The sequence below is a fragment of the Methylophaga nitratireducenticrescens genome (genome assembly GCF_000260985.4).
Taxonomy (GTDB): Bacteria; Pseudomonadota; Gammaproteobacteria; order Nitrosococcales; family Methylophagaceae; genus Methylophaga; species Methylophaga nitratireducenticrescens.
Genome location: NC_017857.3, coordinates 2,015,900 through 2,131,242, shown reverse-complemented (window position 1 = coordinate 2,131,242; position 115,343 = coordinate 2,015,900). Strand labels below are relative to the sequence as shown.

106 protein-coding genes, 1 tRNA gene and 1 pseudogene (2 of these 108 running past the window's edge) are annotated in these 115,343 nt (G+C 44.3%); 77 read left to right on the top strand and 31 right to left on the bottom strand.

The window, feature by feature from the left end; all coding sequences use genetic code 11:
* Window positions 1-135: the beginning of a DUF7931 domain-containing protein gene (locus Q7A_RS10110; protein ID WP_014707259.1), read on the bottom strand. It extends 372 nt beyond the left edge of the window; only the first 135 of its 507 coding nucleotides appear in the window; its start codon is at window positions 133-135; the stop codon falls past the left edge of the window.
* Window positions 136-1,503 (bottom strand): adenylosuccinate lyase, encoded by a 1,368-nt coding sequence (gene purB, locus Q7A_RS10105; protein ID WP_014707258.1) that lies wholly within the window; start codon window positions 1,501-1,503, stop codon window positions 136-138.
* Between the two features lie 138 nt (window positions 1,504-1,641).
* Between purB and acnB the strand changes: the two genes are divergently transcribed.
* On the top strand, window positions 1,642-4,179 hold the full coding sequence (gene acnB, locus Q7A_RS10100) for a bifunctional aconitate hydratase 2/2-methylisocitrate dehydratase (protein WP_014707257.1): 2,538 nt from the start codon (window positions 1,642-1,644) through the stop codon (window positions 4,177-4,179).
* Window positions 4,180-4,191: 12 nt separating this feature from the next.
* Here the strand turns inward: acnB and Q7A_RS10095 are convergent, their stop codons facing one another.
* The 5 genes from Q7A_RS10095 to Q7A_RS10075 all read right to left on the bottom strand — a co-directional run bounded on the left by Q7A_RS10095 (window position 4,192) and on the right by Q7A_RS10075 (window position 7,995).
* Window positions 4,192-5,091 carry an IS982 family transposase gene (locus Q7A_RS10095; RefSeq protein ID WP_014707256.1) on the bottom strand — a complete coding sequence of 300 codons (900 nt, stop codon included), beginning with the start codon at window positions 5,089-5,091 and terminating at the stop codon, window positions 4,192-4,194.
* A 172-nt stretch (window positions 5,092-5,263) separates the two neighbouring features.
* Window positions 5,264-5,896 (bottom strand): high frequency lysogenization protein HflD, encoded by a 633-nt coding sequence (hflD, locus tag Q7A_RS10090; protein WP_014707255.1) that lies wholly within the window; start codon window positions 5,894-5,896, stop codon window positions 5,264-5,266.
* Window positions 5,893-6,996, bottom strand: a complete 1,104-nt coding sequence (gene mnmA, locus Q7A_RS10085; RefSeq protein ID WP_014707254.1) for a tRNA 2-thiouridine(34) synthase MnmA — start codon at window positions 6,994-6,996, stop codon at window positions 5,893-5,895. The genes hflD and mnmA overlap by 4 nt, the downstream gene beginning before the upstream one ends.
* A gap of 2 nt (window positions 6,997-6,998) precedes the next feature.
* Window positions 6,999-7,376, bottom strand: a complete 378-nt coding sequence (locus Q7A_RS10080) for an NUDIX hydrolase (protein WP_238595903.1) — start codon at window positions 7,374-7,376, stop codon at window positions 6,999-7,001.
* Entirely contained in the window at window positions 7,297-7,995 is a 699-nt protein-coding gene (locus Q7A_RS10075; protein ID WP_014707252.1) for a pseudouridine synthase, read from the bottom strand. The genes Q7A_RS10080 and Q7A_RS10075 overlap by 80 nt, the downstream gene beginning before the upstream one ends.
* Window positions 7,996-9,111: 1,116 nt before the next feature.
* On the opposite strand from Q7A_RS10075, the gene Q7A_RS15295 reads away from it, so the two are divergent.
* The 3 genes from Q7A_RS15295 (at window position 9,112) to Q7A_RS10065 (ending at window position 10,747) form a co-directional block, all read left to right on the top strand.
* Complete coding sequence (locus Q7A_RS15295) at window positions 9,112-9,276, top strand: hypothetical protein (protein ID WP_014707251.1); 165 nt, start codon at window positions 9,112-9,114, stop codon at window positions 9,274-9,276.
* A 9-nt stretch (window positions 9,277-9,285) separates the two neighbouring features.
* On the top strand, window positions 9,286-9,768 hold the full coding sequence (locus Q7A_RS10070) for an FKBP-type peptidyl-prolyl cis-trans isomerase (protein WP_014707250.1): 483 nt from the start codon (window positions 9,286-9,288) through the stop codon (window positions 9,766-9,768).
* A 70-nt stretch (window positions 9,769-9,838) separates the two neighbouring features.
* Window positions 9,839-10,747 (top strand): D-hexose-6-phosphate mutarotase, encoded by a 909-nt coding sequence (locus Q7A_RS10065; RefSeq protein WP_014707249.1) that lies wholly within the window; start codon window positions 9,839-9,841, stop codon window positions 10,745-10,747.
* A 43-nt stretch (window positions 10,748-10,790) separates the two neighbouring features.
* Here Q7A_RS10065 and Q7A_RS10060 read toward each other — a convergent pair whose 3' ends face one another.
* Genes Q7A_RS10060 through purM form a run of 4 tightly spaced genes read right to left on the bottom strand, consistent with a single transcriptional unit; the run spans window position 10,791 to window position 13,811 of the window.
* A complete protein-coding gene (locus Q7A_RS10060) occupies window positions 10,791-11,393 on the bottom strand; it encodes an NUDIX domain-containing protein (protein WP_014707248.1) in 603 nt (200 codons plus the stop codon).
* 25 nt (window positions 11,394-11,418) lie between these two features.
* Window positions 11,419-12,129: a DUF3108 domain-containing protein gene (locus tag Q7A_RS10055; RefSeq protein WP_014707247.1), complete on the bottom strand. Its 711-nt coding sequence runs from the start codon at window positions 12,127-12,129 to the stop codon at window positions 11,419-11,421.
* 39 nt (window positions 12,130-12,168) lie between these two features.
* The gene (gene purN, locus Q7A_RS10050) at window positions 12,169-12,753 is read right to left on the bottom strand and encodes a phosphoribosylglycinamide formyltransferase (RefSeq protein ID WP_014707246.1); all 585 of its coding nucleotides are present in this window, start codon (window positions 12,751-12,753) and stop codon (window positions 12,169-12,171) included.
* Window positions 12,750-13,811 (bottom strand): phosphoribosylformylglycinamidine cyclo-ligase, encoded by a 1,062-nt coding sequence (gene purM, locus Q7A_RS10045; RefSeq protein WP_014707245.1) that lies wholly within the window; start codon window positions 13,809-13,811, stop codon window positions 12,750-12,752. The genes purN and purM overlap by 4 nt, the downstream gene beginning before the upstream one ends.
* 58 nt (window positions 13,812-13,869) lie before the next feature.
* Here purM and Q7A_RS10040 point away from each other — a divergent pair, with 58 nt between their 5' ends.
* The 6 genes from Q7A_RS10040 to recJ are packed head-to-tail and all read left to right on the top strand — an operon-like array spanning window position 13,870 to window position 19,874.
* Window positions 13,870-14,910, top strand: coding sequence for a DUF2066 domain-containing protein (locus Q7A_RS10040; RefSeq protein WP_014707244.1), 1,041 nt, complete (start codon window positions 13,870-13,872; stop codon window positions 14,908-14,910).
* A complete protein-coding gene (locus Q7A_RS10035) occupies window positions 14,907-15,464 on the top strand; it encodes a CDP-alcohol phosphatidyltransferase family protein (RefSeq protein WP_041354532.1) in 558 nt (185 codons plus the stop codon). Before Q7A_RS10040 ends, Q7A_RS10035 begins: the two co-directional genes overlap by 4 nt.
* The gene (locus tag Q7A_RS10030) at window positions 15,461-16,507 is read left to right on the top strand and encodes an AI-2E family transporter (protein ID WP_014707242.1); all 1,047 of its coding nucleotides are present in this window, start codon (window positions 15,461-15,463) and stop codon (window positions 16,505-16,507) included. The genes Q7A_RS10035 and Q7A_RS10030 overlap by 4 nt, the downstream gene beginning before the upstream one ends.
* Window positions 16,508-16,538: 31 nt before the next feature.
* Window positions 16,539-17,222: a DnaA regulatory inactivator Hda gene (gene hda, locus Q7A_RS10025; protein WP_238595902.1), complete on the top strand. Its 684-nt coding sequence runs from the start codon at window positions 16,539-16,541 to the stop codon at window positions 17,220-17,222.
* Window positions 17,215-18,153, top strand: a complete 939-nt coding sequence (locus tag Q7A_RS10020) for a Regulatory protein, RpfE type (protein WP_014707240.1) — start codon at window positions 17,215-17,217, stop codon at window positions 18,151-18,153. The genes hda and Q7A_RS10020 overlap by 8 nt, the downstream gene beginning before the upstream one ends.
* Window positions 18,150-19,874, top strand: coding sequence for a single-stranded-DNA-specific exonuclease RecJ (gene recJ, locus Q7A_RS10015; protein ID WP_041354530.1), 1,725 nt, complete (start codon window positions 18,150-18,152; stop codon window positions 19,872-19,874). The genes Q7A_RS10020 and recJ overlap by 4 nt, the downstream gene beginning before the upstream one ends.
* Here recJ and Q7A_RS10010 read toward each other — a convergent pair.
* Window positions 19,871-20,821: a 1-phosphofructokinase family hexose kinase gene (locus Q7A_RS10010; RefSeq protein WP_014707238.1), complete on the bottom strand. Its 951-nt coding sequence runs from the start codon at window positions 20,819-20,821 to the stop codon at window positions 19,871-19,873. The genes recJ and Q7A_RS10010 overlap by 4 nt on opposite strands.
* An 82-nt stretch (window positions 20,822-20,903) precedes the next feature.
* Between Q7A_RS10010 and Q7A_RS10005 the strand changes: the two genes are divergently transcribed.
* Complete coding sequence (locus tag Q7A_RS10005) at window positions 20,904-21,905, top strand: 2-hydroxyacid dehydrogenase (RefSeq protein ID WP_014707237.1); 1,002 nt, start codon at window positions 20,904-20,906, stop codon at window positions 21,903-21,905.
* On the top strand, window positions 21,906-23,984 hold the full coding sequence (dinG, locus tag Q7A_RS10000; RefSeq protein WP_014707236.1) for an ATP-dependent DNA helicase DinG: 2,079 nt from the start codon (window positions 21,906-21,908) through the stop codon (window positions 23,982-23,984).
* A 43-nt stretch (window positions 23,985-24,027) separates the two neighbouring features.
* Here the strand turns inward: dinG and Q7A_RS09995 are convergent, their stop codons facing one another.
* Both Q7A_RS09995 and Q7A_RS09990 read right to left on the bottom strand, forming a co-directional pair.
* Complete coding sequence (locus Q7A_RS09995) at window positions 24,028-24,309, bottom strand: peptidylprolyl isomerase (RefSeq protein WP_014707235.1); 282 nt, start codon at window positions 24,307-24,309, stop codon at window positions 24,028-24,030.
* Between the two features lie 33 nt (window positions 24,310-24,342).
* The gene (locus Q7A_RS09990; protein WP_014707234.1) at window positions 24,343-25,020 is read right to left on the bottom strand and encodes a type 1 glutamine amidotransferase domain-containing protein; all 678 of its coding nucleotides are present in this window, start codon (window positions 25,018-25,020) and stop codon (window positions 24,343-24,345) included.
* Window positions 25,021-25,170: 150 nt separating this feature from the next.
* Here Q7A_RS09990 and Q7A_RS09985 point away from each other — a divergent pair.
* A pseudogene (locus Q7A_RS09985) lies at window positions 25,171-26,442 on the top strand (O-acetylhomoserine aminocarboxypropyltransferase/cysteine synthase family protein).
* 35 nt (window positions 26,443-26,477) lie between these two features.
* Here Q7A_RS09985 and pyrC read toward each other — a convergent pair.
* On the bottom strand, window positions 26,478-27,524 hold the full coding sequence (gene pyrC / locus Q7A_RS09980; RefSeq protein ID WP_041354528.1) for a dihydroorotase: 1,047 nt from the start codon (window positions 27,522-27,524) through the stop codon (window positions 26,478-26,480).
* Between the two features lie 171 nt (window positions 27,525-27,695).
* Between pyrC and Q7A_RS09975 the strand changes: the two genes are divergently transcribed.
* The 10 genes from Q7A_RS09975 (at window position 27,696) to argF (ending at window position 37,406) form a co-directional block, all read left to right on the top strand.
* The gene (locus tag Q7A_RS09975; protein ID WP_014707232.1) at window positions 27,696-29,438 is read left to right on the top strand and encodes an acetolactate synthase 3 large subunit; all 1,743 of its coding nucleotides are present in this window, start codon (window positions 27,696-27,698) and stop codon (window positions 29,436-29,438) included.
* Window positions 29,438-29,935: an acetolactate synthase small subunit gene (ilvN, locus tag Q7A_RS09970; protein ID WP_014707231.1), complete on the top strand. Its 498-nt coding sequence runs from the start codon at window positions 29,438-29,440 to the stop codon at window positions 29,933-29,935. The genes Q7A_RS09975 and ilvN overlap by 1 nt, the downstream gene beginning before the upstream one ends.
* Window positions 29,936-29,963: 28 nt before the next feature.
* Window positions 29,964-30,974 (top strand): ketol-acid reductoisomerase, encoded by a 1,011-nt coding sequence (gene ilvC / locus Q7A_RS09965; protein ID WP_041355142.1) that lies wholly within the window; start codon window positions 29,964-29,966, stop codon window positions 30,972-30,974.
* 117 nt (window positions 30,975-31,091) lie between these two features.
* The gene (pssA, locus tag Q7A_RS09960) at window positions 31,092-31,835 is read left to right on the top strand and encodes a CDP-diacylglycerol--serine O-phosphatidyltransferase (RefSeq protein ID WP_014707229.1); all 744 of its coding nucleotides are present in this window, start codon (window positions 31,092-31,094) and stop codon (window positions 31,833-31,835) included.
* Between the two features lie 166 nt (window positions 31,836-32,001).
* Window positions 32,002-33,534, top strand: coding sequence for a 2-isopropylmalate synthase (locus Q7A_RS09955; RefSeq protein ID WP_014707227.1), 1,533 nt, complete (start codon window positions 32,002-32,004; stop codon window positions 33,532-33,534).
* Window positions 33,534-34,028, top strand: coding sequence for a DNA polymerase III subunit psi (locus Q7A_RS09950; protein WP_014707226.1), 495 nt, complete (start codon window positions 33,534-33,536; stop codon window positions 34,026-34,028). The genes Q7A_RS09955 and Q7A_RS09950 overlap by 1 nt, the downstream gene beginning before the upstream one ends.
* A complete protein-coding gene (gene rimI, locus Q7A_RS09945; protein ID WP_238595901.1) occupies window positions 34,021-34,500 on the top strand; it encodes a ribosomal protein S18-alanine N-acetyltransferase in 480 nt (159 codons plus the stop codon). The genes Q7A_RS09950 and rimI overlap by 8 nt, the downstream gene beginning before the upstream one ends.
* Before the next feature lie 61 nt (window positions 34,501-34,561).
* Window positions 34,562-35,143, top strand: coding sequence for a superoxide dismutase [Fe] (gene sodB, locus Q7A_RS09940; protein ID WP_014707224.1), 582 nt, complete (start codon window positions 34,562-34,564; stop codon window positions 35,141-35,143).
* A gap of 165 nt (window positions 35,144-35,308) precedes the next feature.
* On the top strand, window positions 35,309-36,508 hold the full coding sequence (locus Q7A_RS09935; protein ID WP_014707222.1) for an aspartate aminotransferase family protein: 1,200 nt from the start codon (window positions 35,309-35,311) through the stop codon (window positions 36,506-36,508).
* Window position 36,509: 1 nt separating this feature from the next.
* Entirely contained in the window at window positions 36,510-37,406 is an 897-nt protein-coding gene (gene argF / locus Q7A_RS09930; protein ID WP_014707221.1) for an ornithine carbamoyltransferase, read from the top strand.
* Here the strand turns inward: argF and murU are convergent.
* Window positions 37,383-38,078: an N-acetylmuramate alpha-1-phosphate uridylyltransferase MurU gene (murU, locus tag Q7A_RS09925; RefSeq protein WP_014707220.1), complete on the bottom strand. Its 696-nt coding sequence runs from the start codon at window positions 38,076-38,078 to the stop codon at window positions 37,383-37,385. The genes argF and murU overlap by 24 nt on opposite strands.
* Window positions 38,075-39,064 carry an aminoglycoside phosphotransferase family protein gene (locus Q7A_RS09920; protein ID WP_014707219.1) on the bottom strand — a complete coding sequence of 330 codons (990 nt, stop codon included), beginning with the start codon at window positions 39,062-39,064 and terminating at the stop codon, window positions 38,075-38,077. Before Q7A_RS09920 ends, murU begins: the two co-directional genes overlap by 4 nt.
* 161 nt (window positions 39,065-39,225) lie before the next feature.
* On the opposite strand from Q7A_RS09920, the gene Q7A_RS09915 reads away from it, so the two are divergent.
* The gene (locus tag Q7A_RS09915; RefSeq protein ID WP_014707218.1) at window positions 39,226-39,627 is read left to right on the top strand and encodes a hypothetical protein; all 402 of its coding nucleotides are present in this window, start codon (window positions 39,226-39,228) and stop codon (window positions 39,625-39,627) included.
* On the opposite strand, the gene Q7A_RS09910 is transcribed toward Q7A_RS09915, so the two are convergent.
* Both Q7A_RS09910 and Q7A_RS09905 read right to left on the bottom strand, forming a co-directional pair.
* A complete protein-coding gene (locus Q7A_RS09910; RefSeq protein ID WP_014707217.1) occupies window positions 39,621-40,226 on the bottom strand; it encodes a Maf family protein in 606 nt (201 codons plus the stop codon). The two genes, Q7A_RS09915 and Q7A_RS09910, sit on opposite strands and share 7 nt — an antisense overlap.
* Before the next feature lie 14 nt (window positions 40,227-40,240).
* Window positions 40,241-41,875: an alpha-D-glucose phosphate-specific phosphoglucomutase gene (locus Q7A_RS09905; RefSeq protein WP_089418530.1), complete on the bottom strand. Its 1,635-nt coding sequence runs from the start codon at window positions 41,873-41,875 to the stop codon at window positions 40,241-40,243.
* 87 nt (window positions 41,876-41,962) lie between these two features.
* Here Q7A_RS09905 and Q7A_RS09900 point away from each other — a divergent pair, with 87 nt between their 5' ends.
* The 33 genes from Q7A_RS09900 (at window position 41,963) to Q7A_RS09740 (ending at window position 79,572) form a co-directional block, all read left to right on the top strand.
* Window positions 41,963-42,871, top strand: a complete 909-nt coding sequence (locus Q7A_RS09900; protein WP_014707215.1) for a cation diffusion facilitator family transporter — start codon at window positions 41,963-41,965, stop codon at window positions 42,869-42,871.
* 55 nt (window positions 42,872-42,926) lie between these two features.
* Window positions 42,927-43,496 (top strand): nuclease-related domain-containing protein, encoded by a 570-nt coding sequence (locus Q7A_RS09895; RefSeq protein ID WP_169697770.1) that lies wholly within the window; start codon window positions 42,927-42,929, stop codon window positions 43,494-43,496.
* A gap of 5 nt (window positions 43,497-43,501) precedes the next feature.
* Window positions 43,502-44,425, top strand: coding sequence for a 5'-nucleotidase (locus tag Q7A_RS09890; protein WP_014707213.1), 924 nt, complete (start codon window positions 43,502-43,504; stop codon window positions 44,423-44,425).
* The gene (locus Q7A_RS09885) at window positions 44,422-45,864 is read left to right on the top strand and encodes an HDOD domain-containing protein (RefSeq protein WP_014707212.1); all 1,443 of its coding nucleotides are present in this window, start codon (window positions 44,422-44,424) and stop codon (window positions 45,862-45,864) included. Before Q7A_RS09890 ends, Q7A_RS09885 begins: the two co-directional genes overlap by 4 nt.
* Window positions 45,865-45,931: 67 nt before the next feature.
* A tRNA-Leu gene (locus Q7A_RS09880) sits at window positions 45,932-46,016 on the top strand.
* Between the two features lie 63 nt (window positions 46,017-46,079).
* A complete protein-coding gene (tig, locus tag Q7A_RS09875) occupies window positions 46,080-47,378 on the top strand; it encodes a trigger factor (RefSeq protein ID WP_014707211.1) in 1,299 nt (432 codons plus the stop codon).
* A gap of 88 nt (window positions 47,379-47,466) precedes the next feature.
* Window positions 47,467-48,102 (top strand): ATP-dependent Clp endopeptidase proteolytic subunit ClpP, encoded by a 636-nt coding sequence (gene clpP, locus Q7A_RS09870; protein WP_014707210.1) that lies wholly within the window; start codon window positions 47,467-47,469, stop codon window positions 48,100-48,102.
* A gap of 29 nt (window positions 48,103-48,131) precedes the next feature.
* Window positions 48,132-49,403: an ATP-dependent Clp protease ATP-binding subunit ClpX gene (gene clpX / locus Q7A_RS09865; RefSeq protein ID WP_089418529.1), complete on the top strand. Its 1,272-nt coding sequence runs from the start codon at window positions 48,132-48,134 to the stop codon at window positions 49,401-49,403.
* Window positions 49,404-49,693: 290 nt separating this feature from the next.
* On the top strand, window positions 49,694-52,129 hold the full coding sequence (gene lon / locus Q7A_RS09860) for an endopeptidase La (RefSeq protein ID WP_014707208.1): 2,436 nt from the start codon (window positions 49,694-49,696) through the stop codon (window positions 52,127-52,129).
* Between the two features lie 27 nt (window positions 52,130-52,156).
* Window positions 52,157-52,852 (top strand): SPOR domain-containing protein, encoded by a 696-nt coding sequence (locus tag Q7A_RS09855; protein WP_084227465.1) that lies wholly within the window; start codon window positions 52,157-52,159, stop codon window positions 52,850-52,852.
* A 107-nt stretch (window positions 52,853-52,959) separates the two neighbouring features.
* Window positions 52,960-53,451 (top strand): CvpA family protein, encoded by a 492-nt coding sequence (locus Q7A_RS09850; protein ID WP_014707206.1) that lies wholly within the window; start codon window positions 52,960-52,962, stop codon window positions 53,449-53,451.
* A 20-nt stretch (window positions 53,452-53,471) separates the two neighbouring features.
* Window positions 53,472-54,980: an amidophosphoribosyltransferase gene (gene purF / locus Q7A_RS09845; RefSeq protein WP_014707205.1), complete on the top strand. Its 1,509-nt coding sequence runs from the start codon at window positions 53,472-53,474 to the stop codon at window positions 54,978-54,980.
* A gap of 68 nt (window positions 54,981-55,048) precedes the next feature.
* The gene (locus Q7A_RS09840) at window positions 55,049-55,606 is read left to right on the top strand and encodes a YceD family protein (protein ID WP_014707204.1); all 558 of its coding nucleotides are present in this window, start codon (window positions 55,049-55,051) and stop codon (window positions 55,604-55,606) included.
* 34 nt (window positions 55,607-55,640) lie between these two features.
* Window positions 55,641-55,820 carry a 50S ribosomal protein L32 gene (gene rpmF / locus Q7A_RS09835; protein WP_014707203.1) on the top strand — a complete coding sequence of 60 codons (180 nt, stop codon included), beginning with the start codon at window positions 55,641-55,643 and terminating at the stop codon, window positions 55,818-55,820.
* A gap of 13 nt (window positions 55,821-55,833) precedes the next feature.
* The gene (plsX, locus tag Q7A_RS09830; protein ID WP_084227464.1) at window positions 55,834-56,853 is read left to right on the top strand and encodes a phosphate acyltransferase PlsX; all 1,020 of its coding nucleotides are present in this window, start codon (window positions 55,834-55,836) and stop codon (window positions 56,851-56,853) included.
* Entirely contained in the window at window positions 56,850-57,809 is a 960-nt protein-coding gene (locus tag Q7A_RS09825) for a beta-ketoacyl-ACP synthase III (RefSeq protein WP_014707201.1), read from the top strand. The genes plsX and Q7A_RS09825 overlap by 4 nt, the downstream gene beginning before the upstream one ends.
* 18 nt (window positions 57,810-57,827) lie before the next feature.
* The gene (fabD, locus tag Q7A_RS09820; RefSeq protein WP_014707200.1) at window positions 57,828-58,769 is read left to right on the top strand and encodes an ACP S-malonyltransferase; all 942 of its coding nucleotides are present in this window, start codon (window positions 57,828-57,830) and stop codon (window positions 58,767-58,769) included.
* On the top strand, window positions 58,766-59,509 hold the full coding sequence (fabG, locus tag Q7A_RS09815; RefSeq protein WP_014707199.1) for a 3-oxoacyl-ACP reductase FabG: 744 nt from the start codon (window positions 58,766-58,768) through the stop codon (window positions 59,507-59,509). The genes fabD and fabG overlap by 4 nt, the downstream gene beginning before the upstream one ends.
* Before the next feature lie 137 nt (window positions 59,510-59,646).
* On the top strand, window positions 59,647-59,883 hold the full coding sequence (acpP, locus tag Q7A_RS09810) for an acyl carrier protein (RefSeq protein WP_014707198.1): 237 nt from the start codon (window positions 59,647-59,649) through the stop codon (window positions 59,881-59,883).
* Between the two features lie 94 nt (window positions 59,884-59,977).
* Complete coding sequence (gene fabF / locus Q7A_RS09805; protein WP_014707197.1) at window positions 59,978-61,219, top strand: beta-ketoacyl-ACP synthase II; 1,242 nt, start codon at window positions 59,978-59,980, stop codon at window positions 61,217-61,219.
* A 10-nt stretch (window positions 61,220-61,229) separates the two neighbouring features.
* Window positions 61,230-62,060 carry an aminodeoxychorismate lyase gene (gene pabC, locus Q7A_RS09800; RefSeq protein WP_014707196.1) on the top strand — a complete coding sequence of 277 codons (831 nt, stop codon included), beginning with the start codon at window positions 61,230-61,232 and terminating at the stop codon, window positions 62,058-62,060.
* Complete coding sequence (gene mltG, locus Q7A_RS09795; protein ID WP_014707195.1) at window positions 62,057-63,082, top strand: endolytic transglycosylase MltG; 1,026 nt, start codon at window positions 62,057-62,059, stop codon at window positions 63,080-63,082. The genes pabC and mltG overlap by 4 nt, the downstream gene beginning before the upstream one ends.
* The gene (gene tmk, locus Q7A_RS09790; RefSeq protein ID WP_014707194.1) at window positions 63,079-63,711 is read left to right on the top strand and encodes a dTMP kinase; all 633 of its coding nucleotides are present in this window, start codon (window positions 63,079-63,081) and stop codon (window positions 63,709-63,711) included. The genes mltG and tmk overlap by 4 nt, the downstream gene beginning before the upstream one ends.
* Window positions 63,711-64,673 carry a DNA polymerase III subunit delta' gene (gene holB, locus Q7A_RS09785; RefSeq protein ID WP_014707193.1) on the top strand — a complete coding sequence of 321 codons (963 nt, stop codon included), beginning with the start codon at window positions 63,711-63,713 and terminating at the stop codon, window positions 64,671-64,673. Before tmk ends, holB begins: the two co-directional genes overlap by 1 nt.
* A gap of 33 nt (window positions 64,674-64,706) precedes the next feature.
* The gene (locus Q7A_RS09780; RefSeq protein ID WP_041354521.1) at window positions 64,707-65,060 is read left to right on the top strand and encodes a PilZ domain-containing protein; all 354 of its coding nucleotides are present in this window, start codon (window positions 64,707-64,709) and stop codon (window positions 65,058-65,060) included.
* A gap of 37 nt (window positions 65,061-65,097) precedes the next feature.
* Window positions 65,098-65,877, top strand: coding sequence for a TatD family hydrolase (locus Q7A_RS09775; RefSeq protein WP_014707190.1), 780 nt, complete (start codon window positions 65,098-65,100; stop codon window positions 65,875-65,877).
* On the top strand, window positions 65,877-66,512 hold the full coding sequence (locus tag Q7A_RS09770) for a GDSL-type esterase/lipase family protein (RefSeq protein WP_014707189.1): 636 nt from the start codon (window positions 65,877-65,879) through the stop codon (window positions 66,510-66,512). The genes Q7A_RS09775 and Q7A_RS09770 overlap by 1 nt, the downstream gene beginning before the upstream one ends.
* A gap of 100 nt (window positions 66,513-66,612) precedes the next feature.
* A complete protein-coding gene (locus Q7A_RS09765) occupies window positions 66,613-68,487 on the top strand; it encodes a methyl-accepting chemotaxis protein (protein WP_014707188.1) in 1,875 nt (624 codons plus the stop codon).
* A gap of 80 nt (window positions 68,488-68,567) precedes the next feature.
* Window positions 68,568-72,464: a PAS domain-containing protein gene (locus Q7A_RS09760; protein ID WP_151903918.1), complete on the top strand. Its 3,897-nt coding sequence runs from the start codon at window positions 68,568-68,570 to the stop codon at window positions 72,462-72,464.
* 57 nt (window positions 72,465-72,521) lie between these two features.
* Entirely contained in the window at window positions 72,522-74,666 is a 2,145-nt protein-coding gene (locus tag Q7A_RS09755; protein ID WP_014707186.1) for an EAL domain-containing protein, read from the top strand.
* 274 nt (window positions 74,667-74,940) lie between these two features.
* Window positions 74,941-76,740, top strand: coding sequence for an assimilatory sulfite reductase (NADPH) flavoprotein subunit (locus Q7A_RS09750; protein WP_014707185.1), 1,800 nt, complete (start codon window positions 74,941-74,943; stop codon window positions 76,738-76,740).
* Entirely contained in the window at window positions 76,740-78,440 is a 1,701-nt protein-coding gene (locus Q7A_RS09745; RefSeq protein ID WP_014707184.1) for an NADPH-dependent assimilatory sulfite reductase hemoprotein subunit, read from the top strand. The genes Q7A_RS09750 and Q7A_RS09745 overlap by 1 nt, the downstream gene beginning before the upstream one ends.
* A 94-nt stretch (window positions 78,441-78,534) precedes the next feature.
* A complete protein-coding gene (locus Q7A_RS09740; RefSeq protein WP_041354287.1) occupies window positions 78,535-79,572 on the top strand; it encodes an IS110 family RNA-guided transposase in 1,038 nt (345 codons plus the stop codon).
* A gap of 631 nt (window positions 79,573-80,203) precedes the next feature.
* On the opposite strand, the gene ettA is transcribed toward Q7A_RS09740, so the two are convergent.
* Together ettA and Q7A_RS15645 are read right to left on the bottom strand one after the other, a co-directional pair.
* Complete coding sequence (gene ettA, locus Q7A_RS09735; protein WP_014707183.1) at window positions 80,204-81,862, bottom strand: energy-dependent translational throttle protein EttA; 1,659 nt, start codon at window positions 81,860-81,862, stop codon at window positions 80,204-80,206.
* Window positions 81,863-81,904: 42 nt separating this feature from the next.
* Window positions 81,905-82,039, bottom strand: coding sequence for a hypothetical protein (locus Q7A_RS15645; RefSeq protein WP_014707182.1), 135 nt, complete (start codon window positions 82,037-82,039; stop codon window positions 81,905-81,907).
* Window positions 82,040-82,185: 146 nt separating this feature from the next.
* On the opposite strand from Q7A_RS15645, the gene Q7A_RS09730 reads away from it, so the two are divergent.
* Window positions 82,186-82,764 (top strand): LemA family protein, encoded by a 579-nt coding sequence (locus Q7A_RS09730; protein ID WP_014707181.1) that lies wholly within the window; start codon window positions 82,186-82,188, stop codon window positions 82,762-82,764.
* 2 nt (window positions 82,765-82,766) lie between these two features.
* Window positions 82,767-83,792, top strand: a complete 1,026-nt coding sequence (locus Q7A_RS09725) for a M48 family metalloprotease (RefSeq protein WP_014707180.1) — start codon at window positions 82,767-82,769, stop codon at window positions 83,790-83,792.
* 57 nt (window positions 83,793-83,849) lie between these two features.
* Here the strand turns inward: Q7A_RS09725 and Q7A_RS09720 are convergent, their stop codons facing one another.
* The 3 genes from Q7A_RS09720 to Q7A_RS09710 all read right to left on the bottom strand — a co-directional run bounded on the left by Q7A_RS09720 (window position 83,850) and on the right by Q7A_RS09710 (window position 87,967).
* Window positions 83,850-84,905: a calcium/sodium antiporter gene (locus Q7A_RS09720; RefSeq protein ID WP_014707179.1), complete on the bottom strand. Its 1,056-nt coding sequence runs from the start codon at window positions 84,903-84,905 to the stop codon at window positions 83,850-83,852.
* Window positions 84,906-84,990: 85 nt separating this feature from the next.
* Entirely contained in the window at window positions 84,991-87,510 is a 2,520-nt protein-coding gene (gene secD / locus Q7A_RS09715; RefSeq protein WP_014707178.1) for a protein translocase subunit SecD, read from the bottom strand.
* A 55-nt stretch (window positions 87,511-87,565) separates the two neighbouring features.
* The gene (locus tag Q7A_RS09710) at window positions 87,566-87,967 is read right to left on the bottom strand and encodes a hypothetical protein (protein WP_014707177.1); all 402 of its coding nucleotides are present in this window, start codon (window positions 87,965-87,967) and stop codon (window positions 87,566-87,568) included.
* A gap of 78 nt (window positions 87,968-88,045) precedes the next feature.
* Between Q7A_RS09710 and Q7A_RS09705 the strand changes: the two genes are divergently transcribed.
* The 3 genes from Q7A_RS09705 (at window position 88,046) to Q7A_RS09690 (ending at window position 92,012) form a co-directional block, all read left to right on the top strand.
* Window positions 88,046-89,017, top strand: a complete 972-nt coding sequence (locus tag Q7A_RS09705) for a glutathione S-transferase family protein (RefSeq protein WP_014707176.1) — start codon at window positions 88,046-88,048, stop codon at window positions 89,015-89,017.
* A 647-nt stretch (window positions 89,018-89,664) separates the two neighbouring features.
* Entirely contained in the window at window positions 89,665-90,036 is a 372-nt protein-coding gene (locus tag Q7A_RS09695; RefSeq protein ID WP_041354517.1) for a diacylglycerol kinase, read from the top strand.
* The gene (locus tag Q7A_RS09690; RefSeq protein WP_238595900.1) at window positions 90,036-92,012 is read left to right on the top strand and encodes an LTA synthase family protein; all 1,977 of its coding nucleotides are present in this window, start codon (window positions 90,036-90,038) and stop codon (window positions 92,010-92,012) included. Before Q7A_RS09695 ends, Q7A_RS09690 begins: the two co-directional genes overlap by 1 nt.
* 156 nt (window positions 92,013-92,168) lie before the next feature.
* Here the strand turns inward: Q7A_RS09690 and dauA are convergent, their stop codons facing one another.
* Window positions 92,169-93,917: a C4-dicarboxylic acid transporter DauA gene (dauA, locus tag Q7A_RS09685; protein ID WP_014707173.1), complete on the bottom strand. Its 1,749-nt coding sequence runs from the start codon at window positions 93,915-93,917 to the stop codon at window positions 92,169-92,171.
* A 216-nt stretch (window positions 93,918-94,133) separates the two neighbouring features.
* On the opposite strand from dauA, the gene Q7A_RS09680 reads away from it, so the two are divergent.
* The 11 genes from Q7A_RS09680 (at window position 94,134) to Q7A_RS09630 (ending at window position 102,581) form a co-directional block, all read left to right on the top strand.
* Window positions 94,134-94,346, top strand: coding sequence for a hypothetical protein (locus tag Q7A_RS09680; protein ID WP_014707172.1), 213 nt, complete (start codon window positions 94,134-94,136; stop codon window positions 94,344-94,346).
* Between the two features lie 192 nt (window positions 94,347-94,538).
* Entirely contained in the window at window positions 94,539-95,234 is a 696-nt protein-coding gene (locus tag Q7A_RS09675) for a thermostable hemolysin (RefSeq protein WP_014707171.1), read from the top strand.
* Window positions 95,231-96,709 carry an AMP-binding protein gene (locus Q7A_RS09670; RefSeq protein ID WP_014707170.1) on the top strand — a complete coding sequence of 493 codons (1,479 nt, stop codon included), beginning with the start codon at window positions 95,231-95,233 and terminating at the stop codon, window positions 96,707-96,709. Before Q7A_RS09675 ends, Q7A_RS09670 begins: the two co-directional genes overlap by 4 nt.
* Window positions 96,696-97,343 (top strand): TenA family transcriptional regulator, encoded by a 648-nt coding sequence (locus Q7A_RS09665; RefSeq protein WP_014707169.1) that lies wholly within the window; start codon window positions 96,696-96,698, stop codon window positions 97,341-97,343. Before Q7A_RS09670 ends, Q7A_RS09665 begins: the two co-directional genes overlap by 14 nt.
* Window positions 97,340-98,152 (top strand): SDR family oxidoreductase, encoded by an 813-nt coding sequence (locus tag Q7A_RS09660; protein WP_014707168.1) that lies wholly within the window; start codon window positions 97,340-97,342, stop codon window positions 98,150-98,152. The genes Q7A_RS09665 and Q7A_RS09660 overlap by 4 nt, the downstream gene beginning before the upstream one ends.
* Entirely contained in the window at window positions 98,149-98,817 is a 669-nt protein-coding gene (locus tag Q7A_RS09655; RefSeq protein ID WP_014707167.1) for a tetratricopeptide repeat protein, read from the top strand. Before Q7A_RS09660 ends, Q7A_RS09655 begins: the two co-directional genes overlap by 4 nt.
* Complete coding sequence (locus Q7A_RS09650) at window positions 98,798-99,457, top strand: response regulator (RefSeq protein ID WP_014707166.1); 660 nt, start codon at window positions 98,798-98,800, stop codon at window positions 99,455-99,457. Before Q7A_RS09655 ends, Q7A_RS09650 begins: the two co-directional genes overlap by 20 nt.
* Window positions 99,454-100,779, top strand: coding sequence for an ATP-binding protein (locus tag Q7A_RS09645; protein WP_014707165.1), 1,326 nt, complete (start codon window positions 99,454-99,456; stop codon window positions 100,777-100,779). The genes Q7A_RS09650 and Q7A_RS09645 overlap by 4 nt, the downstream gene beginning before the upstream one ends.
* Window positions 100,776-101,114 (top strand): cupredoxin domain-containing protein, encoded by a 339-nt coding sequence (locus Q7A_RS09640; RefSeq protein WP_014707164.1) that lies wholly within the window; start codon window positions 100,776-100,778, stop codon window positions 101,112-101,114. The genes Q7A_RS09645 and Q7A_RS09640 overlap by 4 nt, the downstream gene beginning before the upstream one ends.
* Window positions 101,115-101,116: 2 nt before the next feature.
* The gene (locus tag Q7A_RS09635; protein WP_014707163.1) at window positions 101,117-101,899 is read left to right on the top strand and encodes an FTR1 family protein; all 783 of its coding nucleotides are present in this window, start codon (window positions 101,117-101,119) and stop codon (window positions 101,897-101,899) included.
* Window positions 101,892-102,581 (top strand): hypothetical protein, encoded by a 690-nt coding sequence (locus Q7A_RS09630; RefSeq protein ID WP_014707162.1) that lies wholly within the window; start codon window positions 101,892-101,894, stop codon window positions 102,579-102,581. The genes Q7A_RS09635 and Q7A_RS09630 overlap by 8 nt, the downstream gene beginning before the upstream one ends.
* A gap of 2 nt (window positions 102,582-102,583) precedes the next feature.
* On the opposite strand, the gene Q7A_RS09625 is transcribed toward Q7A_RS09630, so the two are convergent.
* From Q7A_RS09625 to Q7A_RS09615, 3 genes are all read right to left on the bottom strand, one after another.
* A complete protein-coding gene (locus Q7A_RS09625; protein ID WP_014707161.1) occupies window positions 102,584-102,892 on the bottom strand; it encodes a hypothetical protein in 309 nt (102 codons plus the stop codon).
* 113 nt (window positions 102,893-103,005) lie between these two features.
* On the bottom strand, window positions 103,006-104,208 hold the full coding sequence (hmpA, locus tag Q7A_RS09620; RefSeq protein ID WP_269147698.1) for an NO-inducible flavohemoprotein: 1,203 nt from the start codon (window positions 104,206-104,208) through the stop codon (window positions 103,006-103,008).
* Between the two features lie 448 nt (window positions 104,209-104,656).
* Window positions 104,657-106,435: a methanol/ethanol family PQQ-dependent dehydrogenase gene (locus tag Q7A_RS09615; protein ID WP_014707159.1), complete on the bottom strand. Its 1,779-nt coding sequence runs from the start codon at window positions 106,433-106,435 to the stop codon at window positions 104,657-104,659.
* Window positions 106,436-106,592: 157 nt separating this feature from the next.
* On the opposite strand from Q7A_RS09615, the gene Q7A_RS15290 reads away from it, so the two are divergent.
* Window positions 106,593-106,769: a hypothetical protein gene (locus tag Q7A_RS15290; RefSeq protein WP_014707158.1), complete on the top strand. Its 177-nt coding sequence runs from the start codon at window positions 106,593-106,595 to the stop codon at window positions 106,767-106,769.
* A gap of 86 nt (window positions 106,770-106,855) precedes the next feature.
* Here Q7A_RS15290 and Q7A_RS09610 read toward each other — a convergent pair whose 3' ends face one another.
* Genes Q7A_RS09610 through Q7A_RS09600 form a run of 3 tightly spaced genes read right to left on the bottom strand, consistent with a single transcriptional unit; the run spans window position 106,856 to window position 110,716 of the window.
* Window positions 106,856-108,232, bottom strand: coding sequence for an FAD-dependent oxidoreductase (locus tag Q7A_RS09610; protein WP_014707157.1), 1,377 nt, complete (start codon window positions 108,230-108,232; stop codon window positions 106,856-106,858).
* Window positions 108,233-108,249: 17 nt separating this feature from the next.
* Entirely contained in the window at window positions 108,250-108,555 is a 306-nt protein-coding gene (locus tag Q7A_RS09605) for a ferredoxin family protein (protein WP_014707156.1), read from the bottom strand.
* Window positions 108,556-108,586: 31 nt separating this feature from the next.
* Window positions 108,587-110,716, bottom strand: a complete 2,130-nt coding sequence (locus tag Q7A_RS09600; protein WP_014707155.1) for a molybdopterin-containing oxidoreductase family protein — start codon at window positions 110,714-110,716, stop codon at window positions 108,587-108,589.
* A 320-nt stretch (window positions 110,717-111,036) separates the two neighbouring features.
* Here Q7A_RS09600 and Q7A_RS09595 point away from each other — a divergent pair, with 320 nt between their 5' ends.
* The 3 genes in view from Q7A_RS09595 to Q7A_RS09585 are tightly spaced (at most 29 nt apart) and all read left to right on the top strand, a layout consistent with a single transcriptional unit that may run on beyond the window.
* Window positions 111,037-112,620, top strand: a complete 1,584-nt coding sequence (locus tag Q7A_RS09595; RefSeq protein ID WP_238595899.1) for a type I restriction-modification system subunit M — start codon at window positions 111,037-111,039, stop codon at window positions 112,618-112,620.
* Entirely contained in the window at window positions 112,620-113,810 is a 1,191-nt protein-coding gene (locus tag Q7A_RS09590; RefSeq protein WP_089418528.1) for a restriction endonuclease subunit S, read from the top strand. The genes Q7A_RS09595 and Q7A_RS09590 overlap by 1 nt, the downstream gene beginning before the upstream one ends.
* Before the next feature lie 29 nt (window positions 113,811-113,839).
* Window positions 113,840-115,343: the start of a DEAD/DEAH box helicase family protein gene (locus Q7A_RS09585; RefSeq protein WP_014707151.1), read on the top strand. The gene runs 1,946 nt beyond the window's last position; only the first 1,504 of its 3,450 coding nucleotides appear in the window; the start codon lies at window positions 113,840-113,842; the stop codon falls past the right edge of the window.

Sequence of the window (115,343 nt, the reverse complement as noted above, 5' to 3'; positions counted from 1 at the left end):
ATCCAGATCACTGCCCAGAAAACAGATTTCCCGCTGGGCGGTTTCCACCAGGGCCAAGACAGCCGCAGCTGCCTCATGTTTTCCATCAAATGCGATGATTTGATTAGTTTCGGCCTGGTTAGAATTATCAGTCATTTAACAATTTTTTGCCTGTTCAACAGCATTACCGATATAGCTTGCAGGTGTCATATCTTTCAATGCAAATTTAGCGGCCTCTGGCAAATCAAGCGTCTCAATGAATTCATGCATGATTTGTTTGTTGACTCTCTGTCCACGGGTTAATTCTTTGAGTTTTTCATAAGGATTCTCAATTCCATATCGACGCATAACCGTCTGGATTGGTTCCGCTAATAATTCCCAGTTGGCATCCAAATCTGCGGCCATTGTTTCGGGAGCAGCTTCGAGTTTGCTAATACCTTTGAGTGCAGAGCTGTAAGCCAGCATGGAGTGAGCAAAACCGACACCAATATTGCGTAACACGGTGGAATCGGTCAGATCACGCTGCCAGCGGGAAATAGGCAGCTTCATCGCCAGATGATCGAATGTTGCATTGGCAATACCCAGATTACCTTCCGCATTCTCAAAATCAATTGGATTAACCTTGTGTGGCATGGTGGATGAGCCGATTTCGCCTTTGACGGTTTTTTGTTTGAAGTAGCCAATAGAGATGTAGCTCCAGACATCACGACAGAAATCAATCAGCACGGTATTAAAACGAATCATTGCTTGGAACAGTTCAGCAACATAGTCATGCGGTTCGATCTGGGTGGTGTATTTGTTCCAGCGCAGTCCCAGTCCGGTGACAAACGCATTCGCCATCATTGGCCAGTCAACATTTGGATAAGCCGCATAGTGGGCATTGTAGTTACCCACAGCGCCGTTCATTTTCCCGTAAAGCAATACTGCGGCGACGTGAGTGCGTTGCAGTTCAAGGCGTTTTACAACATTGGCTAATTCTTTACCCAGTGTGGTGGGAGAGGCCGGTTGACCATGAGTCCGAGCCATCATCGGAGTTTTGGCCTGTTCCTGTGCCAGTTTCTTCAGCGCACCTATTAAGGTGTCCATTTCCGGCAGAATAACGTTTTCCCGGGCATTTTTAAGCATGATGCCGTAAGCGGTGTTATTGATGTCTTCCGAGGTGCAGGCAAAATGCACAAACTCATTTACCGCATCCAGCTCGGCGTTGTTTTTGAATTTACGTTTAATGAAATATTCAACCGCTTTCACATCATGGTTAGTTTCACGTTCGATAGCTTTGATCTCAGCCGCATCTTCTACCGAGAAATCATTCATCAAATCGTTGAGAAATTTTTCGGCGTCTTCACTTAGTTTTGGTACTTCCTGGATATCTGCATTGGCGCCGAGTAAATGTAACCAGCGGCATTCCACTTCAACACGGGCTCGCAGCAGACCATACTCACTGAAATAGGGGCGTAAAGCCTTTGTTTTATCGGCATAACGACCATCAACTGGTGAGATGGCAGTAAGAGCAGTTAATTCCATGAAAACTCCATTAAAAATAAGCTGAAAATTGGCCGAAATTATAGCAGAACTCAGCCCTGATTCTGGATTTGATTCAGTTTGCTTTGTGAATTTGCGTTAAAATAACGGCCATCTTAGTTTCAACTTCGGAGCGTTTTCGTGCTGCAAGAATATCAAACACATGTTGAAGAGCGTGCCGCAGAGGGTTTACCGCCTCTGCCGTTAGATGCAAAACAGGTATCTGACATCATTGAAGGACTTACACAACCTCAAAACACTGATAGAGAAGCACTGATTGATCTACTGGTTCACCGCGTTCCTCCCGGCGTGGATAAGTCAGCTTATGTTAAAGCGGGCTTTCTGGCGGCGATTGCCAAACAGGAAACACAATGTGATTTGATAACACCGGTTTATGCGACTGAACTGCTTGGTACCATGATGGGGGGATATAACATCCAACCTCTAATCGAATTACTGGATTATGATGCAACCGCTGAGGCAGCAGAAACAGCACTGTCAAAAATCGTCATGGTTTATGACGCTTATCATGATGTCGTGGAAAAAGCCGAAACAAATGCTTATGCAAAACGGATTCTGCAGTCTTGGGCGGAAGCCGAATGGTTTTTATCCCGTCCGCCATTAGCCGAAGAGATTACGCTTACAGTATTAAAAGTTCCTGGTGAAACTAACACCGATGATTTATCGCCAGCGACAGAAGCCTGGAGCCGTCCTGATATTCCATTGCACGCAAAAGCCATGCTGGTCAGTAAAATGCCAGATGCGCTAGACAAGATTATTACGCTGAAAGAAAAAGGGCATCCATTAGCTTATGTGGGAGATGTGGTTGGTACCGGATCTTCACGTAAATCTGCGATCAATTCTGTGCTCTGGCATATGGGACATGATGTGGCTTACGTCCCGAACAAACGTCAGGGCGGCGTTATTTTAGGTAACAACATTGCGCCTATTTTCTTTAATACTGCGGAAGACTCTGGTGCCTTGCCAATAGAATGTAATGTCGATCAGCTTGAAACGGGTGATGTGATTACCATCAAGCCCTATGAAGGCAAAATTTACAACGAAGCCGGTGAAGTCGTTTCTGAGTTCACTTTACGGCCTACCACTATTGCTGATGAAGTGCGTGCCGGTGGTCGTATTCCTTTGATTATAGGTCGTGGTTTAACCGATAAAGCCCGTGAAACATTGGGTATGCCACCATCAGATGTTTTCAAACGTCCGGTCGAACCCGTTCATAGTGATAAAGGCTTTACGCTGGCGCAGAAGATGGTCGGTGTGGCCTGTGGTGTGGAAGGTGTACGCCCAGGTGCTTATTGTGAACCAAAAGTCACTACAGTCGGTTCTCAGGATACGACGGGTGCAATGACTCGTGATGAGCTGAAAGAATTAGCCTGTCTCGGTTTCTCCTCTGATTTGGTGATGCAGTCTTTCTGTCATACAGCAGCTTATCCAAAGCCTGTTGATATTAAACTTCAGCATGAATTACCTGAATTCATCAGTACCCGTGGCGGTGTGTCATTACGCCCGGGTGACGGCGTTATACACTCATGGTTAAACCGTATGATTTTGCCGGATACCGTCGGTACCGGTGGTGATTCACATACCCGTTTCCCGATTGGTATCAGTTTCCCTGCTGGGTCAGGTTTAGTTGCGTTTGCCGCTGCGCTTGGCGTAATGCCATTGGATATGCCGGAATCAGTATTAGTACGTTTTAAAGGCGAAATGCAGCCGGGTATTACTTTACGTGATCTGGTTAATGCCATTCCCTATGCCGCTATTCAGCAAGGGTTGCTGACGGTTGAAAAGAAAGGTAAGAAAAATATCTTTAATGGCCGCGTGTTGGAAATCGAAGGTTTACCTGATTTAAAAGTCGAGCAGGCGTTTGAATTATCTGATGCCTCTGCTGAACGCAGTGCCAATGGCTGTACGGTAAGGTTAAATAGAGAACCGATTATTGAGTTTCTCACCTCAAATATTTCGTTAATGGAATGGATGATTGCTGAAGGCTATGAAGATGCCAGAACGCTGCAACGCCGCATTGACGCAATGCGTGCCTGGCTGGCTGACCCGCAATTGCTCAAGCCGGATGCTGATGCAGAGTATGCTGCCGTTATCGAGATTGATTTGAATGAAATCAAAGAGCCATTACTGGCTTGTCCGAATGACCCGGATGATATCAAGCCATTATCCGAAGTCGCTGGTGCTCATATTGATGAGGTGTTTATCGGTTCCTGCATGACCAATATCGGTCACTATCGAGCAGCCGGTAAAGTGCTGGAAAAAATGGGTAATCTGCCTGTTAAACTGTGGGTTGCTCCACCGACCAAAATGGATCAGCATCAATTAACGGAAGAGGGAATTTACAGTATCTTTGGTCGTGTTGGTGCCCGCACTGAAACTCCGGGTTGCTCGTTGTGTATGGGTAACCAGGCACGGGTAGCTGATAATGCCACGGTGGTTTCAACCTCTACCCGTAACTTCCCCAATCGTCTGGGTAATGGGGCCGAGGTGTATTTATCGTCTGCAGAACTCGCGGCGGTGGTTGCCAGTATGGGACGCCTTCCAACGGTTGCCGAATATCTGGAGAAAGTCGCTGGTATTCAGCCGATGGCGCATGAAATCTATCGTTATCTGAATTTTAACGAGTTGGAGCACTATCAACGTGCTAAAGCTAGTTAACCTGAGATCGGTTTAAGCAGACGTCAAAGCGAGCCTGTGAAGTGAGTTCATATCTTGTTCAGAGAGCATGATGGAGGGTTTATCTTCTTTCAGGCAATAGGCGATAAGCCCACCCATGAGGTTCAACATGAAGCCATGCAGGCTTCTGTGCCGGGAATGCTCGATTTGAGAGATATTCTTCAACTGATCGTTGATGGTTTCAATGATGAAACGCTTTTTGAGTAATATCCTGTCCCAGAGTGATAATAGCTTCGGTTTCATGTTTTTACGAACATTGGTGATGAGTTCAATGCCCTGGTCATAGAGCTTTCCGGAGAGCGCCTGACTGATATAGCCCTTGTCGGCATAGAGCTTACCGAACAAGCCTTTGACCATTGTTGGAACGGGTTCACGGTCATCGACGTTAGCCGGTGTGAGCTTGGTATCCAGAATATCACCGCGATGATTGATAAGCAGATGTAGCTTAAAGCCGTAAAACCAGCCCATAGTGCTCTTGCCCCGGGTGGCCACACCGTCAAAGACCTTGTGGCGAGGGATCCGCAGGTTGTGGCAAACCTTGATGCTGGTGGAATCGACAAAGGCTATCCCCGTTGCCGAGCCTTTCAGATGCGTGAAGTACGCACACAGTGGCACCAGTACGCCTGGCATAACCTCTAAAAACCGGGTGTAGCTGAGCAGTTCGGGGAAGGCATCGCGTAGGTGTCTTGCCACATGATGCAGATAAAAGCTTTTGAAATTGCGATAGTTGGAGCGATGAAACTCGATAATGATGGTCATGATCTCCGCTGGCGTCATTCGCCCCTGACGTCGTCGTTGACGTTGCCCCGATTGGAGTAGCGTTTTTTCCCATTCTGGAATAAACACACGACAAAAATCATCGACGTCACAGAAAATTTCAACTAACTTGTCCATGCCTGCTTACCTTTGTGATCAAATTATTCTTGCTCGAAAGATCTGATCCGTAAGCAGGCACTTAGTTCATTTTCTTATCCCGAGTTCAGGTTAGTTAAACTGATAACTCACAGAAACCAAAAAGGGCTGTTTTTACAGCCCTTTTTTTATGACTATTATTGGTGAAGCCTTATTAGGTTTGAGTGTGTAACTCTGATGCTGCCTGTAATAATTTATTGCTCTGCAGTAAAAACTGCCAGCGTCTGCCACCTTTCTGTCGCCATAAAACCGCGGCTCTTATGCCGGTTAATAATAACGCTCGAATGCGATTGACATTGTCGGCCTGTTGCAAAAAGCCTGAATCACCAAAAACCTGAATACGCGGTGTAAGTTCACTGACGGTACGCTGATAAATATCGGCAAAACGGGCAATGACCTGAGGGCTGGTGATGCTACCAAAATACTCAACTTGTTGAGGAATCTGATCCAGTTCACGGGTAATCAGATCCAGCATCGCAGGGTGCTTTGACAGTTTGCGTTGCAAATGCAAAATCCCGATTGCATAGCGTAACACCACAATATCGCCAGGTTGTTTACGTTTCGATAGCTGATTATTGAACTGACGAATACCGGTTTTTAATTTACTGATTTCACCATAAACCGATTCGGTATCAGGTGCATCCATCACCAGTAAACTCTGCAGCATGGTCTGCATATCATCATTATCGACCTGACCTGTTTCAGCAATCTGTTGGACCAAAGTCACAGATTGCATCAAAGCGGAGAGGGCGATGACCCGATCATGAATAATTGTTTTCTGATTCATGGATGCATCCCCGGAGCGTTGGTATCGATAATAATGCCACCGCCCAGACAGACATCATCCTGATAGAACACCACAGATTGTCCTGGGGTGACGGCGCGTTGTGGCTCATCAAATTCAACCTGAATATTGCCCTGTTGATCCTGAGTGATTAGACAGGGCTGATTTGGTTGACGATAGCGGGTTTTTGCACTGGCTCGACATGGCAATTCCGGGGCATCGCCTGCCACCCACGAGAGTTGTTCAGCGGTCAGTTTAGTGCTGTAAAGCCACTCATGTTCACCTTGAACAACATATAAAATTCGCTTTTGCATATCCTTGCCAGCGACAAACCACGGTTCACCGCTGCTGTTTTTACGACCACCAATGCCAAGGCCCTGGCGTTGGCCGAGGGTGTAATACATTAACCCTGAATGTTCGCCAATTTTTTCGCCTTCCGGGGTGCGCATTTCGCCAGGTTGAGCCGGGATATAACGTCCCAGAAATTCACGGAAGCGTCGCTCACCGATAAAGCAGATGCCAGTGCTGTCTTTTTTGTCGTGATTGATAAAGCCTGCTTTTTCGGCAATCTGACGCACTTCAGTTTTTGGTAATTCGCCCAACGGGAACAGGGTACGTGATAATTGCGCCTGACCAAGGGTATAAAGAAAGTAACTCTGGTCTTTGCTGTTATCCAGGCCTTTTAATAACTGAAACTTACCATCATGTTCGCGCACTCGTGCGTAATGCCCGGTGGCGATCAGATAGCCACCCAATTCCATAGCATGATCCAGAAAGGCTTTAAATTTGATTTCACGATTACACAGAATATCGGGATTCGGCGTGCGCCCCGCTTTGTATTCATCAAGGAAATGCTTGAATACATAATCCCAGTATTCCATAGCGAAATTGGCTTCATGAAAAACGATGCCCACTTTATCAGCAACGGATTGAGCATCTTTGCGATCATCTTCGACAGTACATTCGCTTTCATCCGCGTAGTCGACCCAATTTTTCATAAACAGACCCTCAACATCAAAGCCTTGCTGTTTAAGCAGCAACGCTGCGACAGAGGAGTCCACGCCGCCGGACAGGCCGACGACTATTTTTTTGTGTTCAGACATAATTAATCAGTTAATAAATCAAGTGGATAGCGTTTTCCAGCCAGATAATCCTGTAAACATTGCTCGACTAAAGGGCTGCGAAACTGAGAGCGACGCTGTTGAATAGTCTCAGCATCCAGCCAGACAGCCTGATGAATGTCAGTATCCAATGGTCTATCCAGCTTTTCACCCAGACTTCCGCTAAAACAGAAACGAATATAGGTGTTTTTAGTTTGCTGATGTCGCCAGCGATAGATACCAATCAACGACTCAGGCGTAAATTGCCAGGCTGTCTCTTCCAGTGTTTCCCGGATAACCGCTTCAATCAGGCTTTCTCCGTCTTCGAGATGGCCGGCTGGCTGGTTGAGTTTGAGTTCGCTGCCGATCATTTCTTCGACCATCAGAAATTGCTGGTCGCGTTTTATTACGGCGGCTACGGTGGTTCTTGGAGTCCAGATCATCCGCGTATTTTATCACGGTCTGAAAATTAACTTCGCCCCATTGTCCGGGTTGCAGATCATTTAATTGCCATGGACCAATGGCGGCACGGATCAATCTTAATGTTGGATGGCCAACTGCAGCAGTCATACGGCGTACCTGTCGGTTTTTGCCTTCACTGATTTGCAGTTCCAACCATTGGGTCGGAATCGATTGTCGAAAGCGTACCGGTGGAACTCTTTCCCACAAATCAGGTTCATCGATAAGTCTGGCCTTAGCCGGTTTGGTCAGACCATCTTTTAACATGACACCCTGTTGCAATTGTTCAAGCGCAGCAGCATCCGGAATATTTTCCACCTGAACCCAGTAAGTTTTGCTTAATTTATGTCGTGGATCGCTGATATGATGTTGTAATTGACCATCGTCGGTCAGCAATAATAATCCTTCACTGTCCCGATCCAACCGACCCGCCGGATAGATGTCCGGTATATCAATGTAGTCCTTCAGTGCCTTACGACCGTCGTTATCGCTGAATTGAGTCAACACGTTGTATGGTTTATTGAAGGCAATTAGTTTCGTCATGGTTATATCCGTGCTACAAGCCATTTAAAAAGTTTTTTTAACTTCAAATCCGCTGTCCTTTCATCGCTGCCAGTGTTGTGATTCAAAACGTATAACGCAGGTGCAGGAGCCGTTTTTGAGATCGCTCCATGTCGCTCACTTTGTTAGGGCCTACACCCAAAAAAGGCTTCTCTCCATGAATGGTGGCAATGTCTGGAATAGTGCTTGCCCTGAGACGTTTGTAATCACTTTAACTAATTGACGAGCAACGCTTTTGTATCCTGCACCGAGATCTGATCTCAATCCATGTCGGCTAAGCGGAAGGATGAGTTTTTAGTCATAACACATTGGAGCAGCACTTATCCCTCCTCACAGTGTTTTGGAAATAACTTAATGTAAGTAGAACAGCGACGCTATATTGATTTCAACTTGTTGGACGATATGCCGCTTTAGCAGTGATGGCGATGTAAAGATTAACCGACCCGCTTATGCCAGACTATGGCGAAACAGCTGAAAAAGATTATTGATAGTTATTATCCACAAAAAAATCGAAGATGATAGTTGCGCAACATTAAAGGGCAACCGATACAACGTAAATACAAATCATCATGTCTTTGATCAAAGTTAGGTGCGCAAATAAAATCCGTTCCCTATCCACTCCGAAGGTTGGCATGATAGCCGTTTTAAAAACGAGAATTGAATTCCTGGACCATAAGGCTGTTCAAATCGGTATTAACAATCATGGTGCTAAATTGTTTTTGCTGCAGAAGCATATCATCATAATTTTCATTGAAGTGGCGTCATGTTTCTGCTGAGAACGAAATGGATGATTTACGTTCTTAAAAAAATGGTTAAAACTCAAATGCCAATAACAAAAATATTATCAAAGACTCGATAATCGATGCGCTTTTACAGTAAATTTCATGGCATGCTAAGGCTTATGATGTGAATGCTATGTTGACTCGAAAAAAGTTTTTATATTTCTGGGGCTTTGGCTGTAAAGGCTGAGTAAATCGTCATCTAATCGGGGCTTTCTTCGGCGAATTCAATTGTTATGTTCGGAGTAACACAAGTGACTGCTTTAGTTTTGGCTGGAAAAAATAGTGCAAATCCGTCATCATTATTTCTTTCAGCCAAATGCATATACAACATTTAGGTTGGGTTGAAGCGGCAGATCATGTCGTTTCAGGCGCCTCAGGCGTTATTTCAAATGCGCGTGTCACCGGTAATTTAGCTCAGGCTATTGGCGTCGATGCGTTGAGTTGTAGTGATTATGCTGCAGCTGTTATTCAAAACATGTAAGGAGATTCCATGAAAGTTGCAGACAATAAAGTAGTTGTTATCGACTACACGCTCACCGACAACAGTGGCACCGTTATTGACAGTAGTGAAGGCGCTGGTCCGCTGGCGTATTTGCATGGTGCTGGTAACATTATCCCTGGCTTGGAAGACGCGCTTGCGGGTAAAGAAACAGGCGATAAAGTCCAAGCCAGTATTGAACCTGCGAATGCTTATGGCGAGCGCCATGATGCGTTAAAACAAGATGTGCCTGCTGAATTATTCAGTGGTGTAGAAAAAGTTGAAGTTGGTATGCAATTTCAGTCAGAAACTGAGCAAGGCCCGGTTTTGGTCACTGTTGTAGCAATTAATGATGAAACTGTTACCGTCGATGGCAATCATCCTCTGGCTGGCGTACATTTGAACTTTGACGTTGAAATCCGTGAAGTTCGTGAACCAAGTGCAGAAGAGCTTGAACATGGACATGTTCATGGTGAAGGCGGTCACCAGCACTAAAAACTAAAACTTATATTTAGTCTCAAAGGCGGGCATTGTGCCCGTCTTTTTGTTTCAGACGTAGAATTTCATGCAAACTATAGAACAACTAAAACAACAATTTGCTATTGCTGATCGCCTGGATTTTTCTATGGGCCCTTCAGAATGTGTGATGATAAATATCAATACGCCTCATGCCAAGGCGCGAATAACAACACAGGGTGCGCAGGTATTATCTTACCGCTCTGCAGATGCATTACATGATCTATTGTTTTTGAGTCGATTGAGCCGTTATGGTGATCGACGGGCAATTCGTGGAGGCGTCCCTGTCTGTTGGCCATGGTTTGGTGTTGATCCCAGTGGTAAGGGCCGTCCTGCTCATGGTTTTGCACGTAACCGTGTTTGGGATCTGATTGATGTGCAACAGACTGAAAATGATGGCATTAAATTGATTCTGTCATTAGCACCGGATCCTAGGGACGAACCGCTTTGGCATTGTGCTTATAGTTTGAAAATGGAAATCGTGATTGGAGAGCAGTTGACACTCTCACTGACTACCGAAAACCTCGATAAAGAAAGTTTTGTTATCTCGCAGGCATTGCATACGTATTTTGCGGTGGGAAATATCGAAAAAACTCAGGTGAGGGGGTTGAGCAATCATCATTATCTCGACAAGGTAGAAAATTTCCGTGAGAAACTTCAGGCTGGTGAGATCGTTTTTGACGGGGAAACAGACAGGGTATATCTGAATAGTCCTGACAAGCTGTTTATTGAGGATTCTGACTGGGCACGACGCATTGTGGTGGAAAGTTCAGGTTCTAATACCACAATAGTATGGAATCCGTGGGATAGGGTGTCGACATTAAAAGATATGACTGATGACTCGTATCAGTACTTTGTCTGTGTTGAAACTGCCAATGCAGCCAATAACAGTATCAGTTTAGCACCGGGCGAATCGCATACGATTTCAGCTGGTTACAGAATCATGCCATTGGGGTAGAAAGCGACACTCTATGGTCAGCTATAAACGATATAGAGCTTGCTTAAGCCCAGCGCTGACGTAATTCATCACGATGTAAAGCCAGCCATTGGATAGCGATAATCGGAATCGCCGAGATAATTTTACCTGCTTCCAGCAAGGCATACACTTCATCAAATGATAATACACTGACTGAGATATCTTCATCTTCCTCATCCAGGCCATGTAAACCACCAATATGGGTGCTATCTATGCGTCCACAAAACAGGTGTAACAGCTCGGATGTGCCGCCGGGAGAGGTAAAAAACTCATTTATTTTGATCATTTCCAGTATTTCACATCCAGACTCCTCAACGGCTTCGCGATAGGCCACGGATTCTGGTGTTTCGTCTGGTTCAATTGCACCTGCCACGATTTCAAGTAGCCATACACGTTCATCATTTAGTTGTAAGGCGCCGGGACGAAATTGTTCGATAATAACTAATGCATCTTTTTGTGGATCATAGAGTAATACCGCAACACAGCTTCCACGATGAAAGACTTCTCGGGTTAGCGGTGCACTCCAGCCACCTTTGTATAGTGTATGTTTTAAAGAGACAACTTTTAAACTAAAAAAACCGCTATAAGCGGTTGTTTCTTCAATGATTTCAAACTGTTTTTTGCTCATCAGTTTTCCTTACATATCAGCGGTGTTATTCGACAGGGGTAAATGCTGATTTTGATATACCCTCTACACGACGCAATACCGCAATAAATTTGGTGCCATCTTTTTCAATGTGCTCCAGTTTGACCGGTAAATAATTCAGCTCAGGTGCACACCACAAAGTGGTTTCCCGATCCTTGTCGCTGTCTCTATCACGTTGTCTTTTAAATTTAACAGTGTTTATGCTGCCAAGGGGAGTAGTTATCGTTTCCTGCTCAAGTCTTTTAATCTGATAATGTTTGAGATGGCCGCCATCTGCAATTAAATAATTAAAGGTTTTCTGTTGGGGATTCTGCAGCAAATCCAGTCTCAGTTGTACCTGATAAACATGTTTTTCCAATGTACCGTTTTCAATTTCAAGATCCCATGGATGAACCTTATCATCAATATGTACTGAGCGATTACGCCAATCAAAGTCCATGCGTAAATATTTATCTTTTTTCCCCCCATTGCGCTGATAAAGATATTGACGGGGCTTAATCTTCTGTTGGGAAAGGCTCCATAAGCTGGTTTCCTTGACCGTATCGCGTTTGAATAGAGCAACTACACCTTTGGCCTTAGTCGCTGAACGAAAGCGATGCAAACCATCTGTTAAGGTTTCCAGCTGCTGGTTCAGCTCGCCAGCCTGCAAACCATTCATTTGAATTTCATATTGTGCAGAGTAATCAGCCAGGTCTTGAGCACAAACCGTAGCAGACATAAACAGCAACACGAGGTAGGAGAAATAGCGCATGAATAATCAGTTCTGTTGTATTAACAACCTTAAGGCATCAGGATAAAGTTTATGTTCCTCAATCAGCACTCTTGCTGCCAGAGCTTCTTCAGTATCATTTTCCAGTACGGGTACTTTGGCCTGTAAGATCACCGGTCCGGCATCCAGTTCTTCGGTAACAAAGTGTACCGTTGCACCATGTTCTTTTTCGCCGGCTTCGATGGCCCGTTTGTGGGTATGCATGCCTTTGAATTTAGGTAACAGCGAGGGATGAATATTAATTAATTTATTCGCATAGTGCTTAACAAATCCTGCACTCAAAATACGCATAAAGCCAGCCAAGACAACATAATCCGGAGTAAAAGAATCAATCAGCTTCATCAGCTGTTCATCAAATGCTTCCCGGCTAGCGAAATTCTTGTGATCCAGTGTTCTGGTGGCAATGTCAGATTGCTGAGCAAATTTCAGCCCAGCTGCATTTGGACAATTACTGATTACAGCAGCAACCTCAGCATCCAACTCATTTGCCTGTATCGCTTTAACAATGGATTGCATGTTGCTGCCACGTCCTGAAATCAGGATCACCAATTTGGGTTTCAAAGCAGCAGTCATTTAATAATGACTTGTTCTTCAGAGTCACTATTTTCAATATGGCCAATGCGCATAGCCGTCTCACCCAGTGCAGTCAGAATCTGTACGGTCGCATCGGCATCCTGCTCAGCCACACAAACCACCATGCCAATACCGTTGTTGAAAGTGCGATACATCTCACGATCAACCACATTTCCCTGCTGTTGCAGCCAGTCGAAAACGGCCGGTCTTTGCCAACTTTTGCTATCAATGATTGCCGTTACATTTTCTGGTAATACACGGGGAATGTTTTCCAATAAACCACCACCTGTAATATGAGATAATGCGTGAATATTAACTTTTTCATGTAGTTGCAGTAATGACTTAACGTAGATTCTGGTCGGTGCCAACAGTTTTTCACCTAATGTCGCACCATCAAATGACATATTCAGATCAGCTTTACTGACTTCAATAATTTTGCGAATCAACGAATAGCCATTTGAGTGTGGTCCGGAAGAAGCGATACCGATAATGGCATCACCAGCTTTTACCTGAGAGCCATCAATAATGTTGTCTTTTTCAACAATTCCGACACAGAATCCCGCTAGATCAAAATCACCTTCCTGATACATACTGGGCATTTCAGCTGTTTCGCCACCTACCAATGCAGCGCCTGATTGCAAACAACCTTCAGCAATACCGCTGACCACATCCGTTGCTACATCAATATTCAGTTTTCCGGTGGCATAATAATCAAGGAAAAACAGGGGTTCCGCGCCAAGAACCGCGATATCGTTGACGCACATGGCAACTAAGTCAATACCAATGGTGTCATGTATTCCAGCCTCGATAGCCAGTCTTAATTTGGTGCCGACGCCATCTGTTCCAGAGACCAGTACCGGTTGTTTATATTTATCGAGCGGTAGTTCAAACAGGCTGCCAAATCCACCCAGTCCAGCCATCACACCAGGACGACGGGTTTTGGCTGCTAAGGGTTTGATACGCTCGACAAGCGCATTTCCGGCTTCAATATCAACACCGGCATCGCGGTAACTGAGGGCTTGGTTTGATTGGGTTGGTGGAACGACGGGATCGGTCATGCTGGCTTCCTGATTATTTGGACATCACACACAAAAAACAGCGTGTTAGAATACCACAATGCCTAGATTATTTTTCTCACTGATTTTCGTTTTCGCTGCGTCGATTGTCTCCGCCGCGGAAGTTACTGATTTATATCAAGCTCAATCATCTGTTGCATCGCAGAGTGAAGAAGATCGTCAGCGTCTTGCGCCGGAATTGCTCAAACAGGTTGTAATAAAAGTCGTTGGTGATCGTCGCGCGGTGGAGCAGGCAGACATTTCTGCTCTGGTAACTGATGCCGAACGTTATATCGATCAATTCTATTATCAGCAAATTCCAAGTTCTGACGGCGATTCTGCGGAACAACAATTGGCTTTAACGCTCGAATTTAATGCCGAGGGTATCAATAACGCCTTACAGCGAATCGGTTTACCAGTATGGGATAAAATCCGATCTGAGACACTGTTCTGGGTGGCTATAGAGTATGCAGGGAAACAGCAGTTGATAGGGGAAGGTGATGAAGACTCATTACTTTTCTATATTGAAAAGGCGGCGAAAAAACGTGGTATTCCATTATTGTTGCCATTGATGGATCTTGAGGACCAGACTCAGCTGACTTTTAACGATGTTGCCACGGGGAATAATATAGCCGTAAAACAGGCATCCGAGCGATATGGTTCTTCTGTCATTGTGTCAGCTCGTTTACGAGGTAATGAAGAATCAGTCGAAATAAGCTGGCAGGCTTTGCTCGGGGAAGAGGTTGAGCGCTGGTCAAGTCAGGGTAATGTTAAAACAGCCATTCAAAGCGGGGTGGATGAGTTTGCTGATCGGCTGGGTAGAAGGCTGAATATCTCATTCAGTGCCTCAGGTAATACTGAAATGGAAATTCATGTCACTGGTATTGAAGACTACAATGGTTACAGTCGACTAATGGATTATCTGGGGAGCTTACAGGTTGTTTCGGATATTAAGGTCGGCAGCTTAGGCGGAGAGAAGCTGGATTTGGTTTTACTTATTCAGGCTGAGCCGGAAAAATTTCGACAATTACTGGCGATGGGACGGGTAATTGTGCCCGATGCCACGGATGATAGCAGCTCTCAATACAGGTTATTGCCTTGAGTCCACGGGATATTCCCAATCTCATTTGTGTATTTCGAATTCTATTAGTTGGACCTATAGTCTGGCTGATGATTGAAGAAAAATTTTCCACGGCATTGATTCTGGTGGCAATCGCCGGTATTTCAGATGGTGTGGATGGCTTTCTGGCCCGCCATTTTCGTTGGCAAAGCCGTCTGGGAACTATTCTGGACCCGCTAGCAGATAAATTTCTGCTGGTCGCAACATTTACCACATTGACCTATATGCAACTCTTGCCCTTGTGGCTATTATTGCTGGTGTTTGGTCGAGATTTGCTGATTGTTTGTGGTGCTTTGATTTATCATTTCAAATTCGGTGAATATGAACTGTCTCCGCTCTGGAGCAGTAAAATCAATACAGTTTTTCAGATTGCTTTAGTGTTGCTTGTAATTTTGCAGCAAGAATTGCTTCCGCAAGTAGCGACATGGAGTACAACCTTAATCTGGTTAGTGGTAGCAAGTGTCATCATAAGCGGTAGTGAATACATAGTGGTATGGGGGACAAGCGCGTGGCGTCAGATGAAAAAAAGCTCATGAGTGATACCAATAAATTCCTGTTGCTAGGGATATTGATTTTATCTGGCTGGCTAATGATGGAGTTATCTTCTGTTTTAACGCCTTTTTTTATTGCGGCCTTGCTGGCTTATCTGGGAGATCCTCTGGTAGACAGGTTGGAAAACTATCGTTTGTCCCGCACGTTATCGGTGTGTGTGGTTTTCGCTATATTTGTGCTGACGGGAATGATTTTATTACTTATTTTTATTCCAATGCTTAGCGCTCAACTCGCATCTTTGTTTGAAAAACTGCCAGCTTACCTGGATCAATTGCAAAGCTCGTTGGAGCATTTGTTGCAAAGAGTTGGCTTATCAACCGATATGATCGATCTTAATACCGTTAAAACCGCGCTGCAGGATTACTGGTCAGAAGCTGGCAAAATGGCCGGTGATGTTTTTGGCTATATGACCCGTTCAGGCCTTGTCATATTGCAATGGTTAACCAATCTGATCCTTATCCCGGTACTGACGTTTTATCTGTTAAGAGACTGGGATGATCTGGTGGCCAGGTTTCGCGAATTACTGCCTCGTAAACATGCCGACAAAATCATTAAGATCAGCGGTGAATGTGACGATATGCTGGCAGGCTTTTTACGCGGGCAATTGATGGTGATGCTGGCCTTATCAATTATGTATTGTATCGGTCTAACTTTCATTGGACTCGATCTGGCTTTGTTAATAGGGGTGATTGCCGGTATTGTGAGCTTTGTACCCTACCTTGGTTTATTTATCGGTATTCTGCTTGCCGGCCTTGCCGCCTATTTACAGTTTCAGGAATGGTTACCCATTCTGTGGGTCGTTCTGATATTCGGTTTTGCACAGACGATTGAGGGGATGTTTCTGACCCCACGATTTGTGGGCGAACGGATTGGTCTGCATCCCGTGGCAGTTATTTTCGCAGTGATGGCAGGCGGAACGTTATTCGGGTTTGTCGGTGTATTGCTGGCGCTTCCAGTAGCCGCGGTGGTAATGGTCTTGTTACGCCATGCTCACCATCGTTACCTGAACAGTCATCTGTATACCTGAGCAGCAGGTGATGATTAAGCAGGAAATACAGTTGACGCTGCGGTTAACACCGCAGGAAATCTTTACGATAGACAATTTTATATTTGAAAGCGATGAGTTAGCCTCTGTTGTTGAGGCGTTCTGCCTGGAAAAAAAGCCTGATTTTCTCTATCTTTGGGGAGAGTCCGGAGTGGGCAAAACCCATTTAAATCTGGCAATTGCCGAACGCCTGCAGAATCATGGTCATCCGGTAAGTTATATCAATTTGCAGGAAATTCGTGATACAGCAGATGCTGATGTATTAGCTTCATTAGTTCAGAGCGATGTTGTCTGTCTGGATGATCTCCAGGCAATCTGTGGCGATGCTGAATGGGAAGAAGCATTGTTTCACTGTTTTAACCGTTTACGTGAGAAAGAACATAAATTACTGATTTGCGCCGATCAGAACCCGGCACAATTAGCCATTCAATTGCCTGATCTGCGATCGAGATTGGCAACGGGATTGATATATCAATTGCCTTCAATGACCGATGCATTGAAACAACAGGCGTTGATCAGTCATGCACAGAGTAGAGGATTGATTTTGCCTGAAGAAGTAGCCCAATATCTATTACGTAATTACAGCCGTGATATGCCATCACTAATGTTAGTCTTGCAACGTCTCGATAAAGCGTCATTACAGGCACAACGTCGTTTAACCATTCCGTTTGTCCGGGAAGTAATACAACGTGGCTGAAAAGCCATCAGTGACAATTATCTGGCCCGGTTTAGCAACTGCGATGCAGGAAATTAATCAGTCTTTATTACCTGAAGAACTGAAAAAATTACTAAAAAAATCACATTTCACTGCCAACGACCATACGTTAGAAAAAGCATTAATTCAGCTTTTTAGTGCCAAGCCCCTCACAGGTGCTGATTTACCCACTTCGGCATTACGAAATCCTGGCCAACTAAGCCTTTGCGCTGATCCGTGTTATCTGCATGCTGATCGAGATCGTCTTTTATTATTTTCAATCAATGACTTAACAATGGAAGAGGGCACTTTGCTTAGAGAATGTATTCAACCCCTATTAAATGATTTTGATGCTCAACTGGTACCAAATGATTTAAACCATTGGTCAATTTGGCTGGAAAACATGCCGGATATCTCACTGACGGCATTGCCATCGCTGATTGGTAAGTCGGTAGCTTCAGCCTTGCCTGGTGGGCAAGAACAAAATGCCTGGTTACGATTGAATAATGAAATTCAAATGGCGTTATTTGAACATCCAGTGAATCAACAAAGACAGTCAGCTGGCAAATTGCCTGTGAATAGTCTCTGGTTTTGGGGTAAGGGAGATTGGCAACCGTCTGCCAATGCATGGGATCAGGTTTATGGCGATTCGGCTTTATTAAAGTTACTGTCCTCTGCGTGCTATGTCAGCTTTAACTCTTTGTCTGAGTGGAAACCTGATCAGTTGGGGAGTGGAAAGCAATTACTGTTGTTACCGGAACTGGATTTGCAGAATGACTGGCAACAACGCTTGCAGCTCGCGACGACACAACAAATTTTGCCTTTAAAACAAAAATTACGTCGTTATCAAATACAACAGTTACGTTTAATCATTCCGCAACATGGCCAATATCAGTGGCGCTGCTGGGATGTATGGAAACCCTGGACGTTATGAAAATTCAACAGCGAAATATGGGTGATGTTAGTGAATTACCCAATGATTGGTCCGCATGTATTCGGAGAATAATGGCAGCCCGCGGTATCAAAAATGCCAGTGACTTAACCTTTGATTTGACTGATTTACCCAAACCCTCGCAAATGCTGGGCATGGAGGCCGCCGTTTCCTTATTGATTCAGGCATTGCAACAGCAATGGCGAGTGATGATTGTGGCGGATTTTGATAGTGATGGAGCGACCAGCTGTGCCGTGATGATGCGTGGTTTACGAATGATGGGGTTGCAACAGACTGATTTTATTGTGCCGAATCGCTTTGTCCACGGTTATGGTTTAACCACTGAGTTATTAAGCGAAATTGCCATAGATAATCAACCGGATTTATTGATTACCGTGGATAACGGCATTGCCAGTCTGGATGGCGTTGCACTCGCCAAACAACGTGGTATGCAAGTGTTGATCACTGATCATCATCTTGCGGCAGAACAATTGCCACAAGCCGACGCCATTGTTAATCCTAATCAACCAGGGGATAACTTTCCCAGCAAAATGTTGGCCGGTGTTGGGGTAGCGTTTTATGTGCTGCTTGGTTTACGGCAAGGTTTACGCGATAGTAACTGGTTTGAATTACAGCAACTGGCGGAACCACGGCTGGTGGAGTTGCTGGACCTGGTAGCACTGGGAACTGTCGCAGATGTCGTACCTTTAGACAGGCTAAATCGCACATTGGTGGATCTTGGATTGAAACGTATGCGGCAGGGACGCGCCTGTGCAGGTATCAGCGCTTTATTACAAATTGCCGGTAAGGACATCAGTCGATTATCTGCTCAGGATTTGGGTTTTGCCATAGCGCCGAGGTTAAATGCCGCCGGTCGTATGGAAGATATGGGGCTGGGCATTGATACCTTACTGACAGATAACGTTGCCATGGCTCAGCAAGCTGCTCAGTTGCTGGATCAGATTAATCTTGAGCGTCGCTCGGTTGAACAAGGTATGCAGCTGGAAGCTTTGGCGATGCTGGAAAAACTTCAGCTTAATGAAATCAGCCAAGCAGCTGCTTATTGCTTATATGAAGAAAGCTGGCATCAAGGGGTAATCGGGTTACTCGCCTCTCGAATTAAAGAAAAACTGCATCGGCCGGTCATTGTGTTTGCACCGGGCGAACCTGGTGAAATTAAAGGTTCGGCACGCTCCATAACAGGCGTTCATATTCGTGATGTCCTGGTTAATGTTGCTGCTAAATATCCTGATTTAATTTTGCGCTTTGGTGGACATGCGATGGCAGCAGGCTTAACATTAAAGCAGAACGATTTTTCATTGTTTGAGCAGGCATTCAGGGAAGCTGTAGAACATACAGCCGATCCCACTGTATTTGAACGCGCTTTGTATTCTGATGGTGAATTATCGACGCAGGAACTGAACATGCACCTGGCTGAGCAATTACCGGTTCTGGCGCCATGGGGTCAGGCTTTTCCGGAACCACAGTTTCATGGCCATTTTGTGTTGCAGAATTATCGTCATGTCGGTCAGCAATCGGACCATTTGCGTTTAACCGTAAAACTGGATGATGGGCGTGAAATCACGGCGATGGCATTCCGCCAGACTGCACCAAAATGGCTAAAGCTCGGTCAGATGGTTGGTTTGCATTATCGCTTGGATGTGAATGAGTTTCGACAAACCAAATCGCTACAGTTGCTGGTTGATAACCTTTTGCCCAGTTAAATATCCAGAGTTTGGATCATCACCTGTTGTCGGAAATCGGCCAGTTCATGGCCTTGAAATAATTCCGTTCCGGCATGCATTACGGTTCCAGCCCCACAGGCAATGCCATAACGAAGTGCTGTTTCGGGTTGTTCATCAAAACTAAAACCGGCCACCAGACCCGCCACCATAGAATCACCTGCACCCACAGTAGTATTCACTGGTACCGATAACGCTTTCGCATAAAAACTGTTTTTCGGGCTGACTAATAAGGCACCTTGATCGCCTAATGAAACACAGACGTGAGTGACCCCGGATAACTGCAGTTGTCTGGCGCATTCGGCTATAGCTTCTATAGTGTTGAGTTTTATTTGCAGCAGGGTTTCCAGTTCATACAGATTGGGTTTAATCAAAAACGGTTTCGCTTCAATGGCCAAACGTAGTGTTTCTCCGTGACTGTCAACGACAGCACACCCACCTTGCTGTTGGATTTTATTGACCAAATCAGCATAAAGAGAGACAGGTATATGTGGTTGGCAGGAACCGCTCAGAATGCCATAACCATTCCCTACAGCATCGGCAAAATTTTCCACCAATTGAGTTAACTGGGCTGCCGGGACGGGGGTGCCGGCATCAGTGATTTGAAATTGAGATTGTGTATCAAGTTCAATGACCGTGCTGTTAATGCGCGTCTGCCCTGAGACAGGATGAAACATGACATGGGGCAGCTGTTCAACAAGCATGTCTTGCAGAATTTCGCCAACTGAACCGGCAATGACACAGTACGTTGTTGCATCCACCTGCATACGAAACAAAGCCCGGCCAATATTGATACCATTACCCCCCGGATCATGGCGGGCAGCATCGGAACGTGACTTTTGGTCGGGAATTAACTTTTTGACATGATAGGTCACATCCAACGCAGGGTTTAGACATAAAACACGAATGTTTCCCGATGAAGGCGTCATTACAGTCTCCGTTAAAATGATTTGTTCGATAAAATGCTATCCAGGCTCAAATAGTAAACTGCATTTCTGATAAAGGCTCCAAATGAAACCAACTCATGTCGCGGTATTTAGCGCAAAACCCTATGATCAGGCCTATCTCACGCAAATGGCCGATGAGCGAGTGTCTTTATGTTTTTATGAAATGGTATTAAATCCAATGACGGCAGCATTGGCCAAAGATGCAGAAGTGGTCAGTGCGTTTGTTAATGACGATATTTCGGCTGAAACGCTTAAAATCTTGGCAGAAAACGGTACCCGTTTAATCGCGTTACGCTGTGCCGGGGTTAATCAGGTTGATTTAACGGCTGCTGACAAGCTTGGTATAACCGTCGTCAATGTGCCAGCCTATTCACCCTATGCTGTCGCGGAACATACCATTGCGCTGATGTTGGCATTAAGTCGCAAAATACCGCGGGCATATAATCGGGTTCGCGATGGTAATTTTTCTCTGGATGGTTTGCTGGGGTTTGATTTCTTCGGTAAAACCGCGGGCATTATCGGTGGCGGTAAAATTGGTTTATTGGTCGCTGAGCGATTGCGGGCATTTGGTTGCCAGGTTTTAATTTATGAACCACATAACGCTATACTGGCCAAACAAGCAGGTTTTGACGTAGTGACACTCGACAGCTTGCTCGGTCAAAGCGATATTATCAGCCTCCATTGTCCATTAAATGATGCAACGCATCATATTATCAATGCTGCCAGTCTCAGGCTGACCAAACCAGGCGTAATGCTGATAAATACCAGTCGTGGAGCCTTATTGGATACAGTTGCCGTATTGGATGCCCTGAAAGCTTTGCATATTGGTTATCTGGGAATAGATGTTTACGAACAGGAGGGCAGTCTGTTTTTTGAAGATCATTCCACCGATATTATTCAGGACGATATATTCCAGCGTTTATTGACCTTTCCGAATGTGCTGGTTACCGGTCACCAGGCCTATTTCACCCGGGAAGCATTGCAGCATATCGCTCAGACAACTTTGCAGAACATTGATGATTTTATGACGGGTAATGCACTGAAAAACCGCGTGGACATACGTTAAGTGATTGATGAAATCTTCACCAGCATCAATAAGTTGATGCCGGATTTTAAAGCCAGACCGCAACAAGTCGAAATGAGTCGCTTTATCCATCAGCGGCTGCAACAGTCGCAAAATAGAATGGCGGTAGTGGAAGCACCAACCGGCGTGGGGAAAACGCTGGCATATCTCAGCGGTGCAATCGAAACAGCTTTGAACAGTAAAAAATTGCTGGTTATCAGTACCGCAACCGTTAATCTGCAACAGCAATTGATTCAGAAAGATCTGCCACAGTTTTCAGCGGCTTTGCCACAACCGATCCGTTTTATGCAGATCAAAGGCCGTCGCCGTTATGTCTGTCCGAGTAAACTGGCACAACTGGCGACCACACCAGAACAGCAGGATTTAACGCTGGATGTGGATCAAAAGTATCAGCAGGTATTGAGGCAAACCCAAGCGAAGAATCTGTTCCAGGATTGGGATGAACATCGCTGGGATGGTGATCGGGATAGCCGTACCGATGCCATTGATCCGGCTCTCTGGCATGAAGTATCCACTGATTCAGAAGGCTGTGCAGGTAAGAGTTGTCGGTATTTTATAAGCTGTCCTTATTATTTGCTGCGTAAAGAAATGCAGCTGGCGCAGGTTGTAGTGGTCAATCACGATTTATTGCTCAGTGATGCTGATTTGGGCGGCGGGCTGGTTTTGCCCAATCCTGAAGAGCTGATCCTGGTGTTTGATGAAGCACATAATCTGCCACAAAAGGCGCTGGGACATGCTGCCAAAGCCTTGAACTTTGTCCAGCTATATCAAACCGTCGAAACCGCTGACAGTCTAATGAAAAAGCTGCCCACTGCTTTGGCTTTCCGGCAACATGATTTTGGCTATATGTTTAAGGAAATTCGTCAGGATTTACCTGCCATCATCAATCTGCTGCAACAGCTGTTGGATATCCTTGGCAGTGATGCCACAGTAAATGAAATGCTGGAAGGTCGTATCAGTGAGCCACGTATTTTCTGGGGCAGTCCATTACTTAATGCCTTGTTTATTCCCTGCCAGAAGCTGTTACAGCACGCCAATTCCATCTATAAACATTTTTCGCTGATTGGCAAATGGATTAAAGAAGGACTGGAGAAAACCCAGTTAAGTAATAAAGTCGGTGAAGCACTGCTACCACAGGTGGGAACGGTACAGAATATTTTTGGTTATCTGATTGATTTTATGGCGCTGTTTCTCGATGAGGATAAAGCCGAACGTCCACCCAATGTGCGCTGGCTGGCACAGGAACAGTTTGCCAAACAGCAAACGCTTGTGATTCATGCCGGGCCGATGACAGCGGCAGGTTTTCTGGATCGCAGTTTATGGCAACGTGCTTATGGAGTGGTGATGACATCAGCCACTTTACGGGGCATGGGATTGTTTCAACGTTTCCGGGCTGATTGTGGCTTGCAACGTTACGATGAAAAACACTTTCTGGCGCTACCGTCACCGTTTAAATATCAGCAACAGGCGGTGTTAAAACTGCCGATGATGCAGTATTTACCCAATGAAAATCTGCCGCAATGGCAGCAGGAAGTTGCCAACCAACTCAAATTAATTATTGACATTCAAGCGGCGACGCTGGTGCTATTCACTTCAAGGCAGGTGATGTTGCAGGTGTATAAGCAATTGCCATTGTCATTGAAAAATTTGATTCTTTTACAAGGCGATCAGCTGTCGCCCAAAAATATGATTGTCAAACATATACAGCGGATTGAAGCGGGACGGGGCAGCATTATTTTTGGGATGGATCGGTTTGCAGAAGGAGTCGATTTGCCCGGTAATTTATGCACCCATGTCATCATTACTAAACTACCATTTCCGGTATTTACCCGCCCGATTGAACAGGCACGTCAGGAGTGGATCATAAAACGTGGCGGTCAGCCGTTTATCAGTTTGTCATTACCGGCGGTCAGCGTGAAGTTGATTCAAGCCTGTGGTCGATTGTTACGAAAAGAAACTGATTCCGGACAAATAACCATTCTGGATCGTCGGTTGTTGACTAAAAATTATGGCAAACAATTACTCTCGCATTTACCGGATTATCAAGTAATAACCGAATAAAAAAAGCCCGGCAAGACCGGGCTTTCGGGGTGTATCAACGACCTTATTCAGTGCGGCTGGTGACTTCCAGCAAATGATAACCAAATTGAGTTTTAACCGGGCCCTGAACAGTGTTTACCGGGGCGGAGAAAACAACTTTATCGAATTCCGGCACCATCATGCCAGGGCCAAATTCGCCCAGATCGCCACCTTGGCGACTGGATGGACAGGAAGAATGTTCTTTGGCGACGGCAGCAAAGTCTGCGCCTTCTTCGATTTCGCGTTTCAATTCCAGACAGATTTCTTCACTGTCCACCAGGATGTGTCGTGCGGTTGCTCTAGCCATAATAGTTCCGTAATTGATTTGTAAATTGCCGACTTATGCCAGCTGTTTTAACAGGGTTTTGGCCGTGGCTTCTGACGAAGCCGGATTTTGTCCTGTAATCAAAATGCCATCCGTAACCACGAATGAACTCCAGTCGTCCCCTTTCTTAAAGATTGCACCATGTTGTTTAAGAGCATCTTCAAGTAAAAAGGGTACAACATCAGATAAGCCTACCGCATCTTCTTCACTATTTGAAAATGCAGTCAACTGTTTACCTTTAATCCATGGATCATCCCCAATGGTTTTAACGTGTAATAAAACTGCCGGGGCATGACAGACTGCCGCCACTGGTTTATTGGCGAGAACGAAACTGTCAATTAACGCAATTGACTGTTTGTCTTCGGTTAAATCCCATAACGGACCATGTCCGCCTGGGTAAAACACTGCATCATAATCAGCGGCGTGTACGTCGGCTAATTTAACTGTGTTTGCCAATCGGTTTTTAGCTTCAGTATCATTTTCAAAACGCCGGGTAGCGTCTGTTTGAAAGTCAGGCTGATTGCTTTTCGGATCCAGTGGCGGTTGCCCGCCTTTGGGTGAGGCCAGTGTGATTTCTACCCCGGCATCTTTCATTGCGTAATACGGTGCTGCAAGTTCTTCTAACCAGAAATCGGTTTTTTCACCGGTATTGCCAAGCTTATCGTGCGAAGTTAATACCACTAATATTTTCATGGTTGTGTCTCCTGAAATTTGTGGTTTTGTGGAATTATTTGGTGACGCTTATATATCATATGGAGATACGACGATAAAAATTCAAGCGATATTGCATTTCATTCCCATCGTCGTAAACTCGGAACACAATAATAACAGCGAGAGAAAACTATGAAAAAAGAAACTATCTGTCTGCATGAAGGTTATGAAACTGATCCCGTTACAAAATCCTGTGCGGTGCCTATTTATCAAACCGTCGCATATGAATTTGATAATGCCCAGCATGGTGCCGATTTATTTAATCTGGATGTCCCCGGCAATATTTACAGCCGTATTATGAATCCCACCTGGGATGTATTGGAAAATCGTGTAGCGGCGTTGGAAGGAGGGCTGGCTGCACTGGCGACTTAAGCAGGAAGTGCTGCTATTCATTATGCCATCCTTACCATTGCTGAAGCGGGCGACAATATTGTAACCACACCGCAATTGTATGGTGGAACCTATACCTTATTTGCTCATATGCTTCCTAAGCTGGGCATTGAAGTGCGATTCGCCACAACCGACCAAGCTGCTGACCTGGAAAAATTAATTGATGCTAAAACCAAAGCGGTTTTCTGCGAATCAATCGGCAATCCGGCCGGGAATATCGTGGATATTGAACCCATTGCAACAATGGCACATAAACACGGTGTTCCAGTGATCGTTGATAATACTGTAGCAACACCGTTTTTACTTAATCCAATTGAATATGGTGCTGATATTGTGGTGCATTCCTTGACCAAATACATGGGCGGTCATGGCACAACGTTAGGCGGCATCATTGTGGATTCCGGTAAGTTTCCCTGGGCTGAACACAAAGAAAGATTTCCGGTATTGAATCAACCGGAACCGGCCTATCACGGGGTGGTGTATACCGAGCAATTCGCTGAAGCAGCCTTTATTGCCAGAGCACGGACCGTCCCTTTACGTAATACCGGTTCGGCATTGTCACCGATGAATGCGTTTCTACTATTACAAGGCATTGAAACGTTACCATTACGTATGGAGCGACATTGTGACAATGCCATCGCAGTGGCTAAATATCTGCAACAGCATCCCAAAGTTGAATGGGTGAACTATGCCGGACTGGAAGGGGACAAGTATTTTGATTTGGCCCAGAAATATTTCAATGGCAAACCATCATCAATTCTGACCTTTGGGATTAAAGGCGGCTTTGATAATGGCGTGAAATTCTACGATGCATTGAAGTTGGTTAAACGTCTGGTGAATATCGGGGATACCAAGTCACTGGCCTGTCACCCTGCTTCGACCACACATCGTCAGCTGGAAGAAGCCGAACTCAAAGCCGCGGGAGTTACACCGGAAATGCTTCGCCTGTGTATTGGCATCGAACATATCAATGACATTATTGAAGATTTGGAACAGGCCTTTTCTGCTGTCTAAATAAATAATCCCGGCCTGTACGCAGGCCGGGACTTTTAAACCAGTTTCCAGTGAATGGTTTCACCTGCGCGCATGGGTACCAGTGTTTCATCGCCAAATGCCAATGTTTCAGCAACCTGCCAATCGGTTTTTTGCAAAGTAATTTGCTGCTCGTTTCTGGGTAACCCATAAAAATCTGCACCATAGAAACTGGCAAACCCTTCGAGTTTATCCAGACATTCATAGCTGTCAAACACTTCGGCATACAGCTCTATAGCGGCATGTGCGCTGTAGATCCCTGCACAGCCACAGGCATTTTCTTTACTGTCTCTGGTATGTGGCGCACTGTCGGTTCCCAGAAAGAACTTCGGATTACTGCTGGTTGCGGCAGCAATCAACGCTTTCTGATGGGTATTCCGTTTCAGCACCGGCAGGCAGAAATGATGAGGCCGAATCCCGCCCACCAGCATATCGTTGCGATTCAGTAATAAATGATGGGGGGTTATCGTTGCTGCCACAAAGTTGCTGGCCTGGGCGACAAAGTCTGCAGCATCTTTGGTCGTAATATGTTCAAAAACAATTTTCAGTTCTGGAAAGTCTCTTAACAGTGGAATCAGTTTTTCGTCGATGAATGCCTTTTCACGATCAAAAATATCGGTTTCATGATGAGTCACTTCACCATGCAACAATAAAGGCATACCAGCCTTTTGCATCATTTCCAGTGTTTTATAACAGTGAGTAATATCCGTTACACCAGCATCTGAATTTGTTGTTGCACCCGCCGGGTACAGTTTGACTGCTTTAATAAATCCGGCTTGCTTGGCCGCAACAATATCTTCAGGAGTCGTATTATCAGTCAGATACAACGTCATCAATGGCTCAAAGTCAGACTCTGTCGGACGCGCATCAAGAATGCGTTGGCGATAGGCCTTAGCTTGTTCTACATTGGTCACTGGAGGACGCAGGTTAGGCATAATAATTGCGCGTTTGAAACATCTTGCGCTATCTGTAACAGTACGCTTTAAGGCATTATTATCACGCAAGTGGAGATGCCAATCGTCAGGCTGGCTAATGGTAATAGAATTTAATGATGATTTCTTCATGAAGCAGATTATGCCATAGCTCTTTAGCTTTGCAGATGAAAAAATTGTTTCTGACAAATCAGCGATACTGCATCAGAAGGCAGTTTTTCTTGACCTTGACGGGCATTCACAGTAACTTTACCCGTTTGATATTTTGAAGCAGATCGCGTTAGCGATACGAGAGAGGAAGACGTGGAATTAAGCGGCGCCGAGATTCTGGTCCATTGTTTAAAAGACGAAGGGGTTGAGTATTTGTTTGGCTATCCGGGTGGTGCAGTGCTGCATATATACGATGCACTGTATAACCAGGAAGAGGTCAAGCACATTCTTGTGCGCCATGAACAGGCGGCAACTCATGCTGCTGATGGTTATGCGCGTGCCACGGGTAAACCGGGTGTGGTTCTGGTGACGTCAGGTCCTGGAGCGACAAATGCTCTTACCGGTATTGCCACTGCCTACATGGACTCAGTTCCTATGATTGTTATTACTGGTCAGGTAGCCACGGCAAATATTGGCAGTGATGCTTTTCAAGAAGTTGACTCGGTGGGGATTACACGTCCATGCGTTAAACATAACTTTTTAGTTAAAGATATTAACGATCTGGCAGAAACCATTAAAAAAGCTTTTTATGTAGCGACCACAGGCCGTCCAGGTCCAGTTGTAGTTGACGTGCCGAAAGATATCACCGATCCCAATATCAAAATTCCGTATATTTATCCGCAGAGCGTTCAAATGCGCTCTTATCAACCTGTTACTAAAGGTCATCCGGGACAGATAAAGCGTGCAGTTGAGTTGATGCTGACGGCAAAAAAACCAATGATTTATACTGGTGGTGGCGTTGTGTTAGGTAACGCTGCTGAACCATTACGGACGTTTGTCAGTACCTTGGGTTACCCGGTTACCTCGACTTTAATGGGACTTGGTTCAATTCCCTGGGATGATCAACAGTTTCTTGGCATGCTAGGTATGCATGGAACCTATGAAGCTAATATGGCGATGCATGATTGTGATGTGCTGATTGCGATTGGTGCACGATTCGATGATCGGGTAACTGGAAAAATTGCTGAATTCTGTCCGCATGCCAAGATCATTCATATTGATATTGATCCGTCATCCATATCCAAGACAATTTCTGTAGATATTCCGATTGTTGGCGATGTAGCTGAGGTCCTGAGTGATATGAATCAATTGCTTTCAGTGAACAAGACCAAACCAGATCAAGCAGCTTTGACCGACTGGTGGGATATAATCAACGGCTGGCGTGCCAAAAAATGTATGTCCTATGATCGCAATAGCGATCAGATAAAACCACAGGCAGTTGTGGAGATGGTTCATGAAATCACTAATGGTGATGCCTATGTAACCTCAGATGTTGGTCAGCATCAGATGTGGGCGGCTCAATACTATGGTTTCAGCAAACCCAATCGCTGGATTAATTCAGGTGGTTTGGGAACGATGGGCTTTGGGTTACCTGCAGCGATGGGTGTTCAATTGGCATTTCCTGAGGAAACGGTCATCTGTATCACAGGTGAAGGTAGTATCCAGATGTGTATTCAGGAGCTATCTACCTGTCTGCAATACGGTTTGCCGGTAAAAATTGTAGCGTTGAATAATCGTTATCTTGGCATGGTGCGTCAGTGGCAGGAGTTTTTCTATCAGAATCGTTATTCACATTCCTATATGGAATCCTTGCCTGACTTTGTCAAACTGGCAGAAAGTTATGGTCATGTGGGTATTCGTATTGAACGGGTTGAAGATTTGCGTCCCAAACTGGAAGAAGCCTTTGCGATGAAAGATCGTTTGGTATTTCTGGATATTGTGACCGATCAAACTGAAAACGTGTATCCGATGATCGCTCAAGGTAAAGCGCATAATGAAATGCATATGTCGCCCTATTGCGATTTACCACAAGATCCAGAGCGGGAGCTGTCATAATGCGTCATATCATCTCGATTCTGATTGAAAATGAAGCAGGGGCCTTATCGCGTGTAGCGGGGTTATTTTCTGCACGTGGCTATAACATTGAATCATTAACCGTTGCACCAACTGAAGATGCGTCGTTGTCACGGATGACGATTGTCACCACCGGTACGGATCGGATTATTGAGCAGATAACCAAGCAACTCAATAAGCTGGTAGATGTTGTAAAATTGATGGAGTTGTCTGAAGGTCCACACATTGAGCGGGAAATGATGTTGATTAAGGTCAAAGCAGCAACCATGGATCAACGTGATGATGTCAAACGTCTGTCAGATATTTTTCGTGGACATATTATTGATGTAACGGCCTCAACCTACACGATTGAACTGACAGGGGCCGGTAGCAAACTTGACTCGTTCATCGAGGCTCTGTCTGAACATAAAATACTTGAAACTGTTCGCAGTGGCGTTTCCGGAATTGCCCGTGGCGATAAATGCCTGCAATTGAATTGATTTAAAAACGAAGGAATTGATAATGAGTTTGAATATCTATTACGACAAAGATTGTGACCTGTCGCTGATCCGTGGCATGAAAGTCACGATTATCGGCTATGGCTCACAAGGCCATGCTCACGCCTGTAACCTGAAAGATTCAGGTGTGGATGTAACTGTGGCTCTGCGTGCTGGTTCGTCTTCTATTGCTAAAGCCGAAGGTGCAGGCCTGAAAGTTGCCGATACCGCATCAGCTGTAAAACAAGCTGACCTGGTAATGGTACTCACACCGGATGAGTTCCAATCTTCTTTGTATAAAGACGAAATTGAGCCAAACCTGAAACAAGGTGCTGTTTTGGCTTTCGCTCATGGTTTTGCGATTGTTTATAACCAGATTCTGCCGCGTCAGGATTTGGACGTTATCATGATCGCGCCTAAAGCACCTGGTCATACGGTTCGCAGTGAATTTACTCGTGGTGGTGGTATTCCTGATTTGATCGCTATTGAACAGGATGCCTCAGGTAAAGCCAAAGCAATTGCTTTATCTTATTCCTCAGCTATTGGCGGTGGTCGCACTGGTATCATCGAAACGACTTTCCGTGACGAAACCGAAACCGATTTGTTTGGTGAACAAGCGGTATTATGTGGTGGTGCAGTAGAATTGGTTAAAGCCGGTTTTGAAACATTGGTTGAAGCTGGATATGAGCCTGAAATGGCTTATTTCGAATGTTTGCATGAACTGAAACTGATTGTTGATCTGATGTATGAAGGCGGTATCGCCAACATGAATTACTCAATTTCCAACAATGCAGAATATGGCGAATATGTTACTGGCCCGAAAGTCATTAATGAAGAAAGCCGTTGGGCGATGCGTGAAGCGTTGAAAAACATTCAGGAAGGCAAATACGCCAAGCAGTTTATTCAGGAAGGTCAGTCAGGCTACCCAGAAATGACGGCAATGCGTCGCTTGAATGCAGAGCATCCAATCGAAAAAACCGGTGCCAAACTGCGTGAAATGATGCCGTGGATTCAAAAAATCGTCGATAAGACTAAAAACTAATCACAATTTTTGGTTGTCCTCAGGTAAGGGTAGACTGCTTGGCAGTCTGCCCTTATTTTGTTTATGAAGGTACGGATGTCATAATGAAATCACTTCTTCTCTGAATACAGGACATTTATGGATAACCATGAAGAACAACAAAAACGTGGCATTTATCTGTTACCGAATCTATTTACCACAGCCTGTCTATTTGCGGGTTTCTACGCCATTGTTGCTGCAATAAGAGGCGACTTCACCACTGCAGCAGTCGCAATCTTTGTTGCGATGGTTATGGATGGGCTGGATGGTCGCATTGCTCGTTTAACCAATACCCAAAGCGCTTTTGGAGCAGAGTATGACAGCCTTGCTGATATGGTTGCCTTTGGGCTGGCTCCTGCTTTGGTCATGTTCGAGTGGGCTTTGAATGGCTTAGGTAAGTTTGGTTGGATGGTGGCATTTATTTACGCTGCTTGTGGTGCTTTACGACTGGCACGCTTTAATACTCAGGTGGGAATTGCCGATAAACGCTATTTTCAAGGACTGCCAAGTCCTGCCGCCGCAGCCTGTATCGCTGGCTGGGTCTGGGTAGGACATAACAATCAACTGGATCCCTCATTATTATCATTTGTAGGTGTGCCACTGACGTTTGCTACAGCTATCCTTATGGTTAGCACGGTGCGCTACCACAGTTTTAAAGAGCTGGATTTGCGTGGCAAAGTACCCTTTATGGTAATGCTGGGCTTGGTTTTGGTTTTTGCACTTATTGCAACAGATCCGCCAATTGTTCTTTTCACCGCATTTTTACTCTATGCGATTTCCGGACCGGTTTTTACACTGATTCAATTGCGTAAGCATCGTAACGAACGCGCACAATCAAAATAAAACGAACGGAAGGATGGCAAGACGAACCATTTTTCACATCAGTGCGAGAAATGGATGTTTATGAGGGAAATAATCTTGCAATTCTTTCTGCAACCCTCATTTAACCTCATTATAATGACCATAAAAAATGTGCTCAGCGATGAGCAGAATGTTCGGAGCGAACGAAATGAAAGACCAGTTAATAATATTTGATACCACATTGCGTGATGGGGAGCAGAGTCCTGGCGCATCGATGACCAAAGATGAAAAGGTGCGGATTGCCAAATCTCTGGAGCGTATGCGTGTCGATATTATTGAGGCTGGTTTTCCGATTGCCAGTATTGGTGATTTTGAAGCGGTACAAGCTGTTGCTAAAGCGGTGAAGGACAGCCGTATCTGTGGTTTGGCTCGTGCCCTGGACAAAGATATTGATCGGGCCGGTGAAGCGCTTAAACCAGCCAATGCCTCTCGTATCCATACTTTTATTGCCACCTCACCAATCCATATGCAGATGAAATTGCGAATGCAACCGGATGAAGTGATTGAAAATGCTGTGAAGGCTGTGAAACGGGCACACCAATATACTGATGATGTTGAGTTTTCGCCTGAGGATGCGGGGCGTAGTGATTTGGATTTTCTCTGCCGGGTGCTGGAAGCGGTTATTGATGCTGGAGCCAGAACATTAAATATTCCTGATACGGTTGGCTATAACCTGCCGCATCAGTTTGGCGAGTTAATCAAAAACCTGCGTGAACGTATTCCAAACTCGGATAAAGCTATTTTCTCGGTGCATTGTCATAACGATTTGGGTCTGGCGGTAGCTAATTCGCTCTCAGCCGTTATGAATGGTGCCCGACAAGTTGAATGTACCATTAATGGACTGGGCGAAAGAGCCGGCAATGCTTCTTTAGAAGAGGTGGTGATGGCCGTGCGAACACGTCAGGATATGTTTGATTGTGATACCCGCCTGGATACCACACAAATATTGGCTGCTTCACGTCTGGTTTCAGGTGTCACCGGTTTTATAGTGCAACCGAACAAAGCAATTGTCGGTGCCAATGCCTTTGCCCATGAATCTGGTATTCATCAGGATGGTGTACTGAAAAATCGCGAAACGTATGAAATCATGCGTGCTGAAGATGTGGGCTGGAACACAAATCGTATGGTTCTTGGCAAACATTCCGGACGCAACGCCTTTCGTTCACGATTAAAAGAGTTGGGAATTGAACTGGAGTCCGAAGAGGATTTAAACACAGCATTTATGCGCTTTAAAGAATTGGCAGATAAAAAACACGAAGTATTTGATGAAGATATTCAAGCACTTGTCAGTGATACTTTAACGGAAGATAACGAGCGGATTCGCCTGATTTCAATGCGGGTCTGCAGTGAAACAGGAGAGATTCCGGTGGCCAATGTCACCCTTGCGGTTGACGATAGCGAAGTTAAAACTGAGATGAAGGGCAGTGGCCCAGTTGATGCCGCTTTTAAAGCGATTGAATCAATGGTGCAGAGTCATACCGAGCTACAATTATATTCAGTAAGCAATATCACTAGTGGCACTGATTCTCAGGGAGAAGTCAGCGTCCGGCTGGAAAAAGGTGGCCGTATTGTCAGTGGCCAGGGTACTGACACTGATATCGTTATCGCTTCCGCCAAAGCTTACATTAATGCCCTCAATAAAATGTTATTACCCTCTGATCGGGCACATCCGCAAGTCTGATGCGTTTATCTGCTGAACAATATTTTGCACTTGAACAGATGGGTATTCCTGTCTGGGTGCAACGACAAGATGATGTTGTTAAATCTGATTTAACCACTTTGGAAAGTGAAGTTGTTAATCATATTGACTATACAAATTCGTGGCTAGTTGTTACTGAAAAAGCGCTAACCGCCGTGGAAAATCGTCTGCTACGAGCCCTTTTTGGTAGTATTGGTATCAGTCTGGACGATGTGACAGTGATGGATAAGCAGCATTTAAACGTTTTAAAGATGTTTTCGGCTGATAAAACCGTAGCATTGGTATTAGGTTCAGAATTGGTAGCGAAACTGAACGTAAAGCCCCATGAAACATTATCCTGCCAGCAACTCGAAAATAATTTGCAAACGTTGGTTGGTCCAAGTCTGCGAACATTGCTGGAGCAACCACTGCTGAAGTTCGAGATGTGGCAAACCATCCAGCAACTTCGGAACTTAAGAGCTTACCTGAGTGACTGAATTAGCAATTAGTCAAATGCAACCGGCGGATATAGAAAAAGTTTGGCAGATTGAAAAACAGTCAAACCGTTTTCCCTGGTCCAAAGGTAATTTTGAAGACTGTCTGAAAAGCGGTTATCGAACTTTTCTCTACGCAAAAGATAATGAAATAATTGGCTACAGCGTTGTACAATCTGTTCTGGACGAAGTTCATTTACTGAATATTTGCGTCAACCCCGGTCATCAGGGTAAAGGCTTTGGTAGACAGATTCTGAATCATGTCATTGAGACTGCACTTGAACAATCTGCTGCAATTATCGTATTAGAAGTTCGAGCAAGTAACATCAGGGCTCAACAGCTTTATTTATCAACCGGTTTTAATGAAATGTCAGTGCGTCGAGGTTATTATCCTGCTGAACAGGGCAGGGAAGATGGCGTGTTGATGGGACTGGAACTTGGCATGTTCGCGCAGCTTGGTCAAAACTTGCTATAAGACATGCCCTCACTTAGACTAACGGGTTTACGTTGGTTATTTTCAATCAAGGAGATTTTTTATGGCTTTTGAATTGCCACCACTTCCTTATGCAAAAGATGCTTTGGAACCACACATCTCTGCAGAGACTCTTGAATACCATTACGGTAAACATCACCAAACATATGTAAACAACCTGAACAATCTGGTTCCTGGAACCGAATTTGAAGGTCAACCGCTGGAAACCATTATCACTAAATCCAGTGGTGGTGTTTTCAATAATGCTGCACAGGTTTGGAATCACACTTTCTACTGGAACTGCCTGACACCGAATGGCAAAGATGCTGTTTCTGGTGATCTGGCCGCTGCAATTGATGCCAAGTTTGGTTCATTTGCAGAATTCAAAGATCAATTTACCAAGTCGGCTACCACTAATTTCGGTTCAGGCTGGACCTGGCTGGTAAAAAATGCTGATGGCAGCATTGAGATTGTGAATACCAGCAATGCTGGTTGCCCGCTTACAGCAGGCCAGACACCATTATTGACCTGTGATGTTTGGGAACATGCCTACTACATTGATTACCGAAATGCCCGTCCTAAATATCTGGAATCATTCTGGACACTGGTAAATTGGGATTTTGTTGCGGCTAATTTCGCAGCATAAACGTTAAGATTAGTCAGTAGTCTTATGACTGCTGACTAATTCGTTATATAATTTATGGTTTTTGGAATATGGCAGTTTTCTTTTGAAACTGCCATTTTTCGTTTCATTCCAGCAGAAATAACTGCTGAGCAGTCGCCTTGAAAAACAGGCAGGGAGTTTAATACCATGACCGAATCTGTCATGCCTACTTATAGACGTTTAGATATTACATTTGCAAAAGGCGAAGGAGCCTGGCTGACGGATACCCGTGGCGAGCGATATCTTGATGCATTAAGTGGAATTGCGGTTTGTAATCTTGGTCATTGTCACCCTGCCGTAACGCGAGCTATTTCTGAGCAGGCTGCAACACTGGTACACACCTCCAATGTTTATCACATTGAAAAACAACAGTTATTGGCGGATAAGCTGACGCAACTTTCAGGGATGGATCAGGCTTTTTTCTGTAATTCCGGCGCCGAGGCCAATGAGGCAGCGATCAAGATTGCACGCAAGTATGGACATAATAAAGGTATTGATAAGCCAGTTATTATTGTCATGGACGGCAGCTTTCATGGTAGGACTATGGCAACATTGACCGCAACAGGTAACACGAAGGTTCAAGTTGGTTTTGAACCCCTGGTGTCTGGATTTGTGCGGGTTCCATACAATGATATTGATGCTGTGCGTATGGCGGCCAGTCACTGGCCGGAAGCGGTTGCTGTTTTAGTTGAACCCGTTCAGGGTGAGGGAGGTATAAAAATCCCTGACAGTGAATATCTCTCTGCAATCCGGGATTTATGTACACAACGCAAATTACTGATGATGCTTGATGAAGTTCAGACGGGTATCGGGCGGACCGGCAAATGGTTTGCTTTTCAACATAAACCAGGTTTATTGCCAGATGTAATGACGCTGGCGAAAGGTCTGGGCAATGGAATGCCGATTGGCGCATGTCTGGTTGCTGGTTTGGGGAAAGACGTGTTACAAGCTGGAAATCACGCTTCAACCTTTGGCGGCAATCCTTTATCCTGCAGCGCTGCCTTAGCGGTATTAAACACTATTGAAAAAGAGCAGTTACTGGATTATGTCACCAGGCTTGGTGAGAAGATGTACCAGAATTTCAAACAACAACTGGGTAAGACTGAAGGCGTTAAACAGATTCGTCATTTAGGATTCATGTTTGGCATCGAATTGACCACATCATGTACAGAGCTGGTTAAAGCCGCTTTGCAGGAGAATATTCTGATTAATGTGACTTCCGAAAAAGTTATTCGTTTGTTGCCACCACTGATTATTAATTCAGATGAATCTGAACTGATTGTTAACAAGGTTAGTCAATTGGTCAAAACCTTTTTGGCGACACGATCTGTAGAGAGCGTAGCGTGATATGAGGCATTTTCTAACGCTCAAAGATTTATCACCAGCAGAGCTCACCCAACTGATTAATCGAGCTTCTGAACTGAAAAAAATGCATAAGGCAGGTAAAAGTTATCAGCCTTTGAAAAACAAAGTACTGGCGATGATTTTTGAAAAATCCTCCACCCGTACCCGTGTATCGTTTGAATCAGCGATGGTGCAGTTTGGGGGGGGAGCAATTTTTTTGTCTCCGGATGATACTCAGCTGGGTAGAGGCGAGCCGATTGAAGACTCCGCCAGAGTTATTTCCAGCATGGTTGATGCCGTAATGATCAGAACCTTCGAGCATAGCAAAATTGAAATCTTCGCTAAATATTCAGCAGTTCCGGTGATTAATGCATTGACCGATGATTACCATCCCTGCCAATTACTGGCTGATATGCAAACTTATCAGGAACATCGTGGTGATATTCGCGGCAAAACGGTCGTGTGGATTGGTGATGGCAATAATATGTGCCACTCCTATATCAATGCTGCGCAGCAGTTTGGTTTTAATTTAAATATTGCCACCCCTGAAGGCTATGAGCCAAAAACAGAGGTTATCAATGCAGTAGATGCACAGATTCGGCTGTTTAATGACCCTATACAGGCTGCTGAGCATGCTGATTTAGTGGTAACGGATGTCTGGGCCAGCATGGGCCAGGAAGAGGAACAGCGAAAACGTGAAGCCGCATTTGCTTCGTTTCAGGTGGATAAAAAGGTCATGCAACAAGCCGCAACAGATGCATTATTTATGCATTGTCTGCCAGCACATCGCGGTGAAGAAGTGACGGCAGATGTAATTGACGGTCATCAAAGTGTCGTTTGGGATGAAGCTGAAAATCGACTACATGCGCAAAAAGCCTTACTGGAGTTTCTTTGCGCCTGAAATGCCGAGTTGCTTGGCCAACGCGGTTAAGCGCTCGACCGTTCCAATATCAGACCACTGACCCTGATAATGTTGCCCGCTCGCTTTTCGCTGCTTCATAGCCTCAACAAAAAAAGGCTTTAAGGCCAGTTTGGTAACTGGATGCTCTGCAAACATTTCTGGTCGATAAATTGCAATACCACTGAAGGTCAGTTTGGGTTCACCATCAAGTGATAGCAAACCATCGCTATCAAGATAAAAATCCCCAGCAGGATTATGCGCAGGATTATTCACCATAACCAGGTGACATAGTTGCTCTTTAGCTAAATCCATCTTGGCGAGTTCATCAAACGGAAAATCTGTCCAGATATCACCATTTACCACCAGAAAAGGTTCATTGCCTAACAGTGGTAATGCCTGAATTATTCCACCAGCGGTTTCCAGCCCGCCAGCGACTTCTGCAGAATATTCAAAATGGGCATGGTAGCGTTCACCGCTGCCCAATATTGGCTCAAATTGCTCACCAAGATGAGCATGATTAATCACAATATTATCAAACCCAGCAGCGACCAGCTTATCAATCAGATATTCAATCAAGCGTTTTGGACCAGCATGCAGCAAAGGTTTGGGTGTGTGATCGGTGAGTGGTCTAAGCCGTTCACCGCGACCTGCTGCGAGAATCATTACTTTCATTTTATACCCGCAATTTTGGGTTGTTCAATAAGATATTGATAGAATTTCTGTAGCTCTGGATAGCGCTCACAAACTTGATAAACATAAGTTAAAGTCAATGCTAAATCATTCATATAATTAGGTTTATTGTCGCGATAATTCAGGCGGCAGAAGATCCCGAGTATTTTAAGATGGCGTTGTAAGCCCATTAAATCAAACCAGCGAGGAAATTTTTCTGCTTGCTCTAATGTTAACAATCCATACTGTTGTGCCTGCTCAATATAATATCCAACCCACTGCTGTTGTTCAGCCGGAGACCATTGGATATACACATCACGCAACAATGAAACCAAGTCATAACTAATGGCGCCAATTACGGCATCCTGAAAATCAATTATCCCCGGTTTTTGTCCCTGCAGGTACATCAGATTTCGTGAATGAAAATCCCGATGCACAATAACCTGAGGTTGCTCCAAAGCGTTTTGCGTCAAAAATTCGAATGTTGCAGTTAACCATTCGGGTGGATGTAATTCCAAATGGCGCTGCAAAAACCAGTCATCAAACAGTAGCATTTCACGTTGTAATAATGCGGCATCATATTGAGGCAATGGCTGGTTTTCGCAGGGAATCTGCTGCAGGGTTAGCAGACTGTCAATGGCTTTTTTATAAAGCTCATCAGCGGTTTCAATGGATAGCTGTGAAAGGTAAGGGGTATTACCCAGATCGCTCAGTATTAGAAACCCCTGCTGTAGATCCTGTTGATAGATATGCGGAACATTCAACCCGAATTGCTCTAATACGGTTGCGACCTTGATAAATGACTGGTTATCTTCATGCTCGGGTGGTGAATCCATAACGATAAAACTGTCATCCATTTGCTGTAATCGAAAATAACGTCGAAAGCTGGCATCACTGGAGGCAGGTGTTAACGAATGGTTTTTATCGGTCACAAAGCCTTGCAACCATTGTTGCAACTGTTGAAAGCGTATATCTTGTTTATTGTTCATCTGGGATGTGGTTATAAGTTTGAGAAATCAGGCTCACAAGTGGTCACTGAATTTAAAGTGATGGCAGATTGTAGCGTACTCGCATTGAATGGGATAATTTGCCCAAGAAGCGCAGTCTCAGCATGGCAACAAAAAAACTATAAATATCTGGAGAGGATGTAATGATTAAGCACTATTTGGTAGCGGGCTCACTGGCATTATTCAGTACTTTGGCAACGGCAGAACAGTCAATGCTGACACCTTGGGATATGCCCCAGAATGCGATTCATCAAATGACAAATAATATTACTGCTTATAACAAATGCATGATGGAATCGCGCTTAAATGCAAATAAAACCAGTAAGGCTGCAACACAAAATGCTGATGATATTCTCCACTCGTGCGACCCTAAACTTGATGAACTAAAAGAATTGTTAACCGCTAATGATGTTAATCCGGGGCTTGTCGAGGGCATGGCCAGATCTTTACGTTCAAAAGCTGCACGGAAATTGATGGGGCAGGCAATGAACAATATGGCGGCACAGGCTGCTGCATTGGAAAACGTTGAAAAAAGTAATCAATAACTGGCTCTAAGTGGACTGCTGACCAACACATCAATATTTTCGTTGGCCAGCAGCTCTATCAATCGAATCAAAGGCAAACCAACCAAACTATTAGGATCCCGGCCGCGTAATTCCTTAAACAGACTGATTCCAAATCCTTCCGATTTAAAACTTCCAGCGCATTGATAGGGCTGTTCAGTTGTTAGATAAAACTCAATCTGCTCAGCTGAAAGTGTTCTGAAAACCACTTCAAAATAGTCGACGTCGGATTGCATATTACCTGTGGCAGCATTAAACAAAGCCAGTCCGGTCATAAACGTAACGGTATTACCTGAGGCTGCAGAAAGCTGTTCAATCGCTTTGAGATGATTTCCTGGTTTACCCATTACTTGACCATTCAATACGGCGACTTGATCAGAGCCAATAATAAGGCTGTCTGGATACTGTTCAGCAATTTTACGGGCTTTGCTTTCTGCCAGTCGTCTTACCAGCTGGTCTGGCGTTTCATTGGGTTTTGGGCTTTCATCAATATCCGGTGAAGCCGTCAGAAAGTTCAAATGTAATTTAGCAAGCAGTTCAGCACGAAAAGGGGAGCTGGAACCTAAAATTAATGTTTGCATGCGCTGTGGTTAACCTAGGTAATAACAGTTGGAGCATTGCGACCAGTAAGCGATTTGATTTTGGCAAGACTATCAGCAATCTCAATCAAATCTTTCAGTCGTGTTTGGGTGTCCTCGAACAAATTATCTGGATTATCCTCAATAGCTTCGATATACACCCTTAGCGTTGCCCCTTGGGTGCCGGTGCCGGAGAGTCTGAAAATAATACGGCAACCATCAGTAAAGCCAATGCGAATACCCTGGTTTTCAGCAATGCTTTTGTCGACTGGATCGTGATAACTGAAATTATCCGCATAATCGACGATATGACCATTCAGCGACTGACCCGCTAAGTCAGGTATTTGCTGTTGTAAACCTTCCATCAACTGATTGGCTATCTCGATTGGAATTTCTTCATAATCATGGCGCGTGTAATAATTTCGACCATACTTCTGCCAATGCTGACGCACAATTTCACTGACGGATTGCTGTCTGATTGCCAGAATATTCAGCCAGAATAAAACTGCCCATAAACCATCCTTTTCACGGATATGATTAGAGCCGGTGCCAAAGCTTTCTTCGCCGCAAATAGTTACCATATCAGCATCAAGAAGGTTACCAAAAAACTTCCAGCCCGTCGGTGTTTCATGCATGGGGATATTTAAAGCCTGAGCGACACGATCAGCGGCCTGACTGGTGGGCATGGAACGGGCGATGCCTTTAAGTCCTTTTTGATAAGCCGGAATTAATTCTGCATTCGCTGCCAGAATAGCCAGACTGTCGGAAGGGGTGACAAATATACCGTGACCCAGAATCATATTGCGATCGCCATCGCCATCTGAAGCCGCACCAAAATCCGGGCCAATATCTGCAAACAGTTCCTCCACCAATTCTGCGGCGTAGGTTAGATTGGGGTCGGGATGTCCGCCGGCAAAATCGGCTTGTGGAACACCATTAATGACCGTACCAGCTTCTGCACCCAGACGTTTTTCAAGGATTTCTTTTGCATAAGGGCCCGTAATGGCATGCATGGCATCAAAACGCATTTGGAAACGACCATTGCATAGCAGGGCTCTGATCGCCGGGAAATCAAAAATATCAGACATCAATTCAGCATAATCAGCAACCGGATCAATAATATCGATCTGCATATCCTGTAAAAATTGTGTACCTATTTCTGTCAACGAAATATCTGCACATTCCAATATCTGGTAGGAAGAAATATGTTGGCTGTTTTGATAGATAGCTTCAGTAATACTCTCGGGAGCCGGTCCACCATTACGGATATTGAACTTGATACCAAAATCACCCTCCTGACCAGCAGGGTTGTGGCTGGCAGAGAGTATCACGCCACCAAATGCCTGGTATTTGCGAATGACACAGGATGCCGCTGGCGTTGACAGCAGACCATGCTGGCCGATAATCAGTCGTTTAAAACCATTGACTGCTGCCATTTTGACAATCGTCTGGATGGCTGTTTGGTTATAAAATCGTCCATCACCGCCAATAACCAATGTTTGTTCCTGAGTGTCGCCAACAGAGTCAAACATGGCCTGTACAAAGTTTTCCAGATAATGTTTTTGCTGAAAAACCCGAACTCGCTTACGCAGTCCGGAGGTGCCAGGACGTTGATCATTAAACGGCTGACTAGTGATGGTGGTCGACATGATTTTTCCCGAAAAGTGAGGATATTAATGGTTAACTAATACAATACAATTTTGCTTTCCACTGTGGTGATGTCTCACTATACTGAGAACATGTTACGGCCTCAACACTTCAGTAATGCGGTATTAATGCGAATTGCAAGTTATGCATCGGTTATTATTGCATTAGTACTTATTTTTGCTAAATTAACTGCTTGGTATCATTCTGATTCCATCAGTATTCTGGCTAGCCTTATCGATTCAAGTCTGGACTTGCTCGCCTCGTTGGTGAATTTACTTGCCATACGCCATGCACTGCAACCAGCCGATAAAGAGCATCGTTTTGGTCATGGCAAAGCTGAACCTCTGGCTGCATTAGGGCAATCAATGTTTATTGCTGGTTCAGCTATTATGCTGTTGTTTCAGGCAAGCGATCGACTGATAAATCCTCAACCATTAAGTAGTGGTATTGAATTGGGAATAGCCGTAATGCTGTTTTCAATGTTCGCAACTATTGGACTGTTAGTTTTGCAACGCTATGTAATCATAAAAACCAACTCGGCTGCTATCCGTGCCGATTCACTGCATTATCGGTCAGATCTGTTAATCAATTTCAGTGTCATCATTGCATTGTTTTTAACTCACATCGGTTTAATTTGGCTTGATCCAATAATGGCTATTTTCATAGCGCTTTATGTTTTACTAAGTGCCTGGAAGATTTTAAGAGATGCTATTGATTTACTGATGGATCATGAAATTACTGAAAGTGAAAGACAGCTGATAATTCAGACAGCTTTAAAGCATTCCCAAGTGAAAGGGATTCATGATTTGCGCACCAGACGTTCTGGCACAACAATTTTCATACAATTGCATCTGGAGTTGGATCCTGAATTGAGTTTACAACAGGCACATGATGTTTCTGCTAAAACGAGTCAGAATATACAAGGGTTATTTGAAGAAGCAGAAGTGATTATTCATCAGGATCCTTCAAATGACCAGTCAATTCAACAAGGCCATGCCTGATCGCCGTATACTATAAATTTTCGGGAGTACTATTCGTTTGCTTGAAGAATTTTCTGTGGAGTTGACTGCAGGGGGAGGCGTATTTGCCGTATTGGTAATCTGGTTAGTCTTTCGATTGTTTTTTCGAAAAAGTTCTGCACAGGCTCAAATTGAGCAAGTGCTAACACCCTACAAACTGGATGAACTTAAAAATATCATTCTCCCTGACGGATTAGGCGGTTTACTAGAAATTGAAAGCGTTTTTTTGTTGGAGCAGGGAGTTTTGATTTTACGGGAATACCCCATCAGCGGTCATTTATATGGGGCAGATAAAATTGAACAGTGGACACAGATTGTTGACGGACGCAGCTACAAATTTACCAATCCGCTGCACCATCTTGAACATTCACGGCAGACAATTCGATCGCTGATTCCAAAAATGCCGGTATTCTGTCATGTGGTTTTTACTGCAGAGAGTAATTTTCCCAAAGGTAAGCCTGCATCCGTTTCAGTATTGACGAGTTTTGAACAGGATATGCAGAGGCTGTTTAATAGCCCGAAATTGCCAGCAGAGAGCCGAGAAAAAATGTGGAACGTGATTAAACAAAATATCTGTAACGACGTTCAATCATTGATCAGGGAGTAATAAACGTGGACACGGCGACAAAACCATTGGTAGTGGCTATTTCATCACGTGCTTTGTTTGATTTGGATGAAAGCCATCGTATCTACGAAGAGCAGGGCACAGAGGCCTATTGCCGCTTTCAGATAGAAAATGAAGATGTGCCTCTGGAACCAGGCGGTGCATTTAATCTGGTCAAAAAGTTACTTGCCTTAAACGACAATAACCCCAAAACACCGCGGGTTGAAATTATATTATTGTCACGTAACAGTGCGGATACCGGATTACGGGTTTTCAATTCAATTCAACATCATAATTTAGGCATCATCCGCGCCGTGTTTACCTCCGGCAGCAGTCCTTATCGGTACGTTGCGCCATTTAGCGCCAACCTGTTTTTGTCTACCAGCCCGGAAGATGTTCGTATGGCCCTTGAGGCAGGTATTGCCGCTGCGACTATCCTGCCATCAAATCTGGGACATAACTCTGAATCAGAACAATTACGCATCGCCTTTGATGGGGACGCAGTCATCTTTTCGGATGAATCTGAAAGAATATTTAAAGAACGCGGTCTTGAAGCCTTCACCGAAAATGAGCAGCAAACAGCCAGACAGGCGCTATCGGGTGGTCCCTTTAAAGACTTTTTAATGGCCCTGAATAAAATTCAAACTGAATATCCAGAAAACAGTTCACCGATTCGGACTGCCTTGGTCACTGCACGTTCTGCTCCGGCTCATGAACGGGTTATCCGCACCCTAAGGGAGTGGGGTATTCGTATTGATGAGGCTATTTTTCTGGGGGGAATGGAAAAAGGCCCTTTCCTTAAATCGTTTGGTGCTGATATCTTTTTTGATGATCAGGAACGACATTGCATATCTGCAAGAGATCACGTAGCAACAGGCCATGTTCCGCATGGCATTGCCAATCAGCTTATATTGAAAGATAATAACGAATGACGCCAATTCCTGTTGCCGCACAACGGTTTATCCATCAACTGACCAATAAACACATGCCGGTATTTCCAAATACCATGTTGGAGATTAACCAGATCCTCGAGCAGGAAGATAGCGCGGCGGTTGATGTTGCTCAGGTCATTCTTCGTGATGCAGCATTAACCAGTCGTCTGCTAAAAATGGCCAACAGTGTTTATTACAATCCGCAGGGCCACCATATCAATACCGTATCGCGGGCATTGATGTTGTTGGGGTTTGAACAAGTCAAAGTGCTCGCGCTGACACTGGTTTTGATTGACTCTCTAAAGGCCACCAAACGTCACGACAAAGTACTTAAAGAAATGGCTGTTTCACTACATGCCGCTGTTCAGGCACAAAATATGGCAATCCTCTGTCATTCCGAAACACCTGAGGATATCTTTATCGCTGCATTGTTATCACGTTTGGGACATTTAACTTTTTGGGCGTTTGCTGATGAAAAAACCGTAACCGCTTTTGAAAACCAGGATTGCAGTGTTACTGCCGAGAGTGACGTGTTGGGCTTTACGCTTCAGCAACTTACTCAGGGCCTGGCGGAAGCCTGGTCGTTAAATGACTTATTAATCGATAGTTTTCGGCCGAATGTGAAATCTGAACCCGTTCTAATCATTAGATATGCTGGTCAGCTGGCGATTGAAACCAGTAAAGGCTGGAAAGCCGATAAACTAACCCCATGGTTTGAGAAAGTTGTGTTGTTGACACACCAAAAACTGGAAACCTTAAAACCCTCTGTATATGACAGTGCATTGTCGGCACAAAAGTTACTTAATCTTACAGGTAGTGAACATGTGAGAGGTTTGATTTCGCTACCTCCAGAAATAAAAGCTGAAGGGGAACAGCAAGATTTTTCCAGCGATTTAGAAGCATCAGCAGATTATCCAGCACCGGATCAATCCATACAGTTACGCATTCTGCAAGACATTTCCCAAGCCATCCAGGAACATTGTGGTATCAATCTGATATTGGAAATGGTGATGGAGGGCATATATCGCGGCGCAGGAATGGATAGAGTGATTTTTGCCGTATTATCCGCAGATAAAAAGCAACTGAATTGCCGTTATGTGCTTGGTAATCAAAATGAGCAGTTTTGCGAGTTGTTTCAGATATCAATGGAGAGCAATGCTCAAACCCTTTTTAAAGACTTACTTTCAGCTGAAGATGCCGTATTGATTGACGACTCACAACCTTCGCTGTTAAAAAAATTGCACAAGGAAAGTAATCAACTAATGGCAGACAAACCGATGCTGGCTATGCCGTTAAAAAAGTCCAACAAACCGGTGGGCTTATTTCTGGCTGACAGACATGCTTCTGACCGGCGATTAAATCGACAGGATCTGATTGCTTTTCGTCAATTTTGCCAGCAGGCATCCCTGGCATTCACCTTTTTGACAATACAAGGCTAGTTTTGGTTAGTTTATCTGGCTATAATGGCCGACTTGATTTGATATGAATGCATATTAATAACGATTTGCGAGAGTGGCGGAATTGGTAGACGCGCTGGATTTAGGTTCCAGTAGGGTAACCTGTGAGAGTTCGAGTCTCTCCTCTCGTACCATTTACAATTGTCGGCGCAAAGACGCCAGCAATGCGCTTAATCCCCGTGTTTGAGGTTTAAAGAATGCAAGTAACTGTAGAAAATGTCAGCGAACTCGGTCGTAAAATGACCATCACTGTAGAAGATGCGAATATTGAACAGGCTGTTGAAAAACGCTTGGTATCTATCCGTCCAACAGTTCGGATGGCCGGCTTCCGTCCTGGTAAAGTTCCGATGAAAATGCTGGTTAAAACGCATGGACCCTCAGCACGTCGTGATGTTATTGATCAGATTGTTCAAGACAGTATGCGCGAAGCATTTACCCAGGAGAACGTCAATCCTGTAAGCCCTCCAAATATCGATAGCATGAAAGAGGAAGATTCGGCACTAATCTATACATTAAATTATGAAGTTTTTCCTGAGCTTGGCACGGTAAAACTAGACGACATTAAATTAGAACAAACAGTTGCTGAAGTAACGGATGAAGATGTTGACAAAATGCTTGAAACCTTGCGTGAACAGCGAATGACTTGGGAGCCCCTTAAGCGCGCAGCGAAAGAAGAAGACGGTGTCACCATCGATTTTGTCGGCAGCATTGATGGTGAAGAATTCCAGGGTGGTAAAGGCCAGGACGTTCTGGTTGTGATTGGTAACGGCAGTATGCTGCCAGAATTTGAACAACAACTGGTTGGCGTCAAACAAAATCAAGAATTGACTATCTCGATGACGTTTCCTGAAGATTATCGTGCAGAGCACCTGCGTGGCAAAAAAGCCGATTTTGCAGTGACAGTTAAACAAGTGGCAAAAAAGAAATTGCCAAAACTAGATAAAGAATTTGCTGAGATGTGTGGTGTAGAGGGAGGGCTGGCTGCTTTGAAAAAAGAAGTTCGTTCCAATATGGAACGTGAACTTGAAGCTGCTTTGAAAAGTGTGAACAAGCGCAAAGCAATGGATAGTGTTGCTGCGAATAATGATATTACTTTACCTGATGCTCCGGTTCAACGTGAAGCGAATTATCTGATGGAGCAGGCTAAGAATAATCTGCGAAGTCAGGGCGTTAACGTTGAGGGCCTGCCCTTTGAGCTGAGTAACTTCAAAGAAAATGCCGAAAAACGTGTCAAACTGAGCTTACTTATCGGTAAAATAATTTCCGATAACAACATTCAACCAGAAGAGAAACGAGTTCGTGAAGCAATCGAAGCTATTGCAGCCAGCTACGAAGACCCAGAAGATGTAATGAACTATTACATGACAAATCAGGATAAATTATCTGAAATCCAAATGATGGTAGTTGAAGACACGGTAGTTGAATGGATCTACGATAATGTTAAAGTTGAAGAAAAAGCATCTTCATTTTCTGAAGTGATGAATGCTGTAGCCTAAAGGCACTAGCAAGTTTTTTTACAAAGACAGCCCGTGCTCAAACTTTTGGGCACGGGCTATTTTTATTAAGCGTTAAAACAGGACCGCTATGAGCAATATTTTTTCTGAGCAACTCAATCCAGTTCAAAATGCATTGGTTCCAATCGTAGTTGAACAGACTGCGCGTGGTGAACGTTCTTACGATATCTATTCCCGTCTGCTGAAAGAACGTATTATTTTTTTAGTCGGTCAGGTTGAAGACCATATGGCAAATCTGATTGTCGCCCAGATGCTGTTCCTGGAATCTGAAAACCCGGACAAAGATATTCATCTTTATATTAATTCACCGGGTGGTGCAGTGACCGCAGGTCTGGCAATCTATGACACAATGCAGTTTATTAAACCTCAAGTCAGCACTTTGTGTATTGGTCAGGCTGCCAGCATGGGCGCATTATTGCTTACTGCAGGTGCTAAAGACAAACGTTTTGCCTTGCCAAATTCACGGATTATGGTGCACCAGCCGTTAGGCGGATTTCAGGGGCAGGCATCGGATATCGATATCCATGCAAAAGAAATTTTAAGTATTCGTGATCGGCTGAATGGAATTATGGCCCATCACACTGGTCAAGATATTAATAAAATTGAACGTGATACCGATCGTGATAATTTCATGAATGGTGAACAGGCAGCAGAATATGGTTTAATTGATTCTGTAATGAAAAGCCGACCTGAAGAAAAGTCTTAAGCAATCCCAAACGTTAGGAAAGTAGTGCGATGAGCGACGACAAAAAAAACGATGACAAATTACTATACTGTTCATTCTGCGGTAAAAGCCAGCATGAAGTTAAAAAACTGATCGCTGGACCTTCAGTATTTGTCTGTGATGAATGCGTTGAACTTTGCAATGATATTATTCGTGAAGAGCTACAAGAAAAAACCGATGAGGCAGCTGATTCCAGATTGCCATCACCTCATGAGATTGATTCAGCGCTAAACAATTATGTTATCGGTCAAGCGAAAGCTAAACGAGTATTATCGGTTGCGGTTTATAATCACTACAAACGATTACGTCATGGCACTAAAAATGATGATGTAGAGTTATCCAAAAGTAATATTTTGTTAATCGGACCGACCGGAAGTGGTAAAACGCTACTGGCTGAAACCTTGGCAAGACAGCTAAATGTGCCTTTCACAATGGCTGATGCAACGACACTGACTGAAGCGGGATATGTTGGTGAAGATGTTGAGAACATTATCCAAAAATTGCTGCAGAAATGTGATTATGATGTCGAAAAGGCTGAAACCGGTATTGTCTATATCGATGAAATCGACAAAATTTCTAAAAAGTCTGACAATCCTTCCATTACGCGTGATGTGTCAGGTGAGGGTGTTCAGCAGGCTTTATTGAAGTTGATTGAAGGCACCATTGCTTCTGTACCACCTCAAGGTGGCAGAAAACATCCTCAACAGGAGTTTTTACAGGTTGACACAAGTAAGATCCTGTTTATCTGTGGAGGTGCATTTGCCGGATTGGATAAAGTTATCCGCAATCGTACCCATAAAGGTGGGATTGGATTTTCTGCGGAGGTGAAGAGTGTTGACACCAAATCACCCTCAAGTGAAGCTTTACGGGGAGTCGAACCAGAAGATTTGATTCAGTATGGTTTGATTCCTGAATTTGTTGGTCGTTTACCTGTAGTTGCCACACTTGAAGAGCTGGATGAAGCTGCATTAGTGCAAATTTTAACTGAGCCAAAAAATGCGTTGACCAAACAATACGAAAAGTTGTTTGAACTTGAAAACTGTGAACTGGAGTTCAGGGCGGACGCTTTACGTGCCATCGCTCGCAAAGCAATGGAACGTAAAACGGGTGCACGTGGATTACGATCTATTATCGAAAATGTTCTTCTGGATACTATGTTTGATTTGCCATCATTGGATAATGTGACCAAAGTGGTTGTCGATGAAAGTGTTATCAATGGGGAAAATACACCTATTTTGATTTATGAAGATCAGCCTGCTGATCTTGCTTCAGGGGATAAATAGGTTTTACCTGCTTGATCGTTATACATTAGGCTGATAACAATGCGTCCTACTTTTAGGGTCTGTTGATCCTTCAGCTGGATTCTGTCCAATAAGCATGGAAGTGATGCAATGTAGTTGTTCAGCATATATCAGTTACAGCGTAATTTTATGAAATTAGCCCAGTCTTGCAGGCTAGCTGGCGATGATTGATCAACAAACTCTATGGTGCTTGATTTCTTCATGCCTGTCCCCATATTGTTTTCAAGTACACGATAACCGTGTCTGTTGACTGCCTAAAGAGGTCCGCATAGATGGAAAAACAAATTGAAACTGCATTAACTGATGGCAATGCACTACAAAAAGTACCGGTATTGCCACTGCGTGATGTAGTTGTATATCCACATATGGTTATTCCTTTATTTGTTGGACGTGAAAAATCCATCAAAGCATTGGAACATGCTACGGATGAAAACAAACAAATCCTGCTGGTTGCCCAAAAAGATTCTGGTGAGGACTCTCCTGCACCAGAAAATCTGTATGAAACCGGCACGCTTGCCAATATTCTGCAATTATTAAAGTTGCCCGATGGCACCGTAAAAGTATTGGTTGAGGGGACTCAGCGTGCCAAAGTGGCTTTGTATGATAATACCAATGCATTTTGCGAAGCAGAAGTAGCCAGTTTTATCGATGAACACCCTGATCAACGTGAAGCCGATGTACTGATGCGTACGTTGCTCAGTCAGTTTGAACAATACGTCAAACTCAACAAAAAAATTCCACCTGAAGTTATTGCTTCTTTATCGAGCATTGAAGATCTTGCGCGCATGGCTGATACCGTTGCGGCGCACATGACATTGAAACTTGAAGACAAGCAGCTTTTACTGGAAATGGCGGACGTAAAAGATCGCATTGAAAAATTGATGGCTTTTCTGGAATCAGAAATCGATATTCAGCAGATTGAAAAACGCATCCGTAATCGCGTCAAAAAGCAGATGGAAAAAAGTCAGCGCGAATATTACCTGAACGAACAGCTTAAAGCCGTTCAGAAAGAGCTTGGCGAATTGGATGACACTGGTAATGAAGTTGAAGAATTAGCTGAAAAAATTACCACAGCGGGCATGAGCCCTGAAGCACGTGACAAAGCCGAATCTGAGCTGAAAAAATTAAAAATGATGTCGCCGATGTCTGCTGAAGCCACAGTGGTTCGCAACTATATCGAATATCTGCTTGAAGTGCCGTGGAAAAAACGTTCACGTGTCACTCTGAATCTGGACCATGCTCAGCAAGTGCTGGATGAAGATCATTATGGTCTGGAAAAAGTTAAAGAACGCATTATTGAATATCTCGCTGTCCAGAAACGGGTAAAAAAACTGAAAGGCCCGATTCTTTGTTTGGTTGGTCCACCTGGTGTAGGTAAAACATCGATTGCTCAATCCATAGCTCGTTCGACTAATCGTAAGTTCAGTCGTATGGCGCTGGGTGGGGTACGTGATGAAGCGGAAATTCGTGGACATCGTCGTACATACATTGGTTCAATGCCGGGTAAAGTGATTCAGAATATCTCCAAAACTGGTGTGCGTAACCCATTGTTTCTTTTAGATGAAATCGACAAGATGGCACAGGATTTCCGAGGCGATCCGGCATCTGCATTGCTGGAAGTCCTTGACCCTGAGCAAAATTCGACATTTGCCGATCATTACCTGGAAGTTGAATATGATTTGTCAGATGTGATGTTTGTTTGTACAGCAAATACACTCAATATTCCGGATGCATTGCGTGACCGGATGGAAATCATTCGTCTGGCGGGTTATACCGAAGATGAAAAACTGAATATTGCATTACAGTATCTGCTTCCAAAAGCCATTAAAGACAATGGTTTAAAGGCCGGAGAAATTGAGATCACCGAAGCTGCGGTGATGGAAATCATTCGCCGTTATACACGCGAAGCGGGTGTGCGTAATCTGCAACGCGAAATCTCGAAAATCTGTCGCAAACTGGTTAAACAGATCCTTCGTGAATCACCTACCGAGACAGTGGTTGTAACAGCAGATAATCTGGAAGACTATCTTGGTGTTTATCACTATCAATATGGTGTTGCCGAGGAAGATGATCGTATTGGTCAGGTCACTGGTCTGGCCTGGACCGAAGTAGGTGGGGAGTTACTGACTATTGAGTCGGCAGTGATGCCAGGAAAAGGTAAAGCGAGTTATACCGGTAAACTGGGTGATGTGATGCAGGAATCTATCCAGGCGGCGACCACTGTTGTTCGTTCAAGAGCAGTAGAGTGGGGCATTGCTGAGGATTATCTGCAAAGTCACGATTTACATATCCACGTCCCTGAAGGTGCTACACCTAAAGATGGTCCAAGTGCAGGTATCGGTATGTGTACAGCGCTGGTATCTGCGATTACCGGAATTCCGGTTAAATCCAATGTGGCGATGACTGGTGAAATCACGTTGCGTGGTGAGGTGTTGGCAATAGGTGGTTTGAAAGAAAAATTACTTGCTGCACATCGCGGTGGTATTGATACGGTTTTAATTCCCAAAGATAACGTGAAAGACTTACGGGAAATTCCAGATAATGTAAAATCCGGTTTGGAAATTATTCCGGTACGCTGGATTAATGAAGTTCTGGAAAAAGCCTTGCAACATATGCCAACAAAAGTGTTGCCGACTCCGGATACTGCAACTGTTCTGCCGCCAGAACAGGCCAGTTTTCATGAAGTCAATACACAAAACCGGCACTAATCTGATAAAAGCGAGCAGCGGAGATTTATGATGACCCAAAAACAACAACAGCGTTTAATCGGGACGCTATTGCTTGTCTTTTTCATCGCCGTGCTCGCTTATATCGTTTTATCCAAAGTTAGTCAGACAGAGTCCGGCAGACAGGAAGTCGAAGAAGAACCTATTCAGTTTTCATCGGTAATTGAGCCTTTACAGGAAGAGGCAGGCGATGACTCCGAGTTGGAAACAGCTTCTTCTGCCCCGGAAGCTTTTGTCGATATCGATCCTGAAGTTACAGACGATACTGCTCCGCAGTTGCCTGACGCTTTTGTGTCAGAACCTGTCACACCGGAGCCTGAAAATGTAGCACCAGCTGCGGTACCTGAAGCTCCCAAACCTGCTCCCGCGCCAAAAGCTCCCGAACCTGAACCGGCAGCAGAGGCCCCAGCTCCCAAGGTAAGTCAACCCGAACCTGAAACAGAATCGACTCCTGCTCCTGCTGAAGCAAATTCGCGCTGGATTCTTCAGTTAGGCAGTTTTTCATTGGAAGCGAATGCAATCAGTCGGAAAAAGCAGTTGGAAGAGCTGGGTTATAAACCAACGATTGAGCAAACTCGTTCAGGTGGAACTGTTATTTATCGAGTGAGATTGCAACCGAATGCAGATAGATCTGCTCTGGAAAAAACCGCTGAGTCAATACGTAACCAATTGAATATAAATACCCAGGTTTTCCCCTATCAGTAATACATCACAAAGAACTCAATTAACTGTTCATTTAAAGTAAATATATTGGGTTCGTTTGTGCAATTCTGATAAAATTCTCCTTTTACGCTGCTCGACGCGGAGTCATAATGAACTGGGTAGATTATTTAATAATCGGCATTATTTTGATTTCGTCGGGCATCAGTATCGTTCGCGGTTTTATAAAAGAAGTTCTTTCGTTAATTAGTTGGATAGTAGCGATTTGGGTTGCATTCATGTTTTTTGCAAACTTCGCCAGTTTGTTAACGCCCTATATCGATACAGCTACACTACGCCTGTTTATTGCATTCTTTGTCTTATTTGTTGTCACATTAATACTCGGGGCACTGGTTAATCATTTGATTTCACAATTGGTTGAAAAAACTGGTCTCAGCGGCACGGACCGTGCTCTGGGAGTGATTTTTGGTATTCTTAGAGGTGTCGCAATCGTCACTATATTAGTGTTGGCTGCTGGAGTAACACCCATGCCATCTGACAGTTGGTGGCAAAATTCTTTATTGTTACAACACTTTGAAGATCTGGCGGTTTGGGTCAAACAGCTTTTGCCAGCTGATGTTGCCGAACACGTTAACTTCAACTAATCCTGACAGGGTCTTAATATATGTGTGGAATTATCGGAATCGTAGGTCATACAGAGGTTAATCAGGCACTCTATGACGGACTGACCGTTCAACAACACCGTGGTCAGGATGCCGCTGGTATTATGACGTGTGATCACACTGGACGGTTTTATCTTCGCAAAGATAATGGACTGGTTAAAGATGTTTTTCACACCCGTCATATGATTCGTCTGAAAGGTTCAATGGGCATAGGCCATATACGCTATCCTACCGCGGGGTGTTCCAACTCCGCTGAATCCCAACCATTTTATGTCAACTCGCCATTTGGGATTGCCCTGGCCCACAATGGTAACTTGACCAACACACAGCTGTTATCAGATCAATTGTTTAAAAGTGATCGTCGCCACCTCAATACCGGCTCTGATTCAGAAGTTTTATTAAATGTACTTGCTCACGAATTACAAACTTCCGGAAAACTAAAACCACAACCCGAAGATATTTTTAAAGCGGTTGCTGAAGTACATAAACGTTGTAAAGGTGCTTATGCCGCAGTAGCCATGATTGCTGGTGTTGGTATGCTAGCTTTCCGGGATCCCTATGGTATCCGGCCTGCCGTCATTGGTAAGCGTGATACATCGCAGGGAACAGAATATGTTGTAGCTTCAGAGAGTGTTGCAATTGATACTCTCGATTTTGATTTGATGCGTGATGTTCAGCCTGGGGAGTGTGTTTTTATTGATATGGAAGGTGGTTTTCATAGTCAGCAATGTGCAGAAAACCCTGTTAAATCACCCTGTATATTTGAATACGTTTATTTTGCCCGTCCTGATTCAATGATGGACGGTATCTCTGTTCACAAAAGCCGTATGCGCATGGGCACTAAACTGGCTGAGAAAATTAAGCGCGAATTTCCTGATCATGACATTGATGTGGTCATTCCAATTCCCGATACCAGTCGCAGTGCTGCATTACAACTTTCATATGATTTAGGTGTGGTTTACCGCGAAGGCTTTATTAAAAACAGATATATTGGCCGGACGTTTATTATGCCCGGACAACAGCAACGTAAAAAATCAGTGAGACAAAAGCTCAATGCCATAGATCTTGAGTTTCGTGATAAAAATGTGTTGCTGGTCGATGATTCAATCGTCCGTGGTACAACTTCCCAGCAAATTGTGCAAATGGCTCGAGATGCGGGCGCTAAAAAAGTTTATCTGGCTTCCGCTGCACCACCAGTTCGCTTCCCCAATGTGTATGGTATTGATATGCCTTCACCATCTGAATTTGTTGCGCATAATCGCAATGTTAAGCAAATTGCAGAAGAACTCGGTGTTGACTGGTTGATTTATCAGGATTTAAACGATTTGGTTGAAGCCATTAACAAGAAAAGTGACGTTAAACGTTTTGATACGTCCTGTTTTGATGGTGATTACATTACCGGCGATATTGATGAAACCTATTTGTATTACATTGATGCGCTGCGTAATGACATGTCCAAACAGACTGAAGAAGAAGGTAACGTTACTATTGAGCTGCATAATGACGTTTAAACTGCATAGTTATCATACTAATTTCAAATGTTTGATTCCTGCTGAAATCAGCAGGAATAAACAGCTTTTTGCTGTTTGATACCAATTCTTATATAATCCCGTCGATTATGCATCAGCAATTGCCAAAAGAGATTGATCCGTTTCGTTTTGCTCACAGCGGTTTACAGATAGCGGGGGAAATCCCGGTCAGTAAAATGTCGCGGCTGAGCGAAATGTTGCACGACAATTCAGGGACAGTGTCGGTCGATATGCAGTTTGATATTGATACAACCGGCACGCCCTATATGCGTGGACAGTTTGCTGTCACGGTCAATCTGTTATGTGAACGTTGTATGGAGCCGATGACTCATTCAATGAACATCACAACGATATTGGCACTGGTTCGGCACGAAGGGAAAATTGAAGGTCTTGCTGAGCAATACGAGCCATGGATCTTGAATGATGCAAAACAAGTTGATCCGGCACAGATAGTGGAAGATGAGTTAATACTCGCTTTACCGATTGTGCCAAAACATGATTATCCATGTTTGCCGGAAGAATTATGGCAAGCAGGAGAGGAAGAAATTGAGCCTGAAAAACCAGTCTCACCGTTTGCCGTTTTATCTTCGTTGAAATTGAAGAAATAATTTATTTGTCGTTTTGGGTTTAGGAGTTTAAGCCATGGCTGTTCAAAAGAGTAAAAAGAGTCCTTCACGTCGCGGTATGCGTCGTTCACATGATGCATTAACCGAGTCAACATTAGCAGTTGATTCGACTTCAGGTGAATTACACCGTCGTCATCATGTTACTGCTGACGGTTACTATCGTGGCCGTAAAGTCATTGCTGATAAGAGTGAATAAGGCTTAACAGAAATTGACTTTAACAATTTCGATTGACGCTATGGGCGGGGATCACGGACCTCAAGTCGTGATCCCCGCTGCTATATCAACGCTGCAAAGGCATTCTGATATAGAGCTTATTTTAGTTGGCGATGAAGCCATAATTTCAGCAGAAATAGCTAAACATCAGTTCAATGATAAACACCGGATGAAAATTCAGCATGCCTCCCAAACGGTTGGTATGGATGAACCTCCTTCTTCGGCACTTCGCGGCAAAAAAGATTCTTCCATGCGGGTAGCTATTAACCTGGTGAAAGAGGGGCAAGCAGCTGCTTGTGTCAGTGCCGGTAATACCGGTGCCTTAATGGCCACTGCGCGGTTCGTGCTGAAGACGCTGCCGGGAATTGAGCGTCCTGCAATCATTACGGCCTTACCCACCATGCGGGGTCATACCTATGTTCTCGACCTGGGGGCAAACGTGGACTCAACTGCAGAACATCTGGTGCAGTTCGCATTAATGGGGTCTGTGTTAGCTGAGTTGATTGATGGCAAGCCGAATCCAACTGTTGGCCTGCTGAATGTTGGCGCAGAGGAAATCAAAGGTAATGAACGGGTCAAAGAGGCTGCTCGATTATTAACCAAAACAGATCTGAATTATTACGGCTATGTCGAAGGTGATGGGCTTTATCATGGCGAGGTCGATGTACTGGTCTGTGATGGCTTTGTGGGGAATGTTGCACTGAAAGCCAGTGAAGGTGTTGCACATATGATCCGGCATTATCTGCGGCAGGGATTCAATCGTAACTGGCTAACTAAAATTGCCGGATTAATTGCCTATCCTGTTTTGAAAAGCTTTAGTAAAGAGCTTGATCCTCGTGCATTTAATGGCGCGAACCTGATTGGATTACAAGGTATTGTGATAAAAAGTCATGGTGGCGCAGACGCATTTGCTTTCGCCAATGCTATTAATATCGCCATTTTAGAAGCCCGAAAAGACGTTCCAAAGAATATTACTAAACATCTTGAAACTCTTTTAGAGGAACAGATGTTGTGATTTATTCCAGAATTGCCGGAACGGGCAGCTATTTGCCGGAAAAATTTCTGACCAATATTGACCTCGAGTCAATGGTTGAAACCAGTGACGAATGGATTACCGATCGCACTGGAATTAAAAAACGCCATATTGCCGGTGAAAACGAAACGACAACAGATTTAGCTTATTTTGCCGCTAAAAATGCGATTTCTGCTGCCGGTATAAAGCCTCGTGATATAGACATGATCATTGTTGCGACAACCACGCCAACACTGATTTTTCCCAGTACAGCAGCATTGGTCCAGCAAAAGCTGGGAATTCATGGCTGTCCGGCATTTGATATCCAGGCCGTTTGTACAGGATTTGTTTACGCACTGACTGTTGCGGACAAATTTATTAAGTCTGGCAGTGCCAAAAATGTTTTGGTTATAGGTGCAGAAACGTTATCCCGTATTGTCGACTGGACTGATCGCAATACCTGTGTCTTATTTGGCGATGGCGCCGGTGCGGTCGTGTTACAGGCATCTGCCGAACCCGGCATTATGTCGACCCATATTTATTGTGACGGTAGTTTCAATGAACTGTTACATGTCCCAACAGGTCCCGGAAGCGCTATTACTGAAGATCCTGCCTATATTGAAATGCAGGGTAATGACGTTTTCAAAATCGCTGTAAAAACTCTGAGTAAAATTGTCGACGAAACACTGACGGCTAACCAGTTAAATAAACATGATATTGACTGGCTGATACCACATCAGGCGAATATTCGTATTATCGCTGCGACAGCCAAAAAGTTGAGCATGTCGATGGATAGAGTTGTTGTCACGGTTCAGGACCATGGTAATACCTCTGCGGCATCTATTCCGCTGGCACTGGATGTTGCCGTGCGTGATGGTCGTATCAATCGTGGAGAAACATTATTGTTTGAAGCGTTTGGTGGTGGTTTTACCTGGGGCTCAGCGCTCATCAAATTTTAATCTGAGGTATTTTTACCAATGCATTCAGCTTTTGTCTTTCCCGGCCAGGGTTCACAATCTGTTTCCATGTTAGCCGAGTTATCTGAATCCTTTCCGCAAGTGCAGCAGACATTTGCAGAAGCCAGTGAAGCGCTTGGCTATGATTTATGGGCACTTGTGCAAAATGGGCCTGAAGCCGAACTTAATCAAACCGATAAAACTCAACCAGCCATGCTGGCCGCAGGCATTGCTGTCTGGCGTTGCTGGGAATCCGTTAGTGACGATAAGCCAGCGTATCTGGCCGGCCATAGCCTGGGTGAATATACGGCACTGGTTGCGGCTGGCGCTTTGGATTTTAAAACAGCTATCAAACTGGTGGAAAAACGTGGCCAGTTCATGCAGCAGGCCGTTCCTGCGGGTGAAGGTGCTATGGCGGCCATCCTTGGTCTTGATGATGACACTGTAAAAGCTGTCTGTCAGCAGGCGAGTGATGCCGGAATCGTTGAAGCAGTAAATTTTAATTCGCCTGGTCAGGTGGTTATTGCCGGCAGCAAATCAGCAGTTGATAAAGCCGTCACAATTGCCACGGAGAAAGGTGCCAAACGTGCCTTGTTATTGCCGGTTAGTGTACCTTCGCATTGCGCTCTGATGCGGCCAGCTGCCGAGAAGTTATCAGCAGAGCTGGAATCTGTCTCTATTCAAACACCGCTCATTCCAGTGATCCATAATACCAGTGTCACTGCTACATCCGATTCAGACCAAATTCGCCAATTACTGGCACAACAGTTATACAATCCTGTGCGTTGGGTAGAAACCGTCGAGTGGTTTGCTGCCCAGGGCGTTGAGATTCTGGTTGAATGCGGACCGGGTAAAGTTCTGGCCGGTTTAACCAAACGTATTGATAAATCTTTGCAGGCCTTACCCGTATTTGATTCGGCCACATTGCAAAAAACTCAAGAAGTATTAGGAGAACCATCATGAGCCTACAAGGTAAAGTTGCTTTGGTAACCGGGGCAACTCGCGGTATCGGCCGTGCTATTGCATTAAGTCTCGGTGAACAGGGTGCGACCGTGATTGGCACAGCCACCTCAGAAAAGGGTGCTGCTACCATCAGTGAATACCTGCAGGCAGCCGGTATTCAGGGAAAAGGTCTGGTATTGAACGTGACACAGGAAAATGCCATTGATGAAACTGTTACGGCGATCGAAGCCGAATTCGCCGCGCCGGATATTCTGGTCAACAATGCTGGTATCACCCGTGACAATCTGCTGATGCGGATGAAGGATGAAGAATGGGACGATATTATCGACACCAATCTCACGCCAATCTTCAAATTAAGCAAACGTTGTGTGCGTGCTATGACCAAAGCCCGTTGGGGTCGCATTATCAATATCACATCAGTTGTTGGTGTAATGGGTAATGCAGGTCAAACCAATTATGCTGCTGCTAAAGCCGGTGTGATTGGTTTCAGCAAGTCATTGGCCCGTGAAGTTGGTGCTCGTGGCATTACGGTAAACAGTGTTGCGCCCGGCTTTATTGATACAGATATGACCAGTGGGCTACCTGAAGCACATAAAACTGCACTACTGGAACAAGTTCCGGTTAAACGCCTCGGTGAAGCAGAAGAAATCGCCGCTGCTGTCAGCTTTTTGGCCAGTCCTTTAGCCGGATATATTACAGGCGAAACGCTGCACGTAAATGGCGGCATGTATATGAATTAAGGGCTGAATCTAACAGGACTCAGGCTTTTTATTGTGGAGATATTTTTAGGACAAGGCTTCCAGCTTGTCTCCACAGTGCTCGCACTATAAAATGCCAGCACGTTGTTTGTACTTAACCACCAAAGGAAACAGATGTTATGAGTGATATTGAAGCTCGTGTGAAAGAAATTGTTGTTGAACAATTAGGTGTAAATGCCGATGAAGTAACTGCAGATGCTTCATTTATTGATGATCTGGGTGCTGACTCGCTGGACACTGTTGAGCTGGTTATGGCACTGGAAGAAGCATTTGAATGTGAAATTCCTGACGAAGAAGCGGAAAAGATCACCACCGTTAAAGAAGCCGTCGCTTATATTAATTCTGTTCAGTCTTAATATTACAGATTGCTTCAGATGTAGCCGTCTAGCGTGCAGGTCATGCTAGACGGCTATGTCGTATCTATAGAGAAGATTTGCATGAGGAAAACTGATGTCTAAAAGACGCATTGTGGTTACCGGGCTGGGCGCGGTAACACCGGTCGGTTTATCGGTAGCAGAAAGCTGGGAAAATATCCTGGCTGGCAAAAGTGGTGTGGCGCCGATTACATCTTTTGATGTAACTGATTTCCCGGTTCGTTTTGGTGCTAGCGTCAAAGACTTTGATGTTGAGACAGTTATTTCTCGTAAAGACGCTAAAAAAATGGATACTTTCATCCATTACGGTATTGCGGCAGCAGTTGAAGCCATTAAGGATTCCGGCTTGGAAGTGACCGATGCCAATGCTGAACGGATTGGTGTGGCTATTGGTTCCGGAATTGGTGGATTACCTGGTATCGAAGCTGGCTATGACAGCTTTTTAAACGGTGGACCACGTAAAATTTCGCCATTTTTTGTGCCCAGTAATATCATTAACATGATATCCGGTAATTTATCGATTATGTTTGGTATGAAAGGTCCGAATACCGCCATTGTCACGGCTTGTTCTACCGGAACACACTGTATTTCGGCTGCTGGACGCATGATTCAATATGGTGATGCCGATGTGATGATCGCCGGCGGCGCCGAGATGGCTACCTCCAAAACTGGGTTAGGTGGATTTGCTGCGGCACGCGCTCTGTCGACCCGTAATGATGATCCACTTGCTGCAAGTCGTCCGTGGGATAAAGATCGTGATGGTTTTGTGTTGGGAGATGGTGCCGGTGTCATTGTCCTGGAAGAATATGAACACGCAAAAAAACGTGGCGCTTCCATTTACGCGGAATTGATTGGTTCTGGTATGAGCAGTGATGCTTATCATATGACCATGCCATCACAAGGTGGTGAGGGTGCGGCACGCTGTATGGTTAATGCGATGAATGATGCTGGTATTAATGCAGAAGATATTCATTATATTAATGCGCACGGTACTTCGACACCCGCAGGCGATGTCGCAGAAACGCAGGCGATTAAAACGGCTCTGGGCAACGCCGCACAAAAAGTTGCTGTCAGTTCAACCAAATCAATGATCGGGCACTTGTTAGGTGCTGCAGGTGGGGTTGAAGCAGTATTCAGTATTCTGGCAATTCGTGATCAGGTTGCACCACCTACCATCAATCTGGATAACCCGGATGAAGCTTGTGATCTTGATTATGTTCCACATACGGCTCGACAAATACCTATCGATATTTCCATGTCGAATTCATTTGGCTTTGGCGGCACCAACGGTACTGTTATTTTCAAAAAACTCGATTAGTCGGTGACAGATGATTCTGATTAACGGCCACCCCGAAAACAGAATCGAAATTACTGATCGTGGTTTGCAATATGGCGATGGTTTATTTGAAACCATCGCCTATCGTAATGGGCAACTTGAATATTTCGCCCAACATCTCTCCAGATTGGTTGAAGGCTGTCAACGGCTGAAAATTGCCTTTCCTGTTGCGCAACAGCAATCTCTCACGAAAGAAGTCAACGCTGTTTGTCGCCAATTGAATAATGATGCGGTTATTAAAATCATGGTTACCCGTGGTTCCGGAGGGCGAGGGTATCGCTATCAAACTGATATGCAAACCAGCCGAATTATCAGCACGCATTCTATGCCAATATATCCCGACTCCCATCAATCCGGCATTACCGTACGCCTCTGCCAACAGCGTTTGGCGATCAACCCCACATTGGCTGGAATCAAACATCTTAATCGTCTGGAACAAGTGCTTGCCCGTAATGAATGGCAGGACGACAGTATTGTAGAAGGTTTGATGCTTGATTATCAGGATCAATTGATAGAGGGAACAATGTCGAATGTGTTTCTGGTGCAAAATAACCAATTATCCACAGCTGAGCTTTCAGGTTCAGGAATCGCTGGTATTATGCGTCAACAACTGATTAAAATTGCTGACAGACTGTCAATTCCCCTGCATATCACATCGCTGACCATTGATGATCTCAAGTCAGCGGATGAAGTGTTTGTCTGCAACAGTTTAATTGGCATATGGCCAGTAACTCGTATTACTGATCTTGATATGCATTACAGCCATGGCCCACTTACTCAAACGTTGCAGCGGGCTTTAACTTCACAGAACAGAAACGCATGAAAATACCTTTAACTATCAAATTGCTTTTTTTAGTCGTACTTGCCGCGATCATCGCGTTAGTTGTCTGGAACGAATATCAGCGATTTCTGCATCAGCCGGTTAATTTAATAGAAGATGACACGATATTTACCATTTATCCTGGTGATAACATCAGTAAAGTCAGCCAGCGTTTATACGAAAGTGGGTTGAGCCCGGTACCCAGTGTTTATCTGGATATTTATGCCCGAATGCAAGGCAATGCCCAACAGATTAAAGCCGGTGAATATCGGGTTGAAGCTGATGCCACTTTACCGGATTTATTAAATCTCTTTATCAGTGGCAAAGTCGTTCAATACTCGATAACCATCGTGGAAGGAATGACAGCCAAACAGCTATTTGAAAAAGTGCAGACGCATCCAAAAATTAAAAAGACATTACCCGAATTAAACAATGAAACAGTTCGTGAAGCGTTATCAATCGAAAATGAACGGGTTGAAGGTTTATTTTTACCTGAGACGTATCATTTTCCAGCCAATACAACTGATGTGCAGTTTTTAAGCCGTGCTTACCATAATATGCAGGATCAGCTGGAGAATTCCTGGCAACTGATGACAGAAGAGTTACCTTATGATTCAGCCTATGAAGTACTGATCATGGCGTCCATCATCGAAAAAGAGAGTGCCATACCCGAAGAACGTCCCGAAATTGCTGGTGTATTTGTTCGCCGTCTGGATAAAGGTATGCGGTTACAGACTGATCCGACTGTGATTTATGGCATGGGTGACAGCTACGATGGCAATATCCGTAAAAAAGATCTGCAAACAGATACGCCTTACAATACCTACACCCGGTTTGGTTTGCCTCCGACACCAATCTGTTTACCCAGTAAAGAATCCATTGAAGCGGCAATGAATCCAGCCGAAGGTAACAGCCTGTATTTTGTTGCCGGAGCGGAAAATGGTGGTCATGTTTTCTCGGACAATCTGGAAGATCATAATCGAGCGGTTAGAAAATATTGGAAAAACAAGCAGATAACACAATGAATGGAAAATTTATCAGTATCGAAGGCATTGAAGGCGCCGGTAAATCGACCCAACTGCAGTTTATTGCCGATTATATTCGCTCACACGGTAAACAGGTTGTTGTGACCCGCGAGCCCGGTGGCACCTCTTTGGGAGAAGAAATCCGTGAAGTGTTACTCAAGTCAACAGAACAGGCGATGGCTGAAGATACTGAGTTATTGTTGATGTTTGCTGCTCGTGCTGAACATCTCCAGCAGGTAATTCTGCCAGCATTAAAACGTGGTGATTGGGTTGTTTCCGATCGTTTTGTTGATGCCACGTTTGCCTATCAAGGTGGCGGGCGAGGAATTAATGAACAACGGATAAAACAGCTCGCTGACTGGACATTGCAAGGCTGCAATACGGATGTCACATTTTTATTTGATTTGCCCGTGGCTTTAGGCCAAACCCGGGTAGAGCAGCGGCAACAACAAAAAGATCGGTTTGAGCAGGAAAAACAGGTGTTTTTTGAACGTGTCAGGAACTGTTATCTTGCACGAGCTGAAGTAGAACCGAAGCGGATCAAACGAATTGATGCCAGCCAGAATATTGAAGCGATTCAGCAACAACTCAAACATCAGCTGGCTCCATTACTGGAAGCAACACTTTGATGACGGCGCTTTTCCCATGGCAACAGACGGTCTGGCAACATATTGTTGACAGAGTTGAGCAACAACGTATGCCGCATGCTGTCTTGTTGACGGGTGTCGCCGGACTGGGGAAAAAGCAGTTAGCCGTCAAAATGGCTGAGAGTTTATTATGTCTTGCTGCTGACAAACACTTTAACGCCTGTGGTGTGTGTCACAGTTGCCAGATAATGCAGGCAGGGAATCACCCGGATCACCTGACTATTCGTTCGGAGGAGGCCGGTAAATCGATCAAAATCGACCAAATTCGTGCGCTAAAAGAAAAACAATCCCTTACTCCAAGCGTTGCCAAATGGAAAACCGTAGTGATTGAGTCAGCAGATTTAATGACCAATAGTGCAGCAAACAGTTTATTGAAACTGCTTGAAGAACCACAGAACAATACTATTTTAATCTTAACCACCAATGCAGTACATCGGCTGCCAGTGACTATTCGCAGTCGTTGTCAGCAGATGCATCTGTCAACCCCTGATTATTCGATGACATTAAATTGGCTGGATTCTCAGGGCGTTGCTACTGATGCAGATCAGTTGCGAAAAATTTCCTCATTAACGCTGGACGCTCCTTTTGCTATCGTCCATGCGCTCGAAACCAATGAGTGGCAGTCATATCAACAGATTCAGCAGGATTTTGATCAATTGATACAACAGCAGGCAAATCCCGTGCAACTTGCCAGCCAATGGCAACAGCTGGATCTGGTTAAAGTAATGCATCAATTGTTATCGGCTGTTAAATCCCGACTTCAGCAACAGTATTTGGAGTATGCTGAAACCAGTGTAACGCAGCATTACTGGCATATCGCTGATTGCATAGTGAATACAATAAAGCTAATATCATCTTCAAATAACTACAACAAGACATTGTTAATTGAAGACTTTATGGTTTCTGTAATGCGTATTACTCATACCAGATCAGCCATTCATTAATCTCGCCATCAGCAAATAATTAAAGAGTTTTTTATGAGCATGAATCCACGCAAAGGTATCCTCTCGCTGAAAATAAGCGATCAGAATATGCTGTATCACTCTTTTATGCCTTTTCTTAAAAATGGTGGTTTATTTATTCCCACTAACAAAACTTACGAAATGGGAGAAGAAGTTTTCATTCTGCTGACCTTACTGGATGAGCCGGAAAAAATCCCGGTTGCTGGTAATATTGCCTGGATCACACCAAAGGCGGCCCAAGGTAATCAGGCAGCAGGCATCGGTGTGCACTTTAGTGAAGGTGACGGCGGTGCGAATGTAGTTCGTGGCAAAATTGAAAATCATCTGGTTGATAAATTGAAGTCGGATAAAGCCACTTATACGATGTAAGATAATGACGGAGAAACCGTCACTAACCAGGTAATTTATGTATATTGACTCTCATTGTCATCTGAATTTACTGGCTGACCAACCTGGCGGTGTTGCCGCAATGGTTAGCGAGGCCAGCGAAAACCAAATTGAACACATCCTTTGTATTGCCATTGATCAGGACAGTATTGCTGAAGTCCGTCAGCTCGCTGAGCAATATCCACAGCTCACAGCCAGTGTGGGAATCCACCCGAATGTTGATCAGGCTGGCACACTCAGTACAGAACAACTAATCAAACTCGCGAACCATCCAAAAGTGATTGCTATCGGTGAAACAGGTTTGGATTACTTTCGTAGTGAAGGTGATTTAAGCTGGCAACGGGATCGTTTCAGTTACCATATCGAAGCCGCCAGACAGACTAAAAAACCATTGATTATTCATACCCGTGAAGCACGTGCAGATACCATGAGAATGCTGGAAAATGAGAATGCCAAAGATGCAGGCGGCATTATTCATTGTTTTACCGAAAACTGGGAAACGGCAAAACGCGCGTTGGATATCGGTTTTTATATTTCGTTATCCGGTATCGTGACATTTAAAAGTGCCCGTGAGTTACAGGAAGTTGCCCAAAAACTGCCTCTGGATCGAATTCTGATTGAAACGGATGCCCCTTATCTGGCACCGGTTCCTCATCGTGGTAAAACCAATCAGCCAGCGTATGTTAAACATGTTGCCGCCTTTCTGGCTGAATTAAGGGGTGAGTCAATAGAAGAGGTTGCTGCTGTGACCACCGAAAATTTTTACCGTTTGTTTCCCTCTGCTAGACTGGCTGCTTAATGAAAAGAAATTTCATCGCTGCCTTTAAATATTTTTTAATTGTTTGTATTGGAGTTTCTACACTGGTTGGCTGTGATCAGCCTTCTGCCAAACTGAAACCACTTAGCCAGGATGCCGTCATCCTGGCTTTTGGTGACAGCCTGACCTTTGGAACCGGTGCCGCGCCAGAACAGAGTTATCCCGCCTTGCTTGCCGATATGACTAATCGTAAAGTGATTAATGCCGGTGTTCCCGGTGAAGTCAGCAATGATGGTAAAAAGCGTTTAACAAAGCTTCTCGAAGAAACCAAACCTGATCTGGTTGTGCTGTGTCATGGTGGCAATGATCTATTGCGTAAGCAGAGCAGAACACAACTACAAGCCAACCTTCAAACGATGGTGGATGAAATTCTCGCTTCTGGTTCACAGGTAATATTAATTGCCGTACCGGCATTAGGTCTCAATTTAGTGCCATTACCACTTTATCTTGATGTTGCTGAATCAAAAGGCATACCCATCGAACCCACTATCCTCAGTGAGGTGTTAATTGACTCATCATTAAAAGCTGATCATGTGCATCCGAATGCGCTTGGATATCAACAGTTTGCTCAATCAATACATCGTTTACTCATTGACTCTGGTGCTATAAACCCTTAATTCAAGTAGCTGTTTTAGTATGGTGGTTTTCTAAAGTTTTATCTTAGAAAGACGCTACAGGAACAGCTATGAAATAATCCTACAGCCTTTTGGAGTCAGCATGTTTAAGTCATTATCAGTCAAAGCAAAAATGTTGCTTTTAATCAGTCTTATGGTTGTTGGGATTGTTATTTTGACTGTGATGCTTGGTCTAGGAATGCATTCACTTGTACAAATTGGACAGTCTGCAACACTTAGTCTTGAAGCTGAAACCACGATGCGAAATTTAAGGATTAATGAAAAAGACTTTTTGGATCGACAAGATCTAAAATATCAAGTCGCTTTTAATGACAATCACAGCCTTATAAAACAACAACTCTCTCAGCTGGTTTCTGACCTTAAAGAAGAGAATATTTACATTGAAAACATTCCACATTTACTCGATTTACTCGAACAGTACCACTCGGCTTTTAGTGGGATTGTCGTTTTACGACAAACAATCGGATTAAGTCATAAAGAAGGATTATATGGCAATCTTCGCCGCTCAGTTCAAGAAGCAGAAAAGATGCTTGCCGATTTTCAAAACGATACTTTATTGAAAGATATGTTGATGTTACGCCGTAATGAAAAAGATTTTATGTTACGGAGAGATGGGAGTTACTTCGAAACCTTTAATAATAATCTCAGCGTTTTTTATCAAACTTTGCAGCAAAGCTATTTAAATGACATTGAGCAAGACCAAATATCAAATTTGATGACGAAATACAGCGATGATTTCACTCGGCTGGTCAAAGCAGAAGAAGTGTTTGGATTAAATGAAAATTTAGGCAAAATTGGTGAAATGCGAGCGATTGTTTATCAAATACAAGATAATCTTCAGACTTCTTCTGATCAAATAACTGATGAAGTTCTAGCGCACGAAAAATCCATTTTTATTACGGCTATTATTTCAATTGTGTTGATTTTAGCCATCTTGATTTTGTTATCCAGATTCATTAGTAGTAGTGTAGTGAACCCCATCAATTTGCTCGCTGAAGTGATGAAGCGTGCACAGCAAAACAAGGATCTCACAGAGCGTGCAGATGTAGAGGGTAAAGATGAAATAGTACAGATGGCGCATGTCTTTAATCAGATGATGGGCGTTTTCAGTAACCTGATTCAGGAAGTGTTTGATTCATCCAAACAGCTTAATGTAGCAGCCGAAGAATTAACCGTGACCACTGGCCAGTCCAGTCGCGGGGTACTGCGTCAGCAAAGTGATAGCGAACAGGTCGCTACGGCGATGAATGAAATGGCCGCAACGGTACAGGAAGTGGCACGGTATGCTTCTCAGGCTGCTGATGCGTCCCGGACAGCAGATGCAGAAACAAAAGCAGGTAAACAGGTAGTTGTTGATGCCATAGAGGGTATTAAACAATTGTCTAAACAAGTAGAAATGGGAGCCGTGTCGATTAAGGGGCTGCAAAAAGAAAGTGAAAATATTGGGACGGTTTTGACTGTTATACAGAGTATTGCGGAACAAACTAACTTATTGGCATTGAATGCAGCAATTGAAGCGGCTAGAGCCGGAGAATCCGGCAGAGGTTTTGCGGTAGTGGCTGATGAAGTAAGAACACTTGCCAAACGCAGCCACGACTCAACAGAAGAAATCAAAAAAATAATTGAACGCCTGCAAAAAGAAGCTGAAAAATCGGTTCAGGTAATGGATGAAGAACTTGAACAGGCTAACCGCAGTGTTGAAAAAGCAGAGAAAGCTGGCCAATCTCTGGATGTCATTGCTGAGTCAGTTGCTTCGATTCGCGATATGAATACGCATATTGCCAGTGCGGCAGAGGAACAGTCAGCCGTTGCTGAAGAGATAAACCGAAACATTGTGAGTATTGCTCAGGTGGCTGAGGAAAATGCTGAAAGTACCAATCAAACCACTTTGACCAGTCAGGAACTGGCCAGACTGGCAAATGGACTGGAAACACAAATCAGTCAGTTCAAAATTTAATATTTCACTAGCCGGTCAGGCCAACTCTGGTATATCTTGATAAACAGAGTTGGCCTTAAATATTAGAAGTGGGTGACAAATTGAGTAATAACTCTGGGGCTCATGATTATCTGTTAACCGTGCTAATGAACCAGCACAATCAAGCTGTTTTTATCTTTCGCGAGAATTTACTGTTAACAGCAAACTCTGAGGCCTTGCGCTTAATTAAAGCTTCTGACGAAAACGATATCATTGGCTTGCCATTTGAAGCATTTTTTGCCGAAGAACTGGACAAAAATACATTCAATCCAAGATCCCCATTTCAATCTCCTTTAACCCTTATTGGCAGAAGCGAGGCTCAGCGCTATCCGGCAACTTTAGTTCTTGATGATGATGACAACAAATTGTTGGTTATCTTATCCAGCGAAATTCTCCCAGGTCCGGCACAGCAATGGATGGCTACTGGCCTTGGGGCTTCTCCAACACTAATAGGTCACTGGGTCTATACCCCTGAAACGTCACATTTGTGGTGGGGAAAACAGGCGTTTGAAATCTTCGCAAAATCATCAGAAGAGTTTTCTCCGACACTGGAAAATCACTTACAGTTGGTACATCCAGATGATAAAGCTGACGTTACACGGGCGTTCAATAATGCGATTGAAAAGCAGGACAGTCTTGATGTGTGTCACCGGATATTAACGGCTGATAATGAATTAAGGTTTATTCTACAACGCGCCACCTGGCAGCCGGATAAAAATGAATTATTTGGCACAGTGCTGGATTTGACAGATATTCGTCAACATATAGGTCATACCGATCACCTGTTACGTTTAATGGATGAAACACAGCGGATCGGACATATGGGCAGTTGGGAAATTGATTTGTTAAACAACAAGGTGCTCTGGACTGAGCAAACTGCCGAATTATTTGGATTGAAACTGGAAGAGTTTGATGGAACAATTGAGGGGGTTCTTCAATTTATTTTGCCAGAAGATAAAACAAATCTAGAGTCAATCCGAGCAAAACCAAGTAATAGCGGCATAATAGAAGCAGAATACCGAGTTATTCGTAAAAATGATGCTTCAATTCGCTGGTTACTAGAATGCGGTAAATCAGTTTTCAGTGCCAATGGAGAGGAAATTCGACGTTTGGGCATGATCATCGATATTACTGAACGAAAACGCCTTGAAATGATTCAACAGCTCGAATCCAGCATGATAGAAGCGGTTGCGTCATCTTTGGAATTGCCGCGAATAATGGAAAGAATTGTGCTGGGCATCGAAGCAATAATACCGAATACCACCGCTTCGGTTTTATTGCTTGATGATGAAGGTAAACACATGCTTCACGGTGCGGCACCGAATCTGCCGAGCAGTTATAACGACGCTATTCATGGCGAAGTGATAGGTCCGGCAGCAGGCTCCTGTGGTACAGCAGCTTTTCTTAAAAAACCAATCATTGTTTCGGATATTGAACATGACCGATTATGGGAAAAGTATCGTGAAATTGCATTGGCATCTGATTTACGTGCTTGCTGGTCTCACCCAATATTTGATGAAAAACAAAACGTTATCGCGACTTTTTCCGTTTATCACAAGACGGTAAAAAAACCAGAACCTGAGCAGCTTGATACCATCGAACGTATTACAAAAATTATTTCTATTGCCATTTCCAAGCACCGCAATGAAGAACGTATTCATCGGAGTGAAAGCCGCTTTCGTGAGGCATTTCAGGATGCGGCTACCGGTGTGGCCATAGCCACAACAGACGGTCGTTTCCTGGAATGCAATCAAGCTTATTGTGAAATGCTGGGATATTCTGCTGAAGAACTGACTCAACTGGATTTTCATCAGCTTACCCATCCCGATGATAAAGAACAGAACCAGCAGGAAATCAGCGATATTCTACTAGGTATCATTGATAGCCGTATTCTGGAAAAACGCTATATCAGCAAGACCGGAGAAACGGTCTGGGCACGATTAAGTGTCACCTTGCAACGTGATGATAATGGCAATCCGCTACATCTTATTGCCATCACTGAAAATATTACCAATACCAAGCTTGCCGAGGCCCAGCGTTTTGAAGTAGAAAGATCGTTGATGCAATTACTTCGAAATTTACCAGGAGTCGCTTACCGCTGTTTATATGATGAAAACTGGACTATGTTGTATGTCAGTGAAGCCTTTAAAAAACTGACCGGGTATGAAGCAGATGAAGTTATCGAAAATAAAGTAATTACTTTTGCAAGCCTGATCCTTCCCGATGATCGCCATATTCCAGCGACAAAAGTGGCTGAAGCATTGAAGCAAAATCAAGCCTTTCAGATTGAATATCGAACGGTTCATAAAAATGGGGAAATCCGCTGGTTCTGGGAGCAGGGAAGTGCTGTGAGAGACAAAGATGGGACCATTATTGCCCTGGAGGGATACATCACTGACATTACGCCCCAAAAAGAAGCAAATGTCCGTATTCAAGAGAGCGAATATCGGTTTCAATTACTGTCCAAAGCCACCAATGATGTGATTTGGGACTGGGATCTCGTGAACGACAAACTTTGGTGGAGCGATAGCTTCGCAACATTGTTAGGTCTCAACTCATATAGTTCAGAGTTTACCTTTTCAGACTGGAAAAAACACATTCATCCCGATGAAAGAAACAGAGTAGTCAATAATCTTGACCAAGTATTTAAAACGTATCAGCAGAGTTGGTCGGAAAATTATAAATTTGAACGACAGGATGGCAGTTACGCTGACGTTATTGATCGCGGTTATGTGATTTACAATAGTGATAACGAAGCTATTCGTATGATTGGCAGTATTACTGATATTTCGGAACGACTTGAAATTGAAGAGAAGTTACGCCAATCTCAACGTCTGGAAGCCGTTGGACAGCTAACTGGTGGTGTTGCACACGACTTTAATAACTTGTTGACGGTGATTGTCGGCAATGCCGAAATTATTACTGAGTCACTCCCCAGCGATTCAAAATTACGTAACCTGTCCGAAATGATCCAGGTGGCAGCAGACCGTGGAGCAGAATTAATTCGCAGCTTATTGGCATTTGCCAAACGTCAGCCATTGGAGCCAAAGCATCTTGATATCAATGCCTTACTGAATAACTTTAATGCATTGCTGAAACGATCACTGGGTGAATCTATTCAATTGGAACTGGTCTTACAGCCAGATCTTTGGCTGGCTCAAGTAGATCCAGGACAACTGGAAAATGCCATGTTAAATCTCGCCATTAATGCGCGTGATGCGATGCCATCAGGGGGAAGATTATTAATTGAAACACTCAATGTTTCACTCTCCGAAGACTATGGTTCACAACATGATGTTACCCCGGGTGATTATGTCATTATTTGTGTGTCTGATACTGGGGTGGGTATTGCTCCAGAAAACCTGGATAAAGTGTTTGAACCTTTCTACACCACGAAAAGCAAAGATAAAGGGACCGGTCTTGGTTTGGCGATGGTCTATGGATTTGCCCGACAGAGTTATGGTCATATAAATGTTTATTCGGAAGTCGGGCAGGGAACCACCATTAGACTGTATTTACCCCGATCACCGGAGGAGGTTGCGGCGGCAGAAAATGCTTCTGTACTGCATATTCAACCGCAGATCGGCAATGAAACCATACTTGTTGTTGAAGACGATGAATTGGTTCGCAATTATGTTATTTCGCAATTGGAGTTTATGGGATATAAAGTAATAAGTGCATCAAATGGACGTGAAGCAATGGAAGTCATTCAAAGTGATGCAGATATTGACTTATTATTCACCGATGTGGTGATGCCAGGTGGCATGAGTGGAAGAGAGCTGTCTGATAAGGCACAGCGAATCCGATCACAATTAAAAGTTTTGTTCACTTCAGGATATACCGAAAACTCTATCGTCCATCATGGTCGGTTGGACCCTGGGGTAATGTTACTGAGCAAGCCATATAGTCGAGATGAACTCACCACGAAAATCCGAAAGTCTTTGCAGAATGAGTCATAAATGACAAAGTGTCTACAGAGTTTATTTTTATTGAATAACCAAGATTAGTCTGGGGCGATGACCGAATTAAAAGTACTCATTCTGGATGACAACAATCTCACTGCAAGAGCAATTGCCAATGTCGCTGAATTTATCGGTCTGTCAGCCAAAATAACCTCCGACTTTCAAAGTTTTCTGGAGATCATCAGTGACTGGAAACCACAATATCTGATTATTGATTTGATTATGCCGGATATGGATGGTGTAGAAGTGCTTGGGGAACTGGGCCGTATGCAAATCGATGCCCAGTTAATTATCACCAGTGGTGCCGGGCAGCAGCTATTACATGCTGCAGCACGTTCGGCTGGTGCACATGGTCTTAATGTTCTGGGGATCCTTCCCAAGCCTTTTAATCCCAAAGCTTTCCGGGATTTGATCAACGCTGAATCCATCAACACAGCTGATACAGCTGATAACAAATTTGGTCAACAGTTGCGTGCCGAAAACGAGGCTAATACCCTTACCGTCAATGAGCTGGAACAAGCGATTAACGCAGGTGAACTTTATCTGGTATATCAACCAAAAGTGTCCTGTATCAGTGGCACGCTAACTGGCCTTGAAGCGCTTGCACGCTGGCAGCACGCAGAAAAGGGCTTTATTTCCCCGGAAAAATTTATTCCTTTAGCCGAGCAGAATGGACTTATTGACAGATTAACCTTGCAGGTTTTTGAACAGGCTTTGCCTTTTCTAAATCAACTGCAAGCAGTTGATTATGCGGTAAGTAATCAAAATCGTGATTTATTACTTTCAGTGAATATTTCTGCTGCTTCACTGAAGAATCTCAAGTTGTTTAAGCAAATTGAGGCACTCTGTGATACCCACCATATCAGACCCGAACAATTAATTCTGGAGTTAACTGAAACGGCTGCGATGGACGATCCAGTGATGTCTCTGGATATTCTGACCCAGCTACGTCTTCGAGGCTTTCGCTTATCCATAGATGATTTTGGCACCGGTTTTTCGTCGATGTTGGCTTTGGTTCGTATGCCTTTTTCAGAAGTCAAAGTGGATAAAACCTTTGTTATGACTTCTGCGGATTCACGCGAATCAAGACTGGTTATCAAGGCTATTATTGAGCTTGCCCACAGTCTGAATATGCAGGTGGCTGCAGAAGGTATTGAAGATAATACTGCGCTGGAGTTATTACGGAAAATGGGCTGTGATCAAGCTCAAGGCTATTATATTGGTCGCCCTATGCTTCCGGAAGTTTTTATTGAATGGTCAAAAAATGCTTCTGAACATATTGATTTGCAAAGACTCAAACATCTGCATAGCGTGGGGCTTCGGGATTGTGAGCCGGAGTATCGATATGACAGATTGACCAAGCTTGCTATGCACTTATTTAATGTGGACATCAGTCTGATTTCGCTGATTGATGAAAATCGACAATGGATAAAATCTTCACAAGGGATCAATCAACGACAAGCAGAGCGTTCAATTGCGTTTTGTAACCAAACCATTGCGCTGGAAGATGTTTTTGTTATTTCCGATACGTTAGTTGATAAACACTATGCGCAGAACATTATGGTGACATCAGCACCGTATGTACGCTTTTATGCCGGCTACACAATTCGTACAAAGTCAGGCGAGAAGTTGGGTGTCTTATGTTTGAAACACTCAACACCGAGAGCCTTTACCGAGAAAGATAAGGTCTTATTGAAACAGCTGACAGAAATGGCAGAAGAAGAAATTAACTATAATCCCTTGCTTGATGAAGATAGGCTGACTGGATTATTGAACCGTGAAGCTTTTGAGCGTAGGGCACCAAAACTTATCAATATTTGTGTGTCACAACAAATCGGTATCACTATGCTTTACTTTGATTTGATTAACTATAAGGAGATCATCCATAAGCACGGCATTTCTGCAGGGGATGATGCGTTGGTTAATTTTTCTCAGTTGTTAAAAGAAACTTTTACCGATTCAGAGTTAGTCGCTAGACTGGTAGATAACGAGTTTGTGATATTAACTCTTTGCGAACCTCGTGATAATAATCTCGATATACTGGCAAAAGCCGTAAAAAATTATAATGTTACCGTCAGTCCTCATTTGAATATTGAATATACTGTCGGCACGGCATCCAGCCAGTTAATGACTAACGTTGATCTACAATCTTTGTACATTTACGCCGACACTGATCTTATCCAGTATAAAGGCGATTAAGTGTTATTTATAGAATCATCCGGGTTTATTGCTCTGAAGATAAAAAGGTGTTGTTCACAGTTAATTTTTTCTGATTCAGAATAACTTACGCATATATCTGTTTTCAATCCGGACAAACTATCATTGAGCCACTTTTCGTTAAACTGAGCTTGAAATCAGTTGCTATATTTGTTTTTGCTATATGAAAATACAAATATATAGTTTCTATTTATATGTTTTTTTTGTTATTTTATGCCGTCTTTCCAGTTAATAATTTAAGAGATAACCCCCTAATATGAATATCAGGTTGCCAAACGCGCCATTAACTGATGAACAATTACAGCAACTGAATAACCTTCTTCAAGGAATGGAAGGTTGGCAGGTGGACTGGCTTTCCGGTTATTTGTCAGGCTATCGTGCTGCCCAGAATAAAACAGCTGTTGCGGAAATCACACAATCATTGTCCGAACAAACGATTAAGCTCACAATCCTTTACGGATCGCAAACAGGTAATACTGAGGCAGTCGCCGGACAACTTGCAGAAAAAGCAAATAGTAATGGTATCGACGCCACGGTATGGGATCTGGCGGAGTATAAGCCAAGGGAACTGAAGAATGAACATTATCTTGCCATATTAACCTCTACGCATGGTGAGGGAGAGCCACCTGATAATGCTATGGATATGTATGAGTTTCTCAATAGTCGTAAGGCACCCGGTTTAAAAGGCTTGAAATACAGCGTACTTTCATTGGGAGACTCCAGTTATGAATATTTCTGTCAGACTGGAAAAGACTTTGACGAACGTTTACAAAAACTTGGAGCAACGGCTATTATTCCACGAGTCGATTGTGATGTAGATTATGATGATTTAGCAGAGAAATGGATCGCAGACTTTGTCACATCGCTAACCAGCGCTATGCAGGCAAATGCTGCCCCGCCTTCTGCCTCTGTTGGAATGAGCCCGTCTGTCTCGACTTTACAATATGACCGTAAACACCCATTTCCGGCACCGTTACTTGAAAATCAACTTCTTAGCGGCCGTGGCTCCAGCAAGGAAGTGCGTCATATTGAAATTTCATTGGAAGGATCTGGACTGCAATACCAGCCGGGTGATGCCTTAGGGGTTTATCCACAAAATGATCCCAATCTGGTGTCAATGCTGATTGATGAGCTGGGATTCGATGCGGATAGTCCGGTTGAAATTGATGAGCAAACAGAAACGTTTACGAACGCCCTGTTGCATCATCGGGAAATTACCGTATTAACTCGCCCACTTGTCGAGAAATGGGCTGAGTTGGCCCAGTCTGATGAACTCAATAAACTGATGGAAAGTAAAGCTGCTGTGACGGATTGGATCCGTGGCCGTGATGTTCTGGATTTGGTACAAAACTACCCATTATCAGAAATCGATGCTAACGGCTTTACCAAATTGCTACGTAAACTTCCGCCAAGATTATATTCCATTGCGTCAAGTCAGGCAGCGGTAGATGAAGAAGTCCATATTACCGTGGCAACGGTTCGTTATAACGCCCATAACCGTGAGCGAGGCGGGGTAGCCTCAACCTGGTTGGCCGATCGTTTAGCTGAAGATGCGATGCTTCCAGTTTATATTGATGCAAATAAAAACTTTAAATTGCCTGCAGACGATGATGCACCAATTATTATGATTGGACCTGGTACCGGTGTAGCACCATTTAGAAGTTTTATGCAGGAACGGGAAGAACGAGGGGCTCGTGGCCCTAACTGGCTGTTCTTTGGCGATCAGCATTTCCTGACTGATTTTCTCTATCAGACCGAATGGCTGTCCTGGCGTAAATCCGGTTTGTTAACTCACCTGGACGTCGCTTTTTCCCGCGACCAGACCGAGAAAATATACGTACAACACCGCATTCGTGAAAAATCCATTGAGATTTGGAACTGGTTGCAGGACGGTGCGCATATCTATGTCTGTGGTGACGCCGATAATATGGCACCGGATGTCAATGAAGCCTTGATTGATATTATCAGTCAACAGGGCAATAAAAACCGTGAAGACGCTACTGAATATCTGCGTCAACTGACTCGTGATAAACGTTACCAACGTGATGTGTACTAATGAATACAAAATTACCTGAAGCTGAACAACTCAAACTCGACAGTCGCTACCTTCGTGGCACTATTTCCGAAGGATTGGATGATAACGTCACCGGTGCAATTTCGGATGATGACACCAAACTGACCAAGTTCCATGGCACTTATATGCAGGATCATCGGGATCTACGTGATGAACGTCGTCGGCAAAAGCTGGAACCGTTATATTCTTTTATGGTTCGGCTACGCATTCCTGGTGGGGTTGTCACACCACAGCAATGGCTGGGGTTAGATGCGATTACTGATGATTGTTCAAATGGTACGCTACGAATTACCACCCGCCAGACATTTCAATATCATGAAGTGCTGAAACAAGATATGCGTTCTCTAATGCAGCAGATCAATGCCTTGCATTTGGATACCAAAGGAGCTTGTGGCGACGTAAACCGTAATGTGGTGACCAACGTCAATCCTCATCAATCGTCAGTACATGCGGAAGTTCATCAAATTTCAAAGGCTATCAGTGATCATTTGTGCTGGCAGTCTGGAGCCTATGCTGAAGTCTGGCTGGGTGAGCAATGCGTTTATCAACCTGAAAAAGCCGAAGAGCCATTTTACGGAGAGCGTTATCTACCCCGGAAATTTAAAATCGCCATCGCCATTCCTCCGGAAAATGATTGCGACGTGTTGGCTAATGATATTGCGTTAATTGCCATTATCGAAAATGAAGAGTTAGTTGGCTTTAACGTTGCTGTTGGTGGTGGCATGGGGATGACGTACGGTGAAACGGCAACCTTTCCGCGCCTGGCCACCATGGCAGGTTTTGTAACCAAGGATAAAATTGTTGAAGTGTGTGAAGCGATTGCCGCTATTCAGCGTGATTATGGTGATCGTAATAACAGAGGTCACGCCCGTTTTAAATACACCATCGATGACCACGGTATTGACTGGTTTAACGAAAAATTTACCGAATATCATGGGGAAGCTATGGCAGCTGCCAGACCTTATGAATTATTGCGTAATGGAGATCGATTTGGCTGGATTCAGGGTGAAGATGGTCAATGGCACTTGACCTTATATCTTTACAGTGGGCGGATTGTGGATAATGAAACGCTGCAATTACGAACGGCCCTGCGTGAAATTGCCAAAATTCATACTGGTGAGTTTCGTATGACGTGTAACCAGAACTTGATCATTGCCAATATCAGTCCTGAGCAAAAATCGGTTATTGAGCAACTGGTCGAACAGTATCAACTTGATATTGGAGAGCGACGTCCAGCATTACGTTTAAATTCGATGGCTTGTGTTGCTCTTCCTACCTGTGGCCTGGCAATGGCTGAGTCAGAGCGTTATCTTCCGGAATTTCTGAGTAAACTGGAAAAAATTATGAGTGATGCCGGCTTGCCGGAAGAATTCATTAATATCCGAATTACCGGCTGTCCTAATGGCTGTGCCAGACCTTATCTGGGTGAAATCGCGTTAACAGGCAAGGCGATAGGTCGCTATAATCTCAATCTGGGAGCAGATTTCAGTGGGCAGCGAATGAATCGACTGTATCTGGAAAATGTGGATGAAACCACCATCCTGAATACGCTGAAACCGATGATCGAACAGTTTGCTGCCGAACGTGAGCAAGATGAGCATTTTGGCGACTTTCTAATCCGTGTCGGCATTCTCGGTGCTGAACGTACACCTGAGATGATGCATAAACCTTTGAAAGATTGACATAAACCACAGAGATGTATGGACTCCCTCCCCCTAGGGGGGATAACGTAATAAGCGAGTTAGCAGCTTGCTTTTACACATAAGGAGTCCATACATGATTGAGTCTAATGTAATCGCGATAGACCTCGCAAAAAATGTTTTTCAGGTGTGCAAGTTGTCCTCCAGAGGACAGGTCATTTGGAATAAGCAAGTTAACCGCTCAAAGCTGATAGCGCTATTAGTCAACGAACCTGTCTCGCTAGTAGCGATGGAGTCCTGCGGTGGAACCCATTACTGGGCACGTTTCGCCAAGACATGCGGGCACAGCATTAAAGCGATGTCTGCACGACGGGTAAAAGCGTTTTTGCAAGGCCATAAAACAGATGCCAATGATGCGATAGCGATTGGCCTGGCCGCCTTGCAACCGGCAGTCAAATCGAGCCGAACCATCACACTGGAAGAGCAATGTCAGCAAGGTATCACGATGATGCGCGACTTGGCGGTTCGGCAAAAAGTTGCCCTGGCCAAGCAATTGCGCGATCAGTTACTGGAGCTAGGCCATCCGATCAATAAAGGCGATGCCGCGTTGCTACGACGTGTGCCTGAAATAGTAGAAGACGCCGAAAATGGATTGCCGGATTTTTACCGTGAAGCGCTTTACCACCAATACCAGCAACTGAGAGCGTTTTTCGCCCATGTTGATGCCTTAGAGAAACGTTTCAAAGAAGCGGTCAGGCAAGATCCGGTGTGCCGTCGTTTAAGCGCTTTAGAAGGCGTCGGTCCGGTTGGCGCCATGCTGTTGAAACTGGCACTGAGCCAGCCGGGGCATTTTAACAATGCCCGACAGGCGGCCGCCTGCGTGGGGGTCACCCCAGTACAGCACAGCTCTGGAGGAAAGGAAAAGCTCGGCTCTATTAGCAAGTTGGCGGGTGATAAAAAGCTGCGTAGTGTCCTATTTGAAGGGGCATTAGCGGTTATCCGAAGCTTGGACAAGCGAGAAGCAAAAACCATCAAAGAGCAATGGTTAAAGCAATTAATCCACCGCCGAGGTAAGAAGGTCACGGCGATAGCCTTGGCTAACAAGACCGTCAGAACGGCTTATGCCATGCTGAAAAAGAATACCGACTACCAGCCAGCTTTGCTGGCTGGATAGAAAGTCCAGGATATGTTGGTCAATTAAGGCGTTAGTGAACGGGTAAGACCGACCTTCAAGAGACTGTTTTGTGTCAAGGCAATACATGCCGCCACAGAGATGAGTCATGAAGGGGCGAATACATGATAGGGCCGAGTTCGCTACTCAATCAGAGCCCGTATATAAGCTCGCATCTATTCTCGTTTAATCGCGTAACTTAATTGACAACATTGAGGGAGTCCATATAAGACACAGAGGGCACAGAGGTTTGAAAGAAACCTATCCGCAGATTACGCAGATTTTCGCAGATTAATAGATAGAAGATATAGAAAAGAAAGTCGGGTTAGCTTAGGCAAGTAACCCGACTTTAAGGTTGATAATCATAGCTAGAGTCTCTCGACTACTATCCTGCTATCAACTTTTTAGCTCTGCACGTTTCAGTAACCGATATTCCCTTTCGAATAAAATCTGCGAGAATCTGTCAAACCTGCAGATTACCATTCAATAAAATAGTAGGTCGAGTTATCGTAGCGTAAGCCGACCTACTACTGGAACAAATCTACGTTCGCATTAAAGCGCATATTTATATCTGCGAAAATCTGCGTAATCTGCGGATAAAAAATCTCTGTGTCTCTGTGGTTAATCATTCAAACTAATTCATACGACGATATTTAATCCGTTCCGGCTGATGATCCTTGCCGAAGCGTTTACGGTAATCTTCGGCGTAATCGCTGTAATTACCTTCAAAGAACACCACACTGGAATCACCTTCGTAGGCAATCATATGGGTACATACCCGATCTAAAAACCAGCGATCATGCGAAATGACTACAGCTGAGCCCGGGAAGGCCAATATGGCTTCTTCCAATGCCCGCAAAGTTTCAACGTCCAGGTCATTGGTCGGTTCGTCGAGTAATAAAACGTTGCCGCCTTCTTTAAGCAGTTTCGCCATATGCAGACGATTACGCTCACCGCCGGAGAGATCCTTCACAAACTTCTGCTGATCTGAACCTTTAAAGTTAAATCGGCCGCAATAAGCACGAGAAAGGGTTTGATAATTTCCGACGGTAATAATATCTGCACCATCGGCTATTTCTTCAAATACGGTTTTTTTGCCATCCAGTTCACGTGCCTGGTTTACATAAGCCAGTTGCACTGTGCTGCCAATTTCGATTTCACCGGAATCAGGTTTTTCTTCACCAGTAATCATGCGGAACAAGGTAGATTTACCCGCGCCATTAGGACCGATAATGCCGACAATTGCACCCGGTGGAATCGTCAGACTGAGATCTTCAAACAACAGTTTGTCGCCATAGGATTTAGTGACGTTATGCAGTTCAATGACCTTATCGCCCAGACGCGGGCCAGGTGGAATATAGATTTCCTGGGTTTCATTACGCTTTTGAAATTCTTTTGAATTCATTTCTTCAAACTGTTTCAAACGCGCCTTGGATTTTGCCTGACGGCCTTTGGCTCCCTGACGAACCCACTCTAATTCAGCCTGAATGGCTTTATTATGTGAGGCTTCCTGTTTGGATTCCTGGGCCAGACGTTGATCTTTCTGTTCCAGCCAGGAAGAGTAATTGCCTTCATAAGGAATACCACGACCACGATCCAGTTCCAGAATCCAGCCAGCCGCGTTATCAAGGAAATAACGATCATGGGTAATGGCAACAACAGTACCAGGATATTCCTGCAGAAAGCGTTCAATCCACGCAATCGATTCAGCATCGAGATGGTTAGTCGGCTCATCAAGCAATAACATGTCCGGGTGATCGAGTAATAAACGGCATAACGCAACACGACGACGCTCACCACCGGATAACACAGCGACTTTGGCATCCCAGGGTGGCAGGCGTAACGCATCCGCTGCACGTTCCAGGGCATTGTCCAGATTATGACCATCTTTGGCGGTGATCAGGTTTTCCAGCTCGCCCTGTTTTTTGGCTAACGCATCAAAGTCTGCATCCGGTTCGGCGTAAGCTGCATAAATCGCATCCAATTCATCCAAAGCGGCTTTAACATCAGATACTGATTCTTCAACGATTTCCCGAACGGTTTTGTTGTCATCCAGCTCAGGTTCCTGAGGCAGATACCCGACCTTCATATTCGGCATTGGTCTGGCTTCGCCAATATAATCTTTATCTTCACCAGCCATAATGCGAAGCAGGGTAGACTTACCAGAGCCATTTAAACCCAATACACCAATTTTGGCACCAGGGAAAAAGGACAGGGAAATATCTTTTAAAATTTCGCGTTTGGGCGGCACGATTTTGCCAACGCGGTTCATGCTATATACGTATTGAGCCATTTTAAAATCCAATAAAACAGGAGTTCAGTAGAAGCGGTGATTCTACCTGAAAATAGGTTTGGATTGGCAGGCTGAGATGAAAAAGCAGTCATCACCTAAAATCAGCTTGCCGGTTTGGGGAGCAAGATACACCTGATCAACAGCTTCGTAACCACTACCATTTTGCAGCTGTTTCATCTGCTATAGTTGCCAGCATTAATATAATTATGCAGGTTTACTGATTCTGAGCAGACTATAGATTTCCCAGAAAGTAGGCTGTTTGATAATGTGGATTGTCATATTGATGATCCATCAATTCGTTAGAGCCAAAAAGGAGCACAGATATGGAATGGGTATTACTAGGGATTGTCGGCTTACTGATTTTATATGTGATTATTGAATACAATAAATTGGTCCGGCATCGCAATATCTTTCAAAATGCATTCAAACAGATAGACGTTACACTTAAGCAACGTCACGACATGATTCCGCAGCTGGTCAGCACCGTTAAAGGCTATGCCAAACATGAACAGGAAACGCTTAATGGGGTAATTGAAGCTCGCAATCAAGCAGAAAAAATGCGTGATCAAACTGACTCGGGCGATGCAAAGTCAATGCTGGCGCTTGGACAGGCTGAAGGCGTGTTAGGAAAAGCAATGGGTGGTATCTTTGCGTTATCAGAAGCCTATCCGGATCTGAAAGCAGATGGTGCTTTCCGTGATTTGATGGAACAGCTGACCAGTATTGAAAACAAAGTGGCAGCCTCGCGCCGCGGCTACAATAATACGGTGCTTGAATATAACAATGTTCTGGAAACCTTTCCGACCAATATTCTAGCCAATATGTTCAGCTTTACTCGTGCCTCAGAACTTGAGTTTGATGACCGTGAAGCGATTCAAGACGCCCCCAAGGTTGAGTTTTAACGATGGCTGCAATGAGCAGCTATCAACTTGGTGCAAATGCCCGTAAACAAAGTCGGCTGATGATGACTTTGTTTGTTTTTTCTGTGGCGTTGATTGCCGCTGTAATTGCCGCGCTGGCATCGGTCAGAATGACCGGCGACAGCATTAATCAGACCGAACAGATAATGGTTAACTGGCAATTATTTGCGCTGGTTGCTGCCGGCGTTGCAACGGTAATTGTTCTGACCTCTGTGTGGAAAATTATCACCATGGGCGGTGAAGGAGCAAAGGTTGCAGTTGCTTTGGGAGCTACCAATATTGACGAGATAACTGGTGATCCCATGGTTACACGTTATCAAAACATCGTTGAGGAAGTGGCGCTGGGCGCCAGCATTCAGACACCGCAGATTTTTATCATTGAAAACGAACCCGGAATTAATGCCTTCGCGGCGGGTAGTTCACCTGACAATGCGGCTATTGCCGTGACACGTGGCGCGTTGACATTATTAGATCGCGATGAATTGACGGCGGTAGTCGCTCATGAATTTGCGCATATCCGAAACCTCGATATGCGGCTCAATCTTCGTGTAATTGGTTTAATCCACGGCTTGATGGCGCTTTACGTTGTCGGGCGGATTCTGATGCATTCTGGTGGAGGCAGCAGAAAAAGCGGTGCTCAGGTATTGCTAATCGGTATTGCTCTGATTCTGTTGGGATTACTGGGGGCTTTTATGGGCAAAATCATGCAGGCGGCTATCTCTCGTCAACGTGAATATCTTGCTGATGCAGATGCCACACGCTATACCGGAGATCCGGTCGCGTTAGCGGGTGCGTTAAAAAAAATAGGTACACTCAGTCAACAAGGTGCTAACAAAGCCAACCATGATGAACTGGAAGAGGCCAGACATATGATGTTTGCCGAGCTTTCAAATAAAATGTCTGGAATGCTGTCAACGCATCCCCCTTTGGTAAAACGAATTCAGGCATTGGAACCCGGGTTTGATCCGGAGATTAACGGCTGGCCGGAGATAGAACAGATTGCTCAATAATAATCCTCTCTCACTCCAAACCATTCGTATTTGAAATGAGAGAGAATCGGCCATAAACTATTTATAGCGTCTGCGTAATAAATCGTTTACCAGACAGAAAAAGACATACAAGCAGACCAGTGGTGCTAATCCATAGATTAGCCCGGCCTGCAATTGAGGCAGGTAGGGTAATGAAAGCGCCATTGCAATGGTAAACCAGACATAGGCGACGTATAACACCAGGAATAAGAAACCTTCAAATCGATTTAATGTGCTTCCCAAAAAGAATAATGGCAAACATAAAATCGCTACACCTAACATCACCGGTATATCTATTTGCATTAGCTGTTCGCTGGCCACTAATGGGATAGGTGAAAATAAACCCGACAAACCTAAGACGGCCAGAATATTAAAGATATTGCTGCCAACCACATTCCCAATCGCGATATCCCGTTCACCTTTGATGGTCGCAACGACAGAAGTCATGACCTCTGGTAGTGATGTACCCGCAGCGATAATAGTCAAGCCAATAACGGCTTCACTGACACCAAATGACGAAGCAATCGTCACTGCACTCTGAACCAACCAGCGCGCGCCCAGAACCAGTAAAGCAAGCCCGATTACGATCAGCAATATATTTTGCCAGGTCGGTGCCGGATTCTTTTCTACCTCAACTGTTGCATCAATCCCAGTTTTTTTGCCCTGATAAAACAGAAACACCGTGTACAAAATGACGCCTGTTAACAAAAAGGCTGCTTCAAGTTTGCCAATGGTGCCATCCTGAATCATCCACAAAGCGACAAAACTGATGCCAATCATTATCGGTACGTCCTGACGGATCAATTGTTGTGAAACCATCAACGGCATGATTAAGGCTGCGAGACCGAGAATAAACAAAATATTAAAAATATTACTGCCCACTACATTGGCTATTGCCAGTTCAGCCTGCCCGGAAAAAGCCGCTTTGACACTGACGGCCATTTCGGGGGCACTGGTGCCGAACGCAACCACCGTTAAACCAACTACTAAAGCCGGGATCCCGAAACTGGTCGCTAAACGTGAGGCGCCTTTTACCAGTAATTCGGCACCAACGATCAGCAGAATTAATCCTGCACCCAACATCAACCACGTCATCTTTTTTCCTTTAAATGCCTTATGGTGAGTTACCTCACCATAAAGTCATAATTATTAATAAGTTACAAGCCAATTCTCGATTTATCTACATAATGGCGTCCAGTTTCTTTTGCATTTCTTCAGCAGAAGGACGTAGCTGTGACAGACCTTTACGCATGCGATGTTGCCCCATCCAGAACACAATAGGTGCTGCGATAAACACCGATGAACTGGTGCCAATCACAATGCCAAATAGCATTGGCAAAGCAAAGCTGGCGACAGCACTGCCACCGGCAACAGCCATAGGGATCAATGCCAGAAAAGTGGTCACTGACGTAAATACCGTACGAGTTAATGTAGAAGTGATACTTTCATTTAGCAACTCTAACATCGGTTTGTCAGGGGTTAACCGTAAATTTTCCCGCACCCTGTCAAACACCACCACTTTGTCATTCACCGAATAACCAATTAATGCTAATAATGCCGCCACCGCGGTCAGATTAAATTCCACCCCGGCTAGTACAAAAAAGCCAATGGTTTTAGTTAAATCCAGACCAATGGTTAATGTGGCCGCTAAAGCAAAGTGATATTCAAAGCGGATCCACAAATAAGCCAGCATGCCAAAACCAGCAAAAACGATAGCAAGAATGGTTGCATCGCGAAAATCATCACTTACCTTTGGTCCAACCAGTTCAACCCGTGGGAAACTGGCTTCAGCAGATATGTCTGTCACCGCAGATTTGATTTCTTCGACCGTTTTGCCGCTGGCTACCTGCTCAGCACCTTCCATTGGTAAACGCACCAGATAATAGTCATCGTCACCAAACTCTTGGATAGCAGCTTGCGAAAAACCTTTGTCTTGTAAAGCCTGACGAAGCTGTTCCACATCTGTATTTGGCGCCGCTACCTCCATCACCGTACCACCGCTAAAGTCGATACCATAATGCAGGCCCGGCTGGAAGAATAAGCCGATGGATGCCAATGACAAAATAGCAGAAGCGGTAATCCCAACAAACCGACCTCGCATAAAATCGATCTTGCTATTGCTGAGCCGATCCAGACTTTTAATACCGGAAATTTCCAGTAAAGCCTGTTTAGGCATTTTTGTGACCCGCCACTCCATCAATAACCGAGTAAATGAAATGGAGGTAAACATGGAAGTAATCAGACCAATGGCCATTGCCACAGCAAAACCTCTGACCGGACCACTACCAAACATAAACAACAAACTGATCGCAATCAATGAGGTGATATTGGAGTCCAGGATCGTACTGTAAGCACGTCTGAAACCGGCATCCAGAGCAATAAGTGCACGTTTGCCACGACGGGTTTCTTCACGGATCCGCTCATTAATCAGGATATTGGCATCTACCGCCATACCTATACTCAGAATAATTCCGGCAATCCCAGGCAGTGTCAGTGTCGCACCTAATACACCCAGCACACCGAAAATCAAACCGATATTGAGCGTCAGACTTAAACTGGCAATCAAACCCCAACTGCCATAAATACCCAGCATAAATATCAGCACCAGTATGGCGCCAATTACACCTGTGGTAATACCCATCGAAATGGAATCACTGCCTAAATCCGGTCCCACCGTACGTTCTTCTATAACATTTAGCGGAGCAGGTAATGCACCGGCACGTAACAGCAAGGCAAGTTCATTGGCTTCAGCCACAGTAAAAGAACCGCTGATTTCTCCCCGGCCACCGGTAATTACACTGCGGATAACCGGAGCGGTAATAACTTTATCATCCAACACAATTGCCAAAGAGCGACCAATATTGTTCTTGGTCATTTCACCAAACAACCGGGCACCTTCTTTATCCAGCTCAAAACTGACCACTGGCTGGCCATTTTCCTGACTGAATACCAGATTGGCATCCTTAATATGCTGACCTTCAAGCGATACCCTTTCTTCCAGAGTATAGACTTCACCTTCTGTCATACCTTGCGCTTTAATAACAGATGATGACTCTGCATTTGCCGCCCAATGAAAGGTCATTTTGGCAGTGGTTCCCAGCAGGCTACGGATATAACTTGGATCATCCACACCTGGTAATTGCACCAGAATGCCATCACTACCTTGTTTGGTAATAGTCGGGTCGACCAGACCACTCTCGTTCAGACGCTGACGAACCACTTTTAAACTATGCTCAACGGCATCTTTAGTGAGTTTTTCACTATGTAGTTTGGTCGGAGTGATGCTAAGTTTATTCGACTCATCATCAAGCGAAAACAAAGCCAAACCGCCTTTGGGATCTTTAACAAAGGTCCGGACAAGTTGTTTGATCTCCGCTAAACGAGCAGGATCTTTCGGTGTGATGACCAGATGGCTTTTCGATACAGAAATAGGCTGAATAAAGATCCGTTTTTTACGTAAAGCATCCGTGATCTGTTCAGCTAATTGCTGATGATCATTTAGCCGTAAATCATCGATATCCACCTGCAACAGCAAATGGGAACCACCACTAAGATCCAATCCTAATTTAAAGGTATTGTCGGTAAACCAGGAAGGTAAATGTTGTGTCGTCGACGTTGGCAACACATTAGGCAATGCACTAAGCAGGCCCACAATAATAATCAGACTGAATACAATAGCCCGTGAATAGAAGGAACGCATACATAATCCTCGAAGATAGCTTCGTTTTTAAACAAAAAGAGGTTTAACAGTGGGATTAGTAGTGGTTTGGTGGTGCGCGATTGAGTGGTAAATGATATTTGGCATTGCTGGGGATCAGAAACGTTAGATAACCTAAGGTATCAGTCTGCAGCAGTATCGCGACAGGAAGAGACAATAAGCTGGAAAACACTAACCAATGGTGCTCACCATCACCGTCTGATAATGTGTTTGACGTTGCCAGATTTTCAATATCGAGCAGTGAGCGGAAGTTATCACGATGATTGGCTAATGTAAGCTGACTATATTCAGCAACAAAGCCTGAATGGTCCGAAAAACATGATTGACGAAAATCGACCCAACTGGAGAAGGCTAGACTATTGAGTACTAAAAACAACACACACAGCTGCCATAACTTGGCACGATACTGTTCAAAAGGTTCTGTGTATGGGGCGGTCATGAATTTGTTCGTAGTGAAGTGCACAAATTGTGAGCTTCACCAATTTAACAGTCAACTATTTTATAAAGAAGGTGTTTTATGGGGTTATTAATGGATGGTCAGTGGGTTGATCGCTGGTATGAAACTGATTCCAATCAAGGTAAATTTATTCGCAGTAAATCACAATTTCGCAATTGGGTGACTCCTGATGGCCAACCTGGACCCTCAGGAGGGGGTGGTTTTAAGGCAGAAGCGGGCCGCTATCATTTATACGTTTCTCTGGCTTGCCCATGGGCACATCGCGCTCTGATCTTCCGTAAGCTGAAAGGTCTGGACGAGATGATTTCATTATCCGTGGTGAATCCATTAATGCTGGAACACGGTTGGACTTTTGATGCTGCTGAAGGAGTAATTCAAGATCCGCTACATCAGGCCAAGTTTTTACACCAGGTTTATACCACAGCCGATCCAGAATATAGTGGCCGAGTCACCGTTCCGGTGCTATGGGACAAACAGCAAAATGTTATGGTCAGTAATGAATCGGCTGAAATTATTCGCATGTTTAACAATGCGTTTGATTCGATTGGTGCCAAACCCGGTGATTATTATCCTCAGGCGTTAAGACAGGAAATTGATGCCATTAATGATGATGTTTACGACAACATTAATAATGGCGTTTATAAAGCCGGATTTGCCACCACACAACCGGCCTATGAAGAGGCGGTTTATCCATTATTTGACGCACTTGATAAAGTTGAACAACGTCTGAGCAAAAATCGCTATTTAGTCGGTAATGATCTTACCGAAGCAGATTGGCGATTGTTTACCACATTGATTCGTTTTGATGCCGTATATCACGGCCATTTCAAATGCAACCTGAAACAGATTGAAGATTATCCAAACCTTTCTGAATATGTTCGCGAACTGTATCAATGGCAGGGCGTTGCAGAAACGGTAAACATGCAGCACATTAAAGCCCATTATTACTGCAGTCATAAAACCATTAATCCGACTGGCGTAGTTCCAGCCGGGCCGATATTAAATCTTGATAGACCACATAAAAGAAACTAATCAATATGTGGTGGCAAGATAAAACATGAAATTAGGGCTTATTGATCTTTCATCTCCACCACTGCTGGCGGCTATTTTTGTGTCCGACAAGGCGGAAAGCACGCAGTGTAGCCACCCTACATAAGTGATTGACAAATGAGTCTGGAACGCATTTGAACAGCTTAGCTGGCCGCGTAGCGGTGAAATACAGGGATGTCTTTCATACAACGCAGGCGGCCGCAAAAATAGTCCCAGCTCTGCGGGTTGTGACTGAAAAAGCGCCACTCTGTGTGGCCTACAGGGATGTAGGTCAGGAGCGTGAGCAGGATGCGGAAGCTTTCTCGTCACTTATTTAGAATAACTACAAAAACGTCAGGACAAGCAATGTTCCAGACATTGCTTTTGCATACACTCCATCCATGGAGATAAACGTTTTTGAGCGCAAGCCCCAATGGGGTGAGATACATGGATGTATCTCACAAAAGGCGCTCCTCGTGCCTTGATTGATGCTTTTTCAGCTCGTAACAGAGATGGATAATTGATGCTGTTTACATCCAGACAAGTTGCAAACCAAAAAGACTAACGAATCAAACAAAATTCAATTCCGTAAGGTTTCGTTAAGTATTGGCGTCGTAGCATTAGCCTCATTTGAGTAATGGGGCAATTTTGTGGAAAAACATACTGGATGCAAACGGCTGCTTTATGCTTTTGGTTATTCCATGCAGGGGCTTTTCGCTGCACTGCGTTATGAAATCGCTTTTCGACAAGCCTTTCTGCTGTTATTAACTGCAGGCATTGGCAGTTTCTTTTTCGATGTATCACCCGTTGAACGACTGGCCATGATCACGGTTTTATTGCTTGTGGTGATGGTTGAAGTACTGAACTCAGCGATTGAGTGCGTTGTTGATCGTATTAGCCCCGAACCTCATCTGCTATCGGGACGAGCCAAGGACTATGGTTCTCTGGCGGTGCTTATTGCCATCATTATCGCCCTGGCCACCTGGCTAACCGTCTTGTGGCCATTGATTGGGCGGGGCTGATGATGAGCAAATTACAGTCTTTTTTGGGCCCTTATCTGATATTTATCAAGCTGCTCCTCAGCGGCTTGGTCATTCTGAGTTTATCGCGTCTTGGCTTAGTAGTATGGCAGTGGGATAGGGTGGTTGCGGCAACATCATTTCCCACTGTTTTCTGGCAAGGACTTCGTGCAGATTTGATTATGATAGGTATGCTGATCGCGCCATTAGCGCTAGGCATGCCATTACTGGCTAATCGATTGGGATGGAAGATTTGGCAAAATCTGGTGCTGATTTGGGGCGTACTGGTTATTGTCCTTATCAGCTTTATGGAAGCATCAACCCCAGCATTTATCAGTCAGTATGATCTGCGTCCCAACCGCTTATTTGTAGAATACCTGCGTTATCCGAAAGAAGTCTTTGCCACACTCTGGCAAGGATTTCGCTGGCCGTTATTGATTGGACTGACACTCACCATTATCTCCGGCGGCGTGGCAGTGAAACTATTGCAACGCTGGCTGAACACTCATCAGAAACCCTGGCCATTATGGAAAGTTTGGCTTACCTGGCCATTGTTGATCCTGATACTTGCTTTAATGATTCGATCGTCTATTGGTCATCGACCTGCCAATCCGTCCAGCTTTGCTCTGACACCGGATGCCATGGTGAATAGTCTTATGCTGAACTCAGCCTGGTCAGTGTATTTTGCGATTTACAATATGCAGCACGAAGCAAATGCTGCTGAAGTTTATGGCACGATGACTGATGAAGCTATCCTGGCTGAACTACATGAAAATTATCCATGGATTGATGAAGATACTCAGCGTAAATTTCCCACCTTGAATGTCCGGCAGGCAACTATTCAGCGCGATAAACCACTCAATCTGGTGATTATCTTGCAAGAAAGTCTCGGTGCAACATTTGTTAAATCCCTTGGTGGTGAATATGCGGTTACTCCACAACTGGAACGCCTGAAACAAAAGGGTTGGTGGTTTGAACAGCTGTATGCCACCGGCACACGTTCGGTTAGAGGTATTGAGGCGGTAATCAGTGGCTATTTGCCAACTCCTGCTCGAAGTGTGGTTAAGCTTTCTTTGTCTCAACAAAACTTTTTTACCATTGCCGATTTACTCAAACAGCGAGGTTACTTCACCGAATTTATCTATGGAGGTGAATCACATTTTGACAATATGGCGAGTTTTTTTATTGGCAATGGCTTTGAATCGGTGATTGATCAACATGATTATGACGATCCGGTTTTTACCGGCAGCTGGGGCGTATCCGATGAGGATTTACTGAATAAAACTCATCAACAATTGCAACAAAAAAATGCTCAGGGGCAACCTTATTTCAGTCTGGTATTCACTTCCAGTAATCATTCACCCTATGAATTCCCGGATGGTCGTATTGAATTGGATAACCCTGTAAAACAAAGTAATACCAATGCAGTGAAATATGCCGATTATGCATTGGGTCAGTTTTTTGATAAAGCCATGCAAAGTGATTACTGGGAAGACACATTGTTTCTGGTGATTGCCGATCATGATTTGAATGTGTTTGGTGACGCTTTAGTGCCTATCGAACGGTTTCAGATCCCCGGATTAATATTAGGCGCCGATATCCAGCCACGGAAAATAACCACTGTCGCTAGTCAGATCGATATGCCACCGACCTTATTGTCTTTAATGGGGATCAGCGCAGAAACACCGATGATTGGACGTGATTTAAGCCTCAATAGTGAACAGAAGTCCACTGGTCGGGCATTGATGCAATTTGCTGATTATTTTGCATTAATGCACGGTGAAAAAGTAACGGTGCTCAGGCCACAAAACACTGCCCTTGAAGGACATTACTCACCGAAGTCCCGTCAACTGGAAATTGTAGGGCCTGCATCTGCAGAAGATGAACGCAAAGCGCTGGCGCATGTTTTATTGCCATCCTGGTTATATCGGGAACAACGCTATGATATGCCGCTGGGTCGAACTGACTTAATGCCTTAATTACAGGATGTAAATGTATAGGCCTGAAAACTTTCCGTCAGATAGTTTTCAGCTTTTTATTGTATCTTTTTGTTTGCTGTCCAGGATGAGGCACTCAGAATGTGTCAGCAAGGGAGAAGCTATTCAATTCGCAATGCCAAGATATGACTGTTAGATTTATTCTTTCTTCCAACGCAGCGCCACAAATTTTGCTCGTTCTAAATTTTGACAGTACGTCAATGACCCGGCCACCTTGTGCACCCCAGCTCGACGTAGCTTTACTATCATCCTAGTGCGCAAACCTACTAAAATTAGTCCGATACCCTTACTTTTCATTTCCGTAATTAATGATTGAAGCGCCACAATGGCCGTGCCATCAAGACTAGGTACATCGTGCATATCGACAATGACCGTTTTAACTTTTGGATCGACTAGGTGCAATGCTGTAAGTGCTTTTTCTGCAACCCCAAAGAATAACGGACCATTGATGTCATAAACTGCCACCTCCGCAGGAAGTCCGTGGATCGTAGGATGATTGTCAATTTCAATCTGATCTGTTTGAGTCAGTAGTGCCATTCGCCTGATGAACAATGCAGCGGCCAGTCCTATACCAACAGCTACCGCCAGGACCATATCAAAAAGTACGGTGAGGCCAAAACATATAACGAGGATGCTCACGTCCCCAGGAGGAGCAGAACGAAGGGTATTCAGGAAATGTCTTGCCTCGCTCATATTCCAGGCAATGATGAAGAGAAGCGCGGCGAGAGCTGCCATCGGCACTAAACCAAGTAACCCCGCGAGTGCTATAACAGCGAGCAGGACAACGAACGCATGAATAACTGCAGAAATTGGCGAACGGGCGCCACTACGTATGTTGGTTGCTGTTCGTGCAATAGCAGCGGTTGCCGTGATACCACCGAAAAGTGGCGCAACTATATTGCCCAACCCCTGGCCAATTAACTCAGCATTGGGATCGTGTTTGCTTTTCGTCAAACCGTCAGCCACAACTGCGCATAACAATGACTCGATAGCACCCAGTATGGCAATTGCAAAAGCCGGACCGAGAAGTGCGCGGATCAAATCAAAACTTATTTTCAAAGGTTCGCCATCGGGTCCCGGCAAGAGCCATGGCGCCATAAACGTTGGTGGAAGAGGTGGAATCCCACTCCCTGTTTCTCCGTTTATTTCCCAGGTAAAGCGTGATGCTATCGTCTCCACGACAGCCCCGGCCTCTTGTCCAGCCAGCCATTGGTTAACGACATAAGCTGTAAGTGCTCCGACAACTAAACCGATAAGAGGTGCAGGAATTGGTATGTGAAGACGCGGCCATAAGAGCATGACAATCAATGTGAATGCTCCAACGCTTAGTTCTATGGGGTTGAGAGTAGGCAACGAGGTGACAATAACTGACACATTATCGACAAAGTGTTCACCAAGCTTCCCCGTTTCCAGTCCAAGAAAATCAGGGATCTGTAACACAGCAATGACAACAGCAATACCAGCCGTAAAGCCAAGCACTACCGGGTAGGGAATAAATTGAATCAGTCGGCCCATACGGGTGATGCCAAGCATTACCAAGATAACGCCGGCCATCATCGATGCTATAAGCAAACCGCCAAGTCCATACTGCTGAACAATCGGGAAAAGGATAACGACAAACGCTGCTGTCGGGCCTGAGACATTGAAACGAGCACCGCCGGTCAGCGCGATGATAGCTCCAGCTACAATCGCTGTGTAGAGACCATGTTGAGGCGGGACGCCGGTTGCAATCGCCAAAGCCATCGACAGTGGCACAGCCACGGTACCAATGGTGAGGCCAGCCATCACATCCTTGCGTAAATCTGTTGGACCATAACCATCCCGCCACGCGGCGCGAAGGCCTGTGGAGATGCTGGGTAGGTTAACTGCAAATCTATGGCGCGACATACGATAGCCCTCGCTGAAATGCCCCCGCGCCAGAGAAAAGTCAAATGAAGCACATGGCTTAGACGGCGGTCACGATATGTTAATTAGATTAACATATAATTACAATGATAATAAGCAACCATCAGACATGATATCTCATGAGGAATTTATGCTTTAGATTGCGATAATAAAAATCTAACATTAACATTAGATGTTAATGTCATGGGAGAATACTTTATGGAAAAGAAAACCGCTCGACTCACACTGCTCATAGATCCACAAAAAAAACGGACCTTTGAGAAACTTTGTGCTTTACAGGATTTGACTCCTTCGCAAGTGGTTCGGCAACTGATACGTGATTATTTACATAAGCATGGGGAGGATTATCAAACTGAATTGACCAAAGATGGAAAAATACTTCAAGCTGATTCAGAGCCCTTACACAAATAGTTATAATCCCATACTCAATCAACCATAAAATCTGGTGAAGCTTGGAGTAGGAGGTTGGCTTTGATCATAAGAAACCAACCAGATATTCCGTATAGCCTGTATTTTTCCATCCAGTTTGATTTAAAAATAGCTTAAGTTTTTCTTAAGTATCCGACTCTATTCTAGGCAACCATAAACATCAGGAGATGATTTATGGTTGCCACCAAATTAAAGACTGCGACACAAACCACAGCAAAACATTGGCAACAACGATTGTTGTTTCCCCATAAATCACTGTCATTAATTGATAAACAGTCAATTGATCACTTGAAGGTACACGCCTTTATCAGTGAGCGTTTTAATGACACTTTCGGAGCTGAAATCCACCATTTCCTGCCGTATTTTCTAGTCAGTCATATGGATGAGGCAATTGATTCGGCTATTGGTTTTCAACCGGTTCAACAGCAACCTTTGTTTCTTGAACAGTATCTTTCTCAATCTGTTGAACACACGCTGAAATTGCATGGTGTCCTCACCAGACGGTCAGACATGGTCGAAATAGGTAATTTGGCAGCCAGTTTTAATAGCGGCAGTCCAATATTATTTATTTTACTGACAGCCGTATTAGCCCAGGCCAACTATAAGTGGGTGGTATTTACGGCAACCCGTCAGGTCAGGCATCTGATTGCCCGACTACAACTCTCAACCATCATCTTAGGTGATGCTGATCCCCAACGTTTGATTGATAAAACCCAACAGTGGGGCAGTTATTACCAGCATCAACCTATGGTATTGGCCGGTCACCTGGCGACGGCTATCGCACATCTGCGCCAACATCAGGTGATTCAATCATTATTGGAAACCTATAAGGATTTTGTGGAAAACACGGCAACGATGATTCGTCAATGAACAGCAAAATTTTACAAGCCTTTGAAAAACTTGCCGTTGAACAGCCTGACAAGATTTGTGTGCTAGATGGCGTTCAGCAACGGACACGTCAACAGCTGATGCAACAGGTTGAAGCGGTTGCTGCTGAATTAATTCAATATCAACATCAGGTTATTGGTTTGCTGGCTGATAACAGCGTGCAATGGTTGATTATGGATCTGGCAGCACAGCGCGCCGGAGTCATTTTATTGCCATTGCCCTTATTTTTTACCCCAGATCAACTTCAACACGCCTTGCAGAGTGCGGGGGCTATTGGGCTGATTCATGACCGCCCGCTAATGATCGATAACAATTTTCTGGGTGAAAGTCACTTTGTAAAAAGTCTGATGATGACCTTTACAGCCTGCCTAAATACCTCAGTCATCGCATTACCGCCTGGCACAGCAAAAATTACCTTCACTTCTGGATCAACTGCTGACCCAAAAGGGGTATGCCTGAGTAACGACAATCAATATCAGGTCTGTCAGAGTTTATTAACCGTTCTGCAAATGCAAAATGTTCGACATCTGGCATTACTTCCATTAAGCACATTACTGGAAAATATTGCAGGACTTTACACACCGTTATTAAGTGGTGGAGAGGTCATATTGCTCAGCATGGAGGAAACTGGTTTTTCCGGTAGCCTGTCAGGTAAGCTTTATCAATTGCTGACCACACTTTCCCATTATCAACCAGAAAGTCTGATTCTGGTTCCGGAACTATTGTCGGCATTATTACTAGCTGCTGAACAGGGATGGAAGCCACCAGAATCCATACGATTTATTGCGGTAGGGGGAAGCCGCGTTGCCAGCGAAATGATTGAACGTGCTCGCAAGTTTGGCCTACCTGTGTATGAGGGATATGGCTTGTCTGAATGTAGTTCAGTGGTCAGTCTCAATACGCCAACACATGATAAGCCTGGAACAGCTGGCAAGGTATTGCCACATGTCGTCATCCAGATTGAAGAGGGTGAAATCGTGGTTAACGGTAATGCCTTTCTGGGGTATATCGGTACGGCTATGCCCCAGCTAAATACGGTATCTACCGGCGATATGGGCTATCTGGATCAGGATGGGTTTTTAGTCATTCACGGTCGCAAAAAACAGTTACTGATTTCCAGTTATGGCCGAAATATCAATCCTGAGTGGGTCGAAAGTGAGGCTCTGGCTCACCCTGAAATCATGCAATGTGTCTTGTTTGGTGATGCTAAACCCTATTGCACTGCATTGATTCATACCCGCTTGAGCGATGCCGAACTTGAAAACTGGCTATTACAGGTTAATAAAAAGCTTCCAGCCTACGCACAAATTACCCAATGGCAGCGTCTCGAACAGCCGTTAACAGCAAAAGCTGGACTACTCACAGCCAATGGTCGACCCAGACGCGATCGAATTTTTAATTATTTTCAAAATGAATTGGAATCCATCTATCAGGAGCCACAGTATGGGATTTTTTGACACACTCTGCCAGCAGACAGATGTTGAACGACAACATTTATTTACAGCCCCGATTATCGATCAGGCAATGCGTGGAGACGTGACGCTGGAGCTTTATATCGGATTTTTAACGCAGGCCTATCACCACGTAAAACATACCGTTCCATTACTGATGGCAGTGGGCTCACAATTGCCTGAACACTATGAGTGGTTACGGGAAGCCGTTGCGGAATATATCGAGGAAGAGCTCGGACATCAGGAGTGGATTCTGAATGATATAGCCGCCTGCGGTCATGATAAAGAATTGGTGCGAAACAGTCGTCCAAATTCTGCTACCGAGCTGATGGTGGCCTATGCATACGATACGGTTTTCCGCGTCAACCCACTGGGATTTTTTGGCATGGTTCATGTACTTGAGGGCACCAGTATTGCTACCGCAGATAATGCGGCGACAGCGATTCAGAACGCTTTATTTTTACCAGACAATGCTTTTAGTTATTTACGTTCGCATGGTGCGCTGGATCAGGAGCATGTGAAGTTTTTCGAAGGCTTGATGAATCGAATTGATGATCCGCTTGCCCAACAACAGATAATTCACAGCAGCAAAATGTTTTATCGGTTGTATGGTGATATTTTCCGGAGTCTCACTTTATGAATACTCCACTGAATTCGCAGGCCGTCACTATCGTCTTGACTGGTGCAACCGGAGGTCTGGGATCAGCACTGGCAAAAGCGTTGTCTGCTCAGGGTGTGTTATTGGTTTTGTGTGGACGAAATCATATTCAGCTGGAACAGCTTAACCACGCTTTGGGTGGTCAGCACCACTGCATTGCCGGCGATTTGACCACCAGTTCAGGAAGACAGGCCGTAGTTGCATATTGCCAACAGTTTTCCCGTGGAATTGATGCCTTAATTAATAATGCGGCCAGCAATCATTTCGGTCCGCTCAAACAGATGAATGAAACCAACATTCAGAAGATGCTCATCACCAACTTAATGGTACCAATCGAATTAACCCGTTTATTACTACCGGTACTGGGAAAAGCAGATAAAGCGCAGATCATCAATATCGGTTCGGCATTCAGCCGATTGGGCTTTCCAGGATTCAGTGTTTACAGCGCCTGCAAATTTGGTCTGCGAGGTTTTACCGAAGCGATGCGTCGTGAATTGGTGGATACCACTATTACGGTTCGTTTGTTTGCACCACGAACCATTAGCACCGCAATGAATGATGACAACGTGACAGCGATGAATAAAGCTCTGGGAAATCAAAGTGATAGTGTTGAAAGTGTCGCCAACCAGTTTATCGAGTTTTTTCAACAAACCCACCTTAGTGAGCAGTTTTTAGGCTGGCCGGAACGCTTTTTCGGTTGCCTGAATTCAATTAATAGTCGATGGATAGATCAAGGTCTCGCCAAAAAACTCCCCGTGATTCAACGTTATTGGACAGGAGCAACAAAATGAAAAAAGCATATATGACTTTTTATAGCTTGGTATTCGGGATTATCAGTTTATCTGCCCAGGCAATATCACCTGGGGCATTGCCTTTACAATCCGGCTGGGAACATGCCAATTATGAATTAACCGACAAACAGCAGATTGAGGCCTTTGAATCCTTAATTAAAAAGGCGGATGCCATCAAAAAACAGTCGCCACAACAACCCGATGTTTTAATCTGGCGAGGGATAATTTATGCCAGCTATGCTGGTATTAAAGGCGGCCTGAGTGCGTTATCCATGGCAAAAACAGCCAAAGCCGATTTGGAAAAAGCGATTGAAATTGATAAACAGGCATTGAATGGTTCGGCCTATACTACGTTGGGGACTTTGTACTACAAAGTACCTGGTTGGCCATTAGGTTTCGGGGATAAGGCGACAGCAGAAAAGTTACTAAAAAATGCCTTGAGATTAAATCCGCAAGGTATTGATAGTAATTACTTTTATGCGTTGTTTTTAATGGATGAAAAACACTATAAACAAGCTGAGTCTTATCTGTTATTTGCTAAAAAAGCGGCTCCCAGAGCAGATAGACCACTGGCAGATAAAGGCCGTTTACTGGAAATCGACAAGGCGTTGGCTGAAGTGAGCACACATATGAATGACCAAATCGATGCAAATACTGCTAATTGAAGACGATCTGTCATTGGCGCAGGGACTTATGCGTTCGCTGCGCCATGACCGTTTTACCGTCAATCATTTAAGCTTGGGCCGTCAGGCAATTAACAGTATTAAAACCGCTGCTCCGGATATCGTGATCCTTGATCTGGGCTTACCGGACATGGATGGTACAGCGGTATTGGCAGAGATCCGTAAGGTGAATGCAAGCTTACCAATATTGGTATTAACGGCTCGAGGCAGCATCAATGATCGGGTTATTGGGCTGGATGCCGGTGCTGATGATTATCTGGCCAAACCATTTGATATCGACGAACTGCTGGCCAGGTTAAGAGTTTTTGAACGTCGTCTGAGCAGCCAGCAACATGCCGCATTGCAGATTGGCCCCGTCAGTCTTGATAACAAAACCATGCAGTTAAAAGTCGATGATGCCCTGGTTGAGTTACCGCGTCGCGAATTTATGTTACTGAAAATCCTGATGGAGAATGTCGGACGGGTGCAGACTCGAGACAGTCTTGAATCCAAGCTTTACAGTTGGGGAGAGGAGGTAGCAAGTAATGCTGTTGAGGTACATGTGCATCATTTACGCAAAAAACTTCCGGAAGGGTTTATCAAAACCATTCGCGGTGTAGGCTATCAAATCAGTAATCAATGAAATCTATCCGACTGTATTTACTGCTGATATTGGTCGCCACGTTGATATTGGTGATGTTTGTGTCCTTGCTGAAAGGCTACCAGTCCAGTATCGAAACCGCACAAGGCTTATTTGATGAACGGTTGGTGAACACCGCTGAGTTAATTGCATCAACACATGTTGCTCAAACCACTGCCGATTCTGCTCAAAGACCCACCAGTGATTATCTGTTTTTTCAAATATGGGATGCCAACGGGCAATTGTTAACGCGATCCGACACAGCGCCCCATATCGCGCTGAGTCGTTTTGAAAAAGGCTTTTATGATGTAAATTTTAAGGGCTTTCGTTGGCATAACTATGTTTATCCCGATCCCCAATTCCAACGGTGGATTATCGTTGGTGAGCGTAGTGATGTTCGCAGCTCTATGGCCGAAGATATTGTTTTAGCAACCATTTTGCCGGCATTTTTTGGCATCGTCATCGCTGCCATTTTAATCTGGTGGCTTATCGGGACGGGGTTAAAACCGTTAAAAAATCTTTCCAGACAACTTGCCAGTAAACAGGCTGATGATTTAAGGCCGATTGAACTGGCTGACTTGCCAAAAGAAATGAACCAATTGGTTAAAATTATTAACCAGTTGTTCTGGCGGTTAGACCAGAGTTTTCAACGCGAGCAACGATTTGCTGCTGATGCGGCACATGAATTACGAACGCCCATCAGTGCCTTACAGATTCATTTACATAATCTGCGACAAACCTATGGCGTCAACACTGAAGACTGGCAACTCATGCAGGCAGCTGTTGATAGAATGGGCCATCTGGTTAACCAAATCCTTATGTTGTATCGAACAGCACCTGAACAAATTGCCGCAAAAGCTGAATCAATTGATCTGTATAAATTGACCAGCGATGTGATTGCCCGTGATTATCAGCAATTTGACAAACGCCAGCAACATATTGAATTGATTGGTGATTCAGTCATTATCCAAGGCCATATGTTTGCATTGGAAACGCTATTACAGAACCTGCTGAACAATGCCAGCAAATATGCGCCAACAAATGGGCATATCGTGATTCATGTCCATCAGACTGAAAAAGGTGTGCGATTAACCGTTGAAGATGATGGACCAGGAATTCCACCGGACCAGTATGAACGTATTTTTGACCGGTTTTATCGGTACCAGAACGAAAACAGTGATCTGCAATTACCAGGGTGTGGTCTGGGACTGGCCATTGTTCGACATATTATCGACATGCATCATGCCGATATTAAACTCACCCAGTCTACCTTTGGGAGTGGCCTCAAGGTCGTGATTGATTTTCCTGTGGCGTTCAATACATGATGAAATATTTTTTTATATGCATGGCTATCCTGCTGATTCCATTGAATAGTTATGCTGCACCACCAGTATTTGAGATCTTGATAAAAGATCATCTGTTTTATCCTGATGAACTGGTTATTCCAGCCAATACCAAGGTTAAATTATTGGTCAAAAATCAAGATGCAACGCCCGAAGAATTTGAAAGCTATGAACTCAACCGCGAAAAAGTGATTCCGGGAAATACCCAGGCGATTATTTTTGTCGGGCCGTTACCACCCGGCATTTATCCATTTTTTGGCGAGTTTTTTCCTAAAACAGCTCAAGGCAAAATTATTGCCAACGGAAGTGGGGAATAACCATGCTACTGAATAGCGTTATTCTGGTGTTACGTGAGGTTCTGGAAGCCGCCATGGTGGTCAGTTTGTTCATGGCCTTCACCACTGTGAGCCAGCAATCTCGAGGCTTTCTGCTCAAAGCCATCCTACTTGGATTGATTGCCGGGGCTACTTACGCGTATTTTTTACCGGAAATTTCAAATTGGCTGGAAGGTATTGGTCAGGAAATCACCAATACCATCATCCACGTCGGTATTTATCTGTTTCTAACCGGCTTTTTATGGCTTATTTCCAGCAATATCGTCTTACCAAATCGATTAGTTAAAGCGGTGATGATGGCAGCGATTATCCTGGCAATCAGCCGGGAAAGTGCCGAAATCATGCTCTATATTTCCGGGTTTAGCAGCGACCATTTTTTAATGCAGTCTGTGTTATCAGGCAGTCTCATTGGTTTAGGCATTGGGGTCAGCTGCGGTATTTTTTTATACCACTTGATGATTGCTCTGAAGCCAGCAGCGGCGACCAGATTTATCTGTGTTCTGGTGGTGATCGTTGGCGGTAGCATGATGTCTCAGGCCACTCAGTTTCTCATCCAGGCGGACTGGTTGGCCTCAACAGAACCGGTTTGGGACAGTTCTCATATTATCAGCGAACACTCGTTACCTGGTCAGTTGCTGTATGCCTTGATGGCGTATGAAGCGACGCCAACATGCAGCCAGATAGTGATCTATCTGACCAGTCTGGCACTGATGATACTGGTCATTGTTGTGGCGCGTTTTTTACAGGCTCAATCGAAATATGATTAATCTTCGTCACACAGCTTTAGTGTTAACCAGCCTTTTACCCATGCTCAGTCATGCCGATGGTAATCCGGTTGATAAAGTCTATGCTCCTTATGTGCAGCCACTGGAACGTGAAATTGAATGGCGAATGACGGACTCCGACGGCCGACGGGTTCAACGATTAGGATTGGGTAAAAGCCTTACCGATCGGTTGTTTATCGAAGGTTATTTGATTGGCGAAGATAATCAAAATAATGATTTTCGCTTGCAGGCTTTTGAAGTTGAAGCACTTTGGCAACTGACCGAACAAGGGGAATACGGCATTGATTGGGGACTGATCACCGAACTCGAACGGCAACGTGATGATGAAAACTGGGAAGTAGCCGCAGGATTAATTGCCCTGAAAGAGTGGGGCAGATGGGTGGCAACCAGTAATCTATGGCTTAAATATGAATGGGGTGAAACCCAGGAAAGTGAATTTGAAACGGCTTTATCATTGCAAACCCGTTATCGACTTTCTCGTTATTTTGAACCGGCCATTGAGTTTTATGGCGGCGAAGATACGCGTGCTCTAGGGCCGGTGTTTCTTGGAGATATCAGCCTTTCACCTGGCAAAAAACTGCATTGGGAAGTGGGCGTGCTGACTGGATTATCCTCCAAAACTGCTGATACCAATTGGCGAGCCTTGCTGGAATATGAATTTTAATGCTATTGCATTTGTGAAATACAGTCTTTATAAGTCTGATTTTTAAAATTATCTATAGCTTGCTGCTTGCCTTCATTGGTTTCCGCTACAGATTGTTGGTAGGCACTGAGCAATAACCCGCGGGTCACATTGCCCATGGCATTCTCCATGGCTTTGTGGATCGGCGTATTCATTTGACGAAATAACATATACGAGCCGGCTTTGCTGGCCCAGTCATCACATACTTTTGTATCAGCGGGTGTTTCAGCGTGAATCGTAAGTGAAAAAAGCCACATTGTGACAATCAATAGCACGATCTTTGTTTTTTTCATGATGCTTCCTGTTTTATATACAGGTTACATTTACGCCTGTGCAGATGAAAATTGTGTCAAGATTGTTTGTTACAACAGAAAAGTGGAGAGCGGATTCGCTCTCCACTATCTTTTTAAAGATCGCTATGCGGACCAAATACTTCGTAATGAATTTGATCTGCCGCCACGTTTAAATCCAGTAGCTGCTGTTTGATAAACCGCATGAATTCAATTGGCCCACAAATATAAAAATGACCATCCGTCAGGGGCAACTCAGATTGCAATCCGTCTAATTTCAGCAGACCTTTTTGTGCCAGTTCATCACCAGAGTCATCCTGTTTATACCAATAATAATAATGTAACTGATCCAATTCATTTGCTTTGCTTTTAAGCTGCTGCGCATAGGTGTGCTGATTTTTATTCTCACAGGCATGTAAAAACCATATGTTTTGTTTTGATTGATTGACAATCAAGGTCTCCAGCATTGCCATCATAGGTGTAATGCCTACACCAGCAGAAATCAAAACGGTCGGCTTATCCATATGAGCTAGATAAAAATCACCGGTGGGCGGCATTAATTCAATACGATCACCGACTTGAACTGTGTCATGTAAATGATTGGACACTAATCCTGCTTGTGGCTTGGATTCACGTTTAACACTGATGCGATAGCTTTCACCATTAAATTTATCGGAAATAGAATATTGTCTGATTTCTGTATTTTCGGCCTGCTCTGGTTTTACTTTAACCGCCAGATATTGGCCCGGTTGGTAGCTAGCAATTTCACCTCCATCCACGGGCACAAAGGTAAAGCTGGTCACCAGTTCTGATTCTGGTGTTTTATCTTTTACTTCGAATAATCTAGGCCCGGTCCAGCCACCGGTTTTATTTTGGTAATCGCTGTAGATATCCTGCTCTCTGCCAATCAACACCTTGGCCAATAACCCATAGGCTTCAACCCAGGCCTCGGCCACTTCATCAGTAAATTCATTAGGTGCCATTTCACGCAGCGTTTCAATTAAATGATGACCGACGATTTGGTATTGGTCTGGCTGAATATCAAAACTGACATGTTTATGAGCTACTCTTTCGACCAATTCGCCTAAAGCACCCAGATCATCAATATGCTTGGCGTACATCGCCACGGCACTGAACAAGGCAAACTGCTGTCTTCCGGTGGCCTGATTAGCAAGGTTAAAAATATCTTTTAATTCAGGGTTGTGACTGAACATGCGTTTGTAAAAATGATCGGTGACTTCAACTCCGGCATTTTCCAGTAACGGCAGGGTGCTTTTGACGATTTCAATGGTTCTGCTATCCAACATAAATAACCTCATAACTATTGCAACGATTGCTATCAACCGATTCCTTAAACGCCTTTCGTAGTAAGCGTGCCAATTAGATAAAGCATGAGAATCAATTAGACAGGACTTTATAAAACTCTATTAAGATCATAATGACACATATAAACAAACATGTCGTTGAGACATTATAGTGAGAGATAGACCTTGATTGAATACTTTAAGTGCCTAAGCTGTATGTTGCTTCAACCTTATTGCTTTCTGACCAACAGCATTAATATCGATAATAACCTAAACACTGAGCTGGATCTTAAAACGGTAACCAATAAATTTCAAAAACGATAATTTCTGCAATCACTCGGGGAGATTGAAACGGGAATGAAGTATCTCACTATTTAACGAAAAAAAACCCGACATCAATGATGCCGGGTTCTTAATTTTACTTAACTGTCTATTTATTAACTATAGACTTTTTCTAGCTGTATTACAGGCTAAATACGCTCAGAACACCACCCAGGTTAGTCCAGCTAGACAGTGCTTTGTAAGCACCAACTGCGCCCAGACCATCTGTGTCATTTTCCAAACTTGGGATAGCCATACCGATACCAGCCCAACCACCTACACCAGACAGGATAGAAATATACTGTTTGTTGTTGTGTTTGTAGGTGTTGACGTTACCGATAATGCCAGATGGCGTTTTGAATCTCCACAGTTCACGGCCTGATTGGGCATCGACTGCTTTGATATAACCTTCCAGCGTACCGTGGAACACAACGTCACCTGCGGTGGCCAAAGCACCTGACCAGACTGAGAAGCGCTCTGGGTTGGACCAGACGATTTTACCTTCACGCGCATCCCAGGCAATGAAGTTACCCATGTGCGTGTCACCTTCTGGTGGGTACATGCTCAGTGTCGCACCAACGTATGGTTGACCGGCTACGTATTCAACTTCGAATGGTTCGTAGTCCATACAAATATGGTTGGTTGGTACATAGAACAGACCCGTACGTGGTGAGAAGGCAGCAGGCTGCATATCTTTGCTACCCTGTGCTGCAGGACAGATACCGGTTGTGTTTACATCTGCACCGTTACGGGCTGTAGAGTATTTCGCTACACGATCCGGTAAACCGGTTTTGATGTTAATTCCTGTCGCCCAGTTAACAGTAGGGTCAAATTTTTCTGCAACCAGCAATTCACCTGTTTCACGATCCATGGTGTACGCAAAACCATTACGGTCAAAATGCACTAACATTTTACGCATTTTGCCTTTAATTTTTTGATCGACCAGGACATTTTCATTGATACCGTCATAGTCCCATTCATCGAAAGGCGTCATTTGGTAAATCCATTTCGCCACACCGGTGTCTAAATCACGACCAAACAGAGACATTGTCCATTTGTTGTCACCCGGACGTTGTACCGGATTCCAGGTAGATGGGTTAGCAGAGCCATAGTAGAACTGGTTCAGATCTGGATCATACGAATACCAACCCCAGGTTGTACCACCACCAATTTTCCACTGGTCACCCTGCCAGGATTTCAGTGAAGAATCCTTGCCAACAGGTTTCAGCATTGCCATGGTTTTGTCTGGATCAACCAGCATTTCGTCATCAGGACCGGTGCTATAGGCTTTATAAACGGTGTTACCGTCAAAATCATAAGCTTGCACATAACCACGAACGCCAAATTCACCGCCTGAAATACCGACGATGATTTTGTCATCAAAAACATGTGCGGCCGCAGTACTGGTCGCACCGACTTTTGGATCGTCACGCTTGTCAGACCAGACCGCTTCACCGGTTTCCATATCCAACGCTACCAGAGTGGTATCAGCCTGGTTCAGGAAGATTTTGCCATCGCCATAAGACAGGCCACGGTTGACGGTGTCACAGCACATGACAGGAACCGTTTCATCGTAGTTTTGTTTTGGCTCATATTTCCATTTGATGGCGCCATCGTTGTTCAGATCAAGCGCATAAACGATGTTAGGGAAAGGAGTATGGACATACATCGTGCCATCAATAACTAAAGCGTTACCTTCGTGACCACGTAATACGCCGGTTGAGAAAGACCAGGCCATGTTCAGATCTTTGACATTGTCTTTGGTGATTTGAGTCAGTTCGCTGTAACGCGTATTTGCATAGTCACCAGCGGGCATAACCCAGTTGTTATCATTTTTTTGCATTTCCAGGAGTTCATCTGCAGCGACCAGACCTGGTACGGCTAACCCCATCATTGCAATTGATAATGTTTTCAGCTTCATAAAGTTTTCCTCTTTATTAGTATGATGCATGTCAAAAAAAGTTTTGTAGCATGCAGTGACTAGGATAGAGGTCACCTTCCTTTGTGTCATGGTGCAGTTGTCTCAAAAAGCTGTAAGAGTTTCTCTCATAGAGTGGTAGGCAAAGCGGTTAAATCTGATGACAGTTAAAGATGAAAAATCAACAGGCATCAGACAGTTAGCTCATATGGTTGTTAACATATTGACTCAATGTTTTATTGTTGACCCTGTTGATCAATATCATTTGACCTCATTGCTAGGGCGTGTTGATCTTTCATCTCCACCACTGCTGGACGAGGAAACACTGTTCCATTGATGATATACCGAACTAAACGGTAAATGGGGCTGGCAAGTAAACGTCAAAGTACCTAAACCTAACGGGCCGGTGGCCCATTTAGCCCTTTATATACATGCCAGCATGCTGCTGACTGAGGTGAATTTTTCTCGTGGCTTGCCTAATTTCTGGCCCAGTTCTACTTCGACAGCATCAATGACTTTCCAATCATTAAACGTTACAAACTGAATATTTTTAGCTTGCAGATGCTCAATCAAACTCTTTTTGCCATAAGCGAATTGATGAACAAATTCAGGCATATCTTCTATTATTTGATTCACCGTATCCTGGGCGCATTCGCGATTTGTACCTATCACACCGTTGGGTCCACGTTTCACCCAACCGGCTGTGTACATTCCAGGCACAATCTCACCATGTTCGTTAATAAGCCTTGAGTTTATATTGGAAAGGGTGCCTTTTTTGTTGTCGATCGTTAGCCCAGCAAATTGAGAACCATTAAACCCTACACAAGTAAAAGCGAGACCACCTGGTATCTCCACTAAATCATTGGAAGGGATGACAACTTGCTTAAAAGCAGGTCCCTCAAAGCGAGTTTTTTCAAACACAATTGACTGTAGCTGTTTATCCCCTTGAAACGCTTTTGGGTTCAACATGAACTCAATTGATATTTGCTTTTTACTTGTGTCTGGTGTCGTCGTAAAATTTGAACGATAAGTCTCAAAGACCCGATGATTTTTCTTTGCTATCAGATTGGATATTTCATCCAGTTCTTGTTGGCATTTCTCACCTAATTCCAGATGTTTGGGGTGAATTGCAACGCTACAATTCTCCAGCTTTCCCAATTCATGGAGTTCTTTGGTGGTGAATTTCGCTTGAATTGGGCCTCTTCTGCCAACGAGATTGATATGGTTGATTTTACTTTGGCTTAATAGATCAAGAGCCTGTTCAGGAATATCTGATTTTCTCAATTCATCTATCGGTTTCGCTAAGACTCGGCATATATCAATTGCCACGTTGCCGTGACCGATAATAACGGCTGAATCGTGGGTAAAATCAAACCTCAATGATTGATAATCAGGATGGCCGTTGTACCAGCCGATGAAATTGGAGGAGGGGTGGACACCGATTAAACTCTCACCTTCAATGCCAAGCTGTGAACTCTTGGTCATGCCCGTTGTAAAAACCAGAACATGATAGAGCTGCATCAGCTCGTTTATTTGTATGTCTTTCCCAACTTCCACATTTCCCAGATATGTGACTGAAGGGTTTTCTGCAATTACATCAAGTGTTTGCGAAACATTCTTCAATTTCTGGTGATCAGGTGCTACACCATAACGGATCAGTCCATAGGGACAGGGCAACTTTTCTAAAATAGTTATCTCTGTAGAAATGCCAGAATTTAACAGGGCTTCAGCAACATAAAATCCGCTTGGACCACTTCCAATAATAGCGACTTGAAGTGGATGATTATTGGCATTATTCATGTTGATTCACCTTTGAATTAAAAGCCTAATGATGATTTTCGTTCTTCAGCACCAGCATACGGTGATTCTTTCATAGTGATTTTGGGCATCACTTTCGAACGCCTTGCATTAATTTCAATCCATTCATTTAGGTGCTCAGGCAAATCCAGATCTTCGTATATCGCTTGAACCGGGCATTTCGGAATACATGCACCACAATCTACGCAGACATCAGGGTCTATAAATAGCATCTTTTCACCGGCACGAAATGCTGAAACAGGACAAGCGGTGACACATTCTGTAAACCGGCAGCGTTGGCAATTATCAGTTACTAAAGTAGCCATAATCTTTCCTTTTTAAAGTGAGGTGTTAACGCTACGCCAGTGACACTTCTACTAAGTTGTCACTGAATGTCGTCGAATGACCCATATCTCCAAATTCTGCTGAACTAATACAGTTCACAGTGCCGTTGTTGAGTTGGCGCCAATAGCCAAGTGTTGCCACGATAATTCCTGAATTAACGTCTTCGGAAATTTTAGCGACTCCTTCAAAGGCGCCACGATCATTAAAGACACGTACTTGATCGCCTTCTTTCACACCACGGGTTACTGCATCCAATTCATTGATCAATACAAACTGTTCACCCTGGCGTTTTATCTTGTCTTCCACGTTGGCATAGCATGAGTTCAAGAAACCATGGCTCTTAGGTGAAATGATGTTTAATGGATATTTGGCTGCGAGCTCAGAATTGGTCTCAGGTGTTTCTCTGGAAGCCAGATAATCGGGCAAGCTGTCCAACGCTTCACCCGGTTGAAATCCTTCGTACATTTGACGAAATGGTCCCGCAACAAAGTTTGTAGCACCTTCAACCATAAAATGGCATTTACCGGTTGGTGTTGGAAACTCACCTTTGGCGTGACGCGCACGCACATCTTTGTCACCAAACGCTTTTAAACGTGCAAAGCCATGTTCACGCATATAGGCTAAATCAATGCCTTCACAGGTCGGAGAATCCCAGTCAACATAGTTTTCCAGGCACTCAGTATCCGACCATTTGAAATTTTCTTCTTCATACCCCATGCGTTTAGCTAACTGCCTGAATATTTCATTATTCGGCTTCGCTTCACCCGGTGGTTCTATACATTTGGTGTTGTAGGTAAGGTAGAGATGTCCCCATGACAGAATCATGTCCTCCATTTCTGCCCCCATTGCAGCAGGTAACAAAATATCGGCATAGGTGGCCGTGTCAGAAATGAAATGCTCGGCCACAACTAAAAACAGATCTTCACGCTCCAGACCTTTAATAATTTTGTCAGTTTCAGGTGATTGGGTGATGGGATTGGTATTCCAGACCATCATCGATTGAATGGGGGTTTCAAGTTGCAGTTCACCAGTGAGAGCGCGACCAATCTGTAAATTGTTCACCACAGGCGTGCCTTCGGGAATGAGATCTGGGCGGCAAATAACGTCAAACTTATAAGGATGTTCCCACACTGGGAATTGCAATGCACCACCACCCACATGACGCCATGCGCCTATCAATGCTGGCAGACATGTAGCGGCACGAATAGCTTGACTGCCACCATAGGTGCGTTCCAGGGCAACTCCCAAACGAATGGCGGCTGGAGGGGTTGTTGCATATTCACGTGCAAATTTACGAATATCATCGGCAGGAATGCCGGTTATTTCTTCAGCCCATTCTGGTGTTCTGGTTTTTGCTCGCTCTGCGAGTTCTGCATAACCCACCGTATAATTGTCAATGTAGTCTTGATCTTGCAACCCTTCACTAATAATGACATTAATCATCGCCATGGCTAATGCACCATCTGTCCCGGGTTTTGGTGCAATATGCCAATCCGCCTCTTTTGCCGTTTTTGAGGCATATGAATCAATTACCACAACTTTGGCACCATTTTTCTGGGCCTCATTGATAATTCTCCAGTGGTGCAGGTTTGTGCTTACTGAGTTACAAGCCCAAATGACAATATATTTTGAATGGCTAAAACTTTCGGGATCTACGCCAGCGGTAGGGCCTACCGTTAATAACCATGCAGTGCAGGATCCTTCACCGCAAAAAGTACGTTCACAAACGGTTGCGCCCATGCGGTTAAAAAAGGCATCACCACCATTCAAACCATGTACCAAGCCTTGGTTGCCTAAATAGCTGTTTGGGATAATCGCGTGTGGACCATCGGATGCGATAATGGCTTTCCATTTATTTGAGATTTCATCCAACGCCTCATCCCAGGAAATACGTTTGAATTGTTTGCTACCCTTTGGTCCTGTGCGTTTTAAAGGGTAGAGCAGACGATCGGGGTGATAGTGACGTTTCTCATAATCTTTCAGTTTCACGCATAAACCACCTTGAGTCATGGGGTGGTCAGGGTTACCTCTAACACCAATCAGTTTTTCATCCTGCACCTTGAACTGCATAGAGCAGGTATCTGGGCAGTCATGAGGGCAGCCACCGTGAAATGTCTGGATTTCTTCAGCGATTTGATTCATTTCTCTAACTCCTTGAATATCTTTAAGTAACGTAACATTAGCTGTTATGCAAGCCAATTTTAATTACGTTCATCTACCCCCAATAAATATATAAAAGCCTCACTTCGCACCAAGTAAAAGATATTTTTATATCTGATGGGATGGTTAGTAAGTATTAAACGCCTAAATCTACTAATCTTCGACAGATATATGCCTGGAGAACTCGGGCAGATTTCCCGTCAGAAAACTTGGCATAACGATATGCGTAGTGTTGTCGTAAAGATGCGGTTAAGGTAAGTCTGTAGATCCCTGTTTCATGAATTTTTTCAGCGCAAGTGTTTATGTTTAGTTCCTGCCATTATCCCGGTGCATTCCAGCTTGTCAGCCGGGGTTCAATCAGGGAGAATCAAGCCCCTAATTTTTTAACTCTAGAAAGTCATTCAATGGTTACCGGTGAACTGAAAAGCCAAGTCGATAAAATATGGGAAACATTCTGGACAGGGGGCGTCAGTAATCCACTGACCGTTATCGAACAATTCACCTATCTGCTGTTTTTACGCCGGTTAGATGAAACCCAGCAGCTGGAAGAGAAAAAAGCCAATATGATTGGCGGCCAGGTTAAAGCGCCGTTGTATCAACCGCAGCATCAACTGTTTCGTTGGCATAGTTTCAAAGATCGCGATCCCCAATCGATGTTTGCCTTATTTACCCAACCCCAACCAGAAACCGACAACCTAACGGTATTCGAGCATATGAAGCAGGTGGGTAATCAGGCTGGTGTGTTCGCCCAGTATATGAAAGGTGCGACCTTTATGATCCCCACGCCAAAGTTGCTGGATCAGGTGGTGCAGATGATCGACAAAATCCAGATGGAGGATCGCGACACCAAAGGCGATTTATACGAATATCTGCTCTCCAAAATTGCCTCTGCCGGCACCAACGGCCAATTCCGTACACCGCGGCATATCATCAAAATGATGGTGGAAATGATGCAACCCAATCGCGAAGACACCATTTGCGATCCGGCCTGTGGCACTGCGGGCTTTCTGGTGGCTTCGGGTGAATATATTTACCAGCATCATCCTGATTGGCTGCATGATCAAACCTTCCGTGAACACTTCAATAGCGGTATGTTTACCGGCATCGAGTTTGATAGCACCATGCTGCGCATTGCCGCAATGAACCTGCAATTGCATGCCGTTGATAAACCCAATCTGATTGGTCTGGATGCTTTAGGCGAATCCAATGCCAGTAGTCGTGAACAATTCAGCCTGATTCTGGCCAACCCACCGTTTAAAGGTTCGCTGGATTACGATGGTGTGGAAAGCTCACTGCTCAAAACCGTCAAAACCAAAAAAACCGAGTTGCTGTTTATCGCCCTGATCTTACGTATGCTCAAAGTCGGTGGCCGCAGTGCGGTGATTATTCCTGATGGTGTGTTATTTGGTTCATCCAATGCCCATAAACAACTGCGTCAAACCCTGGTGGAAAAACAACGCCTCGAAGCTATTATTTCCATGCCCAGTGGTGTGTTTAAACCCTATGCAGGGGTCAGTACGGCAGTAGTCATTTTCACCAAAACCAATAACGGCGGCACTGACAATGTCTGGTTTTACGATATGCAAGCCGATGGTTATTCCCTCGACGATAAACGCAGCCCGATTAAAAACAATGATATTCCTGACATCATCCATCGCTTCAAAAACCGCGACAAAGAAGCAGACCGCAAACGTACCGAACAAAGCTTTATGGTGCCCTTCGATGAAATCAAACAAAACGACTGGGATTTAAGCATTAACCGCTATAAAGAAGTGGTGTATGAACAGATGGAATTTGATTCACCAGACAAAATCATTGCTGAGATAGAGCAATTGGATAAAGAGCGTGAGCAAGCCTTGCAGATGCTTAAGGAGTTGTTGGGGTAATGGAAAACAACCTCATTCAAAATCTAACTGCTTTAAAAGCTTTGCCTGGCTCATGGGATATTTTTTCTTTTGAACAGCTAGTAAAAGATGTTTCTGGTGGTAATAAAAAGACCTTGAAATCTGATTTTTTAGATAAGGGTGAGTTTGTAATTGTCGACCAAGGTCAAAGTTTAGTTGCTGGTTATACAAACAACAGAGCTCTTCTTGTAAAGACACCACCTCCATATATTGTGTTTGGTGATCACACCAGAGCACTAAAATATATCGATGTCCCTTTTGCAATGGGGGCTGATGGAACCAAAGTTTTAAAATCCATAAATGACGAAACTGTTAACGGAAAGTATCTGTATTACTTTTTTTTGACTTTAAACATACCGAATACCGGCTATAACAGACATTTTAAATACCTCAAGTCTGTCAAAATCCCACTCCCACCACTAGCAGAGCAAAAGCAGATTGCTGCGATTTTGGATGCAGCGGATAGCCTCAGACAAAAAGACCAGCAACTGGTCGAGCATTACACCGCTTTGAGCCAATCCCTGTTTTTGGAGATGTTTGGTGATGTGTTTTTAAATAACAAACATTACCCCAAAGCTACTTTCAAACAGCTATTAGACAAAGTGCAAATTGGACCTTTTGGTTCTCAGTTGCATAAACATGACTATGTTGAAAATGGCGTTCCATTAATAAATCCTGTGCATATCGTTGAATCCAAAGTTTTACCCAGTAATTCATTTTCGATATTGAAGGAAAAATATGACAGCTTGCCAAATTACCATCTAAAAGAGGGTGATTTGATCATGGCCAGAAGAGGTGAAATGGGACGATGTGCTTTAATAACTAGAAAAGAAGAGGGTTTCTTCTGTGGTACTGGAAGTTTATACCTCAGACCAAACAATAACGTGAACTCTACTTTTCTTTTACACGTGATAACAAGCGATAGTGGCAAAAGTTATCTAGAGCGTAATGCTCAAGGCGTAACGATGATGAATTTGAATAAAAAAATTATTTTAAATATTGAGATCGGATTACCCCCAATCGAATTACAGAATCAATTTGAAGTGTCTATAAATTTAATCGAACAACAAAAACAGCAAGCCCAAGCCAATCTAGAAAAGTCCGAAGCTTTATTTAACAGCCTGTTACAACGCGCATTTACTGGCGAATTAACGGCTAATAAGGCAGCATAACGTCATGGTCCAATAGCAGGGAAGCATTGATGAGTAATTTTCAGTTTCTGCAAAACGATTTTCCGGCACTGTATGCCGATGCCGTTGAAGCAGAGCAACTGACGTTTCTCTCGCCTAAAGCCTCGGCGATTTTCTGCCGATCCAGCCTCGAAAATGCCGTTAATTGGCTGTATGACAACGACCGTTCTCTAAACCGTCCGTGGCGTGCCGACTTAAGCACCTTGCTGCATGAACACAGCCTTAAATCCTTATTTAACAATACCTTATTTAACGAACTTAATCTGATTCGTAAAACAGGTAATATCGCTGCCCATGGCAAAAGTGTGAGTCAGCAGGATGCGCTTGCCTCGCTGAAATACTTGTATCGTTTTATGCGCCATCTGGCGATTTATTACGGCAAACAAACTCCCGAATTGCAGGTATTTGATGAAGCCTTAATCCCACATGGCCCAGCCACTCAGCCCAATGCACAACAACTGGCCGATACCGTAGCCGATGTGGCAGCCAAAAACGCCATCGAGCGCGAAGCTGAAACCAAACAACGTGAACTGGCTGAACAAAACACTCAATTAAAACAACAACTCGAATACCAAAAAAGCTTATTCGCCGAACGCAAACAGGCGCGTGAACAGTCGATCAATATTGAAGCCGCGGTGCCTTTGTTGGTATCCGAAGCCGAAACCCGCCGTCGTTATATTGATTTATCCCTCAAAGAAGCCGGTTGGGATAATCTGCAGGAGGGATATCACCTTGAATATCCCGTGACCGGCATGCCAAAAAGCACCAATCCATCAGGCAAAGGCTATATCGATTATGTGCTATGGGGGGATGACGGTTTGCCATTGGCGGTGATTGAAGCCAAAAAAACCATGGTCGATTCGCGTAAAGGCAAACATCAGGCGGAGTTGTATGCAGATTGTCTGCAGCAGTTAAAAGGGCAGCGGCCGATTATTTTTTATAGCAGTGGTTTTGAAACCTATATTTGGGATGATCAGTTTTATCCAGAACGTGAAGTTCAGGGTTTTTACAGCAAAGACGAATTGCAGTTACTTATCGAGCGACGCAGCACCCGAACTGATTTACGTGATTTTAAAGTTAATGAAGCCATTGCCGGGCGAGCCTATCAGTTAGAAGCCGTGGCTCGGGTCGCTGAAAATACCGTTACCCAAAACAGTCAAGGCGAATTACGGGGCAGGGCGCGGCAAAGTTTATTAGTGATGGCGACGGGCAGTGGTAAAACCCGCACGGCAGCTGCGATTGTCGATATGCTCACCAAATGTAACTGGGCCAAGCGGGTATTATTTTTGGCAGATCGGAATGCCTTGGTATCTCAGGCAAAAAACAATTTTAGTGAGTTGTTGCCGCATTTATCTGCCATTGATTTAACCAAAGAAAAAGAAGATAACGGCACCCGATTGGTGTTTTCAACGTATCCCACCATCATGAACCGCATTGATGGCATGCGAAATACCGATACCCGTTTTTACGGTATCGGGCATTTTGATCTGATTATCATCGATGAAGCGCATCGTT

What these genes read in the sequence shown, in the direction of transcription:
- purB (WP_014707258.1), bottom strand. Translation starts at nt 1,503, where the DNA reads ATGGAATTAACTGCTCTTACTGCCATCTCACCAGTTGATGGTCGTTAT.
- Q7A_RS10095 (WP_014707256.1), bottom strand. Translation starts at nt 5,091, where the DNA reads ATGGACAAGTTAGTTGAAATTTTCTGTGACGTCGATGATTTTTGTCGT.
- hflD (WP_014707255.1), bottom strand. Translation starts at nt 5,896, where the DNA reads ATGAATCAGAAAACAATTATTCATGATCGGGTCATCGCCCTCTCCGCT.
- mnmA (WP_014707254.1), bottom strand. Translation starts at nt 6,996, where the DNA reads ATGTCTGAACACAAAAAAATAGTCGTCGGCCTGTCCGGCGGCGTGGAC.
- Q7A_RS10080 (WP_238595903.1), bottom strand. Translation starts at nt 7,376, where the DNA reads ATGGTCGAAGAAATGATCGGCAGCGAACTCAAACTCAACCAGCCAGCC.
- Q7A_RS10075 (WP_014707252.1), bottom strand. Translation starts at nt 7,995, where the DNA reads ATGACGAAACTAATTGCCTTCAATAAACCATACAACGTGTTGACTCAA.
- Q7A_RS15295 (WP_014707251.1), top strand. Translation starts at nt 9,112, where the DNA reads ATGCATATACAACATTTAGGTTGGGTTGAAGCGGCAGATCATGTCGTT.
- Q7A_RS10070 (WP_014707250.1), top strand. Translation starts at nt 9,286, where the DNA reads ATGAAAGTTGCAGACAATAAAGTAGTTGTTATCGACTACACGCTCACC.
- Q7A_RS10065 (WP_014707249.1), top strand. Translation starts at nt 9,839, where the DNA reads ATGCAAACTATAGAACAACTAAAACAACAATTTGCTATTGCTGATCGC.
- Q7A_RS10060 (WP_014707248.1), bottom strand. Translation starts at nt 11,393, where the DNA reads ATGAGCAAAAAACAGTTTGAAATCATTGAAGAAACAACCGCTTATAGC.
- Q7A_RS10055 (WP_014707247.1), bottom strand. Translation starts at nt 12,129, where the DNA reads ATGTCTGCTACGGTTTGTGCTCAAGACCTGGCTGATTACTCTGCACAA.
- purN (WP_014707246.1), bottom strand. Translation starts at nt 12,753, where the DNA reads ATGACTGCTGCTTTGAAACCCAAATTGGTGATCCTGATTTCAGGACGT.
- purM (WP_014707245.1), bottom strand. Translation starts at nt 13,811, where the DNA reads ATGACCGATCCCGTCGTTCCACCAACCCAATCAAACCAAGCCCTCAGT.
- Q7A_RS10040 (WP_014707244.1), top strand. Translation starts at nt 13,870, where the DNA reads ATGCCTAGATTATTTTTCTCACTGATTTTCGTTTTCGCTGCGTCGATT.
- Q7A_RS10030 (WP_014707242.1), top strand. Translation starts at nt 15,461, where the DNA reads ATGAGTGATACCAATAAATTCCTGTTGCTAGGGATATTGATTTTATCT.
- recJ (WP_041354530.1), top strand. Translation starts at nt 18,150, where the DNA reads ATGAAAATTCAACAGCGAAATATGGGTGATGTTAGTGAATTACCCAAT.
- Q7A_RS10010 (WP_014707238.1), bottom strand. Translation starts at nt 20,821, where the DNA reads ATGACGCCTTCATCGGGAAACATTCGTGTTTTATGTCTAAACCCTGCG.
- Q7A_RS10005 (WP_014707237.1), top strand. Translation starts at nt 20,904, where the DNA reads ATGAAACCAACTCATGTCGCGGTATTTAGCGCAAAACCCTATGATCAG.
- Q7A_RS09995 (WP_014707235.1), bottom strand. Translation starts at nt 24,309, where the DNA reads ATGGCTAGAGCAACCGCACGACACATCCTGGTGGACAGTGAAGAAATC.
- Q7A_RS09990 (WP_014707234.1), bottom strand. Translation starts at nt 25,020, where the DNA reads ATGAAAATATTAGTGGTATTAACTTCGCACGATAAGCTTGGCAATACC.
- pyrC (WP_041354528.1), bottom strand. Translation starts at nt 27,524, where the DNA reads ATGAAGAAATCATCATTAAATTCTATTACCATTAGCCAGCCTGACGAT.
- ilvN (WP_014707231.1), top strand. Translation starts at nt 29,438, where the DNA reads ATGCGTCATATCATCTCGATTCTGATTGAAAATGAAGCAGGGGCCTTA.
- pssA (WP_014707229.1), top strand. Translation starts at nt 31,092, where the DNA reads ATGGATAACCATGAAGAACAACAAAAACGTGGCATTTATCTGTTACCG.
- Q7A_RS09955 (WP_014707227.1), top strand. Translation starts at nt 32,002, where the DNA reads ATGAAAGACCAGTTAATAATATTTGATACCACATTGCGTGATGGGGAG.
- Q7A_RS09950 (WP_014707226.1), top strand. Translation starts at nt 33,534, where the DNA reads ATGCGTTTATCTGCTGAACAATATTTTGCACTTGAACAGATGGGTATT.
- sodB (WP_014707224.1), top strand. Translation starts at nt 34,562, where the DNA reads ATGGCTTTTGAATTGCCACCACTTCCTTATGCAAAAGATGCTTTGGAA.
- Q7A_RS09935 (WP_014707222.1), top strand. Translation starts at nt 35,309, where the DNA reads ATGACCGAATCTGTCATGCCTACTTATAGACGTTTAGATATTACATTT.
- argF (WP_014707221.1), top strand. Translation starts at nt 36,510, where the DNA reads ATGAGGCATTTTCTAACGCTCAAAGATTTATCACCAGCAGAGCTCACC.
- murU (WP_014707220.1), bottom strand. Translation starts at nt 38,078, where the DNA reads ATGAAAGTAATGATTCTCGCAGCAGGTCGCGGTGAACGGCTTAGACCA.
- Q7A_RS09920 (WP_014707219.1), bottom strand. Translation starts at nt 39,064, where the DNA reads ATGAACAATAAACAAGATATACGCTTTCAACAGTTGCAACAATGGTTG.
- Q7A_RS09915 (WP_014707218.1), top strand. Translation starts at nt 39,226, where the DNA reads ATGATTAAGCACTATTTGGTAGCGGGCTCACTGGCATTATTCAGTACT.
- Q7A_RS09910 (WP_014707217.1), bottom strand. Translation starts at nt 40,226, where the DNA reads ATGCAAACATTAATTTTAGGTTCCAGCTCCCCTTTTCGTGCTGAACTG.
- Q7A_RS09900 (WP_014707215.1), top strand. Translation starts at nt 41,963, where the DNA reads ATGTTACGGCCTCAACACTTCAGTAATGCGGTATTAATGCGAATTGCA.
- Q7A_RS09885 (WP_014707212.1), top strand. Translation starts at nt 44,422, where the DNA reads ATGACGCCAATTCCTGTTGCCGCACAACGGTTTATCCATCAACTGACC.
- tig (WP_014707211.1), top strand. Translation starts at nt 46,080, where the DNA reads ATGCAAGTAACTGTAGAAAATGTCAGCGAACTCGGTCGTAAAATGACC.
- clpP (WP_014707210.1), top strand. Translation starts at nt 47,467, where the DNA reads ATGAGCAATATTTTTTCTGAGCAACTCAATCCAGTTCAAAATGCATTG.
- clpX (WP_089418529.1), top strand. Translation starts at nt 48,132, where the DNA reads ATGAGCGACGACAAAAAAAACGATGACAAATTACTATACTGTTCATTC.
- lon (WP_014707208.1), top strand. Translation starts at nt 49,694, where the DNA reads ATGGAAAAACAAATTGAAACTGCATTAACTGATGGCAATGCACTACAA.
- Q7A_RS09855 (WP_084227465.1), top strand. Translation starts at nt 52,157, where the DNA reads ATGATGACCCAAAAACAACAACAGCGTTTAATCGGGACGCTATTGCTT.
- Q7A_RS09850 (WP_014707206.1), top strand. Translation starts at nt 52,960, where the DNA reads ATGAACTGGGTAGATTATTTAATAATCGGCATTATTTTGATTTCGTCG.
- purF (WP_014707205.1), top strand. Translation starts at nt 53,472, where the DNA reads ATGTGTGGAATTATCGGAATCGTAGGTCATACAGAGGTTAATCAGGCA.
- rpmF (WP_014707203.1), top strand. Translation starts at nt 55,641, where the DNA reads ATGGCTGTTCAAAAGAGTAAAAAGAGTCCTTCACGTCGCGGTATGCGT.
- fabD (WP_014707200.1), top strand. Translation starts at nt 57,828, where the DNA reads ATGCATTCAGCTTTTGTCTTTCCCGGCCAGGGTTCACAATCTGTTTCC.
- fabG (WP_014707199.1), top strand. Translation starts at nt 58,766, where the DNA reads ATGAGCCTACAAGGTAAAGTTGCTTTGGTAACCGGGGCAACTCGCGGT.
- acpP (WP_014707198.1), top strand. Translation starts at nt 59,647, where the DNA reads ATGAGTGATATTGAAGCTCGTGTGAAAGAAATTGTTGTTGAACAATTA.
- fabF (WP_014707197.1), top strand. Translation starts at nt 59,978, where the DNA reads ATGTCTAAAAGACGCATTGTGGTTACCGGGCTGGGCGCGGTAACACCG.
- pabC (WP_014707196.1), top strand. Translation starts at nt 61,230, where the DNA reads ATGATTCTGATTAACGGCCACCCCGAAAACAGAATCGAAATTACTGAT.
- mltG (WP_014707195.1), top strand. Translation starts at nt 62,057, where the DNA reads ATGAAAATACCTTTAACTATCAAATTGCTTTTTTTAGTCGTACTTGCC.
- tmk (WP_014707194.1), top strand. Translation starts at nt 63,079, where the DNA reads ATGAATGGAAAATTTATCAGTATCGAAGGCATTGAAGGCGCCGGTAAA.
- holB (WP_014707193.1), top strand. Translation starts at nt 63,711, where the DNA reads ATGACGGCGCTTTTCCCATGGCAACAGACGGTCTGGCAACATATTGTT.
- Q7A_RS09780 (WP_041354521.1), top strand. Translation starts at nt 64,707, where the DNA reads ATGAGCATGAATCCACGCAAAGGTATCCTCTCGCTGAAAATAAGCGAT.
- Q7A_RS09775 (WP_014707190.1), top strand. Translation starts at nt 65,098, where the DNA reads ATGTATATTGACTCTCATTGTCATCTGAATTTACTGGCTGACCAACCT.
- Q7A_RS09770 (WP_014707189.1), top strand. Translation starts at nt 65,877, where the DNA reads ATGAAAAGAAATTTCATCGCTGCCTTTAAATATTTTTTAATTGTTTGT.
- Q7A_RS09765 (WP_014707188.1), top strand. Translation starts at nt 66,613, where the DNA reads ATGTTTAAGTCATTATCAGTCAAAGCAAAAATGTTGCTTTTAATCAGT.
- Q7A_RS09755 (WP_014707186.1), top strand. Translation starts at nt 72,522, where the DNA reads ATGACCGAATTAAAAGTACTCATTCTGGATGACAACAATCTCACTGCA.
- Q7A_RS09750 (WP_014707185.1), top strand. Translation starts at nt 74,941, where the DNA reads ATGAATATCAGGTTGCCAAACGCGCCATTAACTGATGAACAATTACAG.
- Q7A_RS09745 (WP_014707184.1), top strand. Translation starts at nt 76,740, where the DNA reads ATGAATACAAAATTACCTGAAGCTGAACAACTCAAACTCGACAGTCGC.
- Q7A_RS09740 (WP_041354287.1), top strand. Translation starts at nt 78,535, where the DNA reads ATGATTGAGTCTAATGTAATCGCGATAGACCTCGCAAAAAATGTTTTT.
- ettA (WP_014707183.1), bottom strand. Translation starts at nt 81,862, where the DNA reads ATGGCTCAATACGTATATAGCATGAACCGCGTTGGCAAAATCGTGCCG.
- Q7A_RS15645 (WP_014707182.1), bottom strand. Translation starts at nt 82,039, where the DNA reads ATGAAACAGCTGCAAAATGGTAGTGGTTACGAAGCTGTTGATCAGGTG.
- Q7A_RS09730 (WP_014707181.1), top strand. Translation starts at nt 82,186, where the DNA reads ATGGAATGGGTATTACTAGGGATTGTCGGCTTACTGATTTTATATGTG.
- Q7A_RS09725 (WP_014707180.1), top strand. Translation starts at nt 82,767, where the DNA reads ATGGCTGCAATGAGCAGCTATCAACTTGGTGCAAATGCCCGTAAACAA.
- Q7A_RS09720 (WP_014707179.1), bottom strand. Translation starts at nt 84,905, where the DNA reads ATGACGTGGTTGATGTTGGGTGCAGGATTAATTCTGCTGATCGTTGGT.
- secD (WP_014707178.1), bottom strand. Translation starts at nt 87,510, where the DNA reads ATGCGTTCCTTCTATTCACGGGCTATTGTATTCAGTCTGATTATTATT.
- Q7A_RS09710 (WP_014707177.1), bottom strand. Translation starts at nt 87,967, where the DNA reads ATGACCGCCCCATACACAGAACCTTTTGAACAGTATCGTGCCAAGTTA.
- Q7A_RS09705 (WP_014707176.1), top strand. Translation starts at nt 88,046, where the DNA reads ATGGGGTTATTAATGGATGGTCAGTGGGTTGATCGCTGGTATGAAACT.
- Q7A_RS09690 (WP_238595900.1), top strand. Translation starts at nt 90,036, where the DNA reads ATGATGAGCAAATTACAGTCTTTTTTGGGCCCTTATCTGATATTTATC.
- dauA (WP_014707173.1), bottom strand. Translation starts at nt 93,917, where the DNA reads ATGTCGCGCCATAGATTTGCAGTTAACCTACCCAGCATCTCCACAGGC.
- Q7A_RS09680 (WP_014707172.1), top strand. Translation starts at nt 94,134, where the DNA reads ATGGAAAAGAAAACCGCTCGACTCACACTGCTCATAGATCCACAAAAA.
- Q7A_RS09675 (WP_014707171.1), top strand. Translation starts at nt 94,539, where the DNA reads ATGGTTGCCACCAAATTAAAGACTGCGACACAAACCACAGCAAAACAT.
- Q7A_RS09670 (WP_014707170.1), top strand. Translation starts at nt 95,231, where the DNA reads ATGAACAGCAAAATTTTACAAGCCTTTGAAAAACTTGCCGTTGAACAG.
- Q7A_RS09665 (WP_014707169.1), top strand. Translation starts at nt 96,696, where the DNA reads ATGGGATTTTTTGACACACTCTGCCAGCAGACAGATGTTGAACGACAA.
- Q7A_RS09660 (WP_014707168.1), top strand. Translation starts at nt 97,340, where the DNA reads ATGAATACTCCACTGAATTCGCAGGCCGTCACTATCGTCTTGACTGGT.
- Q7A_RS09655 (WP_014707167.1), top strand. Translation starts at nt 98,149, where the DNA reads ATGAAAAAAGCATATATGACTTTTTATAGCTTGGTATTCGGGATTATC.
- Q7A_RS09650 (WP_014707166.1), top strand. Translation starts at nt 98,798, where the DNA reads ATGCAAATACTGCTAATTGAAGACGATCTGTCATTGGCGCAGGGACTT.
- Q7A_RS09645 (WP_014707165.1), top strand. Translation starts at nt 99,454, where the DNA reads ATGAAATCTATCCGACTGTATTTACTGCTGATATTGGTCGCCACGTTG.
- Q7A_RS09640 (WP_014707164.1), top strand. Translation starts at nt 100,776, where the DNA reads ATGATGAAATATTTTTTTATATGCATGGCTATCCTGCTGATTCCATTG.
- Q7A_RS09635 (WP_014707163.1), top strand. Translation starts at nt 101,117, where the DNA reads ATGCTACTGAATAGCGTTATTCTGGTGTTACGTGAGGTTCTGGAAGCC.
- Q7A_RS09630 (WP_014707162.1), top strand. Translation starts at nt 101,892, where the DNA reads ATGATTAATCTTCGTCACACAGCTTTAGTGTTAACCAGCCTTTTACCC.
- Q7A_RS09625 (WP_014707161.1), bottom strand. Translation starts at nt 102,892, where the DNA reads ATGAAAAAAACAAAGATCGTGCTATTGATTGTCACAATGTGGCTTTTT.
- hmpA (WP_269147698.1), bottom strand. Translation starts at nt 104,208, where the DNA reads ATGAGGTTATTTATGTTGGATAGCAGAACCATTGAAATCGTCAAAAGC.
- Q7A_RS09615 (WP_014707159.1), bottom strand. Translation starts at nt 106,435, where the DNA reads ATGAAGCTGAAAACATTATCAATTGCAATGATGGGGTTAGCCGTACCA.
- Q7A_RS15290 (WP_014707158.1), top strand. Translation starts at nt 106,593, where the DNA reads ATGACAGTTAAAGATGAAAAATCAACAGGCATCAGACAGTTAGCTCAT.
- Q7A_RS09610 (WP_014707157.1), bottom strand. Translation starts at nt 108,232, where the DNA reads ATGAATAATGCCAATAATCATCCACTTCAAGTCGCTATTATTGGAAGT.
- Q7A_RS09605 (WP_014707156.1), bottom strand. Translation starts at nt 108,555, where the DNA reads ATGGCTACTTTAGTAACTGATAATTGCCAACGCTGCCGGTTTACAGAA.
- Q7A_RS09600 (WP_014707155.1), bottom strand. Translation starts at nt 110,716, where the DNA reads ATGAATCAAATCGCTGAAGAAATCCAGACATTTCACGGTGGCTGCCCT.
- Q7A_RS09595 (WP_238595899.1), top strand. Translation starts at nt 111,037, where the DNA reads ATGTTTAGTTCCTGCCATTATCCCGGTGCATTCCAGCTTGTCAGCCGG.
- Q7A_RS09590 (WP_089418528.1), top strand. Translation starts at nt 112,620, where the DNA reads ATGGAAAACAACCTCATTCAAAATCTAACTGCTTTAAAAGCTTTGCCT.